The organism is Actinomycetota bacterium (assembly GCA_040757835.1).
Lineage (GTDB): Bacteria > Actinomycetota > Geothermincolia > Geothermincolales > RBG-13-55-18 > SURF-21.
On the sequence record JBFLWJ010000011.1, the window covers coordinates 1 to 103,855 of the forward strand.

Below are 103,855 nucleotides of genomic sequence, written 5' to 3' on the forward strand. Positions count from 1 at the left end.
GGGCCACCTTGGCCTTGAAGACCGCTCCGTGGTTCCTCCTCGGTCTTCTGGTCATCTGCTCTGCTCCTTTCTTTCTTGGAGCAGTTTACCACCTAAGCGCCTGTCCAGTTTTCCCCGGCCAGCTCTCAACTATCGTATTGAAGGAGAAGGTGGCGAGCCTTATCCAATAACGGAAGGCGAGGTCAAAATTCTTTTCCCAGATTATTATCTAAATATCTATCAAACGACACTTGAGAAAGGACAACCAACTGTACCAGGAATCATGTTGCAGAAGGGCAGAGAATTTACCACCATTGAGCTTGTATTCGGTTCCAAAGTAGAATCAGCTACGATCAAGCATTATTACAACTTACCACCCATCAGGGGCGAGCATTTTTATATGACAGGGCTCATGTTCTTTGGTAATGGTGCATTTGCTTATGGCGTAAATTCTTTCCTTGAGAAGGGTAATGCGAAGGTAACGGGCAAGGAAGTGATCGATGGCGCTGAATGTAGCCGCATTAAAGCGACAAGCAATATTCCCGAAGGGTCCGAAACCGAAATCATACTGGACGATTCATTGGCATTTCCTAAAAGAATAAAGGAGAAATCATTTGATGGAACCCTGGTAACTTCAATATATAATCTCAAGGTCAATCCGATGCTTAGGATGGAGGATTTTAATATAGACATACCCAAGTTGTTTGAAATAGACTCCTCTTCTTGTAAAGAGGAGTTCGTTGATTATGGGTGTATAGAGATAAGCCTAGACCAAGCAGAATCGCTAGCGGGTTTTAAACCAATTTGTCCTGAGATAAAAGGGTATCAGTTACAAGGTGTGTATTGGACTGACCCTAAAGCATTGTATGGTTCCGATTCCGACAAAGACAATCCTGCTCTCTACAGTTACTATAAAGAATGCTATCTTATCTACAGGAATACTAAGGGCAATAAACAAATCGAGATATGTGAGGGAAAAGAATACAACGGATATGATGATTCGGCAGGTGCTACAGGCCTTGTTTTAGAAGGTGATCCCATATCCACCTCATGTATAAATGAACAAGTGGAATCGTCGATAGGGACGATATATATCTCAACACATATCGGAACAATAAAGGCTGGTGCTAGAAAAGGTGACATAAAGATAAAGATTGCAGGCGATATTAAGAGGCAAGAGCTAGTAGAAGCATTGGATAACATGCTGGAATGAAGATGGCAAGCGACAAGAGAGGTAGAGATGCTGAGTTCGAAAAGGCGGCTTCTTGTTGTAACCTACATGATATTCATTGTTCTGAATTTATTCATTGCTGGATGCCAAACGGATGAAGACAATACGAGCGGAAATGTAATAGAGCCGGAAACATCCGACTATGTGTGGGAACAGGCTGACGGCCCCCCTGGTCAAATGATTTGTATGTCGGCATCCGATTCTGAACATGTCTGGGCAGCAATAGTCGTTGAGGGGCTGTACCGCTATATCTATTTCTTCGATGGTAAAGTGTGGGTGAAGCAAGCTGACGTAGCCTTGGATGCAATGGATGCCATAAGCAATGAGTCGGTATGGGGCGTTGGATATGGGGATTACAACGGACCAGGAATATTCCACTTTGATGGCACATCTTGGAACAAGCAAGAGAATCTATCGATTCGGGCTGATCACTTCACTGATGTAACAAGTGCAGATGAGGCAAATGTGTGGGTGACATACATTAATGAAGAATACAAAGGCGAGATCCAATACTTCGACGGAGAAGAATGGAGCGGACAATTTGTTGCCGACGGTTGGATTCTCAATATTTGCGCGGCGGATTCCAAACATGTATGGGCGTCAGGAAGAGATGAAGAGGATAACGACATTATCTATTTCTTCGACGGGAAGAAATGGACGAATCAGGGAAGCGTTGATGGGATGTATGATATAAGTGACATATCCGCTGCAGATGCTAATCATGTATGGACGACAACCCCTACTGGAGTGTTCTTCTTTGATGGCAAGACGTGGTCCCAGGCGTTTCAAGAACAGACGATACAGATCCCGGGCCTGAGCGTTGAGGAATCGATGGTCAACATGAGTAGCGTATGTGCATTAGACGCAAGCCATGTCTGGTGTGTTGGCTTATTTTATGTAGTATCGGACGACCCTGCTCGTGGCGCAGTTATGCGATTTGGGATCTTCTTCTTTAACGGAGAGACTTGGACAAGACAATATGAATCAGGGGAACAGATTGTAGATGTATTTGCAGTTGATGATGAGAATATATGGTGCTTTGGAGGAGATCTTCTATTGTTTGGGACGAAGGCTGAATAGGCCGAAAGCTAGAATAGTAAACGACCATCCTAAGTCAATGTAGTTAGCGCAACGATAAGTGAAAAGTCATCAGCTTGCCGGACAGTATTTGCACGGTCCTTTGTACATATATTTGTTCAGAAGGATTTCAGATAGTCCTCGACGGTTTTCTGATAGCGGGCTTCGCTCAGGCGGTAGGCCCCTTTTCCGGCAGGTGGCCATTCCCTGGACGAGAGGAAGTCGTAGATCGCATCCCATTGTTTCATCCAGGTGGTGCTCACGCTGCTGGCCGCGGCTATCTCGTCGCGTATTCCGGGCGCGAAACGGAAGCGGCTGCCGCTTGCTTCGATGATGCCGGACCGCAGGCCGCGGTTGACCGTGCGCACGACCTGCTCCCGGCTGGGGATGGCATGGTTAACGGCGTCTGCCGCGCCGATCATCCCGCGCAGGTCCGTTCCCTCTTCATCGGTGGGGATGGCCCAGAACAGCCAGGCATCGTTCACGTCGAACCGCACCTCGGCCATATCAGGCAACCCCCCTCGAGGCGTCGCGCCGCTCCCGGCGGCGCTGCAGCCGCAGGGCGAGGTAGCAGCCGCCCCCCGCCGCGGTGCACAGCCAGAAACTGAAAAAGCGGTACCCCAGGATGGCCGTGGCCAGTATCTCGGGGCTGTAACCGTAGAGATACAGGGCCGCTCCCAGGGTCAACTCGAAGACACCCAACCCCGCCGGGGTGAGGGGCAGGCTGCCCACGATATCGGCGATGGTATAGCTCACGAGCAGGACGCCGGGATTGACCGGATGTCCGATGGCCAGGAAGACCACATACAGGCAGAGAAAGTCCATGAGCCAGAAACCCAGTCCGCAGGTGCCCGCACGCAGGAGGTTATCGCGGTTCCCGAAGATGGCGAGGAGGTAGCCGTTCAGGTCGGCCACCCGCTCCTCCACCTCCTCTTCATCCACCTTGCGCAGCATGCGCAGGCGGTGGGCGGCACCCAGCAGTCTCCCCGCGATGCGGCGCACGGTCCCCGGTCGCCTTGCGACATAGACGCACAGGCAGGCAAAACCGGCGGCTCCCGCCGCGATGGATACGGCAGCTATGTTGTAAGCCGCGGGAAGGCGCCCGGAGGAGAGGGACATGAGCAATCCCGCCGCGAGCAGGACGACGAGGGCGGCGGAATATACTATGTAGGAGACACCCAGGGTCTTGATGGTGAGCCCCCGGGAGATCCCCTCGCGCCTCATCTCGTGGTAGTTCAGGTAGAACGTCCCCGCGTTGCCTCCGGGGACGACATGGCCGAAGGCGTAGGCGCTCATATAGATAAGGGACATGCGCGGAAAAGAGATACCGCCCCCTCCCATCCTCAGCACCTCGAAATACAGGCGGCAGATAAAGGCCATGGACAGGGTCTCGATGAGCAGCGCCACCGGTATGAGCAGGAAATTGGAGCTCTTGACCACCTCCAGCATCTCCTGGTCTCCGATGAACTTCGGCACCAGGTAATACAGGCCCACCCCGAGCCACAGCAGGACGAAGATATTGCCCGCCATGCGCCATCCGTTATGCCGCGGCGCGGCGTCCGTTGTGCCGCCGCGGGCCTCTTTTCCCGGCAGCGCGTCGATATCCTGGCTTATCCCGGCCTCTTCACTCATCCCATGGCCACCGTTCATCCGTGGTCCGGCGATTCCCATCCCCAAAAAAGCAGGCGGTAACGATCATTCTACCCCTATTCCCCTACCTCCCGCAGACAAGGTGGCGGATGGGGTAGAATAACAACCATGAAAGGAGAGGGCGGCAACTGGGCGGTCGAGAACGCCAAGGTCATAGCGGATATGTTGACCGGGGTGCGTTTCTTCGTGGCCCTGCTCATCGTGGTCTGCGCCGTCGCGGGCGATCCCGGGCTGCTTCCCCTGGTGGTCTGCCTGACCCTGATCGGATGGACCACCGATGTCCTCGACGGCAAGATGGCGCGCATGGATGCAAGCGGCAGGAAGACCTGGATCGGCGACCTCGACTTCGCCACGGACCTGACATTGATATACTCGGGCCTCCTCTACTTCATCACCGCGCAATACCTTCCCTTCTGGCCGTTCTTCTTCTACATGATCTATGCCGCCGTCACCGGGTTCATCTGGACCAAGAAGTCGGTGATGATGGCCATCGCCGCCCCCATCGCCGCCGTGCCCATCATCTTTTCCTTCGTCCATTATCCCTTGTGGGGATGGGTCTTCATCGGTTGGATAGCCGTGGACCTGCTCATCAACTGGTCCGACTTCACGGCGGAGATAGACGAGTTCATCGGCGATGTCGAGAAGGACTAGGGCGGCAGGCCGCGGTCAGCGAGAGGAAAAGGAGGCAGCTTGTTCGAGCACGTGAAGGACGATATAGCGGCGGTGCGCGACCGCGACCCCGCCGCCCGCAATACCATGGAGATAGTCCTGGCCTATCCCGGGCTGCACGCCCTGTGGATGCACCGCGTGGCCCACTGGCTGTGGGAAAAGGGTGTCCCGGTCCTGCCCCGCGTCATCTCCCACCTGAGCCGCCTGCTCACGGGGATCGAGATCCACCCCGGGGCCAGGTTCGGCAAGGGGGTCTTCATCGACCACGGCATGGGCGTGGTCATCGGCGAGACCTCCGAGATCGGAGACTACGTCACCCTCTACCAGGGCGTCACCCTGGGGGGGACCGGCAAGGAGAAGGGCAAGCGCCACCCCACCATCGGCAGGAACGTGGTCATCGCCGCGGGCGCCAAGGTGCTGGGCCCCATCACCGTGGGGGACGACTCCAAGGTAGGCGCGGGGGCGGTGGTCATCCGTGACGTGCCTCCCCGCTGCACCGTGGTGGGCATCCCGGGCCGCGTGGTCATGCAGGAGGGCGAGCCGGTGGTGGACCTGCACCACGAGGCCATTCCCGACCCGGTCATGGACCGCATCGAGGCCCTGGACGCACTCATCCAGAAGCTGGAGGACCGCCTCCTCAGCACCCAGTTCGAGCTGGAGATAACCGAAAACAAACTGCGGCGCGCCGAGGACGAGCTGCACCGGGTGGAGAAGCGCATCGAGTTCATACCCGAAGGCACTGCGGAGGAAACGGGCGGACCTGACGAAGGGGGCGCGCCGTGAGCCTGGCCGTCTACAACACCATGAGCCGCCGCAAGGAAGAGTTCCAGCCCCGCGAGGAGGGCAAGGTCTCCATGTACGTGTGCGGCCCCACCGTGTACAACTTCATCCACGTGGGCAACGGCCGGGCCTACCTGGTCTTCGACGTCATCCGGCGCTACCTCGCCTACAAGGGTTACGAGGTGCGGTACGTGCAGAACTTCACCGACGTGGACGACAAGATAATCAACCGCGCCCGCGAGGAGGGCAAGGCGCCGGAAGAGATAGCCCGCCTCTACGAGCAGGCCTTCCTGGAGGACATGCGGGCCCTGGGCGTGCGGCACCCCGACATCACCCCCCGCGCCACCGAGACCATCCCCGCCATGCTGGAGATGATCAAGGGGCTGGTGGACAAGGGCTACGCCTATGCAGTGGACGGCGACGTCTATTTCCGCGTGGAGAGCTTCCCGGCCTACGGCAAGCTCTCGGGACGCACCCTGGAGGACATGCGAGCGGGCGAGAGGGTGGAGGTGGACGAAAGGAAGGAACACCCCATGGACTTCGCCCTGTGGAAGGCGTCCAAGCCCGGCGAGCCCGCTTGGGACTCGCCCTGGGGCAAGGGGCGCCCGGGGTGGCACATCGAGTGCTCGGCCATGTCCCTCGGCTACCTGGGTATGGGTTTCGACATCCACGGCGGCGGGCAGGACCTCGTCTTCCCCCACCATGAGAACGAGATCGCCCAGTCCGAGGCCTACTCCGGGACGGCGCCCTTCGTGCGCTACTGGCTGCACAACGGTTTCGTCAATATCCAGGAGGAGAAGATGTCCAAGTCCCTGGGCAACATCGTCCTGGTGCGGGAGATCCTCAAGAGATACCCGGCGGACGCGGTCAGGCTCCTGGCCCTGCAGACTCATTACCGCAGCCCCATCGACTTCGGGCCCGACGCCCTGGACGAGGCGCGCCGCGCCCACGAGCGCCTGGAGAACTGCCTCTTCGCCCTGGACGCTTTCCTCGCCAGGCCTTTCGGGAGGACGGCGCCCCAGCGCACCCAGCGGGAGGTGGAGCTCTCCGACTCCTTCTTCGACTTCGAGCGGCGTTTCGAGGAGGCCATGGACGACGACTTCAACACCGCCCGCGCCCTGGGCGTGATCTTCGAGCTGACCAAGGAGCTCAACACTTACCTGAACGAGCAGGAGGCTTACCAGACCCCGGCCGCCCCCATGGTCGCCAGCCACGGACGGGACACGCTGCTCAAGCTCTGCCACACCCTGGGGCTGTTCTCCCCCGATGCGGCACCGGACGAGGTCTGCGAGACGGAGGCGGCGGCGGAGGGCACGGCCGGCGGCATGCCCACGGCGGATGCCCTGGTGGAGCTGCTCCTGGAGGTGAGGACCGTGGCCCGGGACAACAGGCAGTTCGAGACCGCCGACCTCATCCGCGCCCGCTTGCGCGAGCTGGGGATACGCGTGGACGACCTGCGCGAGGGCCAGCGCTGGAAGTTCGTGGGACCCCCAGAATGAACCTGCCGCCGGTGGCATTTCCGCCGATCATCCGCGATAAGAAATGGAGGAGTTGAGAGCCTTTGAGATATGAACAGGTGGAGGGAAGGCGCGCCGTCTTGGAGGCCTTGCGCGGCGACCGCGAGGTCTACGAGCTGCTGCTGGCCGAGGGCATGCAGCCGAACCGGGTATTGGAGGACATCCAGGCGGCGGCGCGGCAGCGGCGCCTGGCGGTGAGCTACCTGCCGCGCCGCGAGATCGAGCGCCTGGCCATATCCGAAAGCCACCAGGGGGTCATCCTCAGGGTGGAGCCCTACCGTTACGCCAGTTTCAAGCATGTCTACCAATCCCTGGAGGGGAAAGAGGAACCTTTCGTGGTCCTCCTGGACAGCGTAACCGACCCCCGCAACGTGGGGAGCGTGGCCAGGACCTGCGAGGCGGCGGGGGTGGACGCTCTACTGCTGCCGCGCAGCCGCTCCGCCCCGGTCACCCCCGCGGTCTTCCATTCCTCGTCCGGTGCGGTGGAGAACCTGGCCATCGCCACCGTGCCCAACCTGGTCAGCGTGATGAAGGAGTTGAAAAAACTGGGCATGTGGGTGGTGGGCGCCGACGTGCGGGCCGAGAAGACCTGCTTCGAGTCCGACCTCACCGGACCCCTCGCCCTGGTCATGGGCTCGGAGGGGGAGGGATTGCACCGCCTGTCCCGCGAGACCTGCGACATACTGGTGAACATACCCATGTTCGGGAAGGTGTCTTCCCTCAACGTCTCCGTCGCGGCGGGGATCATCGTCTACGAGGCCTTGCGCCAGAGGAAGGGGCTATGAAGGCGCTGCTGGTGGACGGGTACAACCTCATCTACGCCCACCCCCGGCTGGCGGACGCCATGCGGCACGACCAGGAGAAAGCGCGGCAAGACCTGGTGCGGGAGCTGTCATCCCTGGCCAACCCCGGCCGTTATGACCTGGTGGTGGTGGTCTTCGACGCTGCCGGGTCGGACCAGGCCGAGCCGGTGGCGCAGCGCAGCGAGGGGATGACGGTGGTCTTCACCCGCCGGCGCCAGTCCGCCGACGCCTTCATCGAGGGCCTGGCGAGGCGCCTGCTGCCGGGAAACGAGGTGGTGGTGGCCAGCTCCGACCGCATGCTGGCGAACCTGGTGGGCGGTTTCGGGGCACGCGTGGTGGAGGGGCCGGCTCTGCTGGAGGCGGCGGGAGAAGCACGCCAGGACACCCGCGAGGAGCTGCGGAGGAGGGCGGGGAGCGGCCGCTCCCCCCTGGAGGAGCGCATAAGCGACGAGGTGCGCCGCCTCCTCGACGAGATGCGCTACCGTTAAAGGGTCTCGTTTTTGGAAAAAGTGGGGTCGTGTCTTCAGAATTCAATTTCTTCGCAGGCAGGCGGGAAGACCGGCCGTCTCCTGAAACGGAATTCGTGAAGACACTCGTGAATGAAAAAGTGGGGTCGTGTCTTCAGAATTCAATTTCCTCGCGCCGTATCCGAGATTGCGCAACAGGCTCCTGACCCCACCTACGGGGAACAGAACGAGCGTAATATAATAGAAACGAGCCGGTGTAGCTCAATGGTAGAGCACCCGCCTTGTAAGCGGACGGTTGGAGGTTCGATTCCTCTCACCGGCTCCATTCTGTAAGTCCGCCCATGGCAGCCCATCTCTCATCGCCGGGACGCCGGTTCCGCCGCTTTTCTGAACCTGGCGAGGTGGGGGCGGTCCGAGGGCGCGCGCGGCTTTTTCTCTTTGCTCTCGCTACGGCGCAGCGAGAGGATGATCGAGCCCCCCACGATAAACACGAAGGACAGTATGCGCAGCAGGAACATGCCACCGCTGGAGGGCATGGGCTCGTGCATGGCCACGATGCCGATGATGATGGGGATGAGGTTGGACATGCCGGTGATGATGGGCACCACCACGATGGCCTTGCCCCGCTGCATGGCGATCTGGTCCAGCACCAGGGTGATGATGGGCAGCAGGATGATCAGGTAGATGTAAGGGGAGAGCAGGGCGTGGCGGAAGCCGTGCTCCCAGAAACGAGCCCCGATGTCGTTCCAGGCCAGTTTGATGAGGACGGCGGTGAGGCCGATGAGGATTCCCGACGCGGTGGCGATGAGGTTGGGGGCCTGGGCGTGCTTCTTCGTGAACCCGTTGAACAGGGAGAACCCGGCTACGGCGAAGAAGAAGATGACGAAGAACCACAGGATATAAGCGTTGTAGCTGAAGGCCTTGGTGGCGACTCCGAAAAGGCTGATGCCGAGCATGAACAGGCCCGCGATGATGGCGCCGATGCCCAGCCAGTCGGACCAGCTGGGTTTCTCCCCCAGCTTGGTGATGGCCAGCCAGGCGAGCAGGGCTATCCCTGCGGTGTTGATGGGCTGCACCACGGAGAGGGGGGCCAGCCCCACGGCGATACCCTTGATGAAGGTGCCCCCGAACTGCAGCCCCTGGGCCTCGAGCCACGGGCGGCAGCGAAGGAACGCCTTCACCGTCTCCAGGGTTTTCTCTGACCCGATGAGCGGGAGCGTGTCCAGCTCCCTCTTCTGCATATAACCGCTGTAGTTGATCATGCAGGTAGCGATCACGGCCAGCACAACAGCAACAATGATCATGTCCTCAGCCTCCTGGCGTTATTCTAAAGGTTGGAGGCGACGGGGATAAAGGAGGAGAGGGGTCAGGACTTGTTCTTCTCGCATACTGGAGTATTGATCAGCCCTGAAATCCACTGTTCATGAGGGGTTCAATTGATAATTCATACAAGATACCGGGGCATCTAAGAAACAGGACGCGCCGTATCCGAGATTGCGCAACAGGCTCCTGACCCCAAATGATAAAAAGAGGAGCCGGACCGCGGTCCGGCTCCAGCTTCGTTGTAATTATCAGATGGGCTCACTCCTCGGCGGAGGCCGCAGGAACAGGCGGGGCTTCCAGGCGCTGGTGGTTGCGGCGCTTGGTGACGATGGCCAGCACGCTGGGAAGCACGAGTATGGCCCCGATGAGCGCGCCGAACAGGCCTATGGCGGTGGTCCAGCCGAACCTCTGCATCATCCCCATTCCGGAGAAACCCAGGATGGCGAAGACACCGCAGGTGGTGAAGGCCGCGGCCACCAGGGCCCGCCCCACGTTCTTCACGGTGCCCCGGATGGATTCCTCGGTGGTGGAGCCCTTACTCCACTCTTCGCGGAAGCGGTGGGTGATATGGATGCCGAAGTCTATTCCCGCCCCGATGACCAGGGAGGCCACCATCACCGTCATCAGGTCCAGGGGCCAGTTCATGGCGAAGAGGAAGACGATCTCCATGGCCATGCCGCAGACCACCACCACCAGGGTGACAAAGCCGTAGATGAACGACTTGAAGACGACGACGAGGATAAACAGGCACAACAGCAGCGCCAGGCCGGAGGTCTGGAGCTGGGTGGGGACGATGTTCCCCAGCAGGTCGCCGACGAGGACGGACATGCCCGTGGCGCTCAGGTCGAGGTTTGTCTCCTCCTCGGTCACGCCGGCATGGTCACGCATGATTTCCGACTTGAGGATCATCTCGTCCTCGGTCTCCGGATACCCCGACTTGAGCATGATCATGGCCGCGGTACCGTCTTCGGTCACGAAGGTGTCCACGGGCATAAGCGCGCTCAACTGGGCCACGGCGTCCTGCACGTCCTCTCTTGACTGGGGCAGGGCACCGTCGGGGGAGAACTGGACGATATAGTCCGCTATCGAGCTTATCCTGTCGCGGGAGAAGTAGGCCTCGTCGCCAGGGATATTGCGCGCATCGATGGGGATGGCCTCCTCCAGCTCCAGCAGGGCGGCAAGGTTGGCGGGGTCGTAGATGTCCCCCTCCACCAGGATGATGTCGCTGCTCTGGGGGCCGAAGATGTCGGTGATCATCTCGCCGGCCTTCATGCTGTCCATGGACTCGGGGAACATCTTGCGGATGTCCGCACCCGTCCTCACGTTGAAGAGCGCGAAGACGGCGAAGGCCACCAGGACCAAGGTGACGATGGCCACCGTCCAGTGGTGGTGGTTGGCCACCGTGGCCATGCGCACCAGGGCGCGGTCGATGAAGACGCCGTAGCGGGCGTCGCGGCGCCTGCGCCGCATCTTCTCCAGGTGGTCCTCCAGCTTGGCTTCCTTCTTGCGGCGGTCCCTGAGGACGATGATGGCGGGCAGCAGGGTCAGCGAGAGTAGGAAGCTGAAGGCGATGCCCAGCATGCACAGCAGGCCGAAGTCCCGCATGGGCGGGATATCGGTGATCATGAAGGACGAGAACCCGAACACCGTGGTGATGGCGGTGAGGAACACCGCCACCCCCACCGTCTTGATGGAGGTGGTAGCGGAGAGGTCCACGCTGAGGCCGTCCTCCCGCTCCTCGTAGTAGCGGCTGAGGATGTGGATGACGTAGGCGATGTTGATGCCCAGCATCAGGGGCATGATAGCCACGCTCATGGTGGTGTAGGTGATGCCCACCCAGCCCATAAGACCGAGGATCCAGAAGATGCCCACGAAGATGATGAGCAGCGGCAGGCCAACGTCGGAGATGCGGCGGAAGGTGAGATAGAGGATGAGCATGATGAAGACGAGGGCGATGAGCATCAGCTTGCTCGTCTCCTTCTCCATGAACTCGTTGGACTCCAGCTCCATGGTGGCGTCGCCGGTCAGGTAGTATTCCAGTCCTGTGATGTCGCCGAACTCCTCGGAGGCGAAATCCCGCAGCTCTCTCCCCACCCCCATCAACTCGTTCTGGGTCATGTCGGGGTTGAGCTGGAAGGAGATGATGGTCGCGTCCCCGTTCTCGGAGACGCTTTTCTCCAGGTTCTCGGCGTTCTCCTCGAAGACGGCCAGGAACTGCTGCTGCATCTCCGGCGTGAAACCATCACCGAAATAACCCGCCAGCAGGTCCATGACCGGGGATTCCGGGTCAGGGTCGAGGTAGAACCGCAGGAACTGCTGGAGCATGGCATCGTCGACGGTGCTAAGGTCGATGGCACCCTCCACGCCCGCCATCTGCATCATCTCGGGCAGCCGGTATTTCACGAAATCCAGGTAAGTATCGATCTTGAGGATGTCCCCCTCCTCGAAACCGGCCTCCACCATGCCTTCCACGCTCAGCCCGTAGACTGCCCTGGCGACCTCGGGGTCGGTAAGGTCCCCTTTGAGCAGGATGGTGTCGGTGGTGATGCCGCCGAAGACCTCCTTCACCTTGTCGAAGGCGATGATCGACTCGTAGTCCTTGGGCATCATGGCTTCCTGGCTCAGCTCCGTGCTGATACGTGGGATGCCGAATGCCAGGAATATAGATACCAGGGTGACCACGGTCACCACCAGCCAGGGCCGCTTCTCCGATTGACTTGCGAAAAACTCAAATATCTTCACTGCGTCCAAACCCCACTTTCTGACTTCCCGGCCTCATCCGTCTCCCGAATTCACCGTCCAGGTCGCACCATCCCGGGCACCGTTCCAGCCTCATTCTTGTCTATTGATAGATCCGTCGTGCATCAACGGTTTAAGCCGTTCCTTCTTTTTCGAACTGCCGCTGCAGGCCCTTTAGGAATCCCAACAGGAATTCCTTGTCCTTCTCGGGGACGGCGGCCAGCATCTCCGCCATCTTTTCCTGGTTATACTCCTCGACCTGCTGCGCGATGCCTGCGCCCTTCCTGGAGAGGCCTACGAAGACCACCCGGCGGTCTTCCTTGTCTCTGCTCCTCTCCACCAGCTTCTTTTCCAGCAGGAGGTCCACCATGCGTGTGGTCACCCCCTGGGTGATGTGCAGCCGCTGAGAGAGTTCCCCCATGCTGAGGCGGCCGCCCCTGCGCAGTTCTATCAGGAGCATGGTCTGGGGAAAGGTGAGCCCCATCTCCTCCCAAACCCCCATGCCGGTGCGGAAGCTGTGGATGATACGCATGATGGTATCCCACAGCTCTTGCGTATAGCGTTCCAGTTCGGGGTCGTTCGTCTTTGCCATTGTTAATATTTGCTCCTGCTAAATAATCGGCCGTTCCCACAAGATACTTAACGGTCTCCGCGGTGTCAAGGGCGGTCGCCGGTTATAGGCACGACCTATAATAGATAGATGAACTTGAAACAGGGGAGCGTCGTGGTGGCCATGAGCGGCGGGGTGGACTCGTCCGCCGCCGCCGCGGCGCTGCTGCGCGAGGGTTGGCGGGTGACGGGGGTTACCTTCCGCATGTGGGAGGAGGGCCCGCCATCGCCGCCACCTGCCCGGAGCCGCTGTTCGCTCCTGGCCGTGGAGGAGGCGGCGGAGGCGGCGCGGAAGCTGGGTATCGAGCACGCCGTCATCGACCTGCGCGAGCGCTTCCTGGCCCTGGTGGTCGAGCCCTTCGCCCGGGAATACCTGCGTGGGCGCACCCCCAATCCCTGCGTGGAATGCAACCGCCTGGTCAAGTTCCCCACCCTGGTGGAAGTGGCGGACGAGCTGGGGGCCGACGCCGTGGCAACGGGCCATTATGCCCGCGTCTGTAGCGATGAGACGGGCTCCTTCGCCCTCACCAGGGCTGCATGGCCGCAAAAAGACCAGTCGTACGCCCTCTACGGCCTGAGCGTAGAGCATCTCTCGCGCTGCCTCTTCCCCAACGGCGAGCGGTCCAAGGAAGAGGTGAGAAGGGCGGCCTCCTCCCTCGGCCTCACCTCGCAGGGTTCGAAGGAGAGCCAGGACATATGTTTCCTGTGTGGGGGTGACTACCGGGAGCTGGTGGCGCGTCTCCACCCGGAAGCCGCGTCGCCAGGCCCCATACTGGACGCCGGCGGGAAGGTGTTGGGGGAGCATCGCGGCATCGCCTTCTACACCGTGGGCCAGAGGCGGGGGCTGGGCCTCTCCGCCCCCTGCCCTCTTTATGTGGTAGCCCTGGACGCCGCGAACAACGCGGTCATCGTGGGGGGGAAGGGAGAGGTGCCGGGGGAGTGGCTGCGGGCGGAAGAGCCCCACTGGACAAAGGGCTCAACCCCGGCCGGCGCATTCGAGGCGCAGGCCATGGTACGCTACAACACCGCACTCGAGGCCTGCCGCGTGGAGCCGGGCAAGGATGCCTTCGAGCTCTCCTTCGCCGCCAGGGTCTGGGCTCTGACGCCGGGACAGCACGCCGTGCTCTACCGTGGCGATGAGGTCCTGGGGGGCGGCGTCATCTCCTCTGTGGGGTCACCCCCCGATGGGGTCAGCCCCTGACATGTGACATGCTAGGTAAGCTCGAAGCTCTGGTTGCTGCTACGCAACCCAATGTCACATGTCAGAGGCTGACCCCATCTCTACCCCATTTCTATCTTCAGGCCCTTGATTTTGCGGAATGCGCTCAGTTCGTACATCGTGTTATATAGCTCCACGTGGAAACTGCCCGGCAGCCTTCCCGACGATCCCGCCGCCTTCTCTCCAGCGAGGCCGAACAGGCCAAGGGCCCCGGCCGCCGCCTCCAGGTAAGGCTCGCCCGCAGCCAGCAGCACGGCGATGGCGGTGGTGGCCATGCACCCTGTTCCGGTAACCTTACCCAGCAGGGGGTGGCCGTTACGTACGTGGAAGGTTCGCCGGCCGTCGCTCACCACGTCCACCTCGCCGGTAATGGCCGCCACGCAGCCCAGCGATTCGGCCAGGTCTGCCGCGATCTTCTCCACGTCACCCGCCACGCCCAGGGAATCCACGCCGCGGATCTCGGCCTCCACGCCGGCGAGCACCGCCATCTCGGCCGCGTTGCCGCGCACAACCGCGAAGTGCACCCGGTCGAGCAGCTCTTTCGCGATGCGTGTGCGGTAGGCGGTGGCTCCCGCCCCCACCGGGTCGAAGACCACGGGCACGCCGGCGCGGTTGGCGGCCTTACCCGCCGCCAGCATGGCCGTCTCCAGGTCCGGGTACGGGGTACCCATGTTGAGGACCAGGGCTCCGGCTACCGCGGCCATCTCCTCCACTTCCTCCACGGCGTGGGCCATGACCGGCGAGGCGCCGAGGCAGAGGGTGGCGTTGGCCGTCTCGTTCATCACTACATAATTGGTGATATGGTGCACCAGCGGTTTGTTGGCCTCGATCCACTCCAGCCGCGCCACGAGAAAGCCCTCCATGTCGAACCCCTCAGCCATTGCCATCCTCCAGTCCTGTTAGCCGTTAGAAACATCTCCCGCGACACCACAGCCTTGCCCGCTCACGGATGTTCTGCAATGTTTCCGTAGCTTGTATCGCATGAACGGCTGGTGCCCGATAACGACAATAATAATACATGACGGCGAAGGTTACAGCATGGAGAGGGTATGAGGTAGCTGTCAACGAAAAGCAGGCACCCTCATCCTGGTGAAAGCAATCATGCCGGGTATGAGGGTGTGTAGTGAAGCCGCCACTGCCCATATGCCCCCCACGACCGCATAACAGCGGAATATGGTGATGAACGGCGGGAGCCCGCCGCGCTGCCGTCCCGGACCCGGACGCCCCCCTTTCACTGATCCCTTCCCTGTTCAGCCGTGGCGGAAACTATATATACTTGTCTTGACATGCCGATACCCATAGAGGCATGGGCACAGTTGCCTGCATGGTGGTAAAAGGAGCTGGAGGAAGATGTTCTCGTCGCAGCAGAGAAAGGACCACATCGAGACTGCCAGGGGCAAGGTCTTCGATATTCTGATCATCGGGGGAGGGATAACCGGCGCCTGCGCGGCGCGGGACGCGGCCCGCCGGGGCTATTCCACCGCCGTCGTGGAGAAGAAAGACTGGGCTTTCGGCACCAGTTCCCGTTCGTCCAAGCTGGTGCACGGCGGCCTGCGTTACCTGGAGCTCTTCGATTTCAAATTGGTCTTCGAGGCCTGCCGTGAGAGGAGGCGCCTGCTCCTCAACGCCCCCCACGTGGTGTGGCCGCAGTCCTTCATGTTCCCGGTCTATAAGGGGGACAAGAACCCGCTCTTCCTCATCGCCATGGGCCTGTGGATGTACGATTTCCTGGCCCTCTTCCGCAACGTGCAGAGCCATCAGTTGCATGGCCCCAAGCGTATCCTCGAGGTGGAGCCGGAGCTGGACCGGGAGCGCCTAACCGGCGGGGGACAGTTCTACGACTGCTCCACCGACGACGCGCGCCTGACCCTATCGCACGTGCAGTCGGCTAACCTGGAGGGCGCCTGCTGCCTCAGTTATGCACGGGTGCTCGACATCCTGCACGACAAGGGCAAGGCATGCGGGGTGCGGGTGAGGGACGAGGTTGGCGGGGAGGAGTTCGACATCGAGGCCAGGATGGTGCTCAACTGCACCGGACCCTGGACCGACGTGGTCTGCCGCCTCGATGAGCCGGAAGCGACCCCGAAGCTGCGCCCCACCAAGGGCGCGCACGTCATCGTGCCCTGGGAGAGGGCGAGGGCCACAAACGCTCTTCCTATCATCTCGCCGGCCGACGGGCGCCTGATGTTCCTCATCCCGTGGGGGGACTACGTCCTCATCGGCACCACGGACACCGATTACGATGAGGACTACGACACCGTCCACGCCACGCGTGACGATGTGCAGTACGTCCTGGACGCGGCTAACCGCTCCCTCCCCGAGGCGCATCTGACCCCGAACGATGTCATCAGCACCTATGCCGGCCTGCGGCCCCTGGTGGTCGAGGGCGGGGGGAAGGACGTAAAGGAGAGCCAGGTCTCGCGGGAGCACAGCATCTACGAGAGCCACTCCGGCCTCATCTCCATCGCCGGGGGCAAGTTGACCACCGCCCGCTCCATGGCCCAGGAACTGGTGGACCTGGCGGCCACGCGAATGGAGGAGCGCTTCGGGGTCCAGGCTGCGAGGTGCACCACCAGGAGAGCGCCGGTGTTCGGGGTGGACGGGGTCGACTTCCGCAAGCGCCTGGAGAGGCTGGCCGGGGACCTGCGCCTGGACCCGGACATCGTCTCAAAGCTGCAGCTCCTGGGCACGGGCGCGGTGCGGGTGCTGGCCATGCTCGCCGAGGGCGGTTCCCTGGCGGAGCGCCTGGGACCCGACGTTCCTTATATCGAGGCCGAGGTCATATATTCAGCCCGCGAGGAGATGGTCATGAGTCTCAGCGACTACATGGTGCGGCGCAGCCTCATATACTACGAGGACGGCGAGCAGGGGTTGGGTTGCGCGGAGAAAGTGGCCGGAATCCTTGCCGGAGAGCTCGGCTGGGACGAGGAGGAGAAGCGGCGCCAGGTGGAAGAGTACCGCGACGTGGTCGGTCTCTCTCGCACTTACAGAGAGGTCTAAGGGGTTCAGGTCTTGTATTTTGGATTACGGGGTCGTGGAACCATCCTTAATGTTGCTCCTCAGAGGGGTTCTTTTAACAGCATTTGCCATTACATACCACGGTATCCAAAATACAAGACCTGACCCCTGGATGGGAGGTGGACATGGGATACTGGGACGATTACATGGGGGACTACGACACCCTCTTCGCCAAGGACCCCATGTATGCCGATGCCATGCGCATCATGATCGAGCTCATGGGGGACGCCAACCGCAAGCGCGTCCTCGACCTTGGGTGCGGCTCGGGGACCCTCATCTCCCGCATCACGGAGGAATATCCCGATGCGGAGATATACGGGGTGGACCCCTCCGAAGTCATGGTCCAGAGGAGTGCGGACAGGTTCAAGGACCAGCCCAACGTGCATGTCGCCATCGGCAACGGGGTGCAGATGCCCATGCCCCCCGACTACATCCACTGCATGCTATCCAACCTCGCCCTGCATCACGTCAAGCCGGAGGAGAGGGCGGCCTGTGCGTCGGAGATAGCCCGCGTGCTCAAGCTGGGGGGAAGGTTGGTCTATGCCGATATGTTCTGCGACGTGACCGGCCCCATCGACGATCCAGCGCGTTGCCGCGACATCATCGAGAAGATGGTGGGCAAATCCCTATACGACCTGGACCACGGCGCCCTGGAGACAGCGCTCCTGCACATCGGGGACATCCCCTCCGTGATCAGGGAAGAGGGGGAGTACTTCACCACCGACGCGCTATGGATGGAGCACCTGGCGGCGGCCGGACTGGGCCGCCTCGAGGTCATCCCCGTCCCCCCGCAAGACTTCGGCTACCGCATCATCACCGGGACGAGGATGACTTAGGATCTATCTCGCCCGTCTGTAGGATTGCATCGCGCAAGCGACAGCACCTTTACGCTCGGACGCGCATCAAACGCGGGATGCTCGTTCCTCTCGCAACGACGTACTTTCGCGACACATTCTCTCAGGCAGTGCTAGTCTTCGAGGCCCTCCACGCTGCAGCTGCATACCTTCCCCAGCACCTTGGCCTCGGCGAGGTTCCCGGCGATCACCGGGAGATCGAAGGGGTGAGAGAAGGGCGGGGCATAAGCCAGGTCCAGGAAGGATAAGTCGGTCACGTCCAGCCCTCCCCTGACCGCGGTTGCCATGATGTCCAGGCGCTTATCCACGGCGGCATGGTGATCGCCGACCGCCTGCGCGCCCAGCACCTTACCGGTGGTCTTTTCGACCGTGACCCGCATCGCGATGTCGCCCTCACCGCGGTAGTAGCCCGGCCGCGAGGTGTCCTCGACGTCTACGGTGGCGGCATCGAAACCGGCTTCAACAGCCTCTCTCAGGCTCAGGCCGGTCTTGCCCGCGGTCATGTCGAAGGCCTTGATGATGAACGTCCCCTGGGTGCCGGGAAAATAGGACTCGTTCCCGGCCGCGGTCTCGGCGGCGACCCGCGCCTGCTTTCGCGCCGTCGAGCCCATGGGCATCCACCCCTCTTTGCCCGAGACCAGGTTATGGGTGGTGGCGCAGTCTCCGCAGGACAGCACGTCGGGGGCGCTGGTGCGCATGCGTTCATCAACCCGAATGGCCCCCTTCGCGCCCAGGACTATCCCGGCCTTCTCGGCCAGCGCGCTAGCCGGCCTGATGCCGATGGAAAGGAGGACCATGTCCGTATCAATCTCCGCTCCACCCGCGGCCACCCCGGCGACGGTGCCGCCCCTTTCGTGGATGCCCTCGAGCGCAGCGCCAAGGTGGAGGGTCACCCCGTTCTTCTCCAGGTGCGCGGCAACCCTGGAGGCGAAGTCCGCATCAAGAGGTGGGAGCACCTGGTCCGCCAGCTCGACCAGGTGGACCTCCAGCCCCAGCCGCCGCAGGGCCTCGCACATCTCCAGCCCGATGGCCCCCGCGCCGACGATGGCCGCCCGCTGCGGCGCCCGCAGGTCGATAAAAGACTTCATCTCCAGGGCGTGGGTGATGGAACGCAGAACGAAAACCCCCTCCAGTCCCACGCCGTCTATGGGGGGGACGAAGGGAAAGGCGCCGGTGCCGATTACCAGCGTGTCGTAGGGGATTGAGGACTCGCTCACCCCCTCCAGGTCCGCCACGCGGATGGTCTTGTTCCCGGTGTCTATCGCGTTTACGCGGTGGCGCAGGAATACGCGAATGTTGCTGCGGGACTCGAACTCCTCGGGCAGACGCGCCAGCAGCCGGCGCCAGTTGGGACTGTGTCCCCCGATAAAATAGGGCAGGCCGCACCCGACGTAGGAGATGAACTCGTCCTGGTCGTAAATCTCGATCTCCGCGTCGGGGCAACAGCGCCGCGCCTTGGCGGCGAAGGTGGCACCTCCCGCTACCCCACCGATAACGACCAACCTTCTTGCTCCTCCCATGGCAGATCACCCTCCCGCTGTAAATGGCAAATGGTCAAGTATATAATTCCCCTAGGGAAGAAAGGGAAACCACATGCGCGAAGCCTACATCGTCGGCGTGGCCATGACCGATATCGGGTGGCACGAACGCGACCCCCACGAGATGGGAGTGCAGGTGTGCTGCGAAGCGCTGCGCGACGCCGGGCTGGAAGCCTCACGGGTCCAGGGCCTGCTCTCCACCCCCCACGGCTACATGGCCGAGACGCGCAAGATGGTCACCCAGAGGATGGCCGACTACCTGGGCATCACCTGCGGACTGATGATGGACATCGACAGCGGCGGCAATTCCACCTCCGTTGCCGTGCATATCGCCTGCGACCGTATCAGGATGGGCGAGATCGACTCGTGCCTGGTTTTCGCCGCCCAGAGGGAGGCGCCGCCCAAGCAGATAAAGAACGATATCATCGGCCACTTTCACCTCATCAAGGCCGCCAATTCCCTCTACGATTCCTACCAGGCAGCTTACGGGGTGATCAGTCCGCTGCCCTTCTACGCCATGGCTATTCAGAGGTACATGTACCTTAACGACATCGCGCCCGAGGACATCGCCAGGGTGGCGGTGCTCCTGCGCGAACACGCCCTCAAGCATCCGCAGGCGGCCTACAAGGAGCCGCTGACCCTGGAGCGGGTGCTCTCGGACAAGCTCATCTCGCCCCCCATCCACCGCTTCGAGAGTTCGGAGATGCACGACGGGGCGGCGGCGGTGCTGCTGGTCTCGCGGGAATTGGTGCGCGACCGGGAGAGGGCGGTGCGCGTTGCGGGCATCGCCGAGGCCCACGACCCCACCAGCTTCGTCCCCTACCGGGGAGAGATCTCCAGGTTCCCCTGTGTGGGGAGGGCCGCACGCGCCGCCCTGGACCGCTGCGGCTACGCCACGGCCGATATCGATGTGGCCGAGGTCTATGGCGCCTTCGCGGGCATGGAGCCCATGATGTACGAGGAGCTGGGCTTCTTCGCGCCAGGGGAGGCACCCGCCGCCATCCGGGATGGTCGAACCACCCACGGCGGGGACGTCCTCCTCAACCCCAGCGGAGGCCGGCTCTCCCTGGGACACCCCGCCTATGTCACCCCCCTGCTGGAGTTCACGGAGGTGGTGCGCCAGCTCAGGGGGGAAGCGGGGGAGCGGCAGAGGCCGGGGGCCGCGGTGGGTCTCGTCCATACCGAGCAGGGCTTCATCAACGGTTCCATCGTCGCCGTCCTCGACCTGGAGGGTGAGTAGATGGACACCAGGCCCTACCTGCAGGACCGGGCCGCGGAGGAGTTCTTCTCACTCCTGGAGCGGGGGGAGTTCAAGACCACGCGTTGCGCCGCCTGTGGCGAGACCCATTGCCCGCCGCGTGTCGTCTGCCCTCACTGCCTGGGCGAGGATATGGAGTGGGTTGACCTGCCGCGCCAGGGCACGCTCGTCGCCTTCACCCAGCAGACCGACGCCATCCGCTGCCGTATGCCGGACGTCCTGGGCATGGTGGAGCTGGAGGGCATAGGCAACCTCTTCACCCGCATCGACGCCCCTTTCGAGGAGCTGAGCATCGGGATGAAGGTCGCCTTTTCCACTTGGACGTCCCCGGACGGCGTGCTGCTCCACCAGTTCCGCCCTGTATAGGGGTCAGGTCTTGGATTTTGGATACCAGGGTATCTTAACCGTTTCTCCGCTATTTTGCCCTATCTGAGCAGGATCCATGCACTACTTACCATATTATGGTATCCAAAATCCAAGACCTGACCCCCTAGATGGATGTTAAACTTCAACTATGATCGAGGAAATCGTTGATGGCCTGTACCTGGTCCACGGCGCCAACCGGGGCCGTTTCCCCTGGTCCAATTCCGTCCTGGCCGTGGGCGACCGCACCGTCCTCTTCGACACCGGCTGCGGCGCGGAGGCGATAGGGGAGGTCCAGAGTAGCTTTGATATAGACCTTGTCATCAATTCGCACACCCACCCCGACCATTTCTCAGGCAACCACCTCTTCCGCGGAAGCGAGCTATGGGTGCCGGACATCTTCGCCCCCATCCTGCCCGACCTAGAGAGGATGTCCCTGCGCCTCGCCGGCGGCGGGGAGCCCGCGCGCGAGTGGCTGCACCTGGTGCGGGACGTACTGGGACACGTCCCCGTGGAGCCCACCGGCACCTTCTGGGAGGGGGACGTCATCGACCTTGGGAGCATGCGCTTCCGGGCGGTCTATACGCCGGGGCATACCCTTGACCACTTCTGTTTCCTGGAAGAGGAGCGCCGGATAGTGCTCTCCTTCGATATCGACCTCACCCCCTTCGGGCCCTGGTACGGGCACGCGGAGTGCGACCTCGACCTCTTCTGCGATTCACTCCACCGCGTCCTGGGCCTGCGGCCGGGGATGGTCGTCTCCTCGCACCGCCGCCCTATCCGCGAAGGCATCGAGGAGGAGGTCGCGGCCTGGAGCGATATCTTCGTGAGCCGCAATGAAAAGATAATGCGCATGCTGGAGGAGGGGCCGGCGACGCCGGAGGGACTGGCCGGGCGGTCGCCGTTCTACGGCGTGCCGGAAAACAGCTTCGCCCTGGCCCGCTACTTCGAGGCGCGCATGGTCGAGAAGCACCTGGAGCTGCTGGTGCGGCAGGGCCTGGCCACCAGGCGCGAAGACGGTTCCTATACAAGCGGGGAAGGGCCCGGATCCACCGGGAGCTAGGGATCGAACAGCGCTCTGATTGAATGCCCTGAGCGGGATTTGCGCACGGAGAATCAGATATCGGTGCCATGCCGCCGCGTACCCGTTGCGGCATTAACAGTTCTGCTCGAAACCCCATTCGTATTGACAGAAACAACGTTATTGTCTAGAATCACAAACCAAGCAAAGAACCCGTTGGGTTCGTAATAAAGGCTCTCCGAGTCCTCTCGTCCTAAGGCCTAACGGCTATGGCGAAGGACCGATAGGGTGCAGATGGAAACGCCTGTGCCTCCCGTGTCTTGGAAAGGAGAGGGATGAAAGAGTATATGGTCATACCTCCATAACCGATTCATGCGGTATGTGCTGTTAACATCTGGATTATCCGGTATCACCGGGATAATGGAGGGCTTTACGCCAAATCCAGTGTGGTCAGCATGGCCGGGCAATCGCCATCATCGGCAGAAAGCGTTCCGAGATGACGGCAGGGAAGACAGGTTGAACTGCTGGAGGATTAATGAATGCAGCGCCCGAAGAAGGGAATGCGCAGTCCGCTGCGAACTCGGCTTTTGGAACCCCCCACTTTCCTGGGTCGAAACCTCTCCTTCGGGCGCTACCTATTTGCTATGGATGCAATGTGAGTCTCAGGAGGTGAATGGTCAATGGAAGAAAAGGGAGTAACCAGGCGCCAGTTCATAAAATACGCTGGTGCCACCGCGGCCCTACTGGGCTTGAGCCAGGCCTTGGTCCCCGAGATCGCCCGGGCGTTGGAGGAGATGGCCGCTTCCGGAAAGCCCCCGGTACTGTGGATCCAGGGGCAGAACTGCACCGGGTGTTCGGTCTCCTTCCTCAACACCAACTATCCAGACGCCGCCGAGGTGGTGCTGGATAAACTTTCCGTGCGCTATCAGCCCACGGTTATGGCTGCCGCCGGATACCAGGCTTTCGGCGTGATCGAGGACACCGCCAAGGAACTCGCGGGCAAGTACGTGCTGGTGGTGGAGGGACCTATCCCCACCGCCGAGGGAGGCGAGTTCTGCACCTTCGGCCTGGAGGAGGGCACCAAAGACCTCTTGGGCAACAAGGTGCCCAAGGACAAGCCCATCGAGGTATGGATGGAGCAGCTCGTGCCTGGCGCCGCCGCGGTCATCGCCCTGGGTAACTGCGCTTCCTTCGGCGGCATCCCGGCCGCCAATGCGGAGGTGACCGGCACCACGGCGGTTCTGGACGTGGTCAAGAAGATAGATAAGGACAAGCCGGTCATCAACGTCAGCGGATGCCCGTCCCACCCGGACTGGTTTATCGGTACCGTTCTCTATTACCTTCTCAACGGCAAGGTACCCGAACTGGACAGGTACAACCGCCCTACCATGTTCTTCGGCAAGCTCATCCACGAGAACTGCGAGAGGAGGGCTTCCTTCGATGCCGGTCTCTTCCTCGAGGACTGGAACGACAACAATCCGGACATGAAACTCTGCCTCTTCAAGATGGGCTGCAAGGGTCCGGTAACCTACGCGGACTGCCCGACCCGCCGCTGGAACTCGGCGGTCAACTGGTGCGTTGGCGCGAACGCTCCATGCCACGGTTGCGCCGAGCCCGCCTTCTACAAGGACCTGTCCCCCCTGTACGAGCCCCTGCCCGATATCAACTTCATGGGTATAAATAACGCGGAGACCCTGGGGTGGATCGCGGCCGGCGCAACCGCAGCGGGCATCGTGGGGCATTACCTCTACAAACAGCTGGGCAAGAAAGCACCCGAGGGAGGTGAGGAGTGATGGCGCAGATAGTCACCATCGACCCCGTGACCCGAATCGAAGGCCACCTGCGCATCGACGTGGAGGTGGAAGACGGCGTGGTCAAGGACGCCTGGTCCTCGGGGACCATGTTCCGGGGTATAGAGATGCTCCTCAAGGACAAGCACCCCTGGGACGCACAGCAGGTGACGGAGCGTATCTGCGGCGTATGTCCCCTGGTGCACGGTACCGCCTCATCCTACAATCTCGACGATGCCATGGGAGTGGAGCTGCCGGACAACGCCAGGCTCATCCGCAATCTCTGCCTGGGAGCCAACTTCATCCAGTCCCACATCCTGCACTTCTACCACTTGGCAGCGCTTGATTACGTTGACGTCACCGCGGTGCTCAATTACGCGGGGAACAACCCCGGCCTTAAGGCCTTGAAGGGCAAGATCGCCGGCCTGGCAAAGGCAAACGATCTCTACCCCTTCATGCCGCGTTACGAGTCGGACGACTACGTCAGCGATCCGGAGGTGGCCACGACCCTGGTGGGCCACTACGTCGAAGCGCTGGAGGCGCGTAAGAAGGCCCAGGAGATGCTGTCCATCTTCTATGGCAGGATGCCCAGCTTCGTGGGGACCATACCCGGTGGAGTGACCGTGCAACCCACGGTTTCGAACATCGCCGCTTTCCGCTCGCGGCTGGCCGAGCTGAGGTTCTGGATAGACAACGTCTACGTTCAGGACATCATGACCGTGGCCGGGGTTCCGGCGTACTCCATCTTCTTCACCGCGGGTGACTCGGGTGGGAATTACCTGGCTTACGGAGGTTTCGACGAGAACTCCCAAGGCACGGAGAAGTTCCTGCCCAGCGGGTATATACTCGCTAATGGCGTCTCCGCGGTAAAGACTTTCGACGAGCAGCAGATCATCGAGTCCGTCAAGCACTCCTGGTACACGGAGGACTGCGAAGGCAGGCAGCCGAGCGATGGTAAGACCGATCCCGATCTTGAGAAGGACGGTGCGTACTCCTTCCTCAAGGCGCCGCGCTACGAAGGCAAGCCCATGGAGGTCGGCCCCATGGCACGCATGCTGGTGCTGGCCGGCCTGGAGCTCTCGGGAAAGATACCCGAGAACAAGCAACTGCTCGTCCCGCTCATCAAGCAGCTGGGCCTGGACGCCAAGGTGACCGAACTGGTGACGGCCGGGAAATTCGGCATCCTTCCCCGCCATGCCATGCGCGCCCTGGAATGCAAGCTACTCGCGGATCAGATGGACGTATGGCTGGATCAGCTCAAGCCCGGCGAGCCGATCTGGGACCCTAAGGGAAAGGACATCCCGAGCGATTCGCAGGGGATGGGCCTTGTGGAGGGCCCGCGCGGTGCGCTCGGTCACTGGATCACCATCTCGGGGAAGAAGATCGCCAACTACCAGTGCGTTGTCCCCACCACCTGGAACGCATCGCCGCGGGACAAGGAAGGGAACCGGGGCCCCATCGAGACTTCTCTGCTGGGCCTTCCCGTCCCCGACCCGGAGAATCCTATCAACGTCGTCCGCTGCGTGCGGTCTTTCGATCCGTGCCTGGCCTGTGCCATCCATGTGATCCACCCGGAGCATAACGGCGTCAAAGAATTCCGCGTCGTCTAAGGGGGGATCCGGATGAAAGAAAAGATAAAGATCCCGGGTCCGGCGAAGGTGATATACGCGACCTACCTGAGCGCCCTCGCTATCTCCATCTACCTGGGCTTCAACAACCTGCACCCTTTTCTTGAGGGCTGGAGATACCCCTGGCAGATGAGCGTTGCCCAGGGCTTCGGCTTGATCTCCATATGGATCGTAGTCCTGACCAGCGTCACCTATATCTACTATGCGACTCTCGGCAGGCCCACGGGATGGAACGAGCCTCTGGGGTGGTACAGGATAGTCCTGGCTCTGCTGGCCATCTGGTACTTCCTGCTCTCCTACGCGGTTTACCTGCCCAACAGCTGGATGAAATGGCTGAACGACGCCTTCGGCGGCATAGCCTACACCTGGAAGGTATATGATGTCTTCCTCTGGGTCATGTTGCTGGCCAACGTGATCTACATATACGCCCGTTGGACCAAGTCGCGGGCGTTCCCGCGCTTCCGGACGGTCAAGAAGGAAGGGGGGGTGTAGCGATGTCCGGAAAGACGGCCTACAAGACCTTCAAGGGCGGCATCCATCCTCCTTACAACAAGGAGCTGGCCAGGGAAAGCGCGATCACGCCCTGCCCGGTGCCGGCGGAGGTGCTCATCCCCCTCACGCAGCACATCGGCGCCCCCAACGAGCCCCTGGTCGCGGCGGGAGACCGCGTCGAGGTGGGGCAGAAGATCGGCGGCAGCGAGGCCTTCGTGTCGGCGCCGGTGCATTCCTCTGTGGCTGGCACGGTGAAAGGAATAAAGGAGATCACCGGCTTCACCGGGGCCAAGGTGAAGGTGGTGGCGATAACCCCCGATGCCGAGCAGCCTGATTTCGCCAAGCAGCCCGGCAAGGACGTGGATTCCTACAGCGACGAGGAGGTGCGCGCCATCGCCCGCGAGGCTGGGCTTGTGGGTATGGGAGGGGCCGCCTTCCCGACCCACGTCAAGCTGGCACCACCCAAGGACAAGCCGGTGGACATGGTGATCATCAACGCCTGCGAGTGCGAACCCTTCCTCACCTGCGACCATCGCCTCATGCTGGAGAGGCCCACCGACCTTGTGCACGGACTCAAGCTGCTCCTCAAGGCCGTCGGGGCAAGAAAAGGTATCATCGGCGTCGAGGCCAACAAGATGGACGCGGTGGAAGCCGTGCGCGCGGCGGCGCAGGGCGAGACGGATATAACGGTGGAGATACTCGACGTCAAGTACCCGGAGGGAGCGGAGAAGATGCTCATCTTCGCCCTCACGCGACGCAAGGTGCCGCCAGGCAAGCTCCCCTCGGAGGTGGGCTGCGTGGTGCAGAACGTGGGCACGGCCGTCGCCCTCTATGAGGCCGCGTCCTGGGGCAAGCCCCTCTACGAGAGGGTGATCACCGTCAGCGGTCCCGGCATCAAGGAGCCGGGTAACCTGCTGGTTAGGATCGGCACCCCCATGTCCGCGCTCATAGACGCCTGCGGGGGTCTCCAGGGCGAGCCCGGCAAGGTGATCATGGGCGGTCCCATGACCGGCTGGGCCCAGCCCGATACCGCCACCCCGGTGGTCAAGGGCACCTCGGGCGTGCTGGCCTTCACCGCCGACCTCATCGACGTGGCGGACGAGCACGAATGCGTGCGCTGCGGCAAATGCATAGATGCGTGCCCCATGTTCCTGCAGCCCAACTTCATCGTGCAGGCAGTGAAGAAGGAGCTCTGGGACAAGGCGGAGATGTGGGGGGCCATGGACTGTTTCGAGTGCGGCTGCTGTTCCTTCACCTGCCCCGCCTACATCCCCCACGTGACCTATGTCCGCGAAGCCAAGGCCGACATAGCGGCCCTGAAGAAAAGATAAGGAGGTGATGCAAGTGGCAGACAAGATGCTTTTAAACGTCTCACCTCACCTGCACAAGAAGAACGAGACCATCTCACGCGCCATGCGGGACGTGCTCATCGCGCTGACGCCCGCCGCCATCTGGGCCATGGTGGTCTTCGGCTTCAACGTGGTGCTGATCATCGCAGTGAGCTGCGCCACCGCTGCCCTCACCGAGTTCGTGATGCGCAAGATCTTGCGGCGCAAGGTGACCCTGGGCGATTACAGCGCCATGGTGACGGGGGTCCTCTTCGCCTTCCTGCTCCCCCCGACCACCCCCCTATGGGTCGTGGCCATCGGGGCCTTCATCGCCATCGCGGTCTTCAAGGAGCTCTTCGGGGGCCTGGGCAAGAACATCTTCAACCCGGCCATCACCGCCAGGTTGCTGTTGTGGATCACCCCCCTGGCTATCTACACCACCAAGTTCGTGAGGCCGTTCTACTGGCGGGACAGCGGTTTCTTCACCCCTATAGCCACCAGCATCTCGAACGGGGTCACCACCTTCAAGACCCTGGCGGGCAACGTCTCCGCCGATGTGGTGGTACACGCCACGCCGCTGTCCCTGCTCAAGTCGGGACGGTGGGGGGTGAGCGCGGTGACCGGCCCCACCCCCGTCGGGGCGACCTGGACCACCTCCAGCGGCAGGCCCAGCCTCGGCTCCCTGTTCCTGGGGCTCAAGAGCGGCAGCATAGGCGAGATATCAGTGCTGCTCCTGCTCCTGGGCGGCCTCTATCTCATCTGGCGTGGGACCATAGACTGGCGCATCCCCACGGCGATCATCGGCAGTTTTCTCGTGCTGAACCTCATCGCCTGGAACCAGCCGTTCTACAACCTCTTCTCCGGCGGCCTCTTCCTGGGCGCCTTTTTCATGGCCACCGACTGGGTGACCAGCCCGGTGACGCGAAGAGGCAAATGGATCTATGGCATCGGGATAGGGGTGACCATCTTCCTGATACGGTTCGTTTATATATGGCCTGAGGGCGTAGCCGTGTCCATCTTCATATGGAACATCCTGACCCTGGCAATCGACAGGTATATCGCGGTGCCGAAGTTCGGCGAGGTGGGAACAACGGTGTTCAACAAGCTTCCCGTCCTTCCCGGGCCCGCTCCGCAGCCTGCCAAGAAGGAGGCGTGACCCGAACTGACACAGATAATGGGCGACCCTCGCGGGTCGCCCTCTGATTTGGACGGGCATCAAGCCCGGACAATGGGAATCTCCCGGGTGACTGACACGCCGATGAATAAGGTCGTTGTGCGGCGGTGGGCAAGTGCCTTACCATTACCTGATGTTACGGCCTTGCCTCCGAGGAGCATTTCGAGGCCTGACGCCCGAGGACATTAGGACGGAAGGATATGTCTGCGTGTGTGGTCATCGGCATCGGTAATACCCTCATGGGCGACGACGGGGTGGGTATCCACGCCGTCCGCTACCTCGCGGGAAAACTGCCGGACGGCGTGCCCCTCGTCGAGGGGGGCGTTTACGGACTGGATCTGCTGACCTGCCTGGAGAACCAGCACAAGGCCATCTTCATCGATGCCATTGACGTGGGCGACGAGCCGGGCGCCGTGTTCCGCTTCTCGCCGCGTGAGGTCAGGGAGAACCGGGACAGCCCCGCCGTCTCCCAGCACGATATCGGCCTCTACGATCTCATCGCCACCGCTCGACTGCTCGACCAGTGCCCGCAAGATATCGTGGTCATCGCGGTACAGGTGAAGAGCATAGAGGTGGGGATGGAGCTCTCGCCGGAGGTGCGCGGTTCCCTCCCCCACGTGCATCGCCTGGTCATGGAGGAGTTGAGTGGACGATAGGAACACCACATACCTGGCCATAGAGGTGTCCGGCATCGTGCAGGGCGTCGGTTTCCGCCCTTTTGTCTACCGCCTTGCAGAGGAGCGCGGCATCAGGGGCAGCGTGGTCAATACGCCTGACGGGGTGAAGATAGAGGCCGCCGCGGCGTCCGAGCACCTGCGCTCGTTCCTGGAGAGGCTGCTGGCGGAAGCGCCTCCCCAGGCCGTCATCGAGGACGTGCGCAGCGCGGAAGCACCCGCCTTCGACGCTACATCGTTTGTCATCCTGGAAAGCTCCAGCGAGGGGCGCAGGCAGGCTCTCATCTCGCCCGACCTGGCCACCTGCGACGACTGTTTGCACGAGCTATACGATCCCCGCGACCGCAGGTACCGCTACCCCTTCATCAACTGCACCAACTGTGGGCCCCGTTTCACCATCATCCGCGACATCCCCTACGACCGGCCTCTCACCACCATGTCCGCCTTCACCATGTGCGAGGAATGTGCTCGGGAGTACCACGACCCCGCCGACCGCCGCTTCCATGCCCAGCCCAACGCGTGCCCGGTATGCGGCCCCCGGCTGTGGCTTGCCGACGCGGACGGGAAGGAACTGGAGGCGGAAGCGGTGGAGGCGGCCGCCGTACGCATCAGGCGGGGGGAGATAGTCGCCCTCAAGGGGTTGGGGGGCTTCCACCTGGCCTGCGATGCCACTTCGGACGAGACGGTCTCCAGGTTGCGGGAGCGGAAAAGACGCTACGCCAAGCCCCTGGCGGTGATGGTCGGAGACCTGGACGAAGCCGGGAGATACTGCCGCGTGAGCGCCGGGGAGGCCCGGCTTCTCGCTTCTCCGCGCCGCCCCATCGTGCTGCTCGAGGAAAGGCGGGACTCGGGCCTCTCCCGCGAGCTGGCACCGGGGCTGCGGCACCAGGGCATCTTCCTCCCCTACACTCCCCTGCACCACCTGTTGATGGAGGAGGTGGGCGCCCCGCTGGTCATGACCAGCGGCAACCTCTCCGAGGAGCCCATCGCCAAAGACAACGGTGAAGCCCTCCGCCGCCTGGCGGGGATAGCGGATTGTTTTCTCCTCCACGACCGTGACATCCTGGTGAGGTACGACGATTCGGTGTCCATGGTGCTGGAGCAGTGTGAATACCCGTTGAGGAGGGCGCGGGGATACGCCCCTTATCCGGTAAGGCTCGAGAAGGATTCGCCACTGGAGGTGCTGGCGCTGGGGGCGGAGCTGAAGAATACCTTCTGTTTCCTGCGCGGAAAGCACGCTTTCGTCGGGCAGCATATCGGGGACATGGACGATCGCGAGGTGGTGGAGCACTACGAGGGGGCCATGCGGGCCATTCGCCGCCTCTTCTCCCTCTCCCCGCGGGTCATCGCGCACGACCTGCACCCGGAGTATCTGACCACCCAGATGGCGGCGGAATACGGCCTGCCCCTCGTCGGCGTCCAGCACCACCATGCGCATATAGTGAGCTGCATGGCCGACAACGGCCTGGAGGGCAGGGTGATCGGGGTCTCCTGGGACGGGACCGGCTATGGCTTGGACGGCACGGTGTGGGGCGGCGAGTTCCTGGTCTGCGACGAAAAGGACTTCGAGCGGGTTGCCCACCTCTCCATCTATCCCATGCCCGGCGGTGAGGCGTGCATAAAGGAACTTCACCGCATGGCATTCGGCGTGCTGTGGGAGGTATGCGCGGACGAGGCGGAAGCCATCGCCCGCTTCGGCGAGCTCTTCGCGGCGCGAGCAGCCGAGGCGGATACGCTTGCCGCGCAGGTCAGGAGCGGCTTCAACGTGCCCATGACCTCCAGCGCGGGCAGGGTCTTCGACGCCGCCGCGGCACTTATGGGCCTGCGGGACCGGGCCTTCTACGAGGGCCAGGCGGCGTGCGAGCTGGAGGCGGTGGCTGCCGGGGAGGTCACGCCCTATCCCTGCGAGCTGGATACCGGCTCCTCGCCTTGGCGCGTGAACACCCTTCCCCTCTTCGCGGCCATGCTCGAGGACGTCAGGAAGAACAGGTCCAGACCGGGGATGGCGGCGGCTTTCCACGCCGCCATGGCGGGGGCTGTGGTCGATACATGTAAGAGGCTGAGCCGGGAGACCGGGATCGTGGACGTGGCCTTGAGCGGCGGCGTTTTCCAGAACAGGCTCCTTGCCACTGCGGTGGTCGATGGCCTGCGGAACGAGGGCTTGGCACCTTTTCTGCACCGTCGGGTACCATGTAATGACGGGGGTATATCCCTGGGACAGGCGGTGGTGGCCGCCTGCCGCTTCACGGGGTGAAGTGCAGCGAGGTTCGAGCGAAAAAGCGCCGTACCCACTTGCGGGTACCGGGACGGGACGGGAAGAGAGGTAGAGGAGAGATGTGTCTTGCGGTACCGGCCGAAGTGCTGGAATTGAAGGAAGACGAAATCGCGCTGATAGAGATAGGCGGCGTGCGTAAAGACGTCAGCGTGATGCTGGTCGATGATGTGAGGGTAGGGGATTACGTACTGGTCCACGCCGGCTTCGCCATCGAGAAGATAGACGAGCATGAGGCGCACAAGACCCTGGAGCTGCTCACCGAATTCGCCCGGCTGCAGGACGAGTGACGGGGCCGGGTGGAGGGGTCCTATGAGATACATCGATGAGTTCCGCTCCCCCGGACTGCTGCGGGGGCAACTGGAGATGATAGAGGAGATGGGCTCGAACATCTCTATCATGGAGGTGTGCGGGACCCACACCATGGCCATCTCCAGGTCGGGACTGCGGCCACTGCTGGCCCCCCGGGTAGAGCTGGTCTCGGGTCCGGGATGCCCGGTGTGCGTGACCGCCGCCGACGACATCGCCAGGGCCATCGCTTTCGCTGGACTCGAGGGCGTGGTCCTCACCACCTTCGGGGACATGATGCGCGTGCCGGGTCCCCGGGGGACGCTGTCGGAGGCGAACTCGCGGGGGGCCTCGGTCAGGGTCGTGTACTCCCCCCTGGAGGCCCTGCGCATGGCGGCGGAAAGCGCACACACCAGGGTGGTCTTCCTCGGCGTGGGGTTCGAGACCACCGCTCCCGCCGTGGCGGCCTCCCTGGTGCAGGCCAGAAGGAAGGGGATCGACAACTTCTTCGTCCTCAGCCTGCACAAGCTGGTGCCGCCCGCCCTCCGGGCCCTGCTCGAGATGGAGGGGTTCTCCATCGACGCCTTTCTCCTGCCCGGACACGTCAGCGCCGTCCTGGGCTCCCAGGCCTATTCCTTCCTCAGTGAGGACTACGGTATCCCCAGCGTGATCGCGGGGTTTGAGGCCTCGGACATCCTGCGCTCCATATATGTCCTCATGCGCATGAGGGAGGAGGGCGCGGCGGTGGAGATCGAGTACTCCCGCGCCGTGAGGCCGGAGGGCAACCGCAAAGCCCGGGAGGTGATGGAGAGCGTCTTCGAGCCGGTGGACGCGGAGTGGAGGGGACTGGGGACCATCCCCGCCAGCGGCCTCGCTCTGCGGGACGAGTTCCGCGACCACGACGCCGGCGCCTGGGAGGTGGAGCTGCCCGCCACGGCCCGCGATACGGGATGCCGCTGTGGCGACATCCTGTGCGGCAGGATAAAGCCCATGCAGTGCCCGCTCTTCGCCCGTTCCTGCACGCCCGAGAACGCGGTGGGCCCCTGTATGGTCTCCACCGAGGGGACGTGCGCCTCCTATTACCTCTACGACTACCGGGAGGGGGAGAGACTTGACGGGTAAGGTCGTCACCATGGCCCACGGCGGAGGCGGCTCCCGCATGCTGGAGCTTCTGGAGGAGGTGGTCTTCCCCGCCTTCGGCGAGCCGATCCTGGCGGCGGCGGAGGACGCGGCGGCGGTCTCTCTCCCCGGCGACCGCGTCGCCTTCACCACCGATTCCTTCGTGGTCAAACCCGTCTTCTTTCCCGGCGGGGATATAGGGAAACTGGCCGTTTGCGGGACCGTCAACGACCTGGCCATGCGGGGCGCGAGGCCCCTCTATCTCACCATGGGCCTCATCCTGGAGGAGGGGCTGGAGTTCGCGGTGCTCGAGAGGGTGCTCGCTTCGGCGGTCTTCTGGTCCAGGAAGGCCGGGGTAAGAGTGGTGGCGGGAGATACCAAGGTGGTCGAGAAGGGGGCGGCGGACGCCATGTACATAAACACCTCGGGCCTGGGGGTCATCCAGGCGGGGAGGGAGGTGTCCATCCGCGGGGCGGAGCAGGGTGACGTGCTTCTGGTCAGCGGCTTCCTGGGAGACCACGAAGCCGCGGTCCTCAGCGTCAGGGAGGGCTTGGACTTTCAGGTGGACGTGGATTCCGACTGCGCTCCCCTGCATGGCCTGGTGGAGGTCATGCAGGGGGCGGGGGCTGTGCACGCCCTGCGCGATCCCACCCGCGGTGGCCTGGCAGCGTCCCTCAAGGAAATGGCCACCTCCTCCGGTATGACCATCGAACTGGTCGAGGAAGACATCCCGGTGAGGGAAGCGGTGAAGGCCTTCTGCGAGGTGCTGGGCCTGGACCCGCTGCTCCTGGCCAACGAGGGAAGGCTGGTGGCGGCGGTGCCGCCGCACGATGCGGGGGAGGTGCTCGCGGCCATGCACGATCATCCCCTTGGCCGTGACGCGGCGGTTATCGGGCGCGTCATCGATGGGCGCAAAGGCGAGGTGAGCCTGCTCACCCCCCTGGGTTCACACCGACTGCTGCGCATGCCCTCCGGCGAGCTTTTCCCGAGGATCTGCTAGGTCTCAATCCGCGGCGCAGCCCAGGGACGACTGCGCCGAGCGCCAGGACTGGCCGGCGGCGTTCCAGTACATCGCCCTCTCCGCCACCACCGGCACATCCGAGACCACTTTCGTCGCCACGCTCCAACTGCCGGGCAAGGTCTCCGCCACGGATACGGTGCTGCGGCTGCGCGCCGCCATCTCCAGCAGTGGCCCGTCCACCGGACCGCCGGGCGTCATGTAAGTGAGCCTGACCTCGGCGGGTCCGCCGTTCGGGTTCTGCACCAGGATCCAGGTATCGAATGACCCCTGGGCGTCGGCGCCGGTGGATCCCTCGGCCAGCAGCCACTCGTTGCGCGGGGAAGTTGCCCCGATGGAGGCATGGGCCGCCTGGCGGTAGGTCGCGGTGTTCCAGTAGGTGGCCCTCTCGACCACCACCGGCCCATCCGCTTCCACGAAGGCGGAGACGTCGAACTCGCCGGGCACGGTATCCCCCATGTAGACCGTCGCCCGGCTGAAGGGTGCCACCGTCACATCCGGCCCCTCCACCTGCCCGTACGGGAGCTGGTAATATATCTTCGCCTGCACCGAGTGTTCGGAGGGATTAGCGATGAGCACCCACGTCTCCAGGCTGCCCCGGGCATCGGTACCCGTGGAGCCCTCGGCCAGGTACCACTCGCGCGACGGTCCCGAGGTCCCGATGGAATTGCTCGCAGCCTGGCGGTAGACCTCCCCGTTCCAGTAGGTGGACCGCTCCGCCGCCACCGGCACGTTGCTGCTGATGGCGGTGGACACGCCCCATTCCCCGGGCACGGTATCGGCCACGCTCACCGTCTGCCTGGTGCGCGGCTGCAGCTCGAGGTGTGGCCCCGCCACGGCGCCACCTCCGGTCATGTAGGTGATGTTGACGTCAGCCACCTTGTCGGTGGGGTTCTGCACCAGCACCCAGGTCTCGAAGGACCCCCTGGCCTCGGCGCCGGTGGAGCCCTCGGCCAGGAACCAGTCGCGGGAGAGGTGGTCCAGCCCGATGGAGCCACCCGCGCTCTGCCGGTAGGCGCTCCCGGAGCTCCAGTACATGGCCCGCTCCGCCACCACCGGCGCGCTGGCCTCCACCCGGGTGGAAACGCTCCACTCATTCGGGACGCTGTCGGCCACGTTCACCGTCAGCCTGCTCTCGCCGGCCATGGTGATCTGCGGGCCGGCCACCTCGCCGCCCGGGGTCATGTAGGTGATGGTAACGTCGGCGGTGCCGGCGTTGGGGTTCTCCACCAGCACCCAGGTCTCGAAGGAGCCGGCGGCGCCGCTCCCCGTCGAGCCCTCCGGGAGGTACCAGGTGTTGGGGGAGGTAACCACGAAGCCGCCGGGCAGCCTGCCCTCCAGGCCGTTGGCGTTGCGGGCGACAACGTCGTAGATGCCCGCATCAGCCCCCGCCAGGTCGAAATCACATGTCGCCTCGTATGGGGACTTGACGGAGACGTTGGTCGCGTCGATGTGTACACCGTCCTTCTCCAGCCAGACCTGCATGCCCTCCCAGAAGAAGCTGCCCGCCAGGTCGGTTATGCTCGTGACCCCGGTGTCGGGCGCCGTGTGCGGAGATATCGAGAAGAGCGAGGGGCAGGTGCTGCGCTGGATGGTGCTGATGTATCCCACCGTCCAGGTGACCTGACCGTCCACGGTGTCCATATCGAAGAGGACGGTGCGGTGGAAGTTCTTGCCCGTGTTCCAGTTCTTGCCGCCGTCGCCCGTGTAGATGACCGTGGTGGGTTCGGTGTAGGCGTCGCCCCGCGCGCCGCAGGCCCAGATGTTCTCGCCGTCAACGGTGGCCATGCGGAAGAGGTTGCCGTTGGCCGATACGCGGACATCCACGAGCTTCCAGCTCTCCCCGCCGTCGGTGCTCTTGTACAGGTACTCGAAGCTGTCCAGCGCAGCCACGGTGGTCACCAGCGCCAGGCAGAGGTTCTCATCGATGGGCTTGATGTCCTCCACGCATGACACGTGCTGTATCGGTACCGGCGGGGCCAGTTCCCTGCGTGACCAGGACGCGCCAGCGTCTTCGGAGCGGTATATATAACCCTTGAAGAGGCCCCCGGCCTCCTCGACCGCTCCGAACCAGACCATGGCGCCGCCCATGGTCGTGATTGCGGAGACGCTGGCTCCGGCCAGTTCCAGGTCGGCCGTCCAGGTGCCGCCACCGTCGACGGTATGCAGTACGAATCCGTTATCCTGGTCGCTGCCGCAGGCCCAGGCTTCGCTGCCGCTGACCGCGGCGACGCGGTTGAGATCGGCGTCGGTGCCCGATACCTGCGGGGTCCAGGTGGTGCCGTAGTCGGCCGTCTTCACGATGGTGCCCTCGTCGCCGACGGCCCACGCGGTGGAGGAGTCGGCGGCGTCCACGCTGGAGAGCGTCTTGTTGACATGGGAAGACTGCTCTACCCAGGTCCTGCCGCCGTTAAAGGTCCGCAGTATCGTCCCGGCGGTTCCCACCGTCCACGCCCCCCGCGCGTCGACGGCGCAGACGCCGCTGAGGGTCTCCCTGGTCCACACGGTGTCGGAGCGGACCCAGCTCCCCCCGCCGTCTACGCTGCGCAGCAGGCCGCCGTCGACGGTGCAGGACCATATGGTGTCCGCGCCCGCGGCGCCGATGGAGGTGACGTTGCGCTCCCCCTCGAGCTGTGGGGGGTCGATCCGCGTCCAGTTCTGCCCCCCGTTGCCCGTCACGGCCATGTAACCGGCCTCGCCACTAAGGGTGCCGGATACCCATCCGTGCTGCGCATCACTGAAGGACATCCCGTAGAGTTCGGCGTTGACGCCCAGGTCGGCGAAGTCCCAGGTGTTTCCCCCGTTATCCGTGCTGAAGAATTCGCCACTGTCCCCGGCGGCGTAGACGTGGTCCAGGTCGAAGGCCTTGATGCGGGTGAGGGTGCAGTTGGTCCCGACCGCTGGGTCCCGCGGAGTCCAGGTGGCGCCGCCGTCCGTGGTCACCGCCGCCGTTCTGCCGTTGCCCGCTACCCATGCTTCCTGATTTCCCAGGGCTGAGACCGCGGTGATGTCCTTCGCAGCCCCCGGCAGCGGGCAGGGGGTCCAGTTGCCGCCGCCGTCGGAGGTTCGGTAAACGCTGTTATCCTGCCCGACGACCCAAGCCACGTTGCGGTTGAGGGCGGAGATGCCCAGGAGGCGGAAGCTCTGCATGGGCACGGCGATGCTCTTGTCCTGCCAGGTAGCGCCGCCGTCTTCGGTCAACAATACGGCGCCGCCGTCGCCGCAGATCCAGGCCACCTCGGCGTTGACCGCGCATATGTCGCGCAGCGGCGGCGCGTCCGGTGCTGCCTGCAGGTCCGACCACTGGTAGTCCCAGGTGGCGCCACCGTCGGCGGTCTTGACGATCAGCCCGCCCAGGGACACCGCCCAGGCGGTGTTCGCGTCGGCCGCCGCAAGCACCGGCCAGTCACTTGTGGGCAGCGGGTCCTGGTAGAAGAAATCGGGGCAGGGCGCGTCCGCGCCGTCGGCCGCGCCCCCCATGGCGGTCATGGCCAGCACGAGGTTCAATACGGCAAGCACGATCAGGATTGCCCTCAAACGTCCCATCATTCCACCCTCCCATCGATTTCCGTATTAGGGGTCAGGTCTTGGATTTTGGATACTCCGGTATGTTTGCCAAATGGCCCGAGTTTCAGGCATATCAATCAGGCAATTTACCTCCATACCCATATTATGGTATCCAAAATCCAAGACCTGACCCCTTACTTCTTCGCCTGCTCCCAGATCTTTATCCATTCGTCCTCGGGGAACTCCGCGTACTGCACGATGGTACCCATGGCCTCGCGGGGATGGATATAGCACTCCTTCCAGAGCGGGTTTTCGGTGTTGATGTCGAAGGGGTTAAGCCCCTGGGAGCGCAGGTGCGCGATCATCTCCTCGATGTCTCGCACCTTGAAGGTGAGGTGGTGCACTCCCTCGCCGCGCTTGTCTATGAAGCGGTTTACGAAGCTGTCGGGGTCGTCGGCGTATATCAGCTCGAGCATACTCCCCGAGCCCAGGAGGAAGGAGGTGAACCTGAAGCCGCCCCACTCCATGTCGAAGACCTCCTTGGCGCCCAGCACGTTGGTGAGGTAGGCGGCGGCTTTTTCCTTGTCCCTCACCGCGAATGCGACGTGGTCCAGTTTCTCCACCAGGTCCATACGGCTCCCTCCTTATTAATGGGGTCAGGTCTTGGATTTTGGATACTCCGGTATGTTTGCCAGATGGCCCTGAATACGGGCCTATAAACCAGGAGTTTTATTTCCGTAACCATATTATGGTATCCAAAATCCAAGACCTGACCCCCTAGGAATAGTCATGGACGAGCTTGACGGCCGAAACCATGATCACCGGCATGGTGGTGAAGAAGCCGATGAGCGCGACCTGGTTCATGCCGTCGTAGGCCCAGTTCATCTCCAGCGCCAGGAGGATGATAGCAAAGGAGATATAAATATAGACCAGGAGGGGCACCACGTTGACCAGGCTGCCGTTCACGCGGTTCTTCCTCTGGAAGAAGAGCATGAAGATGAAGACCACGAAGAAGGGGGCCAGCCACCACCCCACGAAGTTGCCGATGGGTATCCCGGGCATGCCCAGGCCGGGTCTGCCGGGCAGCTCCCTCAGGTAGGGGCCGCCGCCTGTCCAGTACCACCATGGATCCTTGCCGGTGACCGTCGTCCAGATCCCCGAAGACGCCATGGGGTCAACGATGAGGTCCCAGGCCGCCACCAGGGTCGCCGTGCAGGCCGCTACCAGGGCCGACCAGACGGCCTTTCCCCACCAGGTACGGGCCCCGACCCTGCCCCCCGCTCCCACCAGCCAGTCCACGATCATGAAGGAGGCGTAGATCACCATCGACCAGGTTATGGAGATGATGACCGGGACGCCCCCGATAGCCGGACCCAGGGTGCCGGTGTACTTGTAGTCTCCGAAGAACAGGCCCCAGTTGTGGCCGAGGAACTCGCAGAACCAGCTGATGAGGATGGACAGGATGAAGAAGGCCGCCGCCGGCCTGTCCCCCTTGACGACCACGGCGTTCCAGATGCAGATGACCAGCATGGAGGCCATTGCGTAGGAGAGTAGACAGACGTTCAAGGGGGGACTGTGCTGTCCCCAGGCGATGAGATGGGCGACGGCAGCCGAGGCGATGTAGAGGAGTATCAGCGCAAGCATGGCCTGGTGGGAGCGTGGCATCTTTCTCCAGGCGCCCGCCATGGATACCCGTTCCCTCTCCCCGGACTTCTCATTCCCTTCCAAACCCGCCTCTTCCTCTCTATGGGGTCAGGCCTTGGACTTTGGATACCAGGGTATGTATGCATAAAGACCAGAAATAACAGGCCTATCTATAAGGTAATTTACATGTAATGGCATATTATGGTATCCAAAATCCAAGACCTGACCCCTCACGTGTAGTCCCTGGCCAGCTTCACCGCCGAGACCATGATCACCGGCATCATGGTGAAGAAACCGATGAGCGCAACCTGGGTCATGCCGTTATAGGTCCAGTTCATCTCGAGCACTACCATGACGACGATGAAAAATATGTAAAAATATACCATGAGGGGCACGATGTCGAGGAGGGTCCCGCTGACGCGGTTCTTCCTCTGGAAGAAGAGCATGAAGACGAGGACCATGAAGAAGGGGGCCAGCCACCACCCCACCATGTTGCCTATGGGTATCCCGGGCATGCCCAGGTCCGGCTTGCCGGGCAGCTCCTTAAGATAGGGGCCACCATGGAACCAGTACCACCAGGGATCCTGGTGTCCCGCGGTCCACCACACCCCGGACGAGGCCATGGGGTCCACCATCATGTCCCAGGCGCAGACCAGGGTGGCCGTGGCCGCTGCCACCAGGGCCGACCATAGTGTCTTTCCCCACCAGGTGCGGGCGCGCACCTCGCCCCGCGCGCCCACCAGCCAGTCGATGAGCATGAAGGCGGCGTAAACGATATAGGCCCAGGTGATGGAGATGAGGATGGGGACCCCGCCGATGGCCGGCCCCAGGCTCTCGGTGTAGTTGTAACGGCCGAAGAACCAGCCGTAGTTGTGCCCGATGAACTCGCAGGACCAGCCGATGATGATGCAGATGGCGAAGAAAGCCACCGCCCGCGTCGTGCCCTTCACTACCACGGCGTGCCAGACGCAGATGGCCAGCATGGAGAGCATGGCGATGGCGACCCAATATACCTGCAGCGGTGCCTCGTGGCGGGCCCAGGCGATGAGGTGGACGACGCAGACCGAGAGGATGAACAGTGGGAACAGGGCCACCATCACCCTGTGCGATGCCGGCATCTCCTTCCATGTCTTCACGATGGAGACCCGTTCTCGTTCCTCGATAAGAGCGTTCTCCTCCATGCCGTCCCTCCCCATGACTAGGATATCCCTGCCTCGTACTCCCTAACAATATTCAGCCGCGGCGGACCAAACACCTTTGAACCCCGTTTGCGTGCGTGGGCGTAGAAACGGCATGGAAATGGGCATATTAGAGGTTGTCCATACGCAAGACCGTCGAAGGGAGGATGCGGCCATGAAGGTGATGATAGTATTGAACGACGCTCCATACGGCAGCGAGAAGGCCTTCAACGCCCTGCGCCTGGCCTTGTTCCTGCAGAAGGAGCAGAAAGACCTGGACCTGAGGATATTCCTGCTGCAGGACGGCCCCTACTGCGCTCTGCCCGGCCAGGCTCCTCCCACCGGCTTCTACAACGTGGAGGAAATGCTCGCGCGGGTGATCGAGGGCGGGGCGGTGGTGGAGGCGTGCGGGACCTGCGCGGGGGCCCGGGGGCTGAAAGGACTGCCGCTTGTCAGGGGCGTGAAGATAACCTCCGCCAAGAGGATGGCGGAGTGGACCGCCGACTCCGACCGGGTCATCACCTTCTAGCCTCCAGGGCCGCCGATCCAATCCCGCGTTGGGGCGGCCAGCGCTCCGGAGAGCCGTTCCCGCCCGGGTCGAGGCGCGGGCGGTATCATGTCCAGGGCGGGATCGCCCATCATTCCCGGGGAGAGAGCGGCGCTGTCGACGGGAGGACGGGGATGGAGACCTGAGAGACCTGCGAGGACCGCCCCTGGTGGATCGTGGCCGCAAGTGACCTGGTCGCGCAAGCCATATACGGTCTGGGCGCTTACCTCGTCTGTCGGCTGGGATGGACCTGGATGGTCCTCCGCCTCGCCTATGCCCCATCCTGAAGGTCAGGCTGCTGGGGCGGCGCGCTCCTCGCTGGCCTGCGTACGCTGCCATCAGCGCGAACAGGGCTGTCCCGCGGAACGGCTGTTCGATCGCACCGAGGCCCGGGAAGGGTGGAAGGGCCGGTCATCCCTCGGGCTGCTCGGGCTGCTGCTCCAGGTACTTCATCAGCTGCATGGTGAGCATGTAGGACTGGTTGCGGTTCTCCATCATCAGGGCCTCGTCCATGCTCGCGGCGTTGAGGCCGGCGTTGAGGGCCTCCTTGGTCAGGTGCAGCGCGAAGGGGCTCTTGTACGCGAGGTTCTGGGAGAGCGCGCCGGCCTTGGCCAGGAGCTCATCCCTTTCGTATAGATGGTCGGTGAGGCCGATGCGGTAAGCCTCCTCCGCGGGGATGCGGTCGCCGGTGTAGCACATCTCCGCCGCTTTTCCGAAGCCCACCAGGCGCCACAACAGGTAGCTGGAAGCCAGGTCCGCCCCGCCCACCCCGATGTTGATATAGGCGGCGCAGAAGACGGCGTCATGGCTGGCCAGGCGGATGTCAGAGGCCATGGCGAAGGACATCCCGGCCCCCATGGCATAGCCGTGCACGGCGGCGATGATGGGCTGGGGGCAGGTGCGCATGAGCTTGAGGATGGTCGAGAAGCGGGCCTGCTTGCGGTAGATGTTCTCTGGCGTCATCCCCTCCTGCGAGTAGCCCTCGGTGGCGTCCTTCATGTCGAAACCCGCGCAGAAACCCTTCTCGCCCGCGCCGGTGAGGATGATCACGCTGGTGTCGAAATCGGTGTGGCGCTGCTCCCAGAAATCGATGAGTTCCTCCATCATCCGCCGGTTTACGGCGTTCACCGACTTGGGACGGTTGAGGGTCAGCGTCCCCACCGCCCCCTCCACCTCGTACAGAATCGTTTCATATTCCATAACTCCACCTCCTCGCATCGGACCAAACAATAAAAACACAAGCCGCTGGCTTGATGGCTCGGCAAGCCTTATAGTCGATAGGCCACAAGTCCGAGAACCGGGTGTCGGTCTGAAGCGAATTCGTCTGCCCTGCCGCCAGCCCGAGAACTACCGGGTCGGTCTCCGCGAGGCTTTGCGAGCGGGACCGTTACCCGGAGGCTCGGGCCGCCGAAGAAACCAGGAGCGAAGACCGTTACCACCGGGCCCGGGCCTAAAGACAATAAACAATCGGTCATGGCAATCAGTCCAGCGACTCCAGGAACGCCTGGATGGTCTGCTTTACCTGCGCCTCGGAGTAGAACTTGGGGTCCACCATGTCCGCCTCCAGGACGATGCCGCGCACCCCCGTCTCGGCGGTTATCCTGCGCGCTATCTCATACTCCCCCAGGCAGTAGGACTTGCAGGAGTGGTTGGAATGGATGACGTAGCCGTCGATGCCGTAGTCACGGATGTAGTCAACGTACATGGCCGCGCGCAGGGGCAGGCGCAGGTTGGGCATGATCATCTGGTAGCAGTCCGCGATGCTCTCCAGGGGACGCGCCACGTCGAACTCGCCCTGCCACACGTTGGTGTAGGTGTCCACGGCGAAACAGGCTCCCAAATCGGCGCAGAAATCGAAGAGATCGCGCAGCGCGTACCAGGGGGGGATGTGGTCCCAGAGCAGGCGGTACCTCTCGTCTTCCACCGCCCCCTCGCCCCGCTCCACCCTTTCGCGCACCTGCTCCAGCATCTCCTGGTAATACCTGTAGGCGGTTTCCGTACCCCGCAGGGTGACGATGAGCGCCATGTGCACGAACATGTCCGGGGAGTTCAGGGGAGAGGGGCGCGCTCGCCGCAGGCCCTGGATCTCCGTCCACAGCTTGGCAGTATCGCTGGAGATCTGCAGGGTCTCCCACAGGCGGTCGCGGTCCACCTCCCTGCCCAGGATACCGCCCAGCTCCGCGAGGATGCGCTCCAGCTGGCGCACCAGGTAGGCGCGGTCCTGCGGGGTGGGCTCTCCGGCGCAGTAGGGGGTGTCGAAGAAGAGTAGTGGCACCCCGAAGCGGCGGCTCAGCACCTCGTACCACTTGAACATGGTGCCGCAGCCGTTGTTGCACGCGAGCAGGAGGTCTGGAACCGGCAGGGCTCCCAGGGGTCCCTCCCCCCGCTCGGTGGAGGCGATGGTGCAGCGGGCGTAGGAGCAGACACAGTCGTCGAACCCCATGTCGCCGGCGGCGGAGCAAAGGTCCCCGCCCAGGTGCTGCGCTCCGATCATGGCGCCATAGTTCTCGGGGAAGATGGGGATGATGTCGGCGGCCAGCAGCAACTCCACCGGGGCGCCAGAGGTCACCCAGGCCTTGGGTTTGTCCGAGGTGAAGACATCGGTATAATAGGCGGTCATCACCTCTTTCATGGTCTTCTCGCAGGGCAGTTTCAGCCTCCTTGCCATACGCCATCACATCCCTTCCGAGAGGATCTCCGACAAGGCCTGCAAGCGCGTGCGCATCTGGCCGGAAGGCTGGAAGGGATGCTCAAGGTCCAGCCGCACCGAGGGGATGCCCTCCGCGTCCAGGCGTTTCTTCAGGCCCGGGTAGTCGAAGGAGTGGAATTCACAGAAGGCCTGCTGGGCGAAGACGACGCCCTCGGCCCCGCTCTCCCCGATGCCCCGCATCATCTCCTCCTCCCGCCGGTTGGCGGGATCGCGCTTGGTGGGGCAGGGCTGTCTGGAGAGGTAGCGTTCGGCCAGGGCGCGCAGGGGATCACCGTCCTTGGCCACCAGGCCCGCGGCGAAACGAGAGGCGGTGCAAAGGTCGTCCCATACCACCTGCATGCCGTATTCCTCCAGGAGCTCGAAGACGTCCAGTTGGGGTACCGGTCCGCCGACAACCGCGACGCGCCTGTCGCCGGCCTTTTCCTCACCGGTTTCAAGGGACGTTGCCAGGCCGAGGAAATCCTCGGGGGCGGTCAGTTGCAGGGCGAGGTAGGCGGCGTAGAGCATGCGGTCTCCCGTATTCAGCCCGCGCAGTCCTTCCAGGACGGAGCGGCAGCGGTTGTAAAGCGCGATGCTCTCGCGCAGGGCGCTTTCAGTGACGTCCCTCCCGGCAACCTCCCCGAGCGACTGCTTGAGCACCGCCAGCTCCTCCACCATGAAGTCCGCCGCCTCGGGGGTGTGGGTGGTGGTGGGGACCATGAGGCGCAGCACGCGCAGGCCAGGGGACGCCGTCTCCACCAGGTCCGATAGGTTGCGGATTGTATCGCAGGTGTGGGGCATGACCACCGCCGCGAGGTGATCGTAGGTGCCGTCCCCCAATCCTTCCAGGAGGCTGCGGGCGAAAGAACAGCAGAACGGCTGCATGTACGCTCCCGCCACGTCGCCGGGGGCGGGACCCTGCAGCATGCGCAGCGGGATCAGGCCCGCCGCGTGGATGAGTTCCACCGGCACGTAAGAGCAGAAGTAACCCACGACCTTGCCGCCCGCCTCTTTTGCGGCCCTCAGCGGGGTATGGGGGTCGCGCACGATCCCTATCATCTTCTCAGCTGCCTTCGCGTGCTCCATGATCCCTCCTTGGGTCAGGTCTTGGATTTTGGATGCTCCGGTATGTCTGCGGGATCTCTCTGAAAACAGGCCTGTCTTGCAGGCATTTTGTCCGACATACCATATTATGGGAACCAAAATCCAAGGCCTGACCCCCTAATATGAGTTTCGACCTATCCTCTACCTCTCTATCTCGAATACGCACCTGTCGGCTCCAGCGGCCCGGCATTCCACCTCGCGGGCGCGCAGCTCCTCTCCGCTTATGGCGCTGGCGTAGCCGGCCACGATCCCCGCATAGAGGTGGCAGACCGGCTCCGGTGATGGTCCCAGCCATGCCGCCTCCTGGGAGTTGGTGAGGATGACCCGCAGCGGCGTGGATTCCACCTCGAACTCCAGGTGTCCCCACCCCCCCTCGTCGGTGATGAGCCGCGACACCTCGCCCATCACTTTGAGGAAGAAACGGGCCAGAAGAGGGTCGGAGCGCACGCCGTCGATGATGGTGCTGTTCCTGATCAGGGGCACCAGCAAGGCCGGGGCCCACTGCCCGCTCTCCAGGGCGGTGGAAACCTCCCACCGGCACAGGTTGTAGCCCATCTCGTAGAGGGCCGCGCGCTTCTCCGCTGCGGGGAGCCTCTTTTCCAGCACGCGGTGCATCTGTTCGATGACCTTTGAGCCGAAGAGGATCTCCTCAACCCCGCCGATGCCGATGCGCCCGCGTCCGCGGTCCACGTCGTGCATCTCCAGGGCCCCGTGCCCCAGGAAGGCCTTGATGAGCACCATGAGCCTGCGGGAGAGGAAGGGGACCCGCGAGAGCGGCCGCAGCAGGAACCTCACCAGCAGCGGGTGCGCGTCCAGGAACTCCATTCCCGCCAGCAGTATTCTCAGTTGGGCTTTCCTAAACAACGGTCCTCCTTTTTGTGGGGTCAGGTCTTGGATTTTAGATCCCATAATATGGCAAGGCGGACAAAGTGCCTGCAAGACAGGCCTGTTTTTCGAGAGATCCGGCAAACATACCGGAGTATCCAAAACCCAAGACCTGACCCCTTATACTAATAGCTGGTTTGGTCGGAGAGCATGCGCACCAGGTCCTTCTTGACGATCTTGCCGATGGGGTTGCGCGGCAGCGCGTCCATGATCACCACCCTGCGCGGCACCTTGAAGCGGGCCAGCTTGTCCGAGAGGAACTCCACCAGCTCCCCCTCGGAGAGGGTTGCCCCTGGCTTCAGCGCCACCACCGCCACGGGTATCTCGCCCAGCCTGGCGTCGGGCTGGGGCACCAGGGCCGCCTCGGCGATGGCCGGGTGGGTGTACATCAGCTCCTCTACCTCGCGGGGGAAGACCTTCTCGCCCCCCACGTTGACCATCTCCTTCTTGCGGTCCACCATGAAGAAGTAGCCCTCGTCGTCGTAGTACCCCATGTCCCCGGTGTGCAGCCATCCTCCCCGCAGCGTGGCCTCCGTCTCCTCGGGGCGCTTGTAATAGCCCTTCATCACCAGCGGCCCCCTGATCACCAGCTCCCCCACCTCGTTCGGACCCAGCAGGTTGCCGGCGTCGTCCATGGCCCCCACCTCAACGCCGGGATGGGCTAGGCCCACGCTGCCCTCCTTGTAGGGCATGTCCATGCGCTGGATGGTGGCGGAGGCGGAGCACTCGGTGAGGCCCCACGCCTCCAGGATGGTGATGTTCAAGGCCGTCGAGCAGTCGTGCATCAGCTGCGCCGGCATGGCCGAGGCGCCGGAGATGCCGATGCGCAGGGAGGAGAGGTCGTACTTCTCCCGCTCCGGGTGGTGATAGACCATGAAGTACATGGCCACCACCATGGGCAGGAAGGTGACCCTGTACTTCTCCACCACCCGGAAGACCTCCTCGGCGTCGAAGGGGTCGAGGAGCACGAAGGAGGTGCCCACCCGGAAGCAGCACAGCATGACGGTGATGCCGTAGCCGTGGAACATGGGCACCACCATGAGGGCGCGGTCATCGTCGTTCAGTTTCAGCACCTGGATGATGGCGTCGGCGTGGAAGAAGAGGTTGCCCTGGGTGAGCATGGTGCCCTTGGGCGCCCCGGTGGTGCCGGAGGTATACAATATCTCCGCCACGTCGTCCTCGCCGACCTCCACCGGCAACAGCCGGTCGGAGCCCCCGGCCTCCACCTCGCTGAACTGCAGCCCCTCCCCGTAATCCCCGTTGACGATGAGCCACTTGAAGAGGGGCGGCTTATCCGCGATCTTCGAGAAGAACTCCGCGAAGGTGGGGGTGGCCACCAGGGCCACGGCGTCCGAGTCGCGCAGCAGGAACTCCAGCTCCCTCTCCTTGTAGAAGATGTTCACGGGCACGGCCACCGCCCCCAGGTAAGAACAGGCGAAGAAGGTGATGATGAACTCCGGGCAGTTGTTGAGCATCACCGCCACCTTGTCGCCGCGTTCCACTCCCAGGTCCGAAAGGGCGTTGGCGAAGCGCGTCACCCGCTCTTCCAGCTCCGCATAGGAGATGGGCTCATCCCGGTAGATGACCGCCGGGCTGTCGCCCATATCGGCCGCGCGCGACTGCAGCAGCTCCTTCAGGGTCAAGGCCACCACCTACCCGATCTTTAAGAGTATCTTTAGGTACTTGCGGCGGTTCTCCTCGAAGTTGTCGAAGAACTCCACGATCTGGTCGAAGGGGATGACGTTGCTTATCACGTCGCCGGGGTGCAGGCCGCCCGAGCCCACCAGGTCCACGACCTCCTTCATCTCCACGTTGTAGCCCATGGTGGCGAAGAAGTTGTATTCGCAGGCGAAGGCGGCCAGCAGCACCATGGGGTAGACGGGCGATTCATAGAACGCGAAGCCCAGCAGCCCGATGCGCCCGTTCTTGCGCGTGGAATACACGGCGGTGTCGATGCTGGCCTGCAGCCCCACGCAGTCGAAGCTCACGTCCGCCCCCATGCCGCCGTTGATCTCCGAGACCCGGCTGATGGGGTCCTCGGTCTCCGGGTTGAGGACGTGGGTGGCCCCCATCTCAAGCGCCTTCTGCCGCCGCGACTCCAGGGGCTCGCTGACGATGATGTTGCCCGCCCCCTTGTACTTCGCCACCATGGCCATGAGCAGTCCCACCGGCCCCGCGCCGACGATGAAGACGTTCTCGCCGGGCTGGAGGCCGGAGCGCTTGATGGCCCGGTAGCACACCGAGGTGGGCTCGATGGTGGCCGCTTCCTCCAGGCTGACGCCCTCGGGGAGCTTGTAGACCCCACGGTGATGCAGGGGAACGTACTCGGCGAAGGTGCCATGGATGTGCATGCCGTGGGCCTTGGGGTTCAGGCACAGGTTCCAGTTGTCCTCCTGGCAGTAGACGCACTCGTAACACGGGTAATAGGGGAGCCCGGTCACCGGGTCGCCCTTCTGCAGGCCGGTCACCGCTTCACCGACTTCCTCCACCACGCCCGAGAACTCGTGTCCGAGGGCGATGGGAGGGTTGAAGATGGTCTGCGGGCCGTACAGGTACTCGAAGACGTCGGTGTGGCAGATGCCCGCGTAAGCCACCTTGATCTTCACGTCCTCGGGTCCCACCTCTGGTTCCGGGATGTCCTCCAACCTCATGTCGCGCTGTGCGTGCCAGATCGCCGCTTTCATGGCGTCCCCCTTTCCTCTCTCGCTTCTAAACCTCCACCGCGGGGTCTCTCCCGCGGATCTGCCCGCTGGTGGCAGCGGATCCACCGGCCCCCGCCTCCAGACCCGGGCCGGGGCTTCGCGCCCTCCCTACCGCCGACCGGTAATAATTCATTCTTTGAACTATATTCAAACCCAGAGGCCACCTCACCAGGGACGGTTGAGGTGCTCCAGGTAGGTGACGCGGTCCTCCAGCGTCTCCACCACCGTGCGCAGTACGGTCATGAACCCCTCGATATCCTCCACGCTCACCTTCTCCCACACCGGGAAGAACAGCGCCTGGCGGTGGCTGACGATGTTGTCGATGAGCTTCCTGCCCTTGGGGGTGAACCTGAGCATGGTCTCACGGCGGTCGTTGGGGTTCTTTTCCCTCTTTACAAGGCCTTTTCTCTCGCATCTCTGGGCGATCTGGGTGAGGGTAGAGCTGTTGAGCGAGAGCAGCTCGGCCACGTCCTTCATGCGCATGTCCTCGCGGAAGCGCATGAGCAGCAGGAGATAGAACTCCACCTTGTCGATGTGGTACAGTGACAGCTCCTTGGCCTCCCACAGGGTGGTGGTGTAATCGAAGAGGGTATAGAGCCTCTCGATCTCGGACAGGTGGGAGAAGATCTCCTTGCGCTTCATGCCAGGCCCCCCGGATTAATTCACAATGTGAATTATCCTGCGTTCTCCGCCCGCTGTCAATGGTGCCGTGCGAGGAGACGGGTTAACCGCCGACATTTCACCTCGCATCAGGGATGGGTTAAACTTTTGTCCTGGACGGTTAATCGGAGAAAGGGGACCGCGATGAAGATAGACAGCCCGGAAGCATATATCGACAGCCTGCGCAAGCTGGAGCGCAGGATATACGTCATGGGGGAGCGGGTGGACAACCCCACCGACCACCCCATGATCAGGCCGTCGATAAACGCCGTCGCCGAGACCTACGACCTTGGCGAGGAGCCCGAGGCGGAGAACCTGCTCTTCGTGAAGTCCCATCTCAGCGGGGAGAGGGTCAGCCGTTTCACCCATATCCACCAGTCCACGGACGACCTGGTGAACAAGGTACTCATGCAGCGCATGCTGGGCCGGCGCACCTCCACCTGTTTCCAGCGCTGCGTGGGCATGGACGGAATCAACGCCCTGTACTCCGTCACCTACGAGTGCGACCAGGCGTGCGGCTCGGAGTACCACGAACGGCTCAAGGACTATCTCCGCTTCATCCAGTCCGAGAACGTGGTGGTGGACGGGGCCATGACCGACGTCAAGGGCGACCGCGGCCTGCGCCCCGCCGACCAGGCCGACCCCGACATGTTCGTGCGCGTGGTGGAGCGCCAGGCGGACGGCATCGTGGTGCGGGGGGCCAAGGCCCACCAGACCGGCTCCCTCAACTCCCACGAGATCCTGGTCATGCCCACCACCGCCATGCGCGCCAGCGAGGGCGACTACGCAGTCTCCTTCGCGGTGCCGGCGGACACGGAGGGCATAACCTTCATACTGGGGCGGCAGCCCTCTGACACCCGCAAGATGGAGGGCAGCCCAATGGACGTGGGCAACCCCAGGTACGGCAGCCAGGAGGCGCTGGTCGTCTTCGACGACGTCTTCGTCCCCTGGGAGCGGGTGTTCATGTGCGGGGAGCACGAGCAGAGCGGCAAGGTGGTGGAGCGCTTCGCGGCCTACCACCGCCAGAGCTACGGCGGCTGCAAGGTGGGCGTCGGCGACGTACTGGCGGGGGCGGCACAGCTGGCGGCGTTCTACAGCGGGGTGGACCGGGTCAGCCACGTCAGGGACAAGATCACCGAGATGGTCCACCTGAACGAGACCCTCTTCTCCTGCGGCATCGCCTGTTCTGCACGGGGGGAAGCCACGCCCTCGGGGTGCTACATGGTGGACGTGCTGCTGGCGAACATCTGCAAGCACAACGTCACCCGCTACCCTTTCGAGATCTCCCGCCTGCTGCAGGACATCGCCGGCGGGCTGGTGGTCACCATGCCCTCGCAGAAGGACTTCGAGAACCCCGAGGTCGCGCCCTACCTGGAGAAATACCTTAAGGGATCGGCCGATGTCCCCACCCTGGACCGCATGAAGGTGCTCAAGTTCATCGAGAACATGACCATGGGCTGCGGCGCGGCGGCCTACCTCACCGAGAGCATCCACGGGGCCGGATCGCCCCAGGCGCAGCGTATCATGATCTACCGCATGGCCGACCTCGACGAAAAAGTAAAATACGCCAAAAAACTCGCGGACATAGAATAAGGTGTGATCTGCGCACCCCCGCCCGTTCCATAACCCGCTGGAAAGGCTCACGCGTTGCGTTTCGCGCCTGCGGCGCGAAACGTCAAGGCTGAGCCACCGACCTCCTGCCGGAGCAGAGCGACGCGTAGCGCCGAGGCCAGCATTTATACTGGCCCCAGTCGCCGTTTCCAGAGACCGACGTCTTAATGTATGGTCTTCCCTGTCGCTTGAGACCAACGCCTCTTCCAGCGGCGAGGTATGCCAGGACACCCCCATCGCCCCGTCCTGCTATTATATTGTTTGTACGTTTCTGGTTCGCATGTTGCTGAAATACCCGGGAACAAAGATGGAAGAAGAGGCAGGGCAACCGTTTACCTTCAGGGGTCGCTGGAGAGGGCGCAGGCTCTGGATACTGCTGTGCTCGTCTATTCTGGCGGCCGCTGCGGTGTTCGTCCTGGTGTGGATACCCGCTTCCGATAACGGTGCCGAAGAGGCCGCGTCGGCGACACAAGGGGAAGCCCGACTGCAGGCCTCTGACGAACTTACCAGCGGAAACACGGGCGGCGAAGGGAGCGGGCAGGCACAACAGCCCGCCGGCGAAGCGGGACAGCAGCCGACCATCACGCCTGGGCCGGGAGGAGATACATCCAGCATAGTGGTGCAGTTTCCCGATCCCGCGGGCAGCGCGCCCGAGGAGCCCCCGCCCGGCGGGTACCGGGACGTCTACGGCCACTGGGTCCTGGACATGACCGGTTCCGCCTACGGCCTCACCAACTGCCACCTCGTCCTCAACCAGGACGGCACCATATCCTCGCCACCCGACTACGACCAGGTCTTCCAGATCGCGGCCAGCACGTTCACCTGGCGGCAGGGCGACCCCGCTTTCTCGGCCACCCTGCAGCTCACCCTGAAGATGGGGGGCGGCCAGATGCTCATACCGCTCAGCGTCGAGCTGACGGGGAGTGTCGCGGCTTCCTGCGCGGAGATAACCGGGGAGTTCATCGCCGAGCCCCAGGGCGAGGCCTATGCTCCCTACGCCCAGCAGGGCCCCTTCACCATGCGCCGCTGAGCTGCCCCCCGGACCACCTCTCCGCAGTCTGTCGTCACCGGGACGGATCGTGATGCTGCATGCGCGGTCATGGCGGCGGGCGGAAGGACAACCAGTACAGGCAAAGAATAATAATATGAAGCGCACTAGCGTATGCGGGCGGCCAGTATCCGGTCCGGTCCCGATCGAACGGTCACCCGCCCGTGATATACTGATAACGAGGGCGTTAGCGAGCTTCCGCAAATGGGTATAAATAAGGGCATCAACCGGCGAGTTGCGTTGCGGGGGAGGTGATGTCAGAGCAAAAAATCCGGGAGCGTACCAGCAGGACAAATCTCTCGAAGCAGTTGATCCAGACACTTTACGCCGTACAAGATCCACCACATCGTCCATCGCCAGACCAAGCACAGAACGACTCTCACAGCACAGGTATGCCCGCAAGGCTCCCATAAGCCGGGGATACACCTTTAACCTCGTACTGCCGGAGTACAGCAAGATCTTGAGACGGGACCGTAAGGTAAGAAGAGAGATCAAGGACAAGGGGGGTTGAGAAAATGCGTCTGAAAGCGATCATCGTGCTGATCGTGGCCCTGATGATGGTCACCCTGGGACTGGCCTCGTGCGGAGAAAGCGGGGGCGGCGGTGAGAAGACCACCAAGAAGATAGGGCTGACCGCTCCGCTCAGCGGCGTTGCGGCAGCCTACGGGCAGGACATCAAGGACGGACTGGAAATGGCCATCAACAGGATCAACCAGGAAGGTGGAATCACCATCGGCGACACCACCTACGTCTTTGAGCTGCTCGCCGCGGACGATGAGGCAACGCCGGAGCCGGCCCTCTCCAACGCGCAGCGCTTCATCCTCGAGGAGGACATCCAGGCCATCTTCGATCCCGTGGCCACCTCCATCCAGCCGCTCATCGGCATCAACGAGAAGCCTGGCGAGGAGTTCCTGGTAATGGCCTACACCAGCGTGCCCCTGTACACGCAGAAGGTCAACAAGTACATGATCACCTTGCCCCCGCCCTTCTCCGTCTATATCCCGGAGTGGATCAAGCTGGCCATGGGCAAGGGCTGGATGAAGATGGGCATGCTGCAGACCACCGGGGCCTACGGTGACCTGTGGGGTTCGAGTATGGAAAAAGCCTGGACAGCCGCGGGAGGAACGGTAGTGGCAAAGGCTCCCGCCAGCTACTACACGGAGTCCGACTTCACGCCTTACCTGACCACGGTCCTCGCTGCCAACCCCGACGTCATCTTCTGCGGCGGTCCCTCGGACCCGACCGCACTGGTGATAGACCAGGCCAGGAGCCTGGGCTTCAAGGGAGGCTTTATCGTCATCGACCAGGCCAAGCTGGACGTCATCGCCGACACCACGGGCATGGAGAAGCTCGAGGGCGCCATCGGCGTGCTGCCGGTGGAGGACGCCTTCGACCTGTGGCCATACCTCAAGACCTTCAACGATGACTACGTGGCCGAATTCGGCGGCGAGAGGACGACCTGGGAGAGCGCCATCGCCTATTCCGGGATGATGATCCTGGCCAGGGCCATGGAAGCGGCGGAGAGCGTGGACGACGTGGCGGCCATCAGGGAAGGCTTCGACCAGAGCGGCGTCGCGGTGCTAGATCCCGAGCAATACCCCGTGGGCTACCAGGGTATCGATACCACCACCGGGGCCCTGTGGATGCCGGGAACCGCCACCATGGTGGAGGGGGGCGTGTTCGTGGAGATGGAACCGATTGAGTGGTGGCTGAAATAGCCCGATCATCAGGGCAAGCCTGAAAGAAGCGAATGTATTGAGGGAAGCCCCCCCCGCGGGGGCTTCCCGCTAAATAATCGTACCGGCGATGACGAAGCAATAGGAACGGTTGTTGCGGTAACGCGAGGAGGTCCCTGGGGGAGGGGAATTGTCCTTTTTCTTGAACCAGTTGGTGATAGGCATCCAGCTCGGCAGCCAGTACGTGATGGTCGCCCTCGGCCTGACCCTGATCTTCGGTATCCTGGACATCTCCCACTTCGCCCACGGCCACATGTACATGATCGGCGCCTACCTGCTGTACATACTCATGGTCCTCGCCGGCATCAATTACTGGATCGCCTTCCTCATCTGCATGGCCGCGCTGGCCGTGGCCGGGACGGTGGTCGAGAGGACCGTCTACCGGCCCCTGCGGGGGCAGCCGCACATCAACACCTTCATCGCGGCCATCGGCCTCATCCTGGTGCTGGAGACCCTGGTCAGGGGCATCCAGCCCAACGCCCTCAGCGTCTCCAAGCCCATTGACAGGACACTGGAGTTCGCGGGCATCACCATGGAGGCGCAGCGCCTCATCGTCATCGTCGGCGCCATCGTCCTCATCATCCTGCTGCAGTTGTTCATCAAGCGCACCCGCCTGGGCACGGCCATCGAGGCGGTGGCCCAGGACCGCGAGGGCGCCTCGCTGGTGGGGATAAGCGTCAACCGCATCTCCGCCCTCACCTTCGCCATTGCCACCGCGCTGGCCGCCGCGGCCGCGGTGCTCATGGCCCCGCTGGCCTTCATCTCCCCCGAGATGGGCAGCGTGCTCATCCTCAAGGCCTTCGTCATCGTGGTCATCGGCGGCCTGGGCAGCATGAAGGGGGCCATCGTGGGCGGGTACCTGCTGGGCATCATCGAGGCCATGGCCATCGCCTATATCTCATCCGCCTACAAGGACGTCTTCGCCTTCGCGGTGCTCATCATCATCCTGGCCATCCGGCCCACCGGCCTCTTCCGGGGGAGGGATTGAGGTGGCCAAGTACGTTAAGGCCATCGCCCTCTTCATCCTCCTGGGACTGGCCGCGGCCATACCCTGGATCACCAGCAAGTACAACGTCCGTATCCTGACCCTGGCCATGGCCTGGGCCATCGCCACCCTCAGCCTCAACCTCATCCTGGGTTACACCGGGCAGGCCTCCCTGGCCCATGGCGCCCTCATGGGCATCGGGGCCTATGCCTTCGGCATCCTGGCGCAGCGGGTCGGGCTGAACTTCTGGCTGGCCCTGCCCCTGGCCTGCCTCATCACCGCCTTCATCGGCCTGCTCATCGGGCTTCCATCGCTGCGCACCAAGGGCCCCTATTTCGCCATCGTCACCCTCTGCTTCAACGTCATCGTCTACAAGGTCTTCGACAACTGGAAGTGGCTATCCGGCGGCATCCAGGGGCAGGTGGTGCCGCAGCCGGTTTTCCTGCAGCAGAGGTGGGCGCGCTACTACTTCGTGCTGGGCTGCCTGATCCTTACGCTGATCATCATGCGCTTCATCGTCAAGTCGCTGCTCGGGGTGACTTTCATGTCCATCCGCAGTAACGAGAACCTGGCGGAGGCGACGGGCATAAACTCTTTCCGCACCAAGCTGCTCTCCTTTGTTGTGAGCTGCTTCTTCGTGGGGCTGGCGGGCTCCATGCTGGCCCTCGAGAACGGCCAGCTGGACCCGACCATCACCATGCACCTGAACTCGTTCTACATCCTCATCTTCCTGCTCATCGGAGGGGCGGCGACCCTCTCGGGGCCGGTGATAGGGGCCGTCGGGCTGTACTGGCTGCTGGACTACATGAAGAAGATCGGCATCAAGGGCATCGAGGAGTTCCGCTACCTCTTCTTCGGGCTCATCCTCATCGTGGTCATCATCTATATGCCCCGCGGCCTGGTGGGCGGCGCCAGACAGTTCTGGGATTGGGCGAAATCCAAATACAAGGGGCGCAAGACGCAAGAGGTGCTGGAATGACGACGCTGCTGCGCGTAGAGGGACTGACCAGGTTGTTCGGCGGCCTCGTGGCCGTGAACAAGGTGGACTTCGAGGTGCCCGAGGGCAAGATCATGGCCATCATCGGCCCCAACGGCGCGGGCAAGAGCACCCTCTTCAACCTCATCGGCGGCACCATCCCGCCCTCCTCGGGAAGGATAGTGTTCACGGAGAAGGAAACGGCGAACGGCGAGGACGTGTTCACGGAGAGAGATATAACCGGCTGGAAGCCGTACCGGGTCGCGCGCGAGGGCATCGCCCGCACCTTCCAGACCACGGCGCTCTTCGAGGAGTTGCCCGTCTACGTCAACCTGGTCATCGGGCGGCGCATGCGCACCCGCTCCGGCCTCTGGGACGTCATCCTGCATACTCCCCGGCAGAAGCGGGAGAAGAACGAGACCACCGCCAAGGTGCTGGAGGTACTGGAGTTCACAGGGCTGGGGCAGTACGCCAACGCGCCGGCCGGCTCCATTCCCCAGGAGGCCCAGAAGCGGCTGGCCATTGGCATCGCCCTCATGGGCGACCCCAGGCTGTTGCTGCTGGACGAGCCCACGGGCGGGGTGGGGATGGAGGAGACGGATAATATCATAGCGCTTATCGACCGCATCCGCGCCAAGGGGATAACCGTCTGCGTCATCGAACACAAGATGCGCATGATCATGACCCTGGCGGACAGTATCGTGGCGTTGAACTTCGGGGTGAAGATAGCCGAGGGCGACCCGCAGCGGGTGTGCGACGACCCCTCGGTGATCGAGGCTTACCTGGGTGAGTGCATTGCTTGAGATGAAAGACGTCCGCAGCTTCATAGGCAAACACGAGGTCCTGAGCGGGGTCTCCCTGGACCTGCAAGAGGGAGAACTCATCTGCCTGCTCGGCGCCAACGGCGCCGGCAAGTCCAGCCTCTTCAAGACCGTCAGCGGCCTGATCAAGGCCAGCGAGGGGACCATAACCTTCGAGGGGGATGTCATCAGCAAGAGGCCGGCGGACAGGATAGTGCGCATGGGCATCTCACTGTGCCCGGAGGGACGCAAGCTCTTCCCGCGCCTCTCGGTGAAGAAAAACCTCATGATGGGCGCCTATTCCCGCCACCGCGAGAAGGCGGACATCGCCGCCGCCCTCAAGGAGGTGTACGAGCTCTTTCCCATCCTGGGGGAACGCAGCGACCAGGACGCCGGCACGCTCTCCGGCGGCGAGCAGCAGATGCTGGCCATCGGGCGCGCCCTCATGAGCCGGCCGCGCCTGCTGCTGCTGGACGAGCCGTCGCTGGGGTTGGCGCCGCTCATCGTAACCAAGATCATGGAGACCATCACCGGCATCAACCGCAAGGGGGTCACCGTCTTCCTCTCGGAACAGAACGCAAGGATGGCGCTGGAGATCTCCTCGCGGGGCTACGTGCTGGAGAACGGGCGTATCGCGCTGCAGGGCACGGCGGAGGAACTCGCGGACAACGAGGAAGTGAAGAAGGCCTATATCGGGGCCTGAGAGCGGCCCGGAGGGCGCCGTCCGGAGGACCTGACCTGAGACCACCGTCAGCGGCGCTGATATAGAGGCGGACAAGGGCCTTTCGATGTTGGCGAAAGCTGTTGGGTAGACCTGTTTGGGGGGATGCGGTTATGAAGATCACCAGGACCTGTGGGGAGTGCGGAGTCCCCCTGGGCATCGCGCGCAGTCTCAGCTGGAACACCAACGGCACCATCACCCAGCAAAACGACCCCATGCACCGCCTTATCTTCTTCGAGTGCGACAACCTGGACCGCCTGTGGAGCCGGCTCTCGGAGCAGCTCGGGGTGACCACCGAGCACATCTGGGAGGTGGTCATCGATTCCAAGAGCCGCGCCACCCGCGCTTTTCTGCACCGCACCCTGCCGTGGGGGATCAACCTGCTGGCCCATTTCATCGGCTACCGTTCCATGATCAAGACCATCGAGTCCCAGGGGCTGGTCATGGGCTACGGCAAGATAACCGTGGGCGGACAGTACCCGCGCCGCGGGCGCCCCGAGCGGGTCACCGTCTACATCGAGGACCCCTACTCCCTGCCCTTCTTCTGCGGCGACTTCAAGGGCGCCGCGGAGGTGCTGGAGAAGCGGCCCGCCTCCACCACCATGCAGGCGCTGGACTCACGGCGGCACCAGATCGACGTGACCGTCCGCCACGAACACCTTACGGAGGAGTCCTTCCACATCAAAGAGGAGGCCGCGGGCAAGGATGGGGACATGTCCTTCAAGCGGTGCTCCGCCTGCGGCACCCCCCTGGAGATAAAGGAATTCGCCTGGGACCTGGAGCGGGGGATCATCAAGGACGGCAGGAGCGGACGCAGGCTGGCTTTCTTCGGGACCTCGGGGATGCGGGCCGTCTTCGCTGAACTCGCCCACGAGCTGGGGGAGCGCGTCTCCGACGCCATCATCGAGGTGGAGAGGGAGAACGGCCTTGCCGCCCTCAGCGCGGAGGAGGCCCGCAGCGGCTACGAGGGCCTGCGCTTCCTGGCGGCCATCCGCGGCCTGGGCCTCATCACCAGCCTGGAGGTGAGCGAGGAGAACCTGCAGCTCCGCATGTCCAATCCCTCCGTCCCCGAGTACATCGTCGGCCTGGCCCTGGCCGTCTTCGAGCTGGTGACCGGCAAGCGGGGACACCACGCCTGGAGCATCGAACCCGATGGCGACCTGGTGGCGGAGATAACCCCCTAGGGCTCCCTAGGGCATCGCCGCTTCTACGTTCGCCTCTATCTGCGCGAGGGCTGAGGCGTACCCGGACACCAGCGACTTTATGGAGGAGGCGAGTTGCTGCTGGGCCTGGGTAATCGCCGCGGGCAGGTTCTCCAGCCTCTCCACGGGGCCTTCGGCCTGCTCCAGTTCCTGCATGGTCGGGACCAGGGCCAGCAGGTTCTCCATCTCACTTACGGCCTGCTCGGTGAGGCCGTAGAGGTATTCGTAATAGTCGTTGATGTAGGCGTAAAGCTCCTCATAGTCCTCCGACACCTCTATGGCGGCGTTGGCGGCCTCGTCCAGGTCCGCCAGGAGCTGATCGTAGGCGGTCAGCGCCTCCTCCAGTTCCTGTTCGTATGCATCGGGGTCCGAGGCCGCCTCCTGCGACTCCAGGTCCTCCATCTCGGCCACGGCGGCATCCGCATCCTGTTTTATCTCCTCGTAGGTCTCGATCATCTCCTCCTCGGCGTCGGTCATCTCCCCGGCGCCGGCCGTGTCCCCACTCGCCTCCTCCTTGCCGCCCCCGTCTCCCAGCACCAGGGCCAGGGTCACCACGGTGGCGATGACGGCCACGCAAACAGGGATGACCACGGCGAGTATCCTACCCGTGGTCCAGGTCCTCTCCTTGGCGGTATCCATCGCTGCCTTGCCTCCTTCTCGTTCGCATCCGCTTCCGGTTATCTATGGATAGTTATAGGTCGGAAGTGTTAGTTGCCGGTAATGTCCCTGTTAAGTTTCTGTTAATGGCGTTCTTTCGGTTTTCACTACGGAAGGCCGCATGGAGGATGCGCTCCACCGCGGCCAAGCCGGTCCTCGAGCCGGCTACATAATCGAGACAGGTCCTGGCTGACCGGGCGCTTCAAGACCCGGCGGGTCTGACCTCCAGCTCCAGCCTGCCGCCGCCGGATAATTCCCACTCCATGCGTGACGTGGTGCCGGTGGCCGCCTCGAAGGCTCCCTGCATGTATCCCACGACGATGAGGTGGAGGACGGCGTTGTCCAGGCGCATTCCCAGGCCGTTCTTCCTCGCCTTGACCTCCTTCACGTTACCCAGTCCCCGCAGGGCGAACTGGGCGCGGAAGTCATCCTCGTCCATGATGTTCCACCGGGCGTGGAAGTTCTCGCGGGTGTAGCGGCGCTGTGACTCGACGACCATGCCGGGGATGGTCTCGCCCAGCTCTTCCTCCAGCTCCTGGAAGACCGGGTCCAGTTCGAAGGGCGTGGTCATGACCATGCGCCGCTGCGTGGACGCGTCGACGATGACCCCCCGGTCCTGGTGCCACTTAAAGGCGGCGAGGGCCCGGGGCCCCCCGCACGACGGGCACCTCTCCAGCTCGACGCCGCCGCCGCGGTGCTGGTAGTCGTCGCGGAACATACGGTCCTGCTGTCCCTCGCAGTCGCGGGCGGGGGTGATGGTGATGTCGTATACCTTGGGCGAGACCTGCTCGTAGGTGACGTCGTGGGCGTAGCCCAGGATGGCCTCGATGCTGGCGGCGCGGGAGCCGCAGGTGAGGGGGAGGGAGAAGGGCTCCGAGATGCGGAAGGTGCAGAAGTCGTCCGCGTCCCCCTGGTAGCGCAGGTCCACCACCTCCAGCTTACCCCGCCCCATGTCGCGGGAGATGACCAGGAAGGTGTCCAGGACGGGCCGGTAGTCCGTCTCCCGGCTGCGTATGCGTTCGCGCGTTTCGTGGGGGATAAAGAGCCCGAAGCGCATGCGGTCGTTCTCCTGTACGCAGGCGATGACGATGCGCTCTATGGATACCCCGATGAGCTCTTCGATGCCGATGAACAGCGGGTCGATGTTCTCGCTCTCAATGAAGACGAGGCGGCGCTCCTTATCCCGGCTGTGCACGATATCACCATTGTCCAGCCAGCTGTGCTCCCGGGTGAAATACGCGGGCACGCCGCATTCCGGACATCTCTCCCATTCGCCCATCTTGGTCACCGTCCCCTTCCGCTTAAAGCCGTATACCATATCTATCGATGGTGCCTGCTCTTCTCTTGAGCCGGTACGGCAACGCCCGTCTCGCTTGGGGTATAGTAGTGAGAAAGCCGCTGCGTGGCGGACAACGCCCATGAGCAGGAGGTAAAAATGGGTAGAAGATTTGTGGACCTCAGCATCACCATCGAGGACGGCCTTCCCTCCGACCCACCGGCCATGATCCCCAGAGTCCTGTACATGGAACACGAGGCCGGGGCCGCCTCCATGGCCGAGTATTTCCCCGGCATAGACCCCGCCAAAGACCTTCCGGGAGGTCTGGGATGGGCGGTGGAGATCCTCACCCTGGCCACCCACTCCGGCACCCACCTCGACGCCCCCTGGCACTACCACCCCACCATGGACCGGGGGCGCCCCGCCTTCACCATCGAGGAGATCCCCCTGGAGTGGTGCATGGCCCCCGGGGTAGTGCTCGACTTCCGCCACTTCCCGGACGGGTACCGCGTCATGGCCGCGGACATGGAGGAGGCCTTCGAGAAGATGGGCTACGAGCTGGCGGAAGGGGACATCGTGCTGGTGATGACCGGCGCGGATAAATACTGGGGCAAGCCGGATTACCTCCTCAAGGGCTGCGGCATGGGCAAGGAGGCCACGCTGTGGCTGCTGGACCGCGGGGTCAAGATAACCGGCACCGACGCCTGGTCCTGGGATCGCCCCCTGCCCCTCATCGCCAAAGACTTCGAGGAGACCCACGACTCCTCGCTCATCTGGGAGGGCCACTTCGCGTCCATCGAGAAGGGCTACTGCCATATCGAGAAGCTGACCAACCTGGACCAGCTGCCGCCCCACGGCTTTACCTTCTTCTGCTTCCCCATCAAGATAAAGAAGGCCAGCGCGGGCTGGATACGTGCCGTGGCCCTCATCGAGGACTGACGGCGGTCTGTTATATAATGTCCAGCAGCGGGCGGACCGAGAGCTGGAGGAGGCGTTGGACGAGGTCAGGGAAGTAGACGAGCAGCTTGCACAGATGATGGAGAGGATCGCCGAGATTCACTCGTCCCATCCCGCCGCCATCTACCTGCCCTGCTTCTACCGCTCCGCGCCGCCGCGTATCTTCCTCTACCGTGACGCGGTGCGCATCCTCACCAAGGGCTCGACGGTACTCCATTACGAGGTGGAGCCCTTGGACCTGGAGCGGGGCGGGTACCGGGAGGCCGAATCCGGGCGTTACCGCCTGGTCTACGAGTTCCTCCCCGGCAGGCGCTTCGAGCTGGAGCTGCAGGGGACGGTGATGGAGAAGGCCATCGCCCCCGGGGAGCTCATCGAGGAAGTCCGCGTCCTCCGCGAATACCTGGGCATATACGGCCTGGTGCCCATGGTGGAGATAGAGCGGACCGTGAAACCGGCCGGCGGCGGCGTGCCGCTGCGCATCCGCAAGCTCGACCCGGAGGTGGCCACCCCCGCATACGCCCACGCGGGCGACGCCGGCCTGGATATATGCAGCGCGGAGGACCTGGTGCTGGAGCCGGGGGAGAGGGCCCTGGTGTCCACCGGGTTCGCCATGGCCCTGCCCGAGGGCTACGCCGCCTTCGTGCAGCCGCGCAGCGGGCTGGCTGCCCGCAGCGGCATCAGCATCGTCAACACCCCGGGCCTCATAGACTGCCATTACCGCGGTGAGGTCAAGGTCGTCCTGGTCAACCTGGGGAAAGAGCCCTTCACGGTGAAGAAGGGCGACCGCATCGCCCAGATGGTGGTGCAACAGGTGGAGACGGCCCGGATAGATGTGGTGGACGAGCTTGACGATACCGCGCGCGGCGAGGGAGGATTCGGCTCCACCGGCCTCTAATAATAGGGTGAGGCCGCTTATCGCATGTTTATCGCGGGTGCAGGACGGCCCTCCTTTACATGCTCTGTGGAGTGTTCATATAATTGTCTGGGAAAGTCGACAGCAGACAACCGAGCCGGTAAACGGAGGGGGTGAATTCCTACCTAATACATCCGCTCGTTATCCACTCAGCATCGCACGCGGTGATGCGTGAATTCCGGGGACCTCTACCGGATGAAGGGGGTGAGAGCAAGGATTGTATTTCAAATATGTGACTTGCACGAAAGGTATTCCTGAAAAAGTGTGGGAGAGACTCTAGCAAGGAGGTCATGCATGAGAAAAGGCAAACTATTCGCAATCCTGCTGTTGGTGACGGTCCTGGCTGCTACCATGGCCATCATGTACAGCGGATGCGGCGAGGAAGAGGGAGGAGGCGGCGGCAAGGCGCAGCAGGGCGGTACTTTCTACTATTGCCTCAACGCCGAGCCCGTTTCCCTCGACCCAGCCCAGTTGCAGGAGTCGGAGGGCATCGCCGTGGGCAAGGCGATCTTCGACGGCCTCATGGACAACGACCCGGAGACCATGGAGCTCACGCCCGCCATGGCGGAGTCCTACGAGATCAACGACGACGCCACCGAGATCACCTTCAACCTGAAGAAGGGCGTCAAGTTCCACAACGGCCGCGAGTGTACGGCGGAAGACTTCGTCTATTCCTGGAACCGCGTCTGCGACCCGGCGACGGCCAGCGAGGTGGCCTACCACCTGGCGCCGGTCAAGGGCTTCGACGAGTTCCAGGCCGGCACGGCCACGTCCCTGGAAGGCGTCGAGGCGGTGGACGACTACACCTTCAAGGTGACCCTCGCCTACCCCTACGCCGACTTCGTGTACCATACCGCTCACCCCGTTACCTCGCCCATCCCCAAGGAGGTAGTCGAGGAGGTCGGTAGCGAGAACTTCAGCGAGAACCCGGTGGGGACCGGCCCCTTCATGTTCGACTCGTGGACGCACGAGCAGCAGGTGGTGACCAGCAGGTTCGACGACTACTACGGCGACGCGGCCTACCTGGACTCCGTGGTCTGGAAGATCTACATGGAGGAGGAGACTGCCTGGCAGGACTTCAAAGCCGGCACCCTCAACGACTGCCAAATCCCGCAGGGGCAGTTCGAGGCCGCGGCAGCGGAATACGGCGACCGCGCCCTCTTCGTGCCCATGATGGGCATCTACTACTACGGCTACAACATGACCGCCGCGCCGTGGGCCAACAACCGCGACCTGCGCCAGGCGCTGAACTACGCGGTTGACCGCCAGACCCTGTGCGATGTGGTCATGGAGGGCCAGCGCATCCCGGCTTCTGGCATTGTGCCCCCATCCATCCCCGGCTACCAGGAGGACGCCTCGGATTACACCTACGATGTGACCAAGGCCAACGAGCTGCTCACCAGCGCCGGTTTCCCCGGCGGCCAGGGGCTTCCCGCGCTCACGCTGGGATACAACACCGGCGGCGGGCACGAGGACCCGGCCCAGTTCATCCAGGGCAACCTGGCCGAGGTGGGCGTGAACGTCACCCTCGAAGGCTATGAGTGGGGCAGCTACCTCGACCTCATCCAGGCCGGGCAGGTGACCTTCTTCCGCATGGGCTGGCTGACGGACTACCCGATCATGGACAACTTCCTCTACCCATTGTTCCAGTCGGAGTCCGTTGACAACTTCACCATGTATAACAACCCCGAGGTAGACTCGATGCTGGAGGAGGCGCGCAGCACGGCCGAGGAGGCCGCGAGGCTTAACCTCTACCAGCAGGTGGAGCGCATGGTCCTCGAGGACGCCCCCATCATCCCCCTGATGTACTACAAGACGTCGCGGGTCTACGGGGACGGGATCGGTGGATACATCCGCAGCGCCGACGACCTCACTCCCATGGAGCGGGTGTACTTCATCGCGGAATAGCAGGAAAAACGGCTGATGTAGGTCAGTTGGGGGCTCGCGAGAATCCTTGCGAGCCCCCTTTCCGTGTGCTAACTTAACAATGCTCTCATAGTAACAGGGAGAGGTCGTTCGATTTAGATGCTTATTTTCATTCTGCGCCGGCTCTACCAGACGGTTATCGTCGTGATCGGCGTCGTTTTTCTCATCTCCCTGCTCATGTCCATCCTCCCCGGGGACGTGGCTCTGATGCGCGCGCCCAAGGGGGCCACAGAGGAGATGCTCCAGAACATCCGCGATAAGTACAACCTGGACGAGCCGTTCATGACCCGGTTCTGGCTCTATCTCAAGGGCCTCCCCACCTTCGACCTCGGCGAGTCCTACACTTACAAGCGCCCGGTCATGGACATCATCGCGGAGAGCCTGCCCTGGTCCATCAAGCTGGCCCTCGTCGCCGAGGTCATCATCGTCATCTTCGGCCTTCTGGCCGGCATCATCTCCGCCATATCGCGCTATTCCTTCTGGGACGTGCTGGTGACCATAACCACCTCGGTCCTGGTCGCTTTCCCTATCTTCTGGATCGGGCGATTACTCCAGCTCGTCTTCGCCCAGTGGCTGGGCTGGCTGCCGGCTGCCGGGGCCCCGCCTCCAGGCACCGGTTTCCCCGCATCCATGCAGTACTACATCATGCCCGCCGTCGCCCTGGCGGCCATCTCCACCGCCTACGTGGCCCGCATGCAGCGATCGTCGCTGCTGGAGGTGATGCGCCAGGACTATATCCAGACCGCCCGCGCCAAGGGGCTCTCCAACCGCAGGGTCACCTACAAGCACGCACTGAAGAACGGGCTCATCCCCGTGGTTACCTACATAGGAATCGACTTCGGGGTGCTCATCGGGGCCGCCGTGCTCACCGAGTTCATCTTCAACTGGCCGGGGGTGGGGCACAAGCTCTACAACGCGGTCCTGCAGAGGGACGCCCCCATGGTGCTGGGCCTGGTCTTCGTGCTGGTGCTCATCTTCGTCTTCATCAACCTGGTGGTGGACATATCGTATGCCTTCCTCGACCCACGCATCCGCCTGGGCGGGGGGGAGGAGGTGACCTGATATGCCCGACCGCAAGGATATCGACGACCTCGGCATGGGGAGGGAGCAGCCCGACTTTCTCGGACCCGAGATCGAGGAGTTCGAGCAGGAGCTGGAGAAGGAGAAGGTGCACGGACGCACCGCCCTTTGGAGCGACGTCTGGTACCGTCTGCGCCATAACGTCCTGGCCATGATCGGGCTGGGCATCATCGTCGTCATGCTCCTGGTGGCCATCTTCGCTCCCCTGCTGGCCAACTGGGACCCCTTGTACCAGACCATTCAAGACCAGTCGAAGACCGCGGCGGAGAAGGCGGAGGCGGTGAAACAGCCACCATCGAGTGAGCACTGGCTGGGCACGGACCAGCTGGGGCGCGACATCTACTCGCGCCTTATCTATGGCAGCCGGGTCTCGGTGGAGGTGGGCATCGTAGCCGTGGCCATCTCCCTGGTCATCGGCCTCTTTTTCGGAGCCCTGGCGGGCTACTTCGGGGGCTGGGGCGACTCGGTGATCATGCGCTCCGCCGACGTCTTCTTCGCCTTTCCCACCGTGCTGGGGGCCATCGCCATCATGACCGTGCTGGGTGCGGGTCTGATAAACGTCTTTATCGCCATCGGGGTGCTGGGCTGGGCGACCATCGCCAGGATCTTCCGCGGTTCCATCCTCTCGGTGAAGGAGAACGAATACACCGAGGCTGCGCGGGCCATGGGGGCGGGGCACACACGCATCATCCGCAAGCACATCATGCCCAACGCCATCCAGCCCATCATCGTCTACGCCACCATGGGGGTGGGAGGGGCGATCCTGGCCGAGGCCTGGCTGGCCTTCCTGGGCCTGGGCCAGCAGCTGCCCGCGCCGAGTTGGGGTAACATGCTCACCGAATACCTGGATTTCTACACCACCGACCCGTGGATGATGTTCATCCCCGGGACGGCGATAGTCATCAGCGTCCTGGCCTTCATCCTCCTGGGTGACGGGCTGCGGGACGCCCTGGACCCGCGCCTGAAGGGGAGCGTCTGAGAGTGGATACGAACGGCGGCAAGCTGCTTGAGGTCAAGGACTTGAAGACCTATTTCCACACCCAGGAGGGAGTGGTCAAGGCGGTGGACGGCGTCTCCTTCGACCTGCACCGGGGCGAGGCCCTGGCCGTGGTGGGGGAGTCGGGGTGCGGAAAGTCCGTCACCGCCCTCTCCATCCTGAACCTCGTCCCCGACCCGCCCGGAAAGATCGAGCAGGGGGAGGTCATCTTCGAGGGCAGGAACCTGCTGGAGATGGAGGACAAGGAGATCCGCCAGGTACGCGGCAACAACATCGGCATGATCTTCCAGGACCCCATGACCTTCCTCAACCCGGTGTTCACCATCGGCAACCAGATCAGGGAGCCCATCATGGTCCACCTGGGCCTGGACCGCAAGCAGGCGAAACAGCGCGCCATCGAGCTACTGGAGATGGTGGAGATCCCCCAGGCCGAGAAGCGCTACAAGATGTACCCGCACGAGTTCTCGGGCGGCATGCGCCAGCGGGCCATGATCGCCATGGCCCTCTCCTGCGAGCCCAAGATGCTCATCGCGGACGAGCCCTCCACCGCCCTGGACGTGACCATCCAGGCCCAGATCATGGAGCTCATCGGGCGGCTGCGCATGGAGAAGAACCTCGCGGTGATGCTCATCACCCACGACCTGGGGGTGGTCGCCGGGGTGGCGGAGACGGTGCTGGTCATGTACGCCGGCAAGGTTGTGGAGTACGCGAAGATAGACCGCATCTATTACAATTCGCGCCACCCCTACGCCTGGAGCCTGATGCGCTCCGTGCCCCGCCTCGACGAGAAGAGGGACCGCCTGATGACCATCGGGGGCTCGCCGCCCAGCCTCATCAACCTGCCGCCGGCATGCAGCTTCGCGCCGCGCTGCCCCTTCGCCGAGGAAATCTGCGACAACGAGGAGCCCCCCCTGGTGGAGGCGGAGCCGGACCACTTCTCCGCCTGCCATTTCGCCATGGACTTCGAGCAGCACGGGCGGGAGGTGGCGAAGTGACGGAGACACTTGTCGAGGCGCGCGGGCTGGTCAAGCATTTCCCGGTGGGAAAGGGCATCATACTCTCGAAGCTTGGGGGGACGGTAAAGGCGGTGGACGGGGTCTCCCTGGACGTGAAGGAGGGGACCACCCTGGGGCTGGTCGGGGAATCGGGGTGCGGGAAGTCCACCATGGCCAGGCTCATGCTCCGCCTCATCCCGGCGGACCAGGGAGAGGTCATCTTCGGTGGCCGGGACATCCTCAAGCTCAAACGCAAGGACATGCAGGCGGTGCGCCGGTCCATGCAGATCATCTTCCAGGACCCCTACGCCTCCCTCAACCCCCGCATGAGCGTGGGCGCCATCATCATGGAGCCCATGATAATCCATGGGGAGGGGACCAAGGAGGAGAGGGTGAACCGTGCCAAGGAACTACTGGACGTGGTGGGGCTGCAGCCGGAGCACCTCTTCCGCTATCCCCACGAGTTCTCCGGTGGGCAGAGGCAGCGCATCGGGGTAGCAAGAGCTTTGGCTCTCAATCCAAGCCTGATCATCTGCGACGAGCCCGTTTCAGCCCTGGATGTCTCCATCCAGGCCCAGATACTCAACCTGCTCAAGGAGCTGCAGGAGGACTTCCAACTCACCTATATCTTCATCGCCCACGACCTCTCGGTGGTGCGGCACATCAGCGAGGAGGTGGCGGTGATGTACCTGGGCAAGATCGCGGAGAGGGCCGAACACGACCTCCTCTATAGCAGCCCCAAACACCCCTACACCGTGGCCCTGATGTCGGCGGTGCCCCTGCCCGATCCGGTGAAGGAGAGGGAGAGGAAGCGCATCATCCTCGAGGGCGACGTGCCCAGCCCCATCGATCCCCCCACCGGCTGCCGCTTCCACACCCGGTGCTGGAAAAAGCAGGACATCTGCTCCGAGCAGGAGCCGCCCCTGGAGGAGAAGTCACCCGGCCACCTCGCCGCCTGCTTCTTTCCGGAGAACGCATAACGGCAGATGTTGCGCAGGAAGCTCCTTCCATCGGAACGCGCGCCAGGCCTGAGACAAGTTCTATGAAGTCAATCGTAGAAATCCTCGCGCTGGCCTGAACTTGTCCAGGCGACTGGCACCGTACCGCCGCCCTCCGGGCGTCGCCGCGCTTCCGCGCTGCAAACCACGAAGCTTAGTTCGCTGAATATAGGGGTCCAGGTCTTGGATTTTGGGTACCCCGGTATGTTGACGGCTTTCACCTGATTAACGCCTCTGTATACTACACTTTTGCAATATATACCATAATATGGAATCCAAGATCCAAGACCTGAATCCTAGCCGCCCAGCTCTTCTTTCAGCTCGGGGAGGTTACGGGTGAGGGGGAAGCACAGCAAGGCCAGGACGAACCCGATGGCGCTGAGCCAGATGCCGATGGTGGTGATGCTGGTCCTCTCGGCGAAGTAACCCACCACCAGGTATCCCAGGGGCATGGGCAGCAGCACCATGGCGTCCATGATCGCGAACACCCGTCCCCGGTAGGCAGAGGGCACCACGCGCTGCCGCAGGTACTCGTAGGTGGTGAAGCCAAAGCCGTCCACTATCCCCATGACCAGGCACACCAGCAGGGCCAGGACGAGCGTACCGCTGCCCGAGAGCAGCAACATGCACACCGCGTATCCCAGGAAGCTCACGAAGACCAGGTTCAGAGGCTTTAAACGTCCGAGGAGGCGGTAGGTGAAGATGCTGCCCAGGGCCAGCCCCGCCCCCAGGCTGGCACTGACCAGGGTATAGTAATTCACCTGCCCCAGTTTGTCCTCGCAGAAGAGAGGGAGGAAGACCTCGAAGGCCCCGAAGATGGGCATGAACATCACGTGCATGAGGGTGAGACTGCGCATATGGCGGTCCCTCCAGATGATCCTGAGGGCTTCCCTGAAGCCGCCGGGCACGTGCTCGCGGCCCCCTGGCGTTGCCGCCTTCCGCTCGACGCGGTCCCTCCTCAGCGCCAGGCAACCGAGCCCGGCCACGGCTATCAGGGCGGCGGAGACGAAGAAGATGTCGGCCTTTCCCATGGCCTTGATGAGGAAGTAGGCCGCGAGGGTGCTCACCAGGAAATCTACGGAGCGTAAAAATGAATACGCGGAGTTGGCCCTGGCCAGCTGGGTTATATCCACCAGCTCGGGGATGAGCGCGGAGATGCTGTTGGCGATGACCACCCCGTAGAGGGAGGCGGTGAAGGCGATGATGTAGATGAGCCATGCGGCGTGCACGAAAGGCAGGACGAACAGGAAGGCCGCATAGAGGAGGTTGCCCACGATGAGCAGGTCCCGGCGGGAGAACCTGTCCACGATGGCCCCCGCGAAGGGCCCGGCGATGGTGAAGGGCGCGAAACCCAGCAGCAGGGAGATGCTCATGGAGAAGGCGGAGCCGGTGCGCTCCAGCACGAATAGCGGCAACCCCACGAAGTAGATGCCACGGGCGATGTAGCCGATGCTCTGCGTGGTCAGCAGGACCATCAGCTGGCGGTTGGCCCTCAAGGGAGCTTTGGCGGCGGCGGTCGCGCTCATGCTAACGGGGGAAGACCATGGCGGCGAAGGTCACGGCCGAGCCCTCGCCGGCGTCGAACCAGTGCCCGTAGTCGATGAGTTCTCCCCGCCTGCCGTCCAGGGCCTTGACGAGGGTATAGATGGGGGAGAGCCCGCATATGTGCCGCGCGTCCTTCTCGGCCGCGACGTAGGAATAGAAACCATCGGCGTCCCCTTCCTCCACCTCAGCCAGCATCTCCTTGTCCTTGCCGGTGGTGGAGGATAGCAGCACGGCGTCCAGCGGCATGAGGCTGCCGAAACGGGCCCCCACGTGGGCCAGGTCGGCGGAGGCCATCAGAAGCACGCCTCCCTCCATGGCCGAGAGCAGCCCCTTGAGGGCGGCGATGAACGCGCCCACCTGCGGGTCCTCCGCGGGTGAGCGGCCGTCCGCCAGGAAGGGATGGAAGGAGTTGCAGGTGATGGGGAGCAGGCGGAAGCGGTCCGCCCCGCCGAAGACCATGCTCAGCAGGGGGAGCTGCATCTCGATGGAATGCTCGGAGCGGTGGGACAGCTCGTCCCCCAGGCCGTCCATGCCCGCCGCGCGCGCGATGCCCTCGGCCAGGCCGGCATCGGTCTCCACCATGCCGAAGGGGGTGAGGTAGTTCTTGCGCGTGAGGGCGAAGGGGCCCTGCATCTCGCCGTGGCAGGTGCCGAGGATGACCACCAGGGGGCGCTGGTCCCGGTCGGCGGCCGCTGCCAGGGCCGCGTACAGCCTGCCGTAGCACTGGCGGCCACGCTCCAGGTCGATGTGGGGCGCGATGACGCCGAGGGGCATACCGCTCAGCTCGCGCGGCTCCCCCGCCTCCTCCAGCATGGCGCGCAGATGCTGCACCAGCTCGCGCGGGTCGGCGGCGTAACCGCTCCCCGCGCTGGTCATGGGGCGGTTGGGGAGGGTGAGGTACTCCTCGTCCAGCCGCCTCTTGTAGTCGCGGAAAGCGGCCGAGTCCAGGAGCAGCTTGCCCTCGAGTTCGGCGATGATGGCGGCCACCTGGTCGCTGGTGATGATATCGCCGAAGCGGCGCACGTAAGCCGCCTGCAGGTCACGCAGCGAACGGGTGCCGTCGCACAGGGAGGCGACGTAATAGATGGGGGGCGGCAATGCCACCATGCCCCTGATATATCCCTCGGGGTCTCGCAGGACGATCATGTCCCGTCCCTGCTGTTTGGCGGGAAATGCTTCCAGGCGCCGCAATAAAGGGAATTCGGATGCTTCCATGGGAGGTTAACCTATTTCCAGTCGGTGCGTTTCTTCGACTCCCGCTCGATCCCCACATCCAGGGCCAGCCACGCCTTGGCCCGGATGAGGTCTCTGGTGGACGCGTCGGCCACCAGCGTCATCATCGCCTCGATGCCCCGGGGGTCGCCGATGCGGGTCAAGGCCTCGATGGCCTCGAAGACGACGTTTTCGTCCTCGTCGTAGAGGAACTCGACGATGCCGTCTATGTCGCGTTCCCGCTCCATTTTCTTGATGTCGCGTTTGCCCAATCCGAATTTTGGCATATTATCACCGCATCCAATTCTAACGAGTTTTTCGCTGCCTCGCTACCGTGCGAACAGGCTTTCGAGTAGATCTTCTATTGACGCAACGGTCCGCGCACATCAGGCCGCGTTGCCTCTTCTCAACCCCCCGCCTTTATGCCGGAGAGGCGGTAGAGGTCCACCAGGACCTTGCCCATCTTCTCGGGAGTGCTCAGGGCTATGGCCCCTCCCTTCTGGGCGTCCGCTATCTCCTGCACCAGGGCGCAGGGGGTGATGAGGCAGATGAAGACCGGCTTGCCGTGGCGGCGCCCGATCTCGGCATATTCCCGGGCGGGAAAGGCCGGCCCCGCCCCGCCGCCGGTGACGAAGACCGCCACGGCGCAGTGGATGTCGTCCTGGGCCAGGGCCAGGTCGGTGGCCCGCAGATAGAGGTCTGTGTCGGTCCAGGCGAAGGCGAACATGTCCAGGGGGTTGGCGGCGACGGAGTGCTCGGGGAGGAACTCGGCTATGGCCGCGGCGATCTCCGGCCTCAAGGGAGGGAAGCGCAGCCCTCCCCGCTCGCAGATGTCGCAGATGGCCACCACCGGGCCGGCGGAATGGGTGGAGATGAAGACCCCGGGGCCCGCTAACTCGCCGCCCAGGGAGATGGCCTTGGCGGCGGCGGCCATCTCGGAGCTGGAGCGCACCTGCAGCAGCCCCGCCTGGCGGAAGGCGCCCTCGTAGACGGCCTCGGAGCTGGCCACCGACCCGGTATGGGAGAGGGCGGCCCGCGAGGAGCTCTCGGTATAGCCGCGCGTGTAGACCAGGATAGGCTTCGTGCGCGAGGCTTCCCGCGCCCTGGCCAGGAAGGCGGCGCCGTCGTCCAGGCCCTCGATGAAGAGGCAGATGACGCCGGTGTCGGGGTCCGCGGCGAGGTATTCCAGCATGTCCGCGAACTCCACGTTGGCGCGGTTGCCGATGCTCACGAACTTCGCCAGGCCCACCTGCTCGTCCATGATCTCGTTGAGGATGCTGTTGCCCATGCCGCCGCTTTGGCTGACCACCGAGACGTTTCCGCGCGGGAACCAGACCAGGGGGCTGGCGAAGGTGGCGTTTAGCCCGGCGTGCATGTTTACCACCCCGATGCAATTGGGGCCGATGAGTTTCATGTCCCCCGCGTCCGCGATCTCGATCAGTTCCCGCTGCAGGCGCCCGCCCTCGGGACCCGTCTCGCGGAAGCCGCCGGCGAAGATGACCCCCGCTTTCCCCCCCATCTCCACCGCCTCGCGCACGGAGGGGACGACCTGCCTCTCCGGGATGGCGTAGACGAAGAGGTCGACCCCGTGGGGCAGCTCCGATATGGAGCGGTAGGCGCGCAGCCCCTGGATGCTCTCCCCGGCCCTGGGATTGACGGGATAGACCTCGCCCCGGAACCCGGCCGAGGTGACGGCGGTCAGGGAATGGAACCCCAGCTTGAAGGGATTGTCCGTCGCTCCCACCACGGCTATGCTGCGGGGCTCGAAGAGCGGGCGGAAGCGCTCCAGCACTTCTGAGGACATATATATCACCGCTCCGGATCGCGTTTTTCGGGGCCGCGATGTGCCGTGACCCCGCGCTCGTACAAGGCCCCTCCATACTATCACCAAAGAGAGCGGTCTGTTGCCCCCCGGTGTAATCGGTGACGTGGCGTGCGGCCCGGTTGACGTCCGTGCCGACATCACCGCACGAGCGGCCGCTGCGCGCCGACGATAGTGCGGGCCTCCGGACGGATCCGGAGGCCCAAAAGCCGACTGCCGAGAACCTTGAGTTCTCCCTCTATATATACCACGAAGTACCCTCCATGAAACCCCCGAAAAAGGAAAAACCCGCCTGCGTTGTGCAAGCGGGTTTACCATCCGAAACTGGCTTTCCGGCCCCCTATTCGTCGCTGGGGGACAGGAGATTGGGGCGGTAGGTGGCCTTGCGCATCTTGTTGAAGACCACGTTCACGGAGCGCGAGAATACGTTGGGGTCGGTGTTCTCGATGAGCTGGGTCACGAAGCGCTGGTTGCTGTTCATGGCCTTGGCGATGGCGGCCGCGTCCAGGTTGCGCATGAGCTTGGCGATGAAGTCGGGGTTGCTGCTCATGACCTCCGCCAGGACCGCGGGGTCGAGATGGTTCATGGTCTGGATCAGCAGGTCCTTGTTGTCGTTGACGGCACCGGCAACGACCTTGGGATCCACGGCTGACATCATGCCCGAGATAAGGTCCTTGTTGTTGGCCAGCTTACCGGCCATGGCGCCCAGTTTGCGTTGCAGCTCGCTCATTGTTACCCCCTTGGTAATCAGTATTGACTAACCGGTTCTTGCAGATAACGTAACCTCATACATATTCTACAATAAAATACGCTATGATTTGAACCGCTATTTAGCTGGCAATATGAAATCAGCCACTAATAATGACCAAACTGGACTACCTACTAGCTGTAATTATGGATGCGTTTGATACTGCGGTTTCCTCCCTGTGGATGCTCCCGGAACGTGCAGGTGGCGTTCCCTGGCCTGCCTTTCGGTGGAAGCCCACGGCGCCGTCGGGGAACGCGGAGCGGCGTGGCGGCCTGCCCCCTCTGATTGCGGTAGCGGATCCCGCTCGGGCCCGGCGATCATGCCGGGCAACGCCAGGTTATCCGAGAGCGGACCGCATGTGATCCGGTTTGGGCCGCGAGGACCGTCCGGAGGGGGCACCATCAGAATTAAGGATGTTCACGTTTATGCCCCATGGCGGCGGGAATAATGTGCAATTGAGGCAAGGGCGCCCGAGGAAGAAGGAGATAGGTATGTACGAGGAGCACTTGGAGATCGTGGAGGGTGAAGAAGGTGGGCACGAGCTGGTCCTCTTCGCTCTTTCCACCTGCGGCTGGTGCCGCAAGGCAAGGTCTTTCCTGGACGAGAACAAGCTGAAGTACCGCTACGTGTACGTCGACCTCCTGGAGGGTGACGCCCAGAAGGAGGTGTTCGAGGAGGTCAAGACGCGCAACCCGCGCAAGACGTTCCCGACCCTTATCGTGGACGGCGAGGAAGTGATCGCGGGCTTCAACGAGGACAAGTACAAGGAGTCGCTTCTTTGAGTCCTGGGTACACGCCGGAGGTCCTGGCCCTCTACGAGCGCCTCAACGAGGACGCCGAGGCGGGAGGGTACCACCTGAACCCCGACCGCGACTTCGTGCTCACGCTGGCCGAGGGCCTCAACACCAACCAGGACAGGTACGGCTATATGCTCTGTCCGTGCCGCATGGGCGAGGGGGACCGGGAGGCGGACCTGGACATCATCTGCCCCTGCGACTACCGCGACGCCGACCTCGAGGAGTATGACCAGTGCTACTGAGGCCTATACGTTACCCAGGAGGTCCTGGAAGGCAGGAAAGAGGTCGAGGGGCAGGTGCCGGAGAGAAGGCCCGAGCCCGAGGAACTGGAGAGGATGCGGTCCGAGAAGAAGACCGCCGCGGGCAAGGGCGGAGACGGTATGCCCGTATGGCGCTGCAAGGTCTGCGGCTACCTGGCCGCGCGGGACAGCGCTCCCAAGGTCTGTCCCATCTGCAAGGCGACCCAGGACCGCTTCGAACCCTTCCCCCTGCGGGCGGGACCGTCCCTGCCCGTATGGCGCTGCAGGGTCTGCGGCTACCTGGCCGCGCGTGACAGTGCCCCCAAGGTCTGTCCCATCTGCAAGGCGGCCCAGGACCGCTTCGAACCCTTCCCGCTATAACGGGGTCAGTCACGGACGGGGTCAGCCCCTGACATGCGACATAGAGCAAAGATCCGTAAAACCGCTCATGACGAAGATCGAACAGCCCACCTTTAACAGCAGGCACTTTATTAACGGCAGGCCTCCCTCTCTTCTCAGGCCTTTTTGTCACATGTCAGGGGCTGACCCCATTACTCCTCCAGGAGGAGGGTTATGTCCCCGCTGGATACCTCCACGTCGATCTGGAGAGTGATGATGGAGCGGCGGAAGGCGTCGTTCACGTATACCGCGCCCTCTCCGTCCTCGGAGTCCACGGTCATGCCAGGAGCGTTTATATCGCCGGAGCGCGTCCGGGCTCGCACGCGCACCCCCACGTCCCTGGGCAGGCGCAGGGTGACGTCGCCGGAGCTGTTGGTGATGGTCGCCCCCAGGGCGCTTACCCACTCTCCGAGCAGGTCCACGTCGATCTCGCCGCTCGAGTTCTCGACATCCATCTCGATGTAGGTGCTGTACCGGCCCTTAAGCTCCACGCTCACGTCTCCGCTGCTGGAATCGATCTCCACCCGCCTCAGCTCGGGCTTGTCCCCGGAGAGGTCGACGGCGATGTCCCCGGAGCTGGCGTCCACCTTCAGGCTGCGCAGCGCCAGGGGCCGCAGGTCGAACTCCCCGTCGCCGCTGGAGAGGGTGGCGCCCAGGTCCAGGGGAACGCTGTCCGCGAAGCGCAGGTCCCAGTCGTTGTGGATGAACCAGAAGGCGGGGACCCACCAGTCGCCGCCCTGCCGCACGCTCAGCTCGCCCACGCCCTGCTTCACGCTGTAGTCGATCTCGGGCTCCCAGCGCCTGATGTTATAGGTGAAGGTGCCCTCGAACATGAGGTCCGCGCCGCCGCCTACGTTTAGGTTGCCCGAGTCTATCTCCAGTTCGGCGGAGACGCTCTGCGCCCCCTGCAGTGACACCGAGCGCTCGACCGTCTCGGTGTCGCCGATGTTGATGATCATCCACGGCACCATGGCCGCCACGAATATGAGCAGCAGGGCCAGGTTGACGATGCCCAGGACGATGCCCGCCGTGGCCAGGCCGGAGCCGCCCATCTCGCCGCGGGAGCGCTTGATGCCGCTCCTGGCGATGGCCCCGAAGACGATGGCCAACGCGGCCGCGATGAAGGGCAGGCACATGAAGGAGAGGATGCCCAGGACCAGGGAGGCCACCGCCCAGCCGCTGGTCCTCGCCGGTGCGGGACGGGGCGCCAACGGCGGGGGATAGGGCGGGGGAGGCATGGCCGGGGCGGCCGGAGGCGGGACGAACGCGGCCGCCGCTCCCTCCGGCGCGGTCCCGGCTTCCGGAGCCTCCGCTTCCGCTGCAGGCCCTGCTTCCTCCCCGACGGGCCCTTCCACAACCGGCTCCCAGGCCGTCTCCCCGGCCCCCGCGGCGGCGGCTTCCCCTTCCCCGGGTTCCCAGGCCGTCTCCGCGCTCGCGGCCGTGCCGTCCCCCGTGCCCTCCGCGGCTGCGGGGCCCTCCCCGCCCGCGAGCCTGGCTCCGCACTGGCGGCAGAAGACGTCGCCGGGGCGGGCTTCCTTTCCGCAGTCCTCACAGAGCATCTTTAACACCCTTTCACGCATCCTGACGGCGCTGCAGCCTGTCCATCTCTTTCTGGATCATGCGCTGCCGTCTCGACTCGCCGTGTACGTCCATGAAGTAGTGCATGAGGTGGAAGGCCACACCGATGCCCCAGCCGATCATCACCCACACGAACCAGGGGTAGCCGGCACCGGTGATGGCCCAGATGATGATGAGAAAGACGTTTACGATGACGTAGGAGCCAAGGTGCCACCACAGCTCCAGCTTCTGCTTCACCCGGCGCTCCGCTATCTCCTGCGGTGTCTCCGCCCGCGCCTGCTCTCCGTAGGGCTGCGCCGCCCGGGGAGGCATGGGCGCCGGCGGCGCCGTCGCGTCCGTGGCGGCAGCCGCTTCGCCAACGGCGACCCTGGCAGTGCCGGATATGGCGCTGCCGCAGGCATGGCAGAAGGCGTCTCCCGCCTCGACTTCCTTGCCGCATCTATGGCAGTAGGCCATGTCGTCCTCCTTCACCGGTGGCCGATATCCTTTCAGGCGCCGGCGCAGGTACTCGTTCCCGGGCGGTGCCGTCCGCGAATCCCCCATGCGGCGCCGTGCCGTTCGCTTGCCGCAGCGCCATCGTCTCCCGTGCGACGGTCGCCGCGAAGCTAGTCTTTCTTCCTGAGACCCGCCAGCTTCTTGTAGATCTTGTACAGGCCGTTCAGGTAGATGAGCGCGAAGGCGGCCAGCGCGGCGTAAAACCCCGCCGTGCTCTTCTCGCGCAGGGTGGCGAAGTTCACCGTCCAGCCCGCCCCGAAGACGCGCGGCACGATGACGCGGGGGTCGCCGGGGTTCCACATCCTCTCCCTGATCCTGGACGGGGTGGGAAACCTGAGATCGTAGGGTACGCCCAGGAACTTGCCGTATCTTTCCACGCCCTCACCTCCTCGGGCTCTAGGAAATGCCTCCGAGCATGAACGCCTCGATGAAGCCCACCACCAGGTCGGGGTACTCGTAGTTGGGGCAGTGGCCGCAGCCGGGCACCATCTGCAACTGGGCGTCCGGGATGAGGCCCCGCAGGCGTCCGGCCTCGGCTGGCCTCACCGAGGGGTCCCGGTCGCCGTAGATGATCAGGGTCGGGGCCATTATCCCCGGCAGCAGCGGGTCGAGGTCGAGCTGCGCCAGCATATGGGTGGTCTCCACCAGCGCCTGCTTCTTGACCTTGCTCCCCTGCTCCACCGCCTCCTCCAGGAAGGTCGGCGGGAGGTCGTCGGGGTAGAGCACCGAGGACTTGATTAGGCGGGCGGTTATGCGCGGCCCCCAGAAGATATGCAGGAGGCCGGCCAGGTGGTGGACCAGGGGCACCCGCGCCGGCCACCCCAGCGCGCTGCCCTTGCCGGGGGTGTCGATGAGCACCAGCCGCTCCACCATGTCGGGATGGGTCGCCGCGAAATGAACGCAGATGCTGCCGCCCATGGAGTGCCCCACCAGGCTGACCCGCTCCAGCCCCAGCTCCCGCAGCAGGTCCGCGAGGAACGCGGTGAAGCCCTCCAGGGTGAACCGGAAACCGTCCGGGATGCCGGAGTCGCCGTGGCCCGGCAGGTCGGGGGCGATGACGTGAAAACGCTCGGAGAGCCAGGGCGCCACCATGCCCCACAGGGCACCCGAGCCGATCCAGCCGTGCACCAGCAGCACCGCTTCGCCCTTGCCCATGGCGCCGTAGCTGATCTTCGCCCCGCCCATGCGTATCTCCGGCATGTGCCTCTCCTTTGCCCTCCCCGCAAGAGCCCCGCAGCAGCGTGAATATTCCTGTCTATAAGGTATCCGAGCGGGGGTTAGAATTCAACGGCGGCGTAGCGCCCCGGCCGCCTCGAACGGGCAGCTGATGCGCCTGCACAGTATTTTGACCGGGGGTAATCAAAACAAGGCAACGATGATATAATGGCGTCACCTCGTTTCTTCCCCACTATATTAATAAACTAGTACAACATTATCATCTTGACAGATAAATATTTATTGTATAGAATTTCAGAGCTTGCTTTAACTCGGGGCAATGTGCTGGTAAGCGATGGAGCGAGGGGCATATGGGCGGAGACATCATCGCCGAGAAGTTCGCTCTACTCAAGACAAGGGGCAGCAACGGGGTGGCCTGCACCCATATCGTGGAGGATACCCTGTTGGGCCAGCGGGCCGTGGTCAAGGTCAGCGACGCCGTCGAGGACCTCGGGTTCGATTATCTCAAGGCGGTCAACCTGGCGCGCGAGTGTTCCATACCCGGCCTGCTCGTGCCCTTCGAGGGGGGCATCCTGGAGGAAGAGGCCGGTTACTATCTCGCCTTCCCCGAACTGGGGGAGCCTTCCCTGGAGAACTACCTGCGCATGGGGGCGCCCATCACCGCCTGCGATGTCCTCGGCATAGGCGAGAAGGTGCTGCGCATACTGGAGGAGATGCACGGGGCGGGCTTCTGTCACCTCTTCATCAACACCCGCAACGTCTTCTACCGCCCGCGCGGCGAGGTCACCCTCAAGGACCCGGCCCTCAAACGGGAGTTCTTCCATCCCCTGCTCGAGCTGGTGGCGGCGCCGGACTTCTCCTACTTCAGTCCCGAGGTCATGGACGGCGGCATGCCGGGAGAGGAAGCCGACCTCTATGCCCTGGGAAGGCTCATCGAGAGGTGTCTCGAACAGGCCGACGGTTCCCCGGGGTCTCGCGGGGAGCGCCTCGCGCGCTGGCTGGCGGAGAGGTGCCGGGCGGCCGGGGCGGGCGAGGGCTCTACCGCGATGGAGATCAGGAGCGGGTTGGAGCACGGGCCCATGGCTGACGGGGACGCCGCGGAAGCGGACATCGCCAGCGCCCGCCGGACGGGCGGATGGAGGGAGGAGCCCGCGGGGCGTATGGAGGAGGAGGCAAGCGCCCCCGCCATGCGGGCACTCCGCTCACCCCCTGCCCGGAGGGGCGGCAAGGGCAGGGCGGCCAGGGCCGTGCTCGCCCTGGTTCTGGTCTTGGTCCTGCTGGGCGGGATCGCCGGCGCGTACCTCTTCGGCGTCGGTGGAGACGCGCCGCCCGCGCAGGCGCGCGGGGGCGGCTCGCAGGTGGGGGAGGAGGCCTCGGGGGAGGCGTCTCGTAACATAAGAGGCGTCTGCGCGGCGGGGGCGGCGGCCGATAGCGCCGGGGACGGCGGCGACACGCAACAGGTCCAGGCGGCGGAAAGCGCGGCTGGCGACGCCGCATCAAGCGGCAAAGGCTCGGGAGGAACCGAGGAGGCGGGGGCGGTCCAGACCCCCGCGGCCGCCCCTCCGGCCGATCCCAGCGCGGCGGCGCCGGTGGCCGCGTTCACGCTGTCGCCGGGCGAGGGGGAGTCACCGCTGCGCGTTTACCTGGACGCCTCCGCCAGTTACGACCCGGACGGGAGCATCGTCTCCTACGCCTGGAGCTGCGGCGGCAGCGGCGCGGGCGTCTACCACGTCTTCGAGAGCAACATCATCCCCGCCGTCATCCCCGTGACCCTGACGGTCACCGACGACGGCGGCCACAGCGCACAGGCCACCCTGTGCGTGACCTTGTACTAGAGGGATGTTCCGCCGCGGCGGCGCGTGCGGCATGAGGGACCGCCCCGCGGCGGGCGGGAAAGGAGAGGCGCGATGCAGGTGATCATTGTGAGCCCGGGGAAGGTGCTGGTGGCGGGGGCGGTCGCGGCCGTGCTCGTCGCGTCGAGCATGCTGGGGGCCCTGGCCCTGGCCGGGGCCTTCCGCGGGGAGACGGCCCAGGCCTACGGGACGGACGGCGTGGGCGCCAGGACGTGGTTCTTCGCCGAGGGCTACACCGGCCCCGGCTTCGACGAATGGATCCTCGTGTATAATCCCCCGGCCAATAAGGGCGGCGTGGGAGTGACCATCGCTCCGGTGATTAACATGTACAGCAATACTGGTCCTATAGGGTTCTATACTGTTGGTAGTGTCTCCCCGGGCCAGAGGCGCTCGGTGAACATCAACGCCGCCGCCGCCTACTACGGCTACGCCGGGGACGTCTCCATCGTGGTCTACGACGACCAGCCCTTCATCTGCGAGCGCGCCATGTACTTCGACTACGCGGGGCGCATAAGCGGGGGCAGCCAGGTCTTCGGCTACCAGGAAGGCGCGGCGGAGTAGGGGGAGCGGGAAGATGCATGCCGGGATGAAGAAGGCCGCTCTCCCCGTGCTCGCGCTGGCCCTCTGCCTCGCCGCCTGCGCCGCGGGCACCCGGACGGCGCACTCCTACCCCGCCGAGACGGAGTCGCAGACGGGCTGGACGGGGGAGAGCGACTGCGGGCCCAACAACCCCCGCCACGCGCAAATGGACCGCGGCGCGGGCTTCCTGCACCTGGTCGCGGACAACGGCGGCAACGTCTACTACCTGCGCGCCGCCGACGGGGACATCCTCGACTGGGGGTCCGCGCGCTGCCTGGACCTGAAGAAGGAGCGCAAGGCGGCGGACCCCTACGTCGAGGCCGCGGGGAGCTACGTCGTCGTCTCCTGGAAGGAGCTGGTGGGCTCCACCTGGGCCCTGGCCCTGGCCGTCTCCGCCGACCGCGGGGAGACCTGGGCCACCTGGGCCGACCCCAACCCCGCCTGCAACAACTACGAGGCCCACGTGGCCTTCGCGGGCAACAAGGTACACGCCGCCTACGTCTCCGACTACGACGCCGGGCAGGGGCGCCGCAACGAGGTCTACTACCGCCGCTTCTCCGCCGCCCTGGTGCCGGAGGCCGTCTCCTGCCCCTCGGGTCAGCTCGACGGCACCGCCGCCTCCTTCCCCTGCCTCGAGGCCGCCTCGGCCTCCGCCGTCAACGTCTTTTACCAGCACGGCGGCTCCGCCCCCCACCCCATCTACGAGTCCTGTACCGCCGACGCCGGCGTGAGCTGGGTCCGGTCGGAGCTTATCCCGACGGGGGGCTGCGTCGATCTCTCCCACCCGGAGGTGGGGGTGTGGATGGACGGCGCCGACCGCCGCAAGATGGTGGTTGCTTCAGGTGCCAATGCTGGCAGCTACGAAGTCTGGTACCGAAGGTATATTAACTCAAAGTGGGACATGGAAGAGCAACTCGTAGACAAGTGCACAGTACGCCCCTACCCGCAGATAGCCACCTGCGGCAGCGACATCCTGGTGGTCTACCGCCAGGCGGGCGAGTCCCTCGACCGCGGCGTCGCCGGCAAGGTCAACCGCAACTCCGGCGTGGATGCCTGGAGCCACATCGAGGGCCTCTTCTACTCGAACCTCTCCTTCGACGACTGCGGCTCCGTGGACTGCTGCTCCGACGGCACCAGGTTCTACGCCGCCTCGGCGGGCACCGGCGCGGTCAACCGCGTCCTCACCAAGCGCGAGGACACGCAGGACCCCACCGTGGTCATCGCCGACCCCGGCGCCTATCACAACGCCGACTTCGCGGTCACTGCGGCCGCCGCCGACGACTTCGGCCGCAGCGCCGACTGGCTGCTATCCCCCTCCCCCGAGCACTACGACGCCGGCATCCTCCACGCCGACTACTTCTACCGCAAGGCGGGGGCCCCGGGCTGGACGGAATGGCCCGGGGGCGCCCGGGACGCCGACGCCCCCTGGTCCAGGAACTTTCCCGGGGCGACGGTAAAGGAGGGCGCCTACGATTTCCGGGTGACGGTTGAGGACACGGCCGGGCACGTGGCCGAGAACGTGCTCACCGGGGTGATCGTGGACCGCACCCCTCCCGTGGATGTCAGGTTGCAGATATCGCCGCCGGACGGCGAGGACGGCTGGTACGTGGCGCAGCCTAAGGTGGGGCCGTCCGTGCTCGCCAGGGACGTCATCTCCGGCGTCAAGGCCACCTATTACCGCTTCGACGGCGCGGCGGACTGGACCGTGTACGCCGAGCCCTTCGACCTCCTGGAGGGGGAGCATGCCATCGGGTATTACGCCGAGGACAACGCCGGCAACGCCTCCGCCGCACAGGCCTTCTCCTACAAGGCCGATTTCACCGACCCGCGGGGGGAGATCGTCTCTCCACCGCCCGGTGAGTATTTCCAGATGAGGGTGGCGGCCGAGGTGTCCTGCGCGGACGCGGGTTCGGGGGTGGCCGCCATCACCTGGCTGGTGGACGGAGCACCCCTCGAGGAAGGGCCCGAGGCCAAAGCCGACCTGGACATCTCCGGCCTGGTGGACGGGCAACACTCGCTTCAGGCCGAGATCAGGGACAGGGCGGGAAGGAAGTGCCGCACCCAGGCCGTGCTCTTCTACAAGGACACCACTCCCCCCAGCGTGAGGGTGGAGGAGCCCACGGGGCTGGAGTGGGTGCGGGGCATTGTCGCCATCAAGGCCGATATAACGGACAACCTCAAGGTGGGCCGGGCGGAGTTCCGGGTGGACGGCGCCAGGGTGGACGGGCGCACCTCCGCCCCCTGGCTTGGCACCTGGGACACCTCGACGGCCGTGAACGGCTATCACGTGGTCCAGGTGGAAGCGTGGGACGAGGCGGGAAACCATGCGGAGCATACCGCCGCGAGCGAGGTGGCCGTGTACGTGGGCAACAACATCTCCGAGACCAACCATTTCGCGGAAGGGTGCACCCGCCCGGGTTTCGACACCTGGCTGTGCCTGCAGAACCCCGGGAGCGAGGCCGCCTCGGTGACCGTCAACTATTACCTGGGCGAGGGGCAGGGCACGGCCGCCCCGCGCACCTACTCGCTTCCGCCCCACTCCCGCAGCACCATCTACGTGAACGGAGAGGTGGGCACGGGCAAGGACGTGTCCATACAGGTCACGTCCTCCAGGCCCATCGTCTCCGAGCGTCCCATGTACTTCGATTATGCGGGCGCGGCGGACAACCACTGGAAGGGCTGCCATGTGGCGCAGGGGGCCCACTTCCCCCGCTCAGACTGGTACTTCGCCGAGGGCTGCACCCGCACGGGCTTCGACACCTGGCTGTGCCTGCAGAACCCCGAGGGACGCGAGGCCGGGGTCCGGGTGGAGTACATGATGGAAAACGGCGCTTCCCTGCAGCGCTACTACAGGGTGGCCCCCTGGAGCCGCGGTACGGTGCTGGTGAACGGCGAGGTGGGGTCGGGACACGACGTGTCCATGCATGTCTCCTCCGACGTGCCCATCGTGGCCGAGAGGCCGGTCTACTTCCTCTACCAGGGGATGTGGGACGGCGGCCACAACGTCATGGGCGCCGCCAGGCCGGAGACGGAGTGGTTCTTCGCGGAGGGGTGCACGCGCACCGGCTTCAACCAGTGGCTGTGCCTGCAGAACCCCAACGAGGAGGCGACGCTGGCGGAAATCACATATGTGATGGAGGACGGCGGCCGCATCGAGCGGGAATACCGGCTGGAGCCGCGCTCCCGCTTCACCGTCAACGTCAACAACGACGTGGCGCGGCAGCACGACGTCTCCGCCTGCGTCACCTCGGAGCTGCCCATCGTGGCCGAGAGGCCCATGTACTTCCTCTACGACTCGCGCATCGACGAGGGGTCCAACGCCATGGGGGTGTGCAGGCCCGGCTCATCCTGGTACCTGGCCGAGGGGTGCACGCGGTCGGGGTTCGAGGAGTACATATGCCTGCTCAACCCGGGTGAGGCCGCGGCGGAGGTGGTGCTGCGCTTCATGCTCGAGGACACCTCCCAGCGCGAGCACACGGTGAGGGTGCCGCCCTCGGCGCGGGTGACGGTGAGGGTGAACGACGTGGTGGGGTCCGAGCACGACGTCTCCTGCGAGGTGATGAGCGACCGGCCGGTGGTGGTGGAGCGGCCCATGTACTCCATGTACGGGGGCGCCTGGCCCTCCGGCGACACCCTCTCCGGCTACACCTTCAACCCCTAGGCCCTATCTCATAATATGTTGGGCGGAGGGCAACCCCCTCCGCCCGGTTCAGCCAGGTACCCTATCCCTTGCCGGGAACATGGCTGGTAGGGAATCTGCTAACATGGCATATACGGCAAGGGTCTGGCGGAAAGGCACCGGGCATGGGAACCGTTTATGTGGAAGAGAAGGATACCGCCGCGCGGGGCGCGGCACGGCGGGAAGCGGCGGGGGAGACGGCCGAAGCGTCTCCCGGTTCATCCCTGTGCGCCGCCGCCATGGTCCTCGGCATCGTGGCGGTGGTCGTCCCCCTCGCGGAGCTGCTGCTCGCCATACCCACCGTCGTCCTGGCCGCCGCCGCCCTTACGAGAGCCCGCAGGCAGCCGGGGCTCCGCGGCGGCAGGGGGATGGCGGTGGCCGGCCTCGTCCTCGGCCTCGTCGCCCTGGCCATGTGCGTCCCCGCGGTCATCATCCTCGTCCAGATAATCTAGGCGGCGGGCCCGTCCCCACCTCCCGCCGCGTGAAAGCGAGCAGGCCCCGGCCATTCCCGTTCACTCCCGCGCAAAGGTGCCGGCCTCCCCGTGCTTGAATATTCAAGTGTCCGGGCCGCTCCCCGGGCCGCCCGGGGAGCGTGCATGCGTAGCCGAAAGACGGAAGGGCGGAGGTGATCCCGATGAAAGACGGCAAGCTGTCCATCCTGTTCGCGTTGGTCCTCCTGGCGGGGTTCCTGCTGGCCGTGCTCTCGCCGCCGGAGCCCGCCGCCGCCGCGACCCTGGTCTGGGAGGCGACGGGGGGCATGGGCAACGTCAACAACGCCCAGGCCTGGTCCCAGGCGGTCTTCCAGTCCGGGCTCTACGTCGGCACGGTGAACGTCATCGACGGTCCCGAGATCTACCGCTTCGACGGCGAGACGTGGGAGACGCTGGTGGGCGCCGGGGCGCCCGAACCCTCCGGCTTCGGGGACCCGAACGCCGTCGCCATGGCCTGCATGGCCGTATACGACGGCCATCTCTACGTGGGCACGGGGACCATCGCGGGGGCCTGCGAGGTGTGGCGCTACGACGGAGCCGCATGGACCGCCGTGGTAGGGGGAGGCTCCGCGGTCCCCGCCGGATTCGGGGGCAACAACGTCGACGCCATGAGCATGGCGGTCTACGGCGGTGAGCTGTACCTGGCCACCAGGAACTACAGTGACGGCGTGGAGATCTGGGGTTACGACGGCACCACCTGGACGCAGTCGGTGGGCAACCTGCCGTCGGCCATCGTCGCCGCGGGCTTCGGCGATGTCAGAAACGCTGCCACGTTCGGGATGTTCGCTTACCGCGATAACCTCTATGCGGGCACGTTCAACATGATGAGCGGCTGCGAGGTATGGGCCTTCGACGGCACTGCCTGGACGCAGTCGGTGGGCAACCTCCCGCAGGCCCTCATCGCTTCCGGTTTCGGGAGCGCGAACAACACCATCGTCCTGAGCATGGAGGAATACGAGGGCTCGCTCTACGTGGGGACGCAGAACATGGCGGGCGGCTGCGAGGTGTGGTCCTTCGATACGGTCAACTGGACCCAGGAGGTTGGGGCCCTGCCTTCCGCCACCATTGGCCCCGGTTTCGGCGACGCCACCAACGATGCGGCCAGCAGCCTGCACGTCTACGATTCCAGGCTGTTCGTGGGGACGAACCGGGGGGGCGGCTGCGAGGTGTGGAGCTTCGACGGCACGGGGTGGAGGCAGGATGTGGGCGGGGGGGCGCCCGCGGACTACACCAGCGCCGGCTTCGGGGATGCCGCGAACACGACCGCCAACAGCACGGCGACCTTCGGCAACCGCATGTATTTCGGGACGTCGAACCCGACCGGCGGCTGCCAGCTCTATTCCTACAGCTCCTCCACCACCTGGTACCTGGCGGAGGGCTCCACCGCCACCGGCTTCGAGACCTGGGTGCTGGTGCAGAACCCCAACCCGAACCCCGTGAACGTGGAGCTGACCTTCCAGACCCGCGCGGGCCCGCTGCCCGGCCCCACCGACACCATCCCCGGGGACACACGCAAGAGCTACCTGGTGAACACCTATGTCCCCGACAACGACAACGTCTCCACCCGGGTGGAGGCCGACGCGGATATCTACTGCGAGCGGGCCATGTACTGGACCGAGCCGGGGACCACGCCGCGCCGCCTCGGCCACGACTCCATCGGGGTGGTCAACCCATCCCCCGTATGGTACCTGGCCGAGGGCGCCACCATCGGCGGCTTCGAGACCTGGGTGCTGGTACAGAACCCCAACCCCAACTCCGTCAACATCGACCTCGTGTTCCAGACCGACCTGGGGGAGGTACAGGGGCCCCAGGAGGCGCTGGGCGGCTACTCACGCAAGTCGTACCGCCTCAACGACTACGTCAGCACCTATGACGTCTCCACCACGGTCACCTCCTACATGGGGGACGTGGTGTGCGAGCGGGCGGTCTACTACACCCCGCCCGTGCCCGGGTTCGACGGCTGGGAACTGGGCACCGATTCCATCGGCGTGGTCAGCCCCTCCACCACCTGGTACCTGGCCGAGGGGGCCACGGCCGGGGGGTTCCAGACCTGGATACTGGTGCAGAACCCCAACGACGACCCGGTCGATGTCACCCTGACCTACCAGACCGGCGGCGGGGAGGTGCCGGGTCCGGTGGACAACATCCCCGGCGGGGAGCGCAGGTCGTACCTCGCCGATGCCACCGTTCCCGCTTCCTACGACGTCTCCACCATGGTCACCTCCACCGGGGGCCCTGTGGTCTGCGAACGGGCCATGTACGAGGCGCCCAGCGCGTCCGGGGTGCTCACCATCGGCCACGACTCCATCGGGGCCACCGTGGGCGGGCTCGAGTGGTTCCTGCCGGAGGGCGCTACCCTGGGCGGCTTCACCACCTACGTGCTGGTGCAGAACCCCAACGCCTTCCCCGTCACCATAACCCTGACCTTCCAGACGGAGCGTGGCGAGGTGGCGGGGCCCACCGACACCCTTGACCCGGAGTCCCGCAAGACCTACGCCGTGAACACCTACGTCCCCGATACCTACGACGTCTCCACCAGGGTGACCTCGGCGGGAGGATACATCATCTGCGAGCGGGCCATGTACTGGCGGCCGTTCCCCGGCGCCCTGGACTACCTGGGCACCGACTCCATCGGTTATCGCCCCTGAGCCGGGCTTTACGCTGGTAATACGGCGGCGGGCGGGGGCAGCGTCCCCCGCCCGCTTTCGCGCGGCTGGCGGACCGTCCCAAGGAAACCTTCAAGCATGGCGGAGTATTTCCGATAATGAATATGTCCGGGTGGGTTTCCCCTTCTTCGAAAACGGTGGTTATGGAAGCAGAACGAGGCGACGAGCAGATCAGAAAAGAACTCGAGGAGTTGCGCCAGCGCGTGGCCGAGCTGGAGGCGGCCGAACCCTCGCACAGGAAGGAAGACACCCCCGGGTTGAGCGACGGCTACTTCCGCCACCTGGTCGAGAACGCCTACGAACTCATCCTGGTCATCAACCGCGACTTCAGCCTGCGCTTCGTCAGCCCTTCGGCGAAGCGCATGACCGGGTACGAGCCCGAGGAAGTGTTGAGCATGAACGCCTTCGAGTTCGTGCACCCCGATGACATCCCCGAACTGGTGGAGAAGTTCACCGCCGGTATCCAGGAGCCTGGGCGCGTGGAGCATATCGAGTACCGCACCCGCCGCAAGGACGGCTCCTATTTCATCACCGAGGCCGTGGCCGTGAACATGCTCGATAACCCGAACGTGGAAGCGGTGGTGGTGAACCTGCGCGACATCACCGAGTACCGCAGGATAGAGAAGGAATTGAGGGAGTCAGAGGAGAGGTACCGCTTCCTGGTGGAGAACTTGAACGACGTCGTCTTCACCGTCGACACCCAGGGGACCGTGCTCTATATGAGCCCGGCCATCGAGCGCATCAGCCACTACACCGCCGGGGAGGTAATGGGGCAGCCCTTCATGCACTTCATCCACCCCGAGGACCTGCCCGGCCTGCTGCAGAGCTTCCAGAGGACCATGGACGGCTTCCTCGAGCCCCACGAGTTCAGGGTCATCGACAAGGACGGCTCGCTCATCCACGTGCAGACCTCGAGCCGGCCCTTCGACGAGGAAGGCCGTGCGGCCGGACTCATCGGGGTCATGTCCGAGATCACCGAGCGCAAGCAGGCGGAGGAGGCGCGCCGGCGCTCCGAGGAGAGCTTCCGCGCCATGATCCGCAAGAACATCCACTACTACCGCGGCTCCTGACCCGCCTGAAGGGAAGAGTCCGAGTCCGCGGGGGCGGTCCCGACCCTGCACCCGCACGGCATATTGCCTGTCGGCGTGCGCGGCGCGTTCCGGCATCCCTTGCGTGCAGGCGGTCTTCGTTCCGCCCGGAACCGGGAGCTTTCCGTCACCTTCCCCGTTTTCGCGCATATATTTGGCGCAAAAGTGGGATAATCAGATTAGCCGATGCACTGGGCGGGAATGGGACTCGACAAATACGAAAGATATTATGAGCCTGCACTCGGTGTGGGAAGGCAGGTCAAGGGGGTGAGGGGCATTGTATTGTGAGGCCTGCGGCGTGCCCCTGGGCATCACCAGGGGCAACATGTGGCATGCGGACGGGTCCATAAACGGCAGGTTCCCACCCTACATCAAGGGCACCTTCTTCGACGTGGACGAGCTGAACCACCTCTTCCGCTCCCTCTCCGACCTCATGGACTACGATATCGGCGACATCGTGGCCAGCGGCAAGTACATCGATGCCAGGGACTACATGACCGCCACGGTCGAGAAGATGAAGGAAGGCGGCGGAGGGCTGCCTTCCGACGAGGACCTCTATCGCATGATGCTCTATCCGGTGTCCATCTGGGGCATCGCCGACGTGAAGTTCAAGAGCATCGAGCCGGACAGGATGGTCATCGAGGTAAAGGACCCCTACTCCACGGACCTGCTGCGCGGGGACGTGACCGCCGTGGCCGACGTGGTCTCGGGGCGCGAGAACGCGGCCGTCTGGGAGGGCGACGAACACGCGGGAGTGATGACCGTCGTCCCCGGCGAGGGTTTCGCGGGAAAGAGCGGTCTCATCGAGGAGTCGTCGCGTGACGTCGCCGGGCCGGCAGCGGGCGAGCTCGCGTGCGAGCACTGCGAGAGGTGCGGCGCCCCCAGGGGGGTGTCCCGCCTCTTCGAGTGGAGACAGGGCGGTTGCCGCATCGAGGAACGTTTCTCCGGGAGGCGCTACTGTTTCAACAACACCCAGGGCATCACCGCGGTTCTGAGGATGCTAGCGGGGCAACTGGGTGAGGACATCGAGCGGAAGATGGTGGAGGTCACCCGCGGGCACGCCCGCTCGCTCTACGGGGGCATAGCGGGCAAGCCCGAGGGCAATGGCGGGCACGGCGGCATGGACCTGGCGGCGCACCTGGAGAGCTTCCCCTACCGGGGATGGGGAAAGGTGACGGACCCGTCCGAGCCGGAGGGTGCCCGGGCGATATGCGTGGAAAACCCCTACAACGACGTCCTGCTCACGGGCCGGTTGTGGGGGATGCTGGAGGCCTCGGGCGGCCTCGACCTGCGGATAGCGGCCAGAGAAACCGACGCCACCTCCCTACGCCTCGCCTTCTCTCCGGTCTAGGGAGGAATGTTGTGTGAGGGTCGCGCTGGTAAACCCGAACCGCTACGTCGAGCCCCCGGTCATACCGGTGGGCGTCGAGTACCTTGCCCACTACCTCGAGCGCGAGGGGCACGAGGTGGGGGTTATCGACCTCACCTTCGCGGACGACCCCGAAGCCGCTCTGGGCGAGGCGTTGCAGGGCTTTGACCCTCATGTAGCCGGCTTCTCCCTGCGCAACGTGGACACCTCCCTCTACTTCGACAACGCCTTTCTGCTGGACACCTCAGCGGCGCTCATCGCCGCCTGCCGCCGCGAGTGCGAGGCCATGGTAGTGGTAGGGGGGAGCGCCCTCCTGGCGGGTCCCCGCGAGGTCATGGAGTACGTGGACGGCGATTACGCGGTACACGGGCCGGGGGAACGGGCCTTACCCGCGCTCCTGCGCGACCTGGAGCGGGGCGCGTCTCCGCCCCGCCTCCTCGACGGCTGGAGCCATTCCTTCGACGCCGCGGAGGTGCCCGCGCGGGGGCGCTGGGTGGATTATGCCCCTTACCTGGCCGGGAGGGGGGTCGCCGGTTTCGCCACCCAGGTGGGGTGCATGGGGAGATGCAGCTTCTGTATCGAAGCCGGCTTGCCCTGGAAACCCCGCAGCCCGATGGCGGTGGTGGAGGAACTGGCGGTGCTGCGGGCGCAGGGCTGCACGGAACTCCACCTCTGCGACTGCGAGTTCAACCAGGACCTGGATACCGCGAAGGAGATGCTGCGGCAAATGGAGGAGGCCGGGCTCGGGCTGAGCTGGTCTCTCTATATGAAGCCCCTGCCCCACGACGCGAAGCTCTTCCGCATGCTGGCCGCCTCGGGCGCCGCCTCGCTGACCCTGTCCGTAGATTCCGCCTCCCTCGCCGCCGGCGCCTACGGCCTCGCGGACCTGGGAAGCTTCATCGCCCTGGCGCGCGGGGAGGGTATAGGGGTGGCGGTGGACCTGCTGGTGGGGTTCCCCGCCGAGACGCTACAGGGCCTGCGCCCCCTCTTCGACTTCTTCCGGGAGGCGGAGCCGGACACGGTGGGGGTGAGCGCCGGGATCAGGGTCTTCAAGTACACCGAGCTGGGGAAGGCCATGCGTGAACGCGCGCCGTCCGAGGGGAGCCTGGAAGGCGGCGACCCTGATTTTATCCGCCCCGCCTATTTTAACCTGCTTTCCCTGGAGGACTGCCGCGAGCTGGTGGGCGGCGACCCCCTCTTCCGCATCGAGGGCCTGGAACGCCGTAGCAACTACGAGCGTCTGTCCTGAGTATGGCGGCGCATGCCGTGGCCGGGGCCATCAACATGCTCGCCGATAAAGACGATAGAAGGTTATGCGCCGCGTGGAAGGGAATACGGATAAACAGGCGTTATGCCACCGTTGCCGCATTGAATAGAAGGGCCATTTATATATATAATGAAAACCCAACCTTATGGGGAGCAAAAAGGGGGGAAGATGAGAACGCGCCACAGGCAGGCAAAAGGCGCACTGACAATAGCGGCGGGTGCGTTACTGGTAGGTATCCTGATCCTTTCCAGTGCTTTCGCGACGGCCGATGCGCCGTGGCCCCAGCGTTCCCCCGCCCAGGACCCCAACCGCTACGAGCAGTACGGTTACAGCTCCGTCCTGCCCAACGATTATGGGCCCGGCAGCAGCGAGTACTGGAAGCTGACCGGGGAGGAGAGCAACACCCTCTACCAGACCCTCGTAGGCCTATTCCATCCCGAACTGGACCGGCGCGAACTGGAGGGGGTGATGGGGGCCGGCGTGGACAAGGCCTGGAGCGTCACCACGGGCCGGCCCGACGTGGTCATCGCCGTGCTGGACACCGGCATGGCGTGGCGCGACGCCGCGGCCATGACCGAGCTCCGGCGCAAATGTTACCTCAACCCCGGCGAGCTGCCCCCGCGCCAGGCGGCGCCCATCTGGGACGCCAACGGCGACGGCGCCTTCAACGTGGACGATTACGTGGGTGACCCCCGGGCGGTGGACCTCAACGGCAACGGCGTCCTGGACCCCGAGGACATCATCTGGGCCTTCTCCGACGGAGAGGACGACGACGGCAACGGCTACGTGGATGACATCTGCGGCTGGGACTTCCTGGAAGACGACAACGACCCCTGGGACGAGACCGGGGACGGCCACGGTACCGCCGGGGCGATGTGGTCGGCGGGGGAGGCCAACAACGCCAGCGGCATCGCGGGCGTATGCCCCAGCGCCATGCTGCTGCCGGTAAGGGTAGGCGACACCTACATCGTCGACGCCAATGATTTCGCCCAGGGGACGGTCTTCGCGGTGGACTCGGGCGCCTGGCTGGTGCAGGCGGCCCTGGTCAGCCTAAACAACACACCCCTCGCCCGGGATGCCGTCGACTACGCCGCCACCAGGGGCGTGGCGGTGATCGCCTCCGCCGGAACGGGCGAGTCGGCCCAGAGCAGTTACCCGGCCGCCTACGAACACGCCATCCAGGTTAACGCCCTGCAGAAATACGCCGCATCGGGTTCCTCCACGGCGGAGCAGTTCCCGTCATCCTACCTCTACCTGGGCGGAGAGACCGGCTACGGGGCGAAGACGGTGGTCTCCGCGCCCTCGGACGGCCATTCCTCGGGCGCGGCCGCCAGGCTAGCGGGCATCGCCGCCCTCATCTATGCAGCGGCCGCCAACGACGTGCAGCGGGGCGAGCTGTGGAACTACCCGGGCCAGGAGCTGCCGCTCTCGGCCTGCGAGGTGAAGCAGGTCATCGCCATGACCGCGGACGACATCGACTTCTCGCCCGGCTATTACGGCACCACCCTGGGTGAGCTCGACTCACTCATCGGTCCGTCCGAGCGCTTCGAGTCGCACCGGGGATGGGACCCGTATTTCGGCTACGGCCGCGTCAACGCCTACGAGGCGGTCATGGCCGTGGACCAGGGGCGTATCCCGCCCGAGGCGGAGATAACCTACCCCGCGTGGTCCGAGTCGCTCAACCCCGGACAGGTCACCCTGGAGGTGGCCGGCAGGGTAGCCGCGGTGCGCGCTGAGAGCTTCCACTACACGGTGGAGTGGGCGCCGGGCTGGGACCCCGCCGATGACGAGTGGATAACGGTCAGCGAGACCGAGGAGCAGTACGAGCCCGTGGAAGGCGTCCTGGCCAACCTGGACCTCGGGGAGGTCTATGGCGCGGTGCTCGATACCATGCAGGCCCGCGGGGGCGCGTCCGACCCCAACCGCTACGCCTTCACCGTGAGGGTGAGGGTGCGGGACAACCGCGGCAACTGGGGCGAGGACCGCAGGACCGCGTACTGCTTCGACGACCCTGACGCCTACGCCGCTACCCCCGTGGACCTCTCTTCCGACATATCCGCATCGCCGCGCTTCGCGGACATCGATGATGACGGCGAAGACGAACTCATCGTAGCCACAGGAGCGGGAGTGGTGCACGCCTACAACCCCGACCTGAGCGAAGTCCCCGGCTGGCCGGTGCGCACGGCCGCCCTGCCCCTGCACGAGGAGTCCAGGGGTTACAAGGACGGCCATATCGGCATGGACGCCCGCGCCTCCATCGCCGGGACCCCCGCCGTGGGCGACCTCGACCGTGACGGTACCCTGGAGGTGGTGGTGGGAGACATGCAGGGAAGGCTGTACGCCTGGAACGCGGCGGGAGAGCTGCTGCCGGGTTTCCCGGTGCGCTCCAACCCGCTCTATTCCATCCCAGACCGCACGGAGTGGTGGACGGAAGGGGCATTGCCGGCGGAGTGGTTCGCCGCCCGCCTCGTGCCCGACCGCGTGCACGGGCTTGATAAATGGAACCGCCTCGACCGCACTTTCGCGAGCGCGCCCGTCCTCTGCAACCTGGACGCATCCCTCGACGGCAGCCTTGAGATCGTGGCCTCCTGCGCGGACCAGCACCTCTATGCCTGGCATGCCAACGGCACCGCCGTACGGGGGTGGCCGGTTAAGCTGGTGGACCCGGGCAAGGTGGCCTCCCTCGACCCCCTCACCCATACCTGCACCTACGCCGACAAGGACAGCGCCTCCCGTGGCGGGAAGCTGGTCGCCGCCCCCTGCGCGGCCGACCTGGAGGGGGACGGCGACATCGAGATCATCTGCGGCACCGGCGAGGTCTACCTGGGCGAGGGATGCAACGTCTCACCGCTCACCTTCGACCTCGGGGCTTTCCTCCCCTCGCTGCAGGCTTTCACCGGCACGGGGAAGCCGTTCGAGCCCGCCAACACGCGCGTCTATGCCGTGCACCACGAGGGCGCGGCGTACGGCCTCGACGCGAGCGCGCAGCCGGCGGCCGACAAGGTCCCCGCCCAGGCGTTCCTGCCGGGCTGGCCGGTGAAGCTGGCCACCGCCGCCCCGGGCATGCTCCCCGGCATCCTGGCGGGAGTCAACGCGGCGGCGGCGGCGGCCGATATCGACGGCGACGGGCGCATGGAGGTCGGCATATCATCGTCGGCCGGCCCCGGCTTCCTGCTCCGCTCTGACGGGACCTCGCTGCTGGGGAGCGATGAGGCGGGACTGCCCTTGAGCCTGCAGTCACGCGAGGCGGGCGCCGCGTCGCCCTGTAAGGACGTCCCCCTGATGTGCGCGTGGGGGAGCGGATGCTTCGCCACGCTCGGTGGCGGCGCCCTTTCCTTCTTCGCGCCCACCATGGGCCTAGGCAGGGCGGCGGACATGTACCTGCCCGCCGACCAGACCAGGTCAGAAAACGCCGTCACTGCCTGGAATGCCGCGGACGGCAGCATGCTCGCGGCCTTCCCCGCCCTGCTCAACGGCGACGCCCTCTTCGCAGCCCCCGGCGCGGCGGACGTGGACGGCAACGGCTCCCAGGAGGTCCTGGTGGGTGGCGCCGGGTACGACCTCCATGCCATCGGCGCGGACGGCACCGAACCGGCGGGATGGCCGAGGTTCACCGCCGGGAGCAGTACGGTCACCCCGGCCGTCGCGGACTTTGACGGCGACGGCTCGCGCGAGGTGGTCATTGGCACCCGGGAGGGGTGGCTGTTCATCTGGAAGACCCCGTCTTTGGGGGGCGACGCGGCGGACTGGCCGCAGTACGGGCACGACGCCTGGAACACCGGTTGCCTGGGGAGCGATGCCGCCAGGCCGGGGCGGGTAATGGATCTCTCCGCCGAGGCGCTCGGCGACGGCGGGGAACCGTCCGGGGTCAAGCTCGCCTGGACCGCGCCGGGTGACGACGCGGGCCTCGGCCAGGCGCTGTGCTACGAGATACGCTTCCTCGACCGCCCCATCGACGCCGGCAACTGGGACGACGCCGTCTCGCTGACCACGGGAAAACCCATGCCGGGAGAGCCCGGGGCCCCGCAGGAATACGCCTACGACGCCTTCCCGTTCATCTATGCCCGGTCCGGGACCACCTTCTACTTCGCCCTGCAGACCAGGGACGAGGCGGGCAACTTCTCCGCCATCTCCAACCTGGCCACGCTCTCATGGGGCAAGTGAGCGCGAGGCGAAGAGAAAATACACGGGGCGCTCCACCACGATACCTGAACTTGAGCTGATCACCGCGGAGATGTCGTGCTCCCCTCCCACCAGGTCACCCGTGCACAGGGTGGTGCGCGAGGCGGGGGCCACGCTAAGCTCCAGGCCATACCTCCGGCCCGCCTCGTCCAGCAGGGTGACACTCACCTCCGCCGCGCGCGGGCCGGGATTGGCGATACATAGGAACGTGTCGAAACCGGCCCGCGAGCAACCCTCGGCAAAGCACCACATGGGGGCGGTGACGGCGACCCCGGCCGCGCAGTGCCCGCCGCTGGCGCGCGCGGCATACCTGAAATACATGGGCCTCTCGGCGAGGACGGGGGCGTCGCTCGAGATGGCCATGGAGACGTCACGCCCCACACCCACCTCCTGGTTGAGCGATAGCGAGAGCCGGCTCCCCGCCGGCACCGCGTAGGTGCGCCACGTGGAGGGCCCTCCGCCGAAGAGATACTCCACGCTCACCCGCGCCGCCTCCTCCCCGGGGTTCGCCAGGCAGAGGTAGGTGTCGAAGCCGGGTCGGGTGGTGCCCTCGGCGAAATACCAGGCGGTGCCGGGCGACGCCACCCCGGCCGCGCAGTGGCCCCCCGACCACTGGCCCAGGTAGCGGAAGTAGACCGGCCTCTCGGCCAGGATGGGCCGCTGCGAGGTGACGCGCATGGCGATATCCAGGTCCGGACCCACCAGGGCGTTCATGTTCAGGGAGGTTCTGCTCCCGGCGGGGACGGTCACCGGGAGGTCGTGGGAGCGGCCGTATTGGTCCATGGCGGTGACCAGGGCCCGCGCCGCCTCCTCCCCGGGGTTCGCCAGGCAGAGGTAGGTGTCGAAGCCGGGTCGGGTGGTGCCCTCGGCGAAATACCAGGCGGTACCCGGAGCCGTGGTGCCGGTCTCGCAGTGGCCGCCGCCGCAGCAACCGCAGGCGATGGCCTCGTAGACGTTCCTGGAGACCTCCACATGCCCGCCGTCACCGGAGGCGCCCGAGGAGAGGACGCAGAGGAAGTAGGTGACGTCCCCCTCGAAGACCACCGCCGCGTCGTTCAGATAGCCGCCGTAATCGCCGGTCTTGTTGCCCACATCCACCCCCGCTGGCAGCCCGGCCGGTATGCGGCTCTTATAGATGCTGCGGCGCAGAAAACCGACGATCTCCTGCCCCAGGGGATCGGCCGCCGCGAACCGCATGAGGCGGTCGAGGCCGGTGCACATCTCCCTCGCGGTGGTCAGGTCGAGGCCGTAGGTGGCGGTCACCACGCAGCCGAGGGACCTGGCGTAGTCGCGGAAGGCGTGGTAGCCGTAGACGCGCTTGAGCATCTTCGCCGCGATATTGTCGCTGTAGACGATGGCATAGTCGCAGAGCTGGCGGACGGTGAAGGCGCGGTCGCCGGACATGAACTGGATGATGCCGGTGCCGTCAGCATGATCCCCGCCCTGATAGGCGATGACGGTGTTGAGGTCGATGCGGCCCGCGGCGGCGCTCTCGTATATATACATCACCAGGAAGAGCTTGTAACAGCTGGCGGCGTAGAAAGGCCTGTCGGGCTGGTAACCCGCTTCCTCTCCCGTCTCCAGCACCCTGAGATATATGCCGTAGTCCCCCGGGTACCTCTCCGCCACGTCCCGCATCATGCCGCTTAGGGAAGTGGGGTCGATCACTCCCGCCGTCTCGGCCGCAACACCGGGCGGACCGTCCGGGGTGGACCCCGCGCCCGCCCCGACAGCATGGGAGTTCAGCAGAAAAGACGCAATGAGCAGGAGAGGAAGGAAAGCCCATATGCCGCACCGTCCCATAGAAGGCCTCCGGCGAAACCTACGGCAACGACCGACCCAAGCCTGCTCCGAGTTGGCTGCCCCACCCGCGTTATTTTAACATCAACGTGTCGGCCGGCGCACGGGTGCTTGACTAAAAAAGTATCTGCATATATTATAACATGTATAACTTTAGAGGTTTAAAGGAGAGGAAATGGCAGTCAGGATAATCAGCACCACGGAATTGAGGTCCAAGGCAGCGGACATGGTACTCGGACTGCGCCGCGGCGACACCTTCCTCATCCAGCACTACAACGACATCGTCGGCTACATCACCCCCGAGATACCGTCTGACCTGCTCAAGAAAATGGGCGGCAAATCAAAGCGCGAAGAGGCCTTCAAGGTCGTAGATTAGGCACAGACCCCCAACGGATCAGCGCCCTTGCCGGATGCGGCATGGCCCCGTCCTCCGCCGCTCCCACCGTACGCAAAGGAGTGTTCTTTGCTCCGCCGTCACCCGTCTTTCGCGCGGCGCCTCGCGGGCTCCGACCAGGCCCAGGCCACGGCCGAGTTCGCGCTGGTCCTCCCCCTGCTCCTGCTGGTCTTCCTGCTCTTCGCCCAGGCGGTGATGGTGATGAGGGCCCAGATAGCGGTGACGGCAGCGGCGCGGGAGGGGGCGAGGAAGGGAGTGGAGACGGGCAACCCCGTGCTCATCGAGGGGGCGGCGCTGAGGTCGGCCGCCGGGCTCGACCCCGATAAGGTCAGGGTGGAGGTCTCCAGCGGGCCGCGGAAGCGCGGCGAATGGGTCCGGGTGCGGGTCGAATACGAGGTGCCCGTGGCCATACCCGCGGTGAGCAGGTTCTTCCCGGCGGTGACGGTGAGCGGAAACGCGGAGATGCGCATCGAGAACGACCGGGAGGGGAGTTGAGGAAAGGCCTCGCCCGGGACGAGCACGCAGGGGCCAGCGTGGTGGCCGCCGCCCTCATGCTGGTGATGCTACTAGTGGGGGTGGTCCTGCACGATGTGGCCGCCCTCTATACCGCCCGGGGCAGGGCGCAGACCGCCGCCGACGCCGCCGCCAAGGCGGCCGGCCTGGAACTCACCCCCTGTTTCGGAGTCGGCAACGATCCCGGGGCGGCGGCACGCGAGTACGCGGTGCGCAACGGCTCCGACCTTCTCGAGTGCTCGTTCGGGGCGCGGGAACGCTATCTCTGGGTGACGGTGCGCGTCTCGCGCCGGGTCGAACTCCTGGTCATGGGGAACAGGGAGGCGGCGGTCACTGCCACCGCCCGCTGCTACCTCGACCTGGCTCCCCCTTAGGGGGCCTCATGCGTGACCGTGTGTCACGTAGCCCGGGACGATGACCCCCGATGTCAGGGTCGTGGATACCCCCCCTCCCGGGCAGGTCGAGGGCTCCCCGAGGGGAGCGCAGGGGGCGGGGCCCCCGGGAGAAATCGAACGCGTTTTGGCCATGGGGTGCCGTGTCCGGGTCTAAACGAGCCATGGGGTGGGTTCAATAGATGAAAAAAGGAAAAGTCTCTATCAGCCAGGCCGAGCCTTCTTTGACCAGCCCCACACGGGCGGTCTCGGATTCCAGGTTCCCCCTGGTGCCGAACTCAACGGTGACGTCGATCTCCACGCTGCCGTCCTCCACCTTCAGGTCCTCGGCGTTGAAGTCGAAGGAGCGGGCGGTCCCGAAGATGCCGGAGAACTCCGCCGGGGTCCAGGGCTCGTCCAGGTGGCGCTTCTCCTTATAGGCGGGGCTCAGGTGCTCGAATATGAAGTCCGTGTCGCCGTCGATACAGGCGATGAGGAAATCGCGCAGGGCCTGTTCCGCCTCCACCTCGTCCGTGTTCTCTTCCATCACCACCGGTTTTTTGGACCAGTCCAGGGCCGTGAAGGCGTCCACCTTCCACGTCCCGTCCTCGCGCACCAGCGCCATGGTCTCCTCTCGCTCTCCCTTCTGCGCCAGCTCGATATCCACGGTGATGACGGCCCGGTCCCCCTCGATGGTGATGTCCTCCTCGGGGATGAAGCGGTAGGAGTTCATGTAGCCCAGTGCCGCGACGAGCTGCTCGCTGCTGATGGGATCCGGAACTCCACTGGATTCCAGGTAGTCCTGGGACATCAGGGAGCGCAACAGCTCCACGTCGCGGTCTCCCAGGGCGTTGAGGAAGGTGGTGGTCGCCTCGGTCACCGCAGCGCTGTCGTCCCCTGGGGCGTCCCCGCATCCCGCCAGCGCGGACACGGCAAGCACCAGGACGGCGCAAACCGCGGTCAAGACGAAGCGCTGGCAGCCTGCTCTCATACGGACTCCTTTCCCCCACTCATTTCTCCACATCCGTCCGCATCCCCTCCCAACCGCTATGATGACAGATGGCCACGACACAGTTCCACGTCGGTGGGCTCACGCGTTGCGTTTTGCGCCTGCGGCGTGAAATGTCAAGGCTGAGCCCCCCGCTTGCCCATGCAGCCGGCGACGCGCAGCGCCACGGGCCAGCGTTTATACTGGCCCCGGTCGCCATTACGTGAGTCTGGGCCGGGTCTATGGAGCCTCACGATACATAGCAACCCCGATCTTCCAGTACCAGCGCTGGATGGCAGTCCCGTTGACTAATAAATTGGCTGAGTCTAATATATTCTAACGTTGTAGATAACGGCGAAAAGGAGGGAAAGAGCATATGCTCGCGCTTTTTCAGAGTTTCGGTCCCACCGAGCTGCTTATCATCCTGGGGATCGCCCTGATCATCTTCGGGCCCACGCAGCTGCCCAAGCTGGGACGCTCCGTAGGCAAGGCCATCAGGGAGCTGCGGGGAGCCAGTTCCGAGGTCACCAAGGCCGTGCAGGAAGGCCTGGAGGGCAAGGCTGAGGAAGAAGAGGAAGAGAAGGAAAGCAAGAAAAAGAAGAAGACCGAAGAGGAAGAGGAATAGGCAAACCAGAGAGACCGCTGGAAAACACCCCTTTCCCTACCCCCTGAACGCCCCGGAGGCTTTCTTGGCCGACCAGAAGATGACCTTTATCGAGCACCTCGAGGAGCTCCGAAGGCGCATTATCGTGATGTTCCTCTCCCTCGTGGTAGCCATAACGGTGGGATATATATTCTCCTGGGAGATACTCGGCTTCCTCAAGGAGCCGGCGGCCAAGGCGGGGATCCCCCTCAACCTCTATTACCAGACCGTCCTCGAGCCCTTCATGGTCCGCTTCAGGATCGCCATGTACGCGGCCATCGTCCTGGCCTTGCCGGTGGTGATCTACGAGATAATAGCCTATATCGCGCCGGCCCTGCGCAAGCGGGAGAAGCGTTTCATGTTCTACGCCCTCTTCTTCATCATCGTCTTCTTCCTGGCGGGCGTGGCCTTCTGCTACATGTACATCCTCCCGGTGGGCCTGGAATGGCTGACGGGACAGTCCGGAGGACAGATAACGCCGGTGCTCATGGCCAACCAGTACGTGAGTTTCGTAGCGCTGCTCATGGTTGGAGTGGGCTTGTCTTTCGAGACCCCCCTGGTGGTTTGGCTGGTGGTGAGGCTGGGCATCGTCACCCCCCAGAAGCTGCATAAGAACTGGCGCTTCGCGGTGATCATCATCCTCGCCTTCGCGGCGCTGATCACCCCGGACTGGAACCCGGTGACCATGGTCCTGGTGGCGGCGCCCATGTTCCTGCTCTACGAGGGGAGTATATTCTTCGCCAGGTTCGGCATGCGGAGCGCCAGTAAACGCAGAGAGGCCTTCGAGGCGGAAACGGAATCCGGTGAGGAGGAGTAAGAAGGGCTACTTGCTCCCGTGCGCAATGGCATATAATAGATGACCTTGGCGCCGGATAGGGCAGGACGCGCGCCGCGGCGCCGGTGCACGGAATGGTCAGCGAGATGGAAAAGCGATGGAAGACCTGGGAGGTAGATCGAGATCGCAGAATTCGACCTCAAGCAGCGGAAACTGAACAAGAGCCTGGTGAGCCGCCAGATCAAGAGGTATGTCGAGGAGAACCCACGGCTCAAGGGGGTCATGGGCCTCTATCGCGAGGTCTTTTCCACCCAGAGAATGCTCTCGCGGGACATCCCCGACCAGCTCCCCCATATTGAGGGGGCCCAGGTGGCGTACCGCGTCGAAGAGGGCAGGTTGCTGGTAGAGGCGGACGAGCTGGCGGTGGATCTGACCGTGCTCAAGGAGATGCTGCGCGAGCTGGGCAGGGTGCTGGAGAAGAAGGGAGGGGGCCCGGTAGAGGGCATGGAAAAGTTCCTGGGGGAGGAGATCGAGGACGACACCAGGCTGCGCGGCCTCGTCGACGCTTTCCTCGCTCGTGAAGATGCCGAGATGGAAGTTCTCCTGGGAAAATACTCGCTGGACGGCACGGTCCTCCTGATGCTGCTGCACATATCCTTGGCTCCCTTTTACTGGAAGATGGCGGGGTCCCTGGTGCGCAAGGCGGACCTGGGGCAGGTGCCGCGGGGCCGCTGCCCGGTCTGCGGAGACCTGCCGATCATGGGCCTGTTGCGGCCAGAGGAGGGACTGCGCGTGCTGGAATGTTCCCTCTGCGGGACCCGCTGGGGCTTCCCGCGTATCATGTGCCCGTTCTGCAACACCACGGACCAGGAGAAGCTCAAATACATCTTCGCGGGGGAGGATAATGACCGCCGCGTCTATCTCTGCGACGCCTGCGGTAAATACATCAAGGTGAGCACTCCACTGAGCGAGAAAGACGAGGAATTTGTGCTGCCCCTGGAGGATCTGGCCACGGCGCACCTGGATATCGCGGCGGAGAAAAGGGGTTACGAAAGAGGGTGCAGGACGGTGTTTTCATAACCGGCGCAGCGGCCAGCCGTCTGCCAGATGATGTTGCCATGCGGTAACCGGGGATAGTATAATCCTTGAGATTATAGATTGGACAAGGTGTTCTTTGAAAACCAAGCTTGTGAGGGAAGGAGCTGCGTAAGCAGGGAAATCAAATCCCGCATGGGTTTAAACATAGACCGCGAGTGACCGTAAGTTTTGTATTTTCTTAAAGGACAGGAATCGACCTAGGAAAGTGGGGGGAAGTATGGAACTTTCGCGAAGAGGTTTCCTCAAGCTGTCGGGCGCCGGCATCGGCGTCGCGGCCCTCGCGCAACTCGGATTCTCCACCCCCGCCTTCGCCGCTGGCGAGGAGCTTCGCATCAGCGAGGCCAAAGAGAGCACCACGATATGCCCGTATTGCTCAATGGGTTGCTCCGCCATCGTCAGCGTGATGGACGGGAAGGTGGTGGGTCTCGAGGGTCTGCCCGACAGCCCCATCAACCGGGCTAGCCTTTGTTCCAAGGGCCAGTCCATCTACCAGGTCGCCAATAACGACAGGCGACTGCAGAAAGTCTGGTACCGTGCACCCGGCGGGACCGAGTGGGAGGACAAGACGTGGGAGGAGGCCATCCCGGCCATCGCCCGTCTCATCAAGGACACCCGGGACGCCACCTTCGTGGAGACGGAGGAGATCGACGTCAACGGTACCAAGAGCAAGGTCACGGTCAACCGCTGCGAAGGCATCGCCCAACTTGGAGGGGCGGCCCTGGACAACGAGGAATGCTACCTCGCTATCAAGTTCGCCCGCGGCCTCGGCCTGGTGTACATAGAGCACCAGGCGCGAATATGACACTCGGCCACAGTCGCCGGTCTCGGCGGCACGTATGGCCGGGGAGCCATGACCAACCATTGGGTCGACCTCAAGAACGCCGACGCCTTCATGATCTGCGGCGCCAACCCCAGCGAGAACCATCCCTGCTCATGGAAGTGGCTGGAGAAAGCCAGGGAGGATCACGGCGCCAAGATTATCGTCGTCGACCCGCGTTTCACGCGTTCCGCCGCCAGGGCGGACGTTTTCGCCTTTATCCGGCCCGGCACGGATATCGCCTTCTTCGGGGCCCTGATCAATTACGCCATCGACAAGAACTATCTCAACTGGGAGTATATCCAGAACTACACCAACGCCCCCATCCTGGTGAACCCGGAATTCAAGGGCCCGGCGGAGCTTGACGGCCTCTTCAGCGGCTACAATGCCGAGACGAGGAAGTACGACACCAAGACCTGGTCGTACCAGACCGATGCGGCGGGGGAGCCCAAGCGCGTACAGCTCATACCCATCGCCGAGGACGCCTTCTACAAAGGGCGCGGCGTGCCCAACGGACCCAAGGACTCAAACGGCAACTTCATCCCCAACGATGACGCTGCCGTCGCTGGAAGCGTATGGGCCAAGCTCAAGCAGCACTACGCGCGCTACACCTATGAGGGTACGGACAGCATCGTCTCCAGGGTCTGTGGCATGACCCCCGAGAGCTTCAAGGCGGTCGCCGAGGCTTATGTGGGTACCACCCACAAGCGGGAGAAGACGGGCAACCTCATGTATGCCATGGGCTTGACTCAGTTCACCATAGGCACGGAGAAGATACGCACCTTCGCAATCCTCCAGAGCCTGCTGGGGAATACCGGCCTTCCGGGCGGGGGCATCAACGCCCTGCGCGGGGAGAGCAACGTGCAGGGGTCCACGGACTACGGCCTTCTCTCCCATATCCTCACCGGTTACATGCCGGTCCCCAACTCCACCGACAACCCTGACCGCGTCAAGTACCTTGAGAAGACGACGCCGAAGGTCGGTATCTGGACCTGGCAACCCAGGTTCTTCAACAGCTACCTCATGGCCTATTACGGCCCCTATGCCAAGAAGAACGGCCTGGACAAGGCCTACGACCTCCACCCCAAGGTGAAAAAGGGCAAGAACTACACCCACATCGGCCTCTTCGAGGACATGTACGCGGGAGTGATCAAAGGCCTTATCGCCTGGGGCCAGAACCCCGTGGTGGGAGGTCCCAACTCAAACCTGGAGGCCGCGGCCATGGACAAGCTGGACTGGTTCGTGGCGGCCGACCTGTGGGAGACGGAGTCCATGGACTTCTGGAGGCGTCCCGGCACCGATCCCAAGGACATCAAGACCGAGGTCTGGGTGCTCCCCGCGGCTTCCTCGGTTGAAAAGCCGGGTTCCGTATCCAACTCGGGCCGCCTGGCGCAGTACCGCTGGAAGGCGGTGGAGCCGCCGGGCGATGCCGAGCCTGATGCCTTTATGATCCACCAGATCATGAAGGCGGTGAAGGAACTCTACGAAACCGAGGGCGGCAAGGGCAAGGAATCGGTGACCGAGCTCTTCTGGGCCTACGACGAGGACGAGCATGGGGAGCCCAACCTGGACCAGGTGA

88 protein-coding genes, 1 tRNA gene, 2 pseudogenes and 1 riboswitch are annotated in these 103,855 nt (G+C 64.0%); of the genes and pseudogenes, 60 read left to right on the top strand and 31 right to left on the bottom strand.

Going from position 1 to position 103,855, the window contains the following annotated elements; translation table 11 throughout:
- Window positions 1-1,192 (top strand): hypothetical protein (locus AB1384_09820; protein ID MEW6554570.1); only part of this gene is annotated, 1,192 nt, incomplete at its 5' end.
- 27 nt (window positions 1,193-1,219) lie between these two features.
- Window positions 1,220-2,290: a hypothetical protein gene (locus tag AB1384_09825; protein MEW6554571.1), complete on the top strand. Its 1,071-nt coding sequence runs from the start codon at window positions 1,220-1,222 to the stop codon at window positions 2,288-2,290.
- Window positions 2,291-2,406: 116 nt separating this feature from the next.
- On the opposite strand, the gene AB1384_09830 is transcribed toward AB1384_09825, so the two are convergent.
- The gene (locus AB1384_09830) at window positions 2,407-2,793 is read right to left on the bottom strand and encodes a hypothetical protein (protein MEW6554572.1); all 387 of its coding nucleotides are present in this window, start codon (window positions 2,791-2,793) and stop codon (window positions 2,407-2,409) included.
- A gap of 1 nt (window position 2,794) precedes the next feature.
- Window positions 2,795-3,919 carry a lysylphosphatidylglycerol synthase transmembrane domain-containing protein gene (locus AB1384_09835; GenBank protein MEW6554573.1) on the bottom strand — a complete coding sequence of 375 codons (1,125 nt, stop codon included), beginning with the start codon at window positions 3,917-3,919 and terminating at the stop codon, window positions 2,795-2,797.
- A gap of 126 nt (window positions 3,920-4,045) precedes the next feature.
- Here AB1384_09835 and AB1384_09840 point away from each other — a divergent pair, with 126 nt between their 5' ends.
- The 6 genes from AB1384_09840 (at window position 4,046) to AB1384_09865 (ending at window position 8,498) form a co-directional block, all read left to right on the top strand.
- The gene (locus AB1384_09840; GenBank protein MEW6554574.1) at window positions 4,046-4,588 is read left to right on the top strand and encodes a CDP-alcohol phosphatidyltransferase family protein; all 543 of its coding nucleotides are present in this window, start codon (window positions 4,046-4,048) and stop codon (window positions 4,586-4,588) included.
- Window positions 4,589-4,627: 39 nt separating this feature from the next.
- The gene (gene cysE / locus AB1384_09845; protein ID MEW6554575.1) at window positions 4,628-5,389 is read left to right on the top strand and encodes a serine O-acetyltransferase; all 762 of its coding nucleotides are present in this window, start codon (window positions 4,628-4,630) and stop codon (window positions 5,387-5,389) included.
- A complete protein-coding gene (cysS, locus tag AB1384_09850) occupies window positions 5,386-6,885 on the top strand; it encodes a cysteine--tRNA ligase (protein ID MEW6554576.1) in 1,500 nt (499 codons plus the stop codon). Before cysE ends, cysS begins: the two co-directional genes overlap by 4 nt.
- 62 nt (window positions 6,886-6,947) lie before the next feature.
- Window positions 6,948-7,688, top strand: coding sequence for a 23S rRNA (guanosine(2251)-2'-O)-methyltransferase RlmB (gene rlmB, locus AB1384_09855; GenBank protein MEW6554577.1), 741 nt, complete (start codon window positions 6,948-6,950; stop codon window positions 7,686-7,688).
- Window positions 7,685-8,194 (top strand): NYN domain-containing protein, encoded by a 510-nt coding sequence (locus AB1384_09860; protein MEW6554578.1) that lies wholly within the window; start codon window positions 7,685-7,687, stop codon window positions 8,192-8,194. The genes rlmB and AB1384_09860 overlap by 4 nt, the downstream gene beginning before the upstream one ends.
- Window positions 8,195-8,423: 229 nt before the next feature.
- Window positions 8,424-8,498, top strand: a tRNA-Thr gene (locus AB1384_09865).
- A 31-nt stretch (window positions 8,499-8,529) separates the two neighbouring features.
- On the opposite strand, the gene AB1384_09870 is transcribed toward AB1384_09865, so the two are convergent.
- From AB1384_09870 to AB1384_09880, 3 genes are all read right to left on the bottom strand, one after another.
- Entirely contained in the window at window positions 8,530-9,477 is a 948-nt protein-coding gene (locus AB1384_09870) for a hypothetical protein (GenBank protein MEW6554579.1), read from the bottom strand.
- A 277-nt stretch (window positions 9,478-9,754) separates the two neighbouring features.
- Complete coding sequence (locus AB1384_09875; GenBank protein MEW6554580.1) at window positions 9,755-12,238, bottom strand: MMPL family transporter; 2,484 nt, start codon at window positions 12,236-12,238, stop codon at window positions 9,755-9,757.
- Window positions 12,239-12,368: 130 nt separating this feature from the next.
- Window positions 12,369-12,827 carry a MarR family transcriptional regulator gene (locus AB1384_09880; protein MEW6554581.1) on the bottom strand — a complete coding sequence of 153 codons (459 nt, stop codon included), beginning with the start codon at window positions 12,825-12,827 and terminating at the stop codon, window positions 12,369-12,371.
- A gap of 108 nt (window positions 12,828-12,935) precedes the next feature.
- Between AB1384_09880 and mnmA the strand changes: the two genes are divergently transcribed.
- A complete protein-coding gene (gene mnmA, locus AB1384_09885) occupies window positions 12,936-14,045 on the top strand; it encodes a tRNA 2-thiouridine(34) synthase MnmA (protein ID MEW6554582.1) in 1,110 nt (369 codons plus the stop codon).
- An 80-nt stretch (window positions 14,046-14,125) separates the two neighbouring features.
- Here mnmA and thiM read toward each other — a convergent pair whose 3' ends face one another.
- The gene (thiM, locus tag AB1384_09890; GenBank protein ID MEW6554583.1) at window positions 14,126-14,926 is read right to left on the bottom strand and encodes a hydroxyethylthiazole kinase; all 801 of its coding nucleotides are present in this window, start codon (window positions 14,924-14,926) and stop codon (window positions 14,126-14,128) included.
- A 487-nt stretch (window positions 14,927-15,413) separates the two neighbouring features.
- Here thiM and AB1384_09895 point away from each other — a divergent pair, with 487 nt between their 5' ends.
- A complete protein-coding gene (locus tag AB1384_09895; GenBank protein MEW6554584.1) occupies window positions 15,414-17,063 on the top strand; it encodes a glycerol-3-phosphate dehydrogenase/oxidase in 1,650 nt (549 codons plus the stop codon).
- 143 nt (window positions 17,064-17,206) lie between these two features.
- Window positions 17,207-17,917 (top strand): class I SAM-dependent methyltransferase, encoded by a 711-nt coding sequence (locus AB1384_09900; GenBank protein MEW6554585.1) that lies wholly within the window; start codon window positions 17,207-17,209, stop codon window positions 17,915-17,917.
- A 131-nt stretch (window positions 17,918-18,048) separates the two neighbouring features.
- Here the strand turns inward: AB1384_09900 and AB1384_09905 are convergent, their stop codons facing one another.
- Window positions 18,049-19,455, bottom strand: a complete 1,407-nt coding sequence (locus tag AB1384_09905) for an FAD-dependent oxidoreductase (protein ID MEW6554586.1) — start codon at window positions 19,453-19,455, stop codon at window positions 18,049-18,051.
- A gap of 73 nt (window positions 19,456-19,528) precedes the next feature.
- Between AB1384_09905 and AB1384_09910 the strand changes: the two genes are divergently transcribed.
- From AB1384_09910 to hypE, 13 genes are all read left to right on the top strand, one after another.
- The gene (locus AB1384_09910; protein MEW6554587.1) at window positions 19,529-20,713 is read left to right on the top strand and encodes a thiolase family protein; all 1,185 of its coding nucleotides are present in this window, start codon (window positions 19,529-19,531) and stop codon (window positions 20,711-20,713) included.
- Window positions 20,714-21,097, top strand: a complete 384-nt coding sequence (locus AB1384_09915) for a zinc ribbon domain-containing protein (GenBank protein MEW6554588.1) — start codon at window positions 20,714-20,716, stop codon at window positions 21,095-21,097.
- A 148-nt stretch (window positions 21,098-21,245) separates the two neighbouring features.
- Window positions 21,246-22,157, top strand: a complete 912-nt coding sequence (locus AB1384_09920; GenBank protein MEW6554589.1) for an MBL fold metallo-hydrolase — start codon at window positions 21,246-21,248, stop codon at window positions 22,155-22,157.
- A gap of 182 nt (window positions 22,158-22,339) precedes the next feature.
- A riboswitch (molybdenum cofactor riboswitch) is annotated at window positions 22,340-22,462 on the top strand.
- Between the two features lie 333 nt (window positions 22,463-22,795).
- Window positions 22,796-23,908 carry a hydrogenase small subunit gene (locus AB1384_09925; GenBank protein ID MEW6554590.1) on the top strand — a complete coding sequence of 371 codons (1,113 nt, stop codon included), beginning with the start codon at window positions 22,796-22,798 and terminating at the stop codon, window positions 23,906-23,908.
- Window positions 23,908-25,515 (top strand): nickel-dependent hydrogenase large subunit, encoded by a 1,608-nt coding sequence (locus AB1384_09930; protein ID MEW6554591.1) that lies wholly within the window; start codon window positions 23,908-23,910, stop codon window positions 25,513-25,515. The genes AB1384_09925 and AB1384_09930 overlap by 1 nt, the downstream gene beginning before the upstream one ends.
- A 12-nt stretch (window positions 25,516-25,527) precedes the next feature.
- Window positions 25,528-26,025, top strand: a complete 498-nt coding sequence (locus AB1384_09935) for a hypothetical protein (protein ID MEW6554592.1) — start codon at window positions 25,528-25,530, stop codon at window positions 26,023-26,025.
- Between the two features lie 2 nt (window positions 26,026-26,027).
- Window positions 26,028-27,356: an electron transport complex subunit RsxC gene (rsxC, locus tag AB1384_09940; protein MEW6554593.1), complete on the top strand. Its 1,329-nt coding sequence runs from the start codon at window positions 26,028-26,030 to the stop codon at window positions 27,354-27,356.
- Between the two features lie 13 nt (window positions 27,357-27,369).
- Window positions 27,370-28,509 carry an RnfABCDGE type electron transport complex subunit D gene (locus AB1384_09945; GenBank protein ID MEW6554594.1) on the top strand — a complete coding sequence of 380 codons (1,140 nt, stop codon included), beginning with the start codon at window positions 27,370-27,372 and terminating at the stop codon, window positions 28,507-28,509.
- Between the two features lie 218 nt (window positions 28,510-28,727).
- Window positions 28,728-29,183: a hydrogenase maturation protease gene (locus AB1384_09950; protein ID MEW6554595.1), complete on the top strand. Its 456-nt coding sequence runs from the start codon at window positions 28,728-28,730 to the stop codon at window positions 29,181-29,183.
- Window positions 29,173-31,455 carry a carbamoyltransferase HypF gene (gene hypF / locus AB1384_09955; GenBank protein ID MEW6554596.1) on the top strand — a complete coding sequence of 761 codons (2,283 nt, stop codon included), beginning with the start codon at window positions 29,173-29,175 and terminating at the stop codon, window positions 31,453-31,455. The genes AB1384_09950 and hypF overlap by 11 nt, the downstream gene beginning before the upstream one ends.
- Window positions 31,456-31,535: 80 nt before the next feature.
- A complete protein-coding gene (locus AB1384_09960; protein MEW6554597.1) occupies window positions 31,536-31,763 on the top strand; it encodes a HypC/HybG/HupF family hydrogenase formation chaperone in 228 nt (75 codons plus the stop codon).
- A 22-nt stretch (window positions 31,764-31,785) separates the two neighbouring features.
- Entirely contained in the window at window positions 31,786-32,883 is a 1,098-nt protein-coding gene (gene hypD, locus AB1384_09965; protein MEW6554598.1) for a hydrogenase formation protein HypD, read from the top strand.
- Entirely contained in the window at window positions 32,873-33,880 is a 1,008-nt protein-coding gene (gene hypE / locus AB1384_09970) for a hydrogenase expression/formation protein HypE (protein ID MEW6554599.1), read from the top strand. Before hypD ends, hypE begins: the two co-directional genes overlap by 11 nt.
- A 3-nt stretch (window positions 33,881-33,883) precedes the next feature.
- Here hypE and AB1384_09975 read toward each other — a convergent pair whose 3' ends face one another.
- The 4 genes from AB1384_09975 to AB1384_09990 all read right to left on the bottom strand — a co-directional run bounded on the left by AB1384_09975 (window position 33,884) and on the right by AB1384_09990 (window position 40,230).
- Window positions 33,884-37,447, bottom strand: a complete 3,564-nt coding sequence (locus AB1384_09975; GenBank protein ID MEW6554600.1) for a YCF48-related protein — start codon at window positions 37,445-37,447, stop codon at window positions 33,884-33,886.
- A 152-nt stretch (window positions 37,448-37,599) separates the two neighbouring features.
- A complete protein-coding gene (locus AB1384_09980; GenBank protein MEW6554601.1) occupies window positions 37,600-38,037 on the bottom strand; it encodes a VOC family protein in 438 nt (145 codons plus the stop codon).
- Window positions 38,038-38,182: 145 nt separating this feature from the next.
- Entirely contained in the window at window positions 38,183-39,133 is a 951-nt protein-coding gene (locus tag AB1384_09985; GenBank protein MEW6554602.1) for a carotenoid biosynthesis protein, read from the bottom strand.
- A gap of 146 nt (window positions 39,134-39,279) precedes the next feature.
- On the bottom strand, window positions 39,280-40,230 hold the full coding sequence (locus tag AB1384_09990) for a carotenoid biosynthesis protein (protein MEW6554603.1): 951 nt from the start codon (window positions 40,228-40,230) through the stop codon (window positions 39,280-39,282).
- A gap of 172 nt (window positions 40,231-40,402) precedes the next feature.
- Between AB1384_09990 and AB1384_09995 the strand changes: the two genes are divergently transcribed.
- Window positions 40,403-40,756 carry a DsrE family protein gene (locus AB1384_09995; GenBank protein MEW6554604.1) on the top strand — a complete coding sequence of 118 codons (354 nt, stop codon included), beginning with the start codon at window positions 40,403-40,405 and terminating at the stop codon, window positions 40,754-40,756.
- A 429-nt stretch (window positions 40,757-41,185) separates the two neighbouring features.
- On the opposite strand, the gene AB1384_10000 is transcribed toward AB1384_09995, so the two are convergent.
- The 7 genes from AB1384_10000 to AB1384_10030 form a co-directional block, all read right to left on the bottom strand.
- On the bottom strand, window positions 41,186-41,974 hold the full coding sequence (locus tag AB1384_10000) for an enoyl-CoA hydratase/isomerase family protein (protein MEW6554605.1): 789 nt from the start codon (window positions 41,972-41,974) through the stop codon (window positions 41,186-41,188).
- A 280-nt stretch (window positions 41,975-42,254) separates the two neighbouring features.
- Window positions 42,255-43,442, bottom strand: coding sequence for a 2-hydroxyacyl-CoA dehydratase family protein (locus AB1384_10005; GenBank protein MEW6554606.1), 1,188 nt, complete (start codon window positions 43,440-43,442; stop codon window positions 42,255-42,257).
- A gap of 6 nt (window positions 43,443-43,448) precedes the next feature.
- On the bottom strand, window positions 43,449-44,549 hold the full coding sequence (locus AB1384_10010; protein MEW6554607.1) for a 2-hydroxyacyl-CoA dehydratase family protein: 1,101 nt from the start codon (window positions 44,547-44,549) through the stop codon (window positions 43,449-43,451).
- Window positions 44,550-44,708: 159 nt separating this feature from the next.
- Window positions 44,709-45,431, bottom strand: a complete 723-nt coding sequence (locus AB1384_10015) for a 4-vinyl reductase (GenBank protein MEW6554608.1) — start codon at window positions 45,429-45,431, stop codon at window positions 44,709-44,711.
- A gap of 146 nt (window positions 45,432-45,577) precedes the next feature.
- Complete coding sequence (locus AB1384_10020) at window positions 45,578-47,095, bottom strand: long-chain-fatty-acid--CoA ligase (protein MEW6554609.1); 1,518 nt, start codon at window positions 47,093-47,095, stop codon at window positions 45,578-45,580.
- Window positions 47,096-47,104: 9 nt separating this feature from the next.
- Entirely contained in the window at window positions 47,105-48,136 is a 1,032-nt protein-coding gene (locus tag AB1384_10025) for an alcohol dehydrogenase catalytic domain-containing protein (protein MEW6554610.1), read from the bottom strand.
- A 183-nt stretch (window positions 48,137-48,319) separates the two neighbouring features.
- Window positions 48,320-48,796 carry a MarR family transcriptional regulator gene (locus tag AB1384_10030; GenBank protein MEW6554611.1) on the bottom strand — a complete coding sequence of 159 codons (477 nt, stop codon included), beginning with the start codon at window positions 48,794-48,796 and terminating at the stop codon, window positions 48,320-48,322.
- Between the two features lie 162 nt (window positions 48,797-48,958).
- Here AB1384_10030 and AB1384_10035 point away from each other — a divergent pair, with 162 nt between their 5' ends.
- From AB1384_10035 to AB1384_10070, 8 genes are all read left to right on the top strand, one after another.
- Complete coding sequence (locus tag AB1384_10035) at window positions 48,959-50,407, top strand: 4-hydroxyphenylacetate 3-hydroxylase family protein (protein MEW6554612.1); 1,449 nt, start codon at window positions 48,959-48,961, stop codon at window positions 50,405-50,407.
- Window positions 50,408-50,732: 325 nt separating this feature from the next.
- Entirely contained in the window at window positions 50,733-51,455 is a 723-nt protein-coding gene (locus AB1384_10040; GenBank protein ID MEW6554613.1) for a hypothetical protein, read from the top strand.
- A gap of 533 nt (window positions 51,456-51,988) precedes the next feature.
- Window positions 51,989-53,191, top strand: coding sequence for an ABC transporter substrate-binding protein (locus AB1384_10045; protein MEW6554614.1), 1,203 nt, complete (start codon window positions 51,989-51,991; stop codon window positions 53,189-53,191).
- A gap of 148 nt (window positions 53,192-53,339) precedes the next feature.
- The gene (locus AB1384_10050; GenBank protein ID MEW6554615.1) at window positions 53,340-54,197 is read left to right on the top strand and encodes a branched-chain amino acid ABC transporter permease; all 858 of its coding nucleotides are present in this window, start codon (window positions 53,340-53,342) and stop codon (window positions 54,195-54,197) included.
- A 1-nt stretch (window position 54,198) separates the two neighbouring features.
- Window positions 54,199-55,173, top strand: coding sequence for a branched-chain amino acid ABC transporter permease (locus tag AB1384_10055; protein ID MEW6554616.1), 975 nt, complete (start codon window positions 54,199-54,201; stop codon window positions 55,171-55,173).
- On the top strand, window positions 55,170-55,973 hold the full coding sequence (locus tag AB1384_10060) for an ABC transporter ATP-binding protein (GenBank protein MEW6554617.1): 804 nt from the start codon (window positions 55,170-55,172) through the stop codon (window positions 55,971-55,973). The genes AB1384_10055 and AB1384_10060 overlap by 4 nt, the downstream gene beginning before the upstream one ends.
- Entirely contained in the window at window positions 55,966-56,673 is a 708-nt protein-coding gene (locus AB1384_10065; GenBank protein ID MEW6554618.1) for an ABC transporter ATP-binding protein, read from the top strand. The genes AB1384_10060 and AB1384_10065 overlap by 8 nt, the downstream gene beginning before the upstream one ends.
- Before the next feature lie 131 nt (window positions 56,674-56,804).
- Window positions 56,805-57,875 (top strand): hypothetical protein, encoded by a 1,071-nt coding sequence (locus tag AB1384_10070; GenBank protein ID MEW6554619.1) that lies wholly within the window; start codon window positions 56,805-56,807, stop codon window positions 57,873-57,875.
- A 6-nt stretch (window positions 57,876-57,881) separates the two neighbouring features.
- Here AB1384_10070 and AB1384_10075 read toward each other — a convergent pair whose 3' ends face one another.
- Together AB1384_10075 and AB1384_10080 are read right to left on the bottom strand one after the other, a co-directional pair.
- Complete coding sequence (locus tag AB1384_10075) at window positions 57,882-58,532, bottom strand: hypothetical protein (protein ID MEW6554620.1); 651 nt, start codon at window positions 58,530-58,532, stop codon at window positions 57,882-57,884.
- A gap of 220 nt (window positions 58,533-58,752) precedes the next feature.
- Window positions 58,753-59,838, bottom strand: coding sequence for a hypothetical protein (locus tag AB1384_10080; protein MEW6554621.1), 1,086 nt, complete (start codon window positions 59,836-59,838; stop codon window positions 58,753-58,755).
- A gap of 147 nt (window positions 59,839-59,985) precedes the next feature.
- Between AB1384_10080 and AB1384_10085 the strand changes: the two genes are divergently transcribed.
- The 7 genes from AB1384_10085 to AB1384_10115 all read left to right on the top strand — a co-directional run bounded on the left by AB1384_10085 (window position 59,986) and on the right by AB1384_10115 (window position 67,674).
- Entirely contained in the window at window positions 59,986-60,765 is a 780-nt protein-coding gene (locus AB1384_10085) for a cyclase family protein (protein MEW6554622.1), read from the top strand.
- Window positions 60,766-61,207: 442 nt separating this feature from the next.
- On the top strand, window positions 61,208-61,678 hold the full coding sequence (gene dut / locus AB1384_10090; protein MEW6554623.1) for a dUTP diphosphatase: 471 nt from the start codon (window positions 61,208-61,210) through the stop codon (window positions 61,676-61,678).
- Between the two features lie 312 nt (window positions 61,679-61,990).
- Window positions 61,991-63,604: an ABC transporter substrate-binding protein gene (locus AB1384_10095; protein ID MEW6554624.1), complete on the top strand. Its 1,614-nt coding sequence runs from the start codon at window positions 61,991-61,993 to the stop codon at window positions 63,602-63,604.
- 117 nt (window positions 63,605-63,721) lie between these two features.
- Window positions 63,722-64,684 (top strand): ABC transporter permease, encoded by a 963-nt coding sequence (locus tag AB1384_10100; protein ID MEW6554625.1) that lies wholly within the window; start codon window positions 63,722-63,724, stop codon window positions 64,682-64,684.
- A gap of 1 nt (window position 64,685) precedes the next feature.
- Window positions 64,686-65,681, top strand: a complete 996-nt coding sequence (locus AB1384_10105) for an ABC transporter permease (protein ID MEW6554626.1) — start codon at window positions 64,686-64,688, stop codon at window positions 65,679-65,681.
- A gap of 2 nt (window positions 65,682-65,683) precedes the next feature.
- Entirely contained in the window at window positions 65,684-66,694 is a 1,011-nt protein-coding gene (locus AB1384_10110; protein ID MEW6554627.1) for an ABC transporter ATP-binding protein, read from the top strand.
- Entirely contained in the window at window positions 66,691-67,674 is a 984-nt protein-coding gene (locus tag AB1384_10115; GenBank protein ID MEW6554628.1) for a dipeptide ABC transporter ATP-binding protein, read from the top strand. The genes AB1384_10110 and AB1384_10115 overlap by 4 nt, the downstream gene beginning before the upstream one ends.
- Before the next feature lie 314 nt (window positions 67,675-67,988).
- Here the strand turns inward: AB1384_10115 and AB1384_10120 are convergent, their stop codons facing one another.
- The 5 genes from AB1384_10120 to AB1384_10140 all read right to left on the bottom strand — a co-directional run bounded on the left by AB1384_10120 (window position 67,989) and on the right by AB1384_10140 (window position 73,001).
- Complete coding sequence (locus tag AB1384_10120; protein MEW6554629.1) at window positions 67,989-69,218, bottom strand: MFS transporter; 1,230 nt, start codon at window positions 69,216-69,218, stop codon at window positions 67,989-67,991.
- A 1-nt stretch (window position 69,219) separates the two neighbouring features.
- Entirely contained in the window at window positions 69,220-70,452 is a 1,233-nt protein-coding gene (amrB, locus tag AB1384_10125; GenBank protein ID MEW6554630.1) for an AmmeMemoRadiSam system protein B, read from the bottom strand.
- 11 nt (window positions 70,453-70,463) lie between these two features.
- Window positions 70,464-70,736: a HEAT repeat domain-containing protein gene (locus AB1384_10130; GenBank protein ID MEW6554631.1), complete on the bottom strand. Its 273-nt coding sequence runs from the start codon at window positions 70,734-70,736 to the stop codon at window positions 70,464-70,466.
- 119 nt (window positions 70,737-70,855) lie between these two features.
- Window positions 70,856-72,253, bottom strand: coding sequence for a CoA-binding protein (locus tag AB1384_10135; protein MEW6554632.1), 1,398 nt, complete (start codon window positions 72,251-72,253; stop codon window positions 70,856-70,858).
- A gap of 358 nt (window positions 72,254-72,611) precedes the next feature.
- Window positions 72,612-73,001 (bottom strand): hypothetical protein, encoded by a 390-nt coding sequence (locus tag AB1384_10140; protein MEW6554633.1) that lies wholly within the window; start codon window positions 72,999-73,001, stop codon window positions 72,612-72,614.
- Window positions 73,002-73,510: 509 nt separating this feature from the next.
- On the opposite strand from AB1384_10140, the gene AB1384_10145 reads away from it, so the two are divergent.
- The 3 genes and pseudogenes from AB1384_10145 to AB1384_10155 all read left to right on the top strand — a co-directional run bounded on the left by AB1384_10145 (window position 73,511) and on the right by AB1384_10155 (window position 74,436).
- Window positions 73,511-73,801, top strand: a complete 291-nt coding sequence (locus AB1384_10145; GenBank protein ID MEW6554634.1) for a glutaredoxin family protein — start codon at window positions 73,511-73,513, stop codon at window positions 73,799-73,801.
- A pseudogene (locus AB1384_10150) lies at window positions 73,798-74,301 on the top strand (ferredoxin-thioredoxin reductase catalytic domain-containing protein). The gene AB1384_10145 and the pseudogene AB1384_10150 overlap by 4 nt, the downstream one beginning before the upstream one ends.
- A 42-nt stretch (window positions 74,302-74,343) precedes the next feature.
- Window positions 74,344-74,436: pseudogene (locus tag AB1384_10155) on the top strand (rubredoxin-like domain-containing protein).
- 170 nt (window positions 74,437-74,606) lie between these two features.
- On the opposite strand, the gene AB1384_10160 reads toward AB1384_10155, so the two are convergent.
- The 4 genes from AB1384_10160 to AB1384_10175 form a co-directional block, all read right to left on the bottom strand.
- A complete protein-coding gene (locus tag AB1384_10160) occupies window positions 74,607-76,013 on the bottom strand; it encodes a DUF4097 family beta strand repeat-containing protein (protein MEW6554635.1) in 1,407 nt (468 codons plus the stop codon).
- 13 nt (window positions 76,014-76,026) lie between these two features.
- A complete protein-coding gene (locus tag AB1384_10165; protein MEW6554636.1) occupies window positions 76,027-76,488 on the bottom strand; it encodes a 2TM domain-containing protein in 462 nt (153 codons plus the stop codon).
- 149 nt (window positions 76,489-76,637) lie between these two features.
- Window positions 76,638-76,904, bottom strand: coding sequence for a DUF5808 domain-containing protein (locus tag AB1384_10170; GenBank protein ID MEW6554637.1), 267 nt, complete (start codon window positions 76,902-76,904; stop codon window positions 76,638-76,640).
- Between the two features lie 19 nt (window positions 76,905-76,923).
- Window positions 76,924-77,727, bottom strand: coding sequence for an alpha/beta hydrolase (locus tag AB1384_10175; protein ID MEW6554638.1), 804 nt, complete (start codon window positions 77,725-77,727; stop codon window positions 76,924-76,926).
- Window positions 77,728-78,053: 326 nt separating this feature from the next.
- Between AB1384_10175 and AB1384_10180 the strand changes: the two genes are divergently transcribed.
- From AB1384_10180 to AB1384_10220, 9 genes are all read left to right on the top strand, one after another.
- The gene (locus AB1384_10180) at window positions 78,054-79,538 is read left to right on the top strand and encodes a PKD domain-containing protein (protein MEW6554639.1); all 1,485 of its coding nucleotides are present in this window, start codon (window positions 78,054-78,056) and stop codon (window positions 79,536-79,538) included.
- Window positions 79,539-79,610: 72 nt separating this feature from the next.
- The gene (locus tag AB1384_10185) at window positions 79,611-80,117 is read left to right on the top strand and encodes a hypothetical protein (protein MEW6554640.1); all 507 of its coding nucleotides are present in this window, start codon (window positions 79,611-79,613) and stop codon (window positions 80,115-80,117) included.
- A 25-nt stretch (window positions 80,118-80,142) separates the two neighbouring features.
- Window positions 80,143-83,796 (top strand): Ig-like domain-containing protein, encoded by a 3,654-nt coding sequence (locus AB1384_10190; GenBank protein MEW6554641.1) that lies wholly within the window; start codon window positions 80,143-80,145, stop codon window positions 83,794-83,796.
- A 158-nt stretch (window positions 83,797-83,954) separates the two neighbouring features.
- Window positions 83,955-84,266: a DUF4190 domain-containing protein gene (locus AB1384_10195; protein ID MEW6554642.1), complete on the top strand. Its 312-nt coding sequence runs from the start codon at window positions 83,955-83,957 to the stop codon at window positions 84,264-84,266.
- Between the two features lie 182 nt (window positions 84,267-84,448).
- Window positions 84,449-86,953: a DUF5719 family protein gene (locus tag AB1384_10200; protein ID MEW6554643.1), complete on the top strand. Its 2,505-nt coding sequence runs from the start codon at window positions 84,449-84,451 to the stop codon at window positions 86,951-86,953.
- 161 nt (window positions 86,954-87,114) lie between these two features.
- Window positions 87,115-88,041: a PAS domain S-box protein gene (locus AB1384_10205; protein ID MEW6554644.1), complete on the top strand. Its 927-nt coding sequence runs from the start codon at window positions 87,115-87,117 to the stop codon at window positions 88,039-88,041.
- A 295-nt stretch (window positions 88,042-88,336) separates the two neighbouring features.
- Window positions 88,337-89,410 carry a hypothetical protein gene (locus tag AB1384_10210; GenBank protein ID MEW6554645.1) on the top strand — a complete coding sequence of 358 codons (1,074 nt, stop codon included), beginning with the start codon at window positions 88,337-88,339 and terminating at the stop codon, window positions 89,408-89,410.
- A 13-nt stretch (window positions 89,411-89,423) separates the two neighbouring features.
- The gene (locus tag AB1384_10215; protein ID MEW6554646.1) at window positions 89,424-90,677 is read left to right on the top strand and encodes a cobalamin-dependent protein; all 1,254 of its coding nucleotides are present in this window, start codon (window positions 89,424-89,426) and stop codon (window positions 90,675-90,677) included.
- 186 nt (window positions 90,678-90,863) lie between these two features.
- Window positions 90,864-94,859: a S8 family serine peptidase gene (locus tag AB1384_10220; GenBank protein ID MEW6554647.1), complete on the top strand. Its 3,996-nt coding sequence runs from the start codon at window positions 90,864-90,866 to the stop codon at window positions 94,857-94,859.
- On the opposite strand, the gene AB1384_10225 is transcribed toward AB1384_10220, so the two are convergent.
- Complete coding sequence (locus AB1384_10225; GenBank protein ID MEW6554648.1) at window positions 94,845-96,680, bottom strand: serine hydrolase; 1,836 nt, start codon at window positions 96,678-96,680, stop codon at window positions 94,845-94,847. The genes AB1384_10220 and AB1384_10225 overlap by 15 nt on opposite strands.
- A gap of 172 nt (window positions 96,681-96,852) precedes the next feature.
- On the opposite strand from AB1384_10225, the gene AB1384_10230 reads away from it, so the two are divergent.
- The 3 genes from AB1384_10230 (at window position 96,853) to AB1384_10240 (ending at window position 97,958) form a co-directional block, all read left to right on the top strand.
- Complete coding sequence (locus AB1384_10230; GenBank protein MEW6554649.1) at window positions 96,853-97,053, top strand: hypothetical protein; 201 nt, start codon at window positions 96,853-96,855, stop codon at window positions 97,051-97,053.
- Window positions 97,054-97,140: 87 nt separating this feature from the next.
- Entirely contained in the window at window positions 97,141-97,566 is a 426-nt protein-coding gene (locus AB1384_10235) for a TadE/TadG family type IV pilus assembly protein (GenBank protein ID MEW6554650.1), read from the top strand.
- Window positions 97,563-97,958: a pilus assembly protein TadG-related protein gene (locus AB1384_10240; GenBank protein ID MEW6554651.1), complete on the top strand. Its 396-nt coding sequence runs from the start codon at window positions 97,563-97,565 to the stop codon at window positions 97,956-97,958. The genes AB1384_10235 and AB1384_10240 overlap by 4 nt, the downstream gene beginning before the upstream one ends.
- Before the next feature lie 193 nt (window positions 97,959-98,151).
- Here AB1384_10240 and AB1384_10245 read toward each other — a convergent pair whose 3' ends face one another.
- Window positions 98,152-98,946 (bottom strand): hypothetical protein, encoded by a 795-nt coding sequence (locus AB1384_10245; protein ID MEW6554652.1) that lies wholly within the window; start codon window positions 98,944-98,946, stop codon window positions 98,152-98,154.
- Between the two features lie 373 nt (window positions 98,947-99,319).
- Between AB1384_10245 and tatA the strand changes: the two genes are divergently transcribed.
- From tatA to AB1384_10270, 5 genes are all read left to right on the top strand, one after another.
- Entirely contained in the window at window positions 99,320-99,568 is a 249-nt protein-coding gene (gene tatA / locus AB1384_10250; protein MEW6554653.1) for a twin-arginine translocase TatA/TatE family subunit, read from the top strand.
- Between the two features lie 64 nt (window positions 99,569-99,632).
- Window positions 99,633-100,403: a twin-arginine translocase subunit TatC gene (tatC, locus tag AB1384_10255; protein ID MEW6554654.1), complete on the top strand. Its 771-nt coding sequence runs from the start codon at window positions 99,633-99,635 to the stop codon at window positions 100,401-100,403.
- Window positions 100,404-100,589: 186 nt separating this feature from the next.
- The gene (locus AB1384_10260; GenBank protein MEW6554655.1) at window positions 100,590-101,441 is read left to right on the top strand and encodes a formate dehydrogenase accessory protein FdhE; all 852 of its coding nucleotides are present in this window, start codon (window positions 100,590-100,592) and stop codon (window positions 101,439-101,441) included.
- Window positions 101,442-101,676: 235 nt separating this feature from the next.
- Complete coding sequence (locus AB1384_10265; protein ID MEW6554656.1) at window positions 101,677-102,261, top strand: twin-arginine translocation signal domain-containing protein; 585 nt, start codon at window positions 101,677-101,679, stop codon at window positions 102,259-102,261.
- Between the two features lie 48 nt (window positions 102,262-102,309).
- A partial coding sequence (locus tag AB1384_10270; GenBank protein ID MEW6554657.1) for a molybdopterin-dependent oxidoreductase occupies window positions 102,310-103,855 on the top strand: 1,546 nt, incomplete at its 3' end.

Excerpts from the sequence above, each read along its gene's own strand:
- AB1384_09825 (MEW6554571.1), top strand. The coding sequence starts at position 1,220 with ATGCTGAGTTCGAAAAGGCGGCTTCTTGTTGTAACCTACATGATATTC.
- AB1384_09830 (MEW6554572.1), bottom strand. The coding sequence starts at position 2,793 with ATGGCCGAGGTGCGGTTCGACGTGAACGATGCCTGGCTGTTCTGGGCC.
- AB1384_09835 (MEW6554573.1), bottom strand. The coding sequence starts at position 3,919 with ATGAGTGAAGAGGCCGGGATAAGCCAGGATATCGACGCGCTGCCGGGA.
- AB1384_09840 (MEW6554574.1), top strand. The coding sequence starts at position 4,046 with ATGAAAGGAGAGGGCGGCAACTGGGCGGTCGAGAACGCCAAGGTCATA.
- AB1384_09860 (MEW6554578.1), top strand. The coding sequence starts at position 7,685 with ATGAAGGCGCTGCTGGTGGACGGGTACAACCTCATCTACGCCCACCCC.
- AB1384_09870 (MEW6554579.1), bottom strand. The coding sequence starts at position 9,477 with ATGATCATTGTTGCTGTTGTGCTGGCCGTGATCGCTACCTGCATGATC.
- AB1384_09880 (MEW6554581.1), bottom strand. The coding sequence starts at position 12,827 with ATGGCAAAGACGAACGACCCCGAACTGGAACGCTATACGCAAGAGCTG.
- mnmA (MEW6554582.1), top strand. The coding sequence starts at position 12,936 with ATGAACTTGAAACAGGGGAGCGTCGTGGTGGCCATGAGCGGCGGGGTG.
- thiM (MEW6554583.1), bottom strand. The coding sequence starts at position 14,926 with ATGGAGGGCTTTCTCGTGGCGCGGCTGGAGTGGATCGAGGCCAACAAA.
- AB1384_09895 (MEW6554584.1), top strand. The coding sequence starts at position 15,414 with ATGTTCTCGTCGCAGCAGAGAAAGGACCACATCGAGACTGCCAGGGGC.
- AB1384_09900 (MEW6554585.1), top strand. The coding sequence starts at position 17,207 with ATGGGATACTGGGACGATTACATGGGGGACTACGACACCCTCTTCGCC.
- AB1384_09905 (MEW6554586.1), bottom strand. The coding sequence starts at position 19,455 with ATGGGAGGAGCAAGAAGGTTGGTCGTTATCGGTGGGGTAGCGGGAGGT.
- AB1384_09910 (MEW6554587.1), top strand. The coding sequence starts at position 19,529 with ATGCGCGAAGCCTACATCGTCGGCGTGGCCATGACCGATATCGGGTGG.
- AB1384_09915 (MEW6554588.1), top strand. The coding sequence starts at position 20,714 with ATGGACACCAGGCCCTACCTGCAGGACCGGGCCGCGGAGGAGTTCTTC.
- AB1384_09920 (MEW6554589.1), top strand. The coding sequence starts at position 21,246 with ATGATCGAGGAAATCGTTGATGGCCTGTACCTGGTCCACGGCGCCAAC.
- AB1384_09925 (MEW6554590.1), top strand. The coding sequence starts at position 22,796 with ATGGAAGAAAAGGGAGTAACCAGGCGCCAGTTCATAAAATACGCTGGT.
- AB1384_09930 (MEW6554591.1), top strand. The coding sequence starts at position 23,908 with ATGGCGCAGATAGTCACCATCGACCCCGTGACCCGAATCGAAGGCCAC.
- AB1384_09935 (MEW6554592.1), top strand. The coding sequence starts at position 25,528 with ATGAAAGAAAAGATAAAGATCCCGGGTCCGGCGAAGGTGATATACGCG.
- rsxC (MEW6554593.1), top strand. The coding sequence starts at position 26,028 with ATGTCCGGAAAGACGGCCTACAAGACCTTCAAGGGCGGCATCCATCCT.
- AB1384_09950 (MEW6554595.1), top strand. The coding sequence starts at position 28,728 with ATGTCTGCGTGTGTGGTCATCGGCATCGGTAATACCCTCATGGGCGAC.
- AB1384_09960 (MEW6554597.1), top strand. The coding sequence starts at position 31,536 with ATGTGTCTTGCGGTACCGGCCGAAGTGCTGGAATTGAAGGAAGACGAA.
- hypD (MEW6554598.1), top strand. The coding sequence starts at position 31,786 with ATGAGATACATCGATGAGTTCCGCTCCCCCGGACTGCTGCGGGGGCAA.
- AB1384_09975 (MEW6554600.1), bottom strand. The coding sequence starts at position 37,447 with ATGATGGGACGTTTGAGGGCAATCCTGATCGTGCTTGCCGTATTGAAC.
- AB1384_09980 (MEW6554601.1), bottom strand. The coding sequence starts at position 38,037 with ATGGACCTGGTGGAGAAACTGGACCACGTCGCATTCGCGGTGAGGGAC.
- AB1384_09990 (MEW6554603.1), bottom strand. The coding sequence starts at position 40,230 with ATGGAGGAGAACGCTCTTATCGAGGAACGAGAACGGGTCTCCATCGTG.
- AB1384_09995 (MEW6554604.1), top strand. The coding sequence starts at position 40,403 with ATGAAGGTGATGATAGTATTGAACGACGCTCCATACGGCAGCGAGAAG.
- AB1384_10000 (MEW6554605.1), bottom strand. The coding sequence starts at position 41,974 with ATGGAATATGAAACGATTCTGTACGAGGTGGAGGGGGCGGTGGGGACG.
- AB1384_10005 (MEW6554606.1), bottom strand. The coding sequence starts at position 43,442 with ATGGCAAGGAGGCTGAAACTGCCCTGCGAGAAGACCATGAAAGAGGTG.
- AB1384_10010 (MEW6554607.1), bottom strand. The coding sequence starts at position 44,549 with ATGGAGCACGCGAAGGCAGCTGAGAAGATGATAGGGATCGTGCGCGAC.
- AB1384_10025 (MEW6554610.1), bottom strand. The coding sequence starts at position 48,136 with ATGAAAGCGGCGATCTGGCACGCACAGCGCGACATGAGGTTGGAGGAC.
- AB1384_10030 (MEW6554611.1), bottom strand. The coding sequence starts at position 48,796 with ATGAAGCGCAAGGAGATCTTCTCCCACCTGTCCGAGATCGAGAGGCTC.
- AB1384_10035 (MEW6554612.1), top strand. The coding sequence starts at position 48,959 with ATGAAGATAGACAGCCCGGAAGCATATATCGACAGCCTGCGCAAGCTG.
- AB1384_10040 (MEW6554613.1), top strand. The coding sequence starts at position 50,733 with ATGGAAGAAGAGGCAGGGCAACCGTTTACCTTCAGGGGTCGCTGGAGA.
- AB1384_10045 (MEW6554614.1), top strand. The coding sequence starts at position 51,989 with ATGCGTCTGAAAGCGATCATCGTGCTGATCGTGGCCCTGATGATGGTC.
- AB1384_10060 (MEW6554617.1), top strand. The coding sequence starts at position 55,170 with ATGACGACGCTGCTGCGCGTAGAGGGACTGACCAGGTTGTTCGGCGGC.
- AB1384_10070 (MEW6554619.1), top strand. The coding sequence starts at position 56,805 with ATGAAGATCACCAGGACCTGTGGGGAGTGCGGAGTCCCCCTGGGCATC.
- AB1384_10075 (MEW6554620.1), bottom strand. The coding sequence starts at position 58,532 with ATGGATACCGCCAAGGAGAGGACCTGGACCACGGGTAGGATACTCGCC.
- AB1384_10085 (MEW6554622.1), top strand. The coding sequence starts at position 59,986 with ATGGGTAGAAGATTTGTGGACCTCAGCATCACCATCGAGGACGGCCTT.
- dut (MEW6554623.1), top strand. The coding sequence starts at position 61,208 with ATGGTGGAGATAGAGCGGACCGTGAAACCGGCCGGCGGCGGCGTGCCG.
- AB1384_10095 (MEW6554624.1), top strand. The coding sequence starts at position 61,991 with ATGAGAAAAGGCAAACTATTCGCAATCCTGCTGTTGGTGACGGTCCTG.
- AB1384_10100 (MEW6554625.1), top strand. The coding sequence starts at position 63,722 with ATGCTTATTTTCATTCTGCGCCGGCTCTACCAGACGGTTATCGTCGTG.
- AB1384_10105 (MEW6554626.1), top strand. The coding sequence starts at position 64,686 with ATGCCCGACCGCAAGGATATCGACGACCTCGGCATGGGGAGGGAGCAG.
- AB1384_10120 (MEW6554629.1), bottom strand. The coding sequence starts at position 69,218 with ATGAGCGCGACCGCCGCCGCCAAAGCTCCCTTGAGGGCCAACCGCCAG.
- amrB (MEW6554630.1), bottom strand. The coding sequence starts at position 70,452 with ATGGAAGCATCCGAATTCCCTTTATTGCGGCGCCTGGAAGCATTTCCC.
- AB1384_10130 (MEW6554631.1), bottom strand. The coding sequence starts at position 70,736 with ATGCCAAAATTCGGATTGGGCAAACGCGACATCAAGAAAATGGAGCGG.
- AB1384_10135 (MEW6554632.1), bottom strand. The coding sequence starts at position 72,253 with ATGTCCTCAGAAGTGCTGGAGCGCTTCCGCCCGCTCTTCGAGCCCCGC.
- AB1384_10140 (MEW6554633.1), bottom strand. The coding sequence starts at position 73,001 with ATGAGCGAGCTGCAACGCAAACTGGGCGCCATGGCCGGTAAGCTGGCC.
- AB1384_10145 (MEW6554634.1), top strand. The coding sequence starts at position 73,511 with ATGTACGAGGAGCACTTGGAGATCGTGGAGGGTGAAGAAGGTGGGCAC.
- AB1384_10160 (MEW6554635.1), bottom strand. The coding sequence starts at position 76,013 with ATGCTCTGTGAGGACTGCGGAAAGGAAGCCCGCCCCGGCGACGTCTTC.
- AB1384_10165 (MEW6554636.1), bottom strand. The coding sequence starts at position 76,488 with ATGGCCTACTGCCATAGATGCGGCAAGGAAGTCGAGGCGGGAGACGCC.
- AB1384_10175 (MEW6554638.1), bottom strand. The coding sequence starts at position 77,727 with ATGCCGGAGATACGCATGGGCGGGGCGAAGATCAGCTACGGCGCCATG.
- AB1384_10180 (MEW6554639.1), top strand. The coding sequence starts at position 78,054 with ATGGGCGGAGACATCATCGCCGAGAAGTTCGCTCTACTCAAGACAAGG.
- AB1384_10185 (MEW6554640.1), top strand. The coding sequence starts at position 79,611 with ATGCAGGTGATCATTGTGAGCCCGGGGAAGGTGCTGGTGGCGGGGGCG.
- AB1384_10190 (MEW6554641.1), top strand. The coding sequence starts at position 80,143 with ATGAAGAAGGCCGCTCTCCCCGTGCTCGCGCTGGCCCTCTGCCTCGCC.
- AB1384_10200 (MEW6554643.1), top strand. The coding sequence starts at position 84,449 with ATGAAAGACGGCAAGCTGTCCATCCTGTTCGCGTTGGTCCTCCTGGCG.
- AB1384_10205 (MEW6554644.1), top strand. The coding sequence starts at position 87,115 with ATGGAAGCAGAACGAGGCGACGAGCAGATCAGAAAAGAACTCGAGGAG.
- AB1384_10220 (MEW6554647.1), top strand. The coding sequence starts at position 90,864 with ATGAGAACGCGCCACAGGCAGGCAAAAGGCGCACTGACAATAGCGGCG.
- AB1384_10225 (MEW6554648.1), bottom strand. The coding sequence starts at position 96,680 with ATGGGACGGTGCGGCATATGGGCTTTCCTTCCTCTCCTGCTCATTGCG.
- AB1384_10230 (MEW6554649.1), top strand. The coding sequence starts at position 96,853 with ATGGCAGTCAGGATAATCAGCACCACGGAATTGAGGTCCAAGGCAGCG.
- AB1384_10245 (MEW6554652.1), bottom strand. The coding sequence starts at position 98,946 with ATGAGAGCAGGCTGCCAGCGCTTCGTCTTGACCGCGGTTTGCGCCGTC.
- tatA (MEW6554653.1), top strand. The coding sequence starts at position 99,320 with ATGCTCGCGCTTTTTCAGAGTTTCGGTCCCACCGAGCTGCTTATCATC.
- AB1384_10265 (MEW6554656.1), top strand. The coding sequence starts at position 101,677 with ATGGAACTTTCGCGAAGAGGTTTCCTCAAGCTGTCGGGCGCCGGCATC.